Source organism: Bacteroidota bacterium, from assembly GCA_023957335.1.
GTDB lineage: Bacteria > Bacteroidota > Bacteroidia > NS11-12g > UBA955 > JALOAG01.
Window position 1 is genome coordinate 230,687 of record JAMLHC010000005.1, and the last position, 88,434, is coordinate 319,120.

General features: G+C 37.4%; 73 protein-coding genes, 3 tRNA genes and 1 other RNA gene (1 of these 77 running past the window's edge). 44 read left to right on the forward strand and 33 right to left on the reverse strand.

Annotated elements, in window-relative coordinates; translation table 11 throughout:
• The 4 genes from M9892_10780 to M9892_10795 all read left to right on the forward strand — a co-directional run.
• Positions 1–558, forward strand: the 3' portion of a protein-coding gene (locus M9892_10780) for a class I SAM-dependent methyltransferase (protein ID MCO5254836.1). The gene continues 213 nt to the left of window position 1, outside the view; 558 of the gene's 771 nt are visible here — the last part of the coding sequence; the start codon falls outside the window, past its left edge; the stop codon is at positions 556–558.
• A gap of 24 nt (positions 559–582) precedes the next feature.
• Positions 583–1,302: an iron-sulfur cluster repair di-iron protein gene (ric, locus tag M9892_10785; protein ID MCO5254837.1), complete on the forward strand. Its 720-nt coding sequence runs from the start codon at positions 583–585 to the stop codon at positions 1,300–1,302.
• Positions 1,303–1,341: 39 nt separating this feature from the next.
• The gene (azu, locus tag M9892_10790) at positions 1,342–1,878 is read left to right on the forward strand and encodes an azurin (GenBank protein MCO5254838.1); all 537 of its coding nucleotides are present in this window, start codon (positions 1,342–1,344) and stop codon (positions 1,876–1,878) included.
• 144 nt (positions 1,879–2,022) lie between these two features.
• On the forward strand, positions 2,023–3,276 hold the full coding sequence (locus M9892_10795; GenBank protein MCO5254839.1) for an ABC transporter permease: 1,254 nt from the start codon (positions 2,023–2,025) through the stop codon (positions 3,274–3,276).
• A gap of 3 nt (positions 3,277–3,279) precedes the next feature.
• Here the strand turns inward: M9892_10795 and M9892_10800 are convergent, their stop codons facing one another.
• From M9892_10800 to mfd, 4 genes are all read right to left on the reverse strand, one after another.
• Positions 3,280–4,440 (reverse strand): hypothetical protein, encoded by a 1,161-nt coding sequence (locus M9892_10800; GenBank protein ID MCO5254840.1) that lies wholly within the window; start codon positions 4,438–4,440, stop codon positions 3,280–3,282.
• Between the two features lie 17 nt (positions 4,441–4,457).
• Positions 4,458–5,927, reverse strand: a complete 1,470-nt coding sequence (locus M9892_10805) for a DUF5723 family protein (GenBank protein ID MCO5254841.1) — start codon at positions 5,925–5,927, stop codon at positions 4,458–4,460.
• 5 nt (positions 5,928–5,932) lie between these two features.
• A complete protein-coding gene (locus M9892_10810; GenBank protein ID MCO5254842.1) occupies positions 5,933–7,555 on the reverse strand; it encodes a hypothetical protein in 1,623 nt (540 codons plus the stop codon).
• A gap of 70 nt (positions 7,556–7,625) precedes the next feature.
• Entirely contained in the window at positions 7,626–10,898 is a 3,273-nt protein-coding gene (gene mfd, locus M9892_10815) for a transcription-repair coupling factor (GenBank protein ID MCO5254843.1), read from the reverse strand.
• A 159-nt stretch (positions 10,899–11,057) separates the two neighbouring features.
• Here mfd and M9892_10820 point away from each other — a divergent pair, with 159 nt between their 5' ends.
• From M9892_10820 to M9892_10835, 4 genes are all read left to right on the forward strand, one after another.
• On the forward strand, positions 11,058–12,245 hold the full coding sequence (locus M9892_10820; protein MCO5254844.1) for a glycosyltransferase family 4 protein: 1,188 nt from the start codon (positions 11,058–11,060) through the stop codon (positions 12,243–12,245).
• Positions 12,238–13,635 carry a hypothetical protein gene (locus M9892_10825; GenBank protein ID MCO5254845.1) on the forward strand — a complete coding sequence of 466 codons (1,398 nt, stop codon included), beginning with the start codon at positions 12,238–12,240 and terminating at the stop codon, positions 13,633–13,635. The genes M9892_10820 and M9892_10825 overlap by 8 nt, the downstream gene beginning before the upstream one ends.
• A 133-nt stretch (positions 13,636–13,768) precedes the next feature.
• Positions 13,769–16,360, forward strand: a complete 2,592-nt coding sequence (gene clpB / locus M9892_10830) for an ATP-dependent chaperone ClpB (protein MCO5254846.1) — start codon at positions 13,769–13,771, stop codon at positions 16,358–16,360.
• 111 nt (positions 16,361–16,471) lie between these two features.
• Positions 16,472–17,359, forward strand: coding sequence for a DUF3108 domain-containing protein (locus M9892_10835; protein ID MCO5254847.1), 888 nt, complete (start codon positions 16,472–16,474; stop codon positions 17,357–17,359).
• A 36-nt stretch (positions 17,360–17,395) separates the two neighbouring features.
• Here the strand turns inward: M9892_10835 and M9892_10840 are convergent, their stop codons facing one another.
• Complete coding sequence (locus tag M9892_10840; GenBank protein ID MCO5254848.1) at positions 17,396–17,881, reverse strand: YkgJ family cysteine cluster protein; 486 nt, start codon at positions 17,879–17,881, stop codon at positions 17,396–17,398.
• Positions 17,882–17,973: 92 nt separating this feature from the next.
• Between M9892_10840 and M9892_10845 the strand changes: the two genes are divergently transcribed.
• Genes M9892_10845 through M9892_10865 form a run of 5 tightly spaced genes read left to right on the forward strand, consistent with a single transcriptional unit; the run spans position 17,974 to position 24,162 of the window.
• Entirely contained in the window at positions 17,974–18,504 is a 531-nt protein-coding gene (locus tag M9892_10845) for a hemerythrin domain-containing protein (GenBank protein MCO5254849.1), read from the forward strand.
• Between the two features lie 54 nt (positions 18,505–18,558).
• The gene (locus M9892_10850) at positions 18,559–21,264 is read left to right on the forward strand and encodes a D-alanine--D-alanine ligase (protein ID MCO5254850.1); all 2,706 of its coding nucleotides are present in this window, start codon (positions 18,559–18,561) and stop codon (positions 21,262–21,264) included.
• On the forward strand, positions 21,248–21,889 hold the full coding sequence (locus tag M9892_10855; GenBank protein MCO5254851.1) for a PASTA domain-containing protein: 642 nt from the start codon (positions 21,248–21,250) through the stop codon (positions 21,887–21,889). The genes M9892_10850 and M9892_10855 overlap by 17 nt, the downstream gene beginning before the upstream one ends.
• A gap of 7 nt (positions 21,890–21,896) precedes the next feature.
• The gene (locus M9892_10860) at positions 21,897–23,861 is read left to right on the forward strand and encodes a T9SS type A sorting domain-containing protein (protein MCO5254852.1); all 1,965 of its coding nucleotides are present in this window, start codon (positions 21,897–21,899) and stop codon (positions 23,859–23,861) included.
• 1 nt (position 23,862) lies between these two features.
• A complete protein-coding gene (locus M9892_10865) occupies positions 23,863–24,162 on the forward strand; it encodes a rhodanese-like domain-containing protein (GenBank protein MCO5254853.1) in 300 nt (99 codons plus the stop codon).
• 5 nt (positions 24,163–24,167) lie between these two features.
• Here M9892_10865 and M9892_10870 read toward each other — a convergent pair whose 3' ends face one another.
• Entirely contained in the window at positions 24,168–25,016 is an 849-nt protein-coding gene (locus M9892_10870) for a S1-like domain-containing RNA-binding protein (protein ID MCO5254854.1), read from the reverse strand.
• Between the two features lie 146 nt (positions 25,017–25,162).
• Positions 25,163–25,393 (reverse strand): hypothetical protein, encoded by a 231-nt coding sequence (locus M9892_10875; GenBank protein ID MCO5254855.1) that lies wholly within the window; start codon positions 25,391–25,393, stop codon positions 25,163–25,165.
• A 184-nt stretch (positions 25,394–25,577) separates the two neighbouring features.
• Between M9892_10875 and M9892_10880 the strand changes: the two genes are divergently transcribed.
• Entirely contained in the window at positions 25,578–28,769 is a 3,192-nt protein-coding gene (locus tag M9892_10880; GenBank protein MCO5254856.1) for a T9SS type A sorting domain-containing protein, read from the forward strand.
• Positions 28,770–28,772: 3 nt separating this feature from the next.
• On the opposite strand, the gene ssrA is transcribed toward M9892_10880, so the two are convergent.
• From ssrA to htpG, 5 genes are all read right to left on the reverse strand, one after another.
• Positions 28,773–29,142, reverse strand: a transfer-messenger RNA (tmRNA) gene (gene ssrA, locus M9892_10885).
• A 60-nt stretch (positions 29,143–29,202) separates the two neighbouring features.
• Positions 29,203–30,228, reverse strand: a complete 1,026-nt coding sequence (locus tag M9892_10890; GenBank protein ID MCO5254857.1) for a tetratricopeptide repeat protein — start codon at positions 30,226–30,228, stop codon at positions 29,203–29,205.
• On the reverse strand, positions 30,225–30,599 hold the full coding sequence (locus M9892_10895) for a PaaI family thioesterase (GenBank protein MCO5254858.1): 375 nt from the start codon (positions 30,597–30,599) through the stop codon (positions 30,225–30,227). Before M9892_10895 ends, M9892_10890 begins: the two co-directional genes overlap by 4 nt.
• A 192-nt stretch (positions 30,600–30,791) precedes the next feature.
• Positions 30,792–32,447, reverse strand: coding sequence for an SBBP repeat-containing protein (locus M9892_10900; protein MCO5254859.1), 1,656 nt, complete (start codon positions 32,445–32,447; stop codon positions 30,792–30,794).
• 145 nt (positions 32,448–32,592) lie between these two features.
• Positions 32,593–34,410 (reverse strand): molecular chaperone HtpG, encoded by a 1,818-nt coding sequence (gene htpG / locus M9892_10905; GenBank protein ID MCO5254860.1) that lies wholly within the window; start codon positions 34,408–34,410, stop codon positions 32,593–32,595.
• Positions 34,411–34,728: 318 nt separating this feature from the next.
• Between htpG and M9892_10910 the strand changes: the two genes are divergently transcribed.
• From M9892_10910 to M9892_10930, 5 genes are all read left to right on the forward strand, one after another.
• Positions 34,729–35,415: a zinc metallopeptidase gene (locus M9892_10910; protein ID MCO5254861.1), complete on the forward strand. Its 687-nt coding sequence runs from the start codon at positions 34,729–34,731 to the stop codon at positions 35,413–35,415.
• A 49-nt stretch (positions 35,416–35,464) separates the two neighbouring features.
• Entirely contained in the window at positions 35,465–36,727 is a 1,263-nt protein-coding gene (locus M9892_10915; GenBank protein ID MCO5254862.1) for a hypothetical protein, read from the forward strand.
• A gap of 10 nt (positions 36,728–36,737) precedes the next feature.
• A complete protein-coding gene (locus M9892_10920) occupies positions 36,738–37,652 on the forward strand; it encodes a hypothetical protein (GenBank protein MCO5254863.1) in 915 nt (304 codons plus the stop codon).
• 53 nt (positions 37,653–37,705) lie between these two features.
• Positions 37,706–38,536, forward strand: a complete 831-nt coding sequence (locus M9892_10925) for a hypothetical protein (GenBank protein MCO5254864.1) — start codon at positions 37,706–37,708, stop codon at positions 38,534–38,536.
• A 175-nt stretch (positions 38,537–38,711) separates the two neighbouring features.
• Positions 38,712–39,050: a metalloregulator ArsR/SmtB family transcription factor gene (locus M9892_10930; GenBank protein ID MCO5254865.1), complete on the forward strand. Its 339-nt coding sequence runs from the start codon at positions 38,712–38,714 to the stop codon at positions 39,048–39,050.
• Here the strand turns inward: M9892_10930 and M9892_10935 are convergent.
• Complete coding sequence (locus M9892_10935; GenBank protein MCO5254866.1) at positions 39,047–39,400, reverse strand: helix-turn-helix domain-containing protein; 354 nt, start codon at positions 39,398–39,400, stop codon at positions 39,047–39,049. The genes M9892_10930 and M9892_10935 overlap by 4 nt on opposite strands.
• A gap of 132 nt (positions 39,401–39,532) precedes the next feature.
• On the opposite strand from M9892_10935, the gene M9892_10940 reads away from it, so the two are divergent.
• Positions 39,533–40,672 (forward strand): hypothetical protein, encoded by a 1,140-nt coding sequence (locus M9892_10940; GenBank protein MCO5254867.1) that lies wholly within the window; start codon positions 39,533–39,535, stop codon positions 40,670–40,672.
• Entirely contained in the window at positions 40,662–41,855 is a 1,194-nt protein-coding gene (locus tag M9892_10945) for a hypothetical protein (GenBank protein ID MCO5254868.1), read from the forward strand. Before M9892_10940 ends, M9892_10945 begins: the two co-directional genes overlap by 11 nt.
• 38 nt (positions 41,856–41,893) lie before the next feature.
• On the opposite strand, the gene M9892_10950 is transcribed toward M9892_10945, so the two are convergent.
• Positions 41,894–42,784 (reverse strand): 3-hydroxybutyryl-CoA dehydrogenase, encoded by an 891-nt coding sequence (locus tag M9892_10950; GenBank protein MCO5254869.1) that lies wholly within the window; start codon positions 42,782–42,784, stop codon positions 41,894–41,896.
• Between the two features lie 73 nt (positions 42,785–42,857).
• Here M9892_10950 and M9892_10955 point away from each other — a divergent pair, with 73 nt between their 5' ends.
• The gene (locus M9892_10955; protein MCO5254870.1) at positions 42,858–44,513 is read left to right on the forward strand and encodes an amino acid permease; all 1,656 of its coding nucleotides are present in this window, start codon (positions 42,858–42,860) and stop codon (positions 44,511–44,513) included.
• 76 nt (positions 44,514–44,589) lie between these two features.
• Here M9892_10955 and M9892_10960 read toward each other — a convergent pair.
• Positions 44,590–44,660, reverse strand: a tRNA-Cys gene (locus M9892_10960).
• A gap of 168 nt (positions 44,661–44,828) precedes the next feature.
• On the opposite strand from M9892_10960, the gene M9892_10965 reads away from it, so the two are divergent.
• Positions 44,829–46,679, forward strand: coding sequence for a M23 family metallopeptidase (locus tag M9892_10965; GenBank protein ID MCO5254871.1), 1,851 nt, complete (start codon positions 44,829–44,831; stop codon positions 46,677–46,679).
• Complete coding sequence (gene bcp, locus M9892_10970) at positions 46,676–47,131, forward strand: thioredoxin-dependent thiol peroxidase (GenBank protein MCO5254872.1); 456 nt, start codon at positions 46,676–46,678, stop codon at positions 47,129–47,131. Before M9892_10965 ends, bcp begins: the two co-directional genes overlap by 4 nt.
• A gap of 8 nt (positions 47,132–47,139) precedes the next feature.
• Here bcp and M9892_10975 read toward each other — a convergent pair whose 3' ends face one another.
• Positions 47,140–47,733, reverse strand: a complete 594-nt coding sequence (locus M9892_10975) for a DNA-3-methyladenine glycosylase I (GenBank protein MCO5254873.1) — start codon at positions 47,731–47,733, stop codon at positions 47,140–47,142.
• Positions 47,734–47,843: 110 nt separating this feature from the next.
• On the opposite strand from M9892_10975, the gene M9892_10980 reads away from it, so the two are divergent.
• The 3 genes from M9892_10980 to M9892_10990 are packed head-to-tail and all read left to right on the forward strand — an operon-like array spanning position 47,844 to position 51,569.
• Positions 47,844–49,043 carry an acetyl-CoA C-acyltransferase gene (locus tag M9892_10980; protein MCO5254874.1) on the forward strand — a complete coding sequence of 400 codons (1,200 nt, stop codon included), beginning with the start codon at positions 47,844–47,846 and terminating at the stop codon, positions 49,041–49,043.
• Positions 49,043–49,789: a tRNA pseudouridine(38-40) synthase TruA gene (gene truA, locus M9892_10985; protein ID MCO5254875.1), complete on the forward strand. Its 747-nt coding sequence runs from the start codon at positions 49,043–49,045 to the stop codon at positions 49,787–49,789. Before M9892_10980 ends, truA begins: the two co-directional genes overlap by 1 nt.
• A gap of 1 nt (position 49,790) precedes the next feature.
• Positions 49,791–51,569, forward strand: coding sequence for an ABC transporter ATP-binding protein/permease (locus M9892_10990; GenBank protein ID MCO5254876.1), 1,779 nt, complete (start codon positions 49,791–49,793; stop codon positions 51,567–51,569).
• 6 nt (positions 51,570–51,575) lie between these two features.
• Here the strand turns inward: M9892_10990 and M9892_10995 are convergent, their stop codons facing one another.
• A complete protein-coding gene (locus M9892_10995; protein ID MCO5254877.1) occupies positions 51,576–52,565 on the reverse strand; it encodes a lysylphosphatidylglycerol synthase domain-containing protein in 990 nt (329 codons plus the stop codon).
• A gap of 10 nt (positions 52,566–52,575) precedes the next feature.
• On the opposite strand from M9892_10995, the gene ruvC reads away from it, so the two are divergent.
• Entirely contained in the window at positions 52,576–53,154 is a 579-nt protein-coding gene (gene ruvC / locus M9892_11000; protein MCO5254878.1) for a crossover junction endodeoxyribonuclease RuvC, read from the forward strand.
• A 12-nt stretch (positions 53,155–53,166) separates the two neighbouring features.
• Here the strand turns inward: ruvC and M9892_11005 are convergent, their stop codons facing one another.
• From M9892_11005 to M9892_11035, 7 genes are all read right to left on the reverse strand, one after another.
• On the reverse strand, positions 53,167–54,483 hold the full coding sequence (locus tag M9892_11005; protein ID MCO5254879.1) for a hydroxymethylglutaryl-CoA reductase, degradative: 1,317 nt from the start codon (positions 54,481–54,483) through the stop codon (positions 53,167–53,169).
• 8 nt (positions 54,484–54,491) lie between these two features.
• The gene (locus M9892_11010) at positions 54,492–55,487 is read right to left on the reverse strand and encodes an isopentenyl-diphosphate delta-isomerase (GenBank protein ID MCO5254880.1); all 996 of its coding nucleotides are present in this window, start codon (positions 55,485–55,487) and stop codon (positions 54,492–54,494) included.
• Positions 55,488–55,555: 68 nt separating this feature from the next.
• Positions 55,556–56,737 (reverse strand): proline dehydrogenase family protein, encoded by a 1,182-nt coding sequence (locus M9892_11015; protein ID MCO5254881.1) that lies wholly within the window; start codon positions 56,735–56,737, stop codon positions 55,556–55,558.
• A gap of 102 nt (positions 56,738–56,839) precedes the next feature.
• On the reverse strand, positions 56,840–57,817 hold the full coding sequence (locus tag M9892_11020) for a hypothetical protein (protein ID MCO5254882.1): 978 nt from the start codon (positions 57,815–57,817) through the stop codon (positions 56,840–56,842).
• 83 nt (positions 57,818–57,900) lie between these two features.
• Entirely contained in the window at positions 57,901–58,746 is an 846-nt protein-coding gene (locus M9892_11025) for an alpha/beta hydrolase (protein ID MCO5254883.1), read from the reverse strand.
• A gap of 123 nt (positions 58,747–58,869) precedes the next feature.
• Positions 58,870–60,366 carry an acetyl-CoA carboxylase biotin carboxylase subunit gene (gene accC / locus M9892_11030; protein MCO5254884.1) on the reverse strand — a complete coding sequence of 499 codons (1,497 nt, stop codon included), beginning with the start codon at positions 60,364–60,366 and terminating at the stop codon, positions 58,870–58,872.
• Complete coding sequence (locus M9892_11035) at positions 60,366–60,827, reverse strand: hypothetical protein (protein MCO5254885.1); 462 nt, start codon at positions 60,825–60,827, stop codon at positions 60,366–60,368. Before M9892_11035 ends, accC begins: the two co-directional genes overlap by 1 nt.
• Before the next feature lie 50 nt (positions 60,828–60,877).
• On the opposite strand from M9892_11035, the gene M9892_11040 reads away from it, so the two are divergent.
• A complete protein-coding gene (locus M9892_11040; GenBank protein ID MCO5254886.1) occupies positions 60,878–61,540 on the forward strand; it encodes a hypothetical protein in 663 nt (220 codons plus the stop codon).
• A gap of 9 nt (positions 61,541–61,549) precedes the next feature.
• Here M9892_11040 and M9892_11045 read toward each other — a convergent pair whose 3' ends face one another.
• Positions 61,550–64,423, reverse strand: coding sequence for a gliding motility-associated C-terminal domain-containing protein (locus M9892_11045; GenBank protein ID MCO5254887.1), 2,874 nt, complete (start codon positions 64,421–64,423; stop codon positions 61,550–61,552).
• 7 nt (positions 64,424–64,430) lie between these two features.
• The gene (locus M9892_11050; protein ID MCO5254888.1) at positions 64,431–65,135 is read right to left on the reverse strand and encodes an FkbM family methyltransferase; all 705 of its coding nucleotides are present in this window, start codon (positions 65,133–65,135) and stop codon (positions 64,431–64,433) included.
• A gap of 92 nt (positions 65,136–65,227) precedes the next feature.
• Between M9892_11050 and M9892_11055 the strand changes: the two genes are divergently transcribed.
• Positions 65,228–66,121: a hypothetical protein gene (locus tag M9892_11055; GenBank protein MCO5254889.1), complete on the forward strand. Its 894-nt coding sequence runs from the start codon at positions 65,228–65,230 to the stop codon at positions 66,119–66,121.
• 132 nt (positions 66,122–66,253) lie between these two features.
• Positions 66,254–68,164: a molecular chaperone DnaK gene (gene dnaK, locus M9892_11060; GenBank protein MCO5254890.1), complete on the forward strand. Its 1,911-nt coding sequence runs from the start codon at positions 66,254–66,256 to the stop codon at positions 68,162–68,164.
• A gap of 82 nt (positions 68,165–68,246) precedes the next feature.
• Here the strand turns inward: dnaK and M9892_11065 are convergent, their stop codons facing one another.
• Positions 68,247–70,667 (reverse strand): hypothetical protein, encoded by a 2,421-nt coding sequence (locus tag M9892_11065; GenBank protein MCO5254891.1) that lies wholly within the window; start codon positions 70,665–70,667, stop codon positions 68,247–68,249.
• 28 nt (positions 70,668–70,695) lie between these two features.
• Between M9892_11065 and M9892_11070 the strand changes: the two genes are divergently transcribed.
• The 8 genes from M9892_11070 (at position 70,696) to M9892_11105 (ending at position 76,800) form a co-directional block, all read left to right on the forward strand.
• Positions 70,696–70,833, forward strand: a complete 138-nt coding sequence (locus M9892_11070) for a hypothetical protein (protein ID MCO5254892.1) — start codon at positions 70,696–70,698, stop codon at positions 70,831–70,833.
• A gap of 117 nt (positions 70,834–70,950) precedes the next feature.
• A complete protein-coding gene (locus M9892_11075) occupies positions 70,951–71,748 on the forward strand; it encodes an N-acetylmuramoyl-L-alanine amidase (GenBank protein MCO5254893.1) in 798 nt (265 codons plus the stop codon).
• Between the two features lie 53 nt (positions 71,749–71,801).
• Positions 71,802–72,770 (forward strand): MlaD family protein, encoded by a 969-nt coding sequence (locus tag M9892_11080; GenBank protein MCO5254894.1) that lies wholly within the window; start codon positions 71,802–71,804, stop codon positions 72,768–72,770.
• A 78-nt stretch (positions 72,771–72,848) separates the two neighbouring features.
• A complete protein-coding gene (locus M9892_11085) occupies positions 72,849–73,697 on the forward strand; it encodes a flavin reductase family protein (GenBank protein MCO5254895.1) in 849 nt (282 codons plus the stop codon).
• 33 nt (positions 73,698–73,730) lie between these two features.
• Positions 73,731–74,828 (forward strand): anhydro-N-acetylmuramic acid kinase, encoded by a 1,098-nt coding sequence (locus tag M9892_11090; GenBank protein MCO5254896.1) that lies wholly within the window; start codon positions 73,731–73,733, stop codon positions 74,826–74,828.
• Positions 74,829–74,869: 41 nt separating this feature from the next.
• Positions 74,870–75,412, forward strand: a complete 543-nt coding sequence (locus tag M9892_11095; GenBank protein MCO5254897.1) for a hypothetical protein — start codon at positions 74,870–74,872, stop codon at positions 75,410–75,412.
• Positions 75,409–76,695 (forward strand): amino acid dehydrogenase, encoded by a 1,287-nt coding sequence (locus tag M9892_11100; GenBank protein ID MCO5254898.1) that lies wholly within the window; start codon positions 75,409–75,411, stop codon positions 76,693–76,695. Before M9892_11095 ends, M9892_11100 begins: the two co-directional genes overlap by 4 nt.
• Positions 76,696–76,726: 31 nt before the next feature.
• Positions 76,727–76,800, forward strand: a tRNA-Pro gene (locus M9892_11105).
• Between the two features lie 38 nt (positions 76,801–76,838).
• On the opposite strand, the gene M9892_11110 is transcribed toward M9892_11105, so the two are convergent.
• A complete protein-coding gene (locus M9892_11110) occupies positions 76,839–78,221 on the reverse strand; it encodes a hypothetical protein (protein ID MCO5254899.1) in 1,383 nt (460 codons plus the stop codon).
• A 166-nt stretch (positions 78,222–78,387) separates the two neighbouring features.
• Between M9892_11110 and M9892_11115 the strand changes: the two genes are divergently transcribed.
• Both M9892_11115 and M9892_11120 read left to right on the forward strand, forming a co-directional pair.
• Positions 78,388–79,938: an aldehyde dehydrogenase family protein gene (locus M9892_11115; GenBank protein MCO5254900.1), complete on the forward strand. Its 1,551-nt coding sequence runs from the start codon at positions 78,388–78,390 to the stop codon at positions 79,936–79,938.
• Positions 79,939–79,953: 15 nt separating this feature from the next.
• Positions 79,954–81,231, forward strand: a complete 1,278-nt coding sequence (locus M9892_11120) for a DUF2851 family protein (protein ID MCO5254901.1) — start codon at positions 79,954–79,956, stop codon at positions 81,229–81,231.
• A gap of 2 nt (positions 81,232–81,233) precedes the next feature.
• On the opposite strand, the gene M9892_11125 is transcribed toward M9892_11120, so the two are convergent.
• Genes M9892_11125 through M9892_11140 form a run of 4 tightly spaced genes read right to left on the reverse strand, consistent with a single transcriptional unit; the run spans position 81,234 to position 84,125 of the window.
• Positions 81,234–81,488: a hypothetical protein gene (locus M9892_11125; GenBank protein MCO5254902.1), complete on the reverse strand. Its 255-nt coding sequence runs from the start codon at positions 81,486–81,488 to the stop codon at positions 81,234–81,236.
• On the reverse strand, positions 81,478–82,611 hold the full coding sequence (locus M9892_11130; protein ID MCO5254903.1) for a glycosyltransferase: 1,134 nt from the start codon (positions 82,609–82,611) through the stop codon (positions 81,478–81,480). The genes M9892_11125 and M9892_11130 overlap by 11 nt, the downstream gene beginning before the upstream one ends.
• A 28-nt stretch (positions 82,612–82,639) precedes the next feature.
• The gene (locus M9892_11135; GenBank protein ID MCO5254904.1) at positions 82,640–83,272 is read right to left on the reverse strand and encodes a 7-carboxy-7-deazaguanine synthase QueE; all 633 of its coding nucleotides are present in this window, start codon (positions 83,270–83,272) and stop codon (positions 82,640–82,642) included.
• A complete protein-coding gene (locus M9892_11140) occupies positions 83,241–84,125 on the reverse strand; it encodes a bifunctional 5,10-methylenetetrahydrofolate dehydrogenase/5,10-methenyltetrahydrofolate cyclohydrolase (GenBank protein MCO5254905.1) in 885 nt (294 codons plus the stop codon). The genes M9892_11135 and M9892_11140 overlap by 32 nt, the downstream gene beginning before the upstream one ends.
• Positions 84,126–84,322: 197 nt before the next feature.
• Here M9892_11140 and M9892_11145 point away from each other — a divergent pair, with 197 nt between their 5' ends.
• Entirely contained in the window at positions 84,323–86,266 is a 1,944-nt protein-coding gene (locus tag M9892_11145; GenBank protein MCO5254906.1) for a S9 family peptidase, read from the forward strand.
• 37 nt (positions 86,267–86,303) lie between these two features.
• On the opposite strand, the gene M9892_11150 is transcribed toward M9892_11145, so the two are convergent.
• Positions 86,304–86,379: transfer RNA gene (locus M9892_11150), tRNA-His, on the reverse strand.
• 273 nt (positions 86,380–86,652) lie between these two features.
• Here M9892_11150 and M9892_11155 point away from each other — a divergent pair.
• Both M9892_11155 and M9892_11160 read left to right on the forward strand, forming a co-directional pair.
• A complete protein-coding gene (locus M9892_11155; protein MCO5254907.1) occupies positions 86,653–86,967 on the forward strand; it encodes a hypothetical protein in 315 nt (104 codons plus the stop codon).
• Positions 86,968–87,027: 60 nt separating this feature from the next.
• Positions 87,028–87,888: an SDR family oxidoreductase gene (locus M9892_11160; GenBank protein MCO5254908.1), complete on the forward strand. Its 861-nt coding sequence runs from the start codon at positions 87,028–87,030 to the stop codon at positions 87,886–87,888.
• Positions 87,889–88,434 lie beyond the last annotated feature (546 nt).

Here is an 88,434-nt window from a genome sequence, read left to right on the forward strand (position 1 = left end):
GATGCAGACGAAGAAGCAATTAAAATATTGAACCAAAAACTCAAAGGAGATAATGTTCAGTTTATTCTGGGGCAGGCCTCAGAAACACACCTTAAAGATGAATCCAAAGATAAAGTCTATGGAGAAGCCATGTTAACAATGCATGCAGACCATCGAAAATCAGAAATCATCAGAGAATCACATAGAATCCTTAAAAAAGGTGGATTATATGCCATTCATGAATTAGGTCTTGTAGGTGTAACAGAAGAGCTGAAAAACACTATTCAGCATGATCTTGCCCTTTGTATCAAAGTAAATGCTCGCCCTCTGACCGAAGATGAATGGAAAGCATTGTTGGAGAAAGAAGGGTTTAAAATTAAAAAGGTGTACACTAATGCCATGCATCTTTTGGAAAGCAAACGAATCTTTGACGATGAAGGTTTCTGGCGAGCTATCAAAATCACATTTAATATATTGAGAAATAAACCGGCTCGCATGAGAATTAATGAGATGAAAAGTGTATTCAAAAAACACGACAAACACATGAACTCTATTGCTATCATTGCCGAAAAAATTTAGAAATAAACAAATTATATAATCATCATGGAAATATCAAAAAATTCAATCGTAGGAGATTTGGTAGCACAAGACTACCGTGTAGCCTCAGTATTCAAGCAACAAGGAATTGACTTTTGTTGCAATGGCAATCGCTCAATCGCAGATGTCTGTCAACAAGATAATATTGCTGTAGAACCACTCATTGATGCATTGAAAGAAGCAGCACAAAACAAAGGTGGTTCAAGTATTGACTACACTTCATGGCCTCTTGACCTCTTAGCAGATTATATTGAAAAAACACATCACAGATATGTTGAAACTAAATCAAGAGAGATTATGCCATTCTTGGAGAAAATTGTACGTGTACATGGAGAAAGACATCCGGAATTGGAAACAGTAGAACAGCTGTTTAATGCGTCAGTAGGGGAGCTTGCTATGCACATGAAAAAAGAAGAATTGGTGCTTTTTCCTGCAATCAGAAAAATGGTTCAAGCAAAATTACAAGGAGTTAAATCTGATGCACCCGTTGGCAGTATTGCCGCCCCCATAAATGCAATGATGCAAGAGCATGATACTGAGGGAGAAAGATTTAGGCAGATATCCAAACTCACTCAAAATTATACAGTTCCTGCCGATGGTTGTAATACATATAAAGTTACATTATTTATGTTGCAGGAATTCGAAGAAGATTTACATTTGCACATCCATTTGGAGAACAACATTCTATTCCCAAAATCAATAGAAATGGAAGCTCAGATGGCTTAAGAACGAAACCTTTATAAAACAAAAATAAATAAATCAAAAATGAAAAAATCAATTTTAACCCTTGCAAGTGTAGCATTCTTATTTGCTGCTTGTAACAACACACCTGCTACCGAAACAACTGAAACAACTCAGGACACAACTGCAACAACTGCACCTGAAACACCTGCTGCTCCTGCACAAGAAGAAGCTGCTGCACCTGCAGTTGCTGAAGTTACTATTGAAGGTAACGATCAAATGAAGTTTAACCTTACTGAAATCAAAGTAAAAGAAGGTCAAACTGTAAAACTTACGCTAAACCACGTGGGTAAAGCTCCTAAAGCTGTTATGGGACACAATCTTGTAATACTAGCTTCTGGCGTTGACATGATGGCTTTTTCTAAAGATGCAATCAGTGCTAAAGCTACTGATTATATTCCTGAAAAAGATTTGAAAAACATCATTGCTCACACCAAGTTAATTGGTGGTGGAGAAAGTGATGTAATTGAATTTCAAGCACCAGCGAAAGGAACTTATGATTTCTTATGTTCTTTCCCCGGTCATTCTGCTCTAATGAAAGGTAAATTTATCGTAGAATAATAAATAACAAAAAATAAAGGTTTGAAAAAGGGGCTGTGTAAGCCCCTTTTTTATTGCTTTAAGAATATCTTTGAACCTTAGAAAAGTGTACAATTGTTAGCAAAGCTCAATTTATATTTAAAATTGATTTTTGAAAACGCAAAAATGGCGTTTCAGACCTTGTTGAACAACAAAGTGCGTTCAATTTTATCGGTCAGTGGAATCAGCATAGGTATATTCTCCATTGTTACTGTATTTACAATTATTGATTCATTTGAATTACAAGTTAAAAACAGCCTCGCATCCTTGGGTAAAAGTGTTATTTATATTGAAGTATTTCCTTGGGAAACCGAAGAAAAGCAAGAATACCCATGGTGGAAATTTATCCAACGCCCCGACCCGACCATTCAAGAATTGCAATTATTAGAACAATCGCATGTTTCAAATATCATTGATGCCATCAGCTACAAGTTGACATACCCGTCTGCTACACTCATCAATATTGATAACGGAGTTAATGCCAATGGTATTGATATGCTTGGTGTTTCGTATGCTTTCAATCAGATTCAGGATTTAAAGATAGCGTATGGACGTTATTTTTCTGAACAAGAATGTAATTTTGGTAGTCCGGTTATTGTTTTGGGCAATAAAGTTGCAACACAACTTTTTGACAATGCTGAAAATGCACTTGGTAAAAATGTCAGAATTGCAGGCAAATTACTACAGGTCATTGGTGTCATGGAGTATGACGGGGAAAATATGATTGACAATTCCTCCGATGAGAACGTATATGTACCCGTGTCATTGATGGATGATATAATTGGGCAAAACATACGTTCATTTAATCCTCAAATAATGGTAAAAGCCAAAGACGGTGTGTCTATTGATGCGCTGGCAAATGAGATTAAAGGCGCTATGAGGTCAATCAGAAGATTGCAGCCTAATGAAGATGATAATTTTGCTATCAACAAGGTTACTTTTCTAATCCAGTTTTTAGATGAATTCTTTGTTAAAATGAATCTTTTTGGGTTGATTATTGGTGGATTTGCTTTACTGGTAGGCGGTTTTGGTGTTGCCAATATTATGTTCGTATCTGTCAAAGAAAGGACAGGCATTATTGGTATTCAAAAGGCATTGGGTGCAAAAAGGTTGTATATATTAACTCAGTTCTTGACAGAAGCCATAGTACTATGCGTGCTGGGGGGTATTATCGGGATTGCTTTTGTTTTCTTACTCACGTTTGCCGCTAACATTTTTCTCGCACATGCAGGAGATGTAAGTTTTAGAATTTATCTGACTATGAGTAATTTTACAAGCGGAATTATGTTCTCCATTATCACCGGAATTGTTGCAGGTATTATCCCTGCGTGGGTTGCTGCTAAACTTATGCCGGTAAAAGCTATAAGGTTTAATGGTTAAAAATTATGCTCCAATTCGATAAAGAAAATATATACCCAAAGCATGCTGGAATTTATTTTCTGTGATCTCGAATATAGGTTCAAACCTTAAGTTAAGGCTCAGATTATTATTAATTAAAGGTTTTGAGTATATGAATCTGAAGAATATTAATTCTCGCTCCCTTTGAAGGGTGTAATAATTCTCATAGTTAAAACTATTAAACAAAGGAGTACCCAATGATGAGAAATACTCCCAACCTTTCCAATAACTTGCAATAAAAGAAAAGTGCTGATGGGTAATACCGCCATTTAGGTATATGCCCATACCGTTTTTATAAGGTTGAGTAAGCACTAAAGAATGGTCTAAGGCATGCAGAAAATAGGGTTGGAACGTCCATTGCAACTTTTCTTTTTTTCCATAAGTAATATCTAAACCAAATGCATTATTGGTGTGATTGACAAGGGGAAGCCCCACAGAGGAACCTCCTCGGTGTTGATTTGTCATTTGAGCAATTATTTTTGCTAGAAATGAGGCTTCTTCATTTCCCGTTAAAAAATAATACAAAGAAATACCCGACTCCAAAATTTCTTGTTGTTTAGTTTTGGCATTGACAGTTTGACGCCAATTTAACCAGATGTCAGCAAAAAAGCGTTTGTCGTGATGGATGATTTGAAAACCGTTTTCTATTCTATCATACAGCCCTCTTTCAAATTGATAGAGAGGCTCAATCAATCTGTGCTCCAGACCTCCGTAGAGTGTACCAAAAACAATATGGGTATGTTTGATTTGATAATCTAAGGTAAAGGTTGTCTGCATATTTGCAAATCGGTTTTCGCCAAAATTCTTTTCTAAATACAAGCCGCCTTTCAGCCTGAAATCTTTATTTATAAAGGGTTTCCAAACAAGGGTGGGGTAGAATTGATAGCCGAAATAAGTAGCACCAGGTTCAATATTGCTGAAGTACTCGTTGTTTTTAACAAAAAATAATGATTGAAAATCTAAATAAAGCTGTTGGGATAGTTTGTGAAAAGGATTAAAAGCAGATTTGCCACTTTCTTTGTTAATCCTATCCGGTATAATGTTCTTTTCATTTTGTAATACAAAAAAAGACTCATTAGGCAACTGTGCAAAAACGTTCCCTAAGCTAAGCAGAAAAAATCCAAGACATAATAAATAATTTCTCACTTGATAAGTAGGTAATACTATTTGTCAACATCTGCCGGAACCTCAGTGGGAGGTGTGTCAACAGGAGCAACCGGTGTATTTTTTTTACCTTTTTTAGAATTCTCTTTCTTGTTTCGCTCGCCCGGAGGTATATAGTCCGGTGAACAAGGATTCTTTTTGTCTTTTCCATAGGCAAAAACAAAGTTTATACCTGTTCTCAAATGCACAGATCTTCTTTCAAGCGGATTGAAAAAAAGAACCTCCGCATTATTACTAAGAATCCACCATTGTATAGGTCCCAAATTGGCTGCAAACCCAAGCCCTATATTGGATATTTGTCGATTGATTAAGCTGATATTTCCTTGCATATTGAGTATTCTGCCTAATCTTACCTGACCATTTACAGACCAAGCAGTACTGAACCTCTTGTTTGCAATTTCACCATACATCATTGCACCTACGCGGTTTCCCCTAAACAGCTCATAAGAACCGGAAAGATATATCTTAGGAATTAGGTTAGTTCTGTATTTTGGAGAGTTTTCTTCTGCCAAATCAAAGGTGGTTTTAATGGTATCAACAAGTTTTTTAAACATGTCGGAATTTCCGGAAAGAGTATTGCCGTCAAAGCCGTTGAATGTAAATGTCTTATTTTGTGATTTGTTATAATATCTTTTGCCACCGTCAACCCAGTTTAAATAGCCGATATCAATTACCGATGCTGTCAATAAAAGTTTTTTGTCAAGCATTAAATAGGTTGCCCCCAAATCCATACCTACTCCATTATTTTTGGATGTAAATAAACTTGAAGGACTAAAATTACTGTCATTAAATGGCAGAGTAGTTCTAAAATCCAAATCATTATCAAATGTAACTTGATAGTATTCCGGATTGGTAGTAATGTTCAATTTAGCTTGTTTAGTATAAACATTTGCAATTCCTTTTAAATATTTCACGCGTGCACCAACCGATAAATTACAATTAAGTTGATAGGCAGCACCGGCAGAGAAGTCCAAGTATGCCGTGCTATTCACTCGAAAACCGCCAATATTCATTGATTTGCCAACATTGTTCTCATGTAGATTTCCCTGTATTAAGAAAGCAAACAAATCATAAGGGTAGTTCATTCTAAATTGAAATTTTTCTGCTACAGCTGCATGGACAAACAGTTTTGGTGTAACGCGCACACCGAATGAGAAGTTCAATAATTGGTCAAGCTTAGTTGCATTGTTCCTTCTCATGCTCTCCAAAAATTTATTGGTTGACCAAACAAAACTGTCGGAATTTTGGTCAAACCTTCTTAAATCGTTTACCGCAAAACTGTTAGAGAAGCCAAAGCCTACGTCATACATCGTAAAGTAAAACCTCGTAATTGGGTTGAGTGCAGGGTTAAGGGAATGTCTTTGTCCCAAAAATTCCATGTTATGCAAAGTAAGTTCTTGTGCACTCATTGTAGAACTAATAGCCATAAACACGGCTAACAAAATAGAATTTAATGTTAACTTTTTCATGACTCTTACTTAGATTTAATGGTACCTTTTGCTTTTACCTTGACACCCGCTTTAATGACAATTTTATCTTCAGGATAAACTTTCACAGGAGTGTTGCCATTATTGAATGACAATGCTTCAGCTTTGATGATGATTTTATTGACATTCTTAGCATTGAGTTTCTTAAGTAATGTCTGATCGACTCTGAAAAATGTAGTTTTTCGGGCTGCATTGACAACTTTGCCGTTTACATCAACGGTGGCCGCAGGAATCACATGAGTTTTGTCTAAATCAGAAAAGAGTGAATCTACTCTGAAACCATTGGTTGAGTCAATAAAATAAATTTGAAATTTGAGCCCCACAGCCAGCGTATTTTCAATGATGAGTTTAATCTCGGCATATTCTAAGATATCAGCATCTTTGGGCGGGGTGAAGACAGCAGTATCTTCAAATCCGAAGTTTTTGAATGAACCATAGAAAGGGAGTTCAATTTCTGAAATCATTGTAACCCGGCTGGTGTCTAATGCAAAATTCTTGGTTATTCCTCCCGGATTAATTACTGCTCCGGCTCCAAAGTGCACTTCTGAGATTTTAGATTCAATGAGTTGTTTTACATTTACTTCAGGTGATTTGAGCGTTAGTTTACTCCTTTTGGTTTCAAATATTTGAGCAGGCCTGTCAATGATAAAAGGGAGAGAAACTCCGGAAATAGGAGTTATCGTTCCGTCTTGCTCTTTTGCTTCAAAGGGTATGAGGGAATTTATTTGAACTGCCATTCCGTAGGTGTTGTCAAAATATAAATTCAGGCGCGGATCTTCTACTGTAATATTTCCTTCGCCTGATGCCAATTCGAATAATTTGATATCAAGTGTTTTGGCTGGAATGAGCATGGGTGAGTTTCCAAAGTACCCATGTATTTTTTTGAATTTTTGATTTTGAAACTTCAGGTCATAACTTACTTTTTGACCGGCACTGAGTACATCAAGCGGTGAGTTTTTATCAAGTCTGACAACCATCTTTACACGTAATCTGTTGGTGTTCGACCCGTTCAATGTCAAATCAGCCTTGTATCCGTTGAGAGCCGTGTTGTTGGAAGAAGTGCTTGAAGCAGGAATATTGAAATTATCTGTATATGCACTTCCGCTTGGGTTAAACAAACTTTCTAATTTAAAAGAAATATTGACCGGTATAGTTAAAGAAGATGTTAATGCAATATTAAATGTACCTTCCTTGTATAAAATGGAATCTATTTCATAGGGATTTAATCCTAATACCCAATCAAAAGTGCTGCTGTCATATACCGATGTTCCAACAGAAGCTGAGTTAAAGGCGACTACTGCTGACGGAGATATGGGCATATTATTGCTAAATGTTTGATCTGTCAATACAATGTAATCATTACCAATTAATGAGGATGAATTCTGTCCTGCAATATAGCTTATGTAGCCATCATCATTAATAAACACTTGGTTTAAAGAGTCGAATCGCCTCAATATACGCATCGAAGTGAATTCGTCATTAAAGAGTGCTATACCATAGGTGCCGTCAATTTCCACACCTTGTGATTTTGAGAAATCAAAATCTGACTCTTTAATACATCCCCACAGAGAGACAGATAAAATAAATGATAAGAGTAATTTATTTTTCATAGACTTTATGTTTGAAAATAATTCAACAAATTTATAAATAAACACTTTACCTCTACTTGGTATGGGTAAATTATTTGAGATTCTTTAAAACTTCAATAGCATAAAACAAGTTGGACACATTGTGTACGTGCAATATCAAAGATTTTATACTTTGTTTTAGATTGAATTTAGTTGGATGTTGAGTAATATACGCCAAGAGATTTTGGAAAGCATTGCTGTTGAAATAGGTGTTTTGTGGATTTGCAGGAAGATAGATTTTCATCTCATTGTTTGCCAATGTAATTTTTTCAAATCCGAGTTCTTTGCCTTTCCATTTCAATCGTATGGTTTCTATTAAATCAAGTGTGCTTTGAGGGATTTTGCCAAATCTGTCTTCTAAGTTTTGAGTAAATAATGCCAAATCTGAATCATTATCAATGGCAGAAAGCTCTTGATAGAGTGCAAGTCTTTCTGATATTTGACTGATATAGTGATCGGGGATGAGCATTTCATAATCTGTTTCAACCACACAATCTCTAGATTTAATATTTTCAGGCTGATTCTCAAACAAGTCCTTAAATTCTTCTTCTTTGAGTTCCCCCACAGCTTCATCCAAAATTTTGTGATACATATCAAACCCGATTTCAGAAATAAAACCACTCTGTTCACCTCCCAATAAATTGCCCGCTCCTCGTATATCCATGTCGCGCATAGCAATCTGAAAACCACTGCCCAAATCCGAAAACTCTTCTATGGTTTTGAGTCTTTTTCTTGCTTCTTCTGTCAGCGAAGAAAGTGGGGGAGCTAATAGGATACAATAGGCTTTGGTATTTGACCTGCCAACTCTGCCGCGCATTTGGTGCAAATCACTCAAGCCGAACATGTGCGCATTGTTAATAATAATAGTGTTCCCGTTGGGTATATCCAGCCCGGTTTCAATGATGGTTGTGGAAATCAATACATCATAATCACCTTCAATAAATCGTATCATGGTTTTTTCCAACTCGTTACCGTCCATTTGACCATGAGCAATGGCAATGCGAATGTCAGGCATTTCGTTTTCAATCATTTCACGTAGTGTTTCAATGTCTTTGACTCTGTTGTGCACAAAAAAGACCTGTCCGCCACGACTGACTTCTTTGTCAATGGCATTGATGATTATATCTTTGTTAAAAACATGAAGTTCAGTTTGGATAGGTTGGCGATTAAGTGGTGGAGTATTGATGACTGATAAATCTCTTGCGCCCATTAATGAGAAGTGTAATGTGCGTGGAATTGGTGTTGCTGTTAGGGTCAAGGTGTCCACATTGACACGTAGTTCTCGTAATTTTTCTTTGGCACTTACTCCGAATTTCTGTTCTTCGTCTATTATTAATAAGCCTAAGTCCTTGAATCTGACATCTTTCCCCAATAATCTATGCGTACCTATAATAATATCTATCTTTCCTTCGGTCAGTTTTTTAAGCGTTTCTTTCTGGTCTTTGGTTGATTTGAAGCGGTTGATGAATTCTACAGAAACGGGCAAACTCTCCATTCTTTCACTAAATGTTCTGTAATGTTGATAGGCGAGGATGGTTGTGGGTACCAGAATTGCTACCTGTTTGCCATCAACCACCGCTTTGAAAGCAGCCCTAATGGCAACTTCTGTTTTGCCAAAACCGACATCGCCACATAGCAGCCTGTCCATTGGCTGAGTTTGCTCCATGTCTTTTTTGACTTGCTCGGTTGCTGTGGCTTGATCCGGTGTGTCTTCATACATAAAGGAAGCTTCTAATTCGTTCTGCAAATAATTGTCGGGGCTGAATGCAAATCCGGGTTGCGATTTGCGAGCCGCATACAGTTTGATTAACTCTCTGGCAATGTCCTTGACATTACGCTTGGTGTTTGATTTTTGTTTTTCCCAGACCCCGCTACCCAGCTTGTGTACTTTGGGTGCAGTACCTTCTTGTCCGGAAAAACGAGATATTTTGTGCAAAGAACTGATGCTCACATAAAGCATGTCATTATCTCTATAAATGATTTTGACAACTTCTTGCATTTTACCTTTTACATCCATTTTTTGCAACCCTGCAAACTTGCCGACTCCATGGTCTATATGGGTAACAAAATCACCTATTTTCAAATCTTTTAGCTCTTTGAGCGTAAGGGCTGCATTTTTGTTGATTCTACCATGTTTATTTTTGAACCGGTAAAAGCGGTTGAAAATCTGATGTTCTGTATAAACCGCGATTTTTAAATCTTTATCCAAAAAACCCGATGATAAAGCGTGATACATTGGCTCAAAAGGAATAATGCGCTGTTTATCTTTGATAATGGCTTCGAGCCTTTCTAATTGCCTTGGCTGGTCAGAAAAAATCAGGTTCTTAATGCTTAAAACTTCATTTTCTTTGAGATGATTCAAAGCGAGGTCTAAGCCTTTTCCAAAAACAGGTTGAGGACTTTGATTGAAATTAATTTCATGATTGGGTTTTAGTTTGAAATAAGAACCAAATTCTAATACGGGATAGTTACATAACTCTCTGAGTGTTTGTTCATGATTTATAAAAACAGATTCATCCGTTACTTCTTTCTCAATGTTCTCAAGTATCCAAGACAGGTCTTTGGTAACAACGATGGTGTTTAATTTGAGATAACTGAAAAATGTTTGTGTGTTTTGCTCAGTTTGTATTTGACTGATATTGGGCACAAGTTTAAACCATCGAACATTCTGAATAGACAGTTGTGTTTCAGGTGAGAAAGAGCGAATAGATGCTATAGAATCCCCATCAAACTCAATACGATAGGGAAGGTTGGAGTTGAGTGAAAAGATGTCAATAATGGAGCCGCGTATAGCAAAATGTCCCGGTTGGAAAACAAAATCTTCACGTTCATACCCTTGTTCAAAGAGGATTTCCATCATAAAGTCCAAGTCAGGACTGTCACCTACATTAATAGTATAAGTTTTGTCTTCTAACGCCTCTCCTGAAATGGTTTTTTCGGCAAGTGCTGCTGGATAAGTAACAATGAGCAAAGGTTTGTTGCTAAGGTTAATTCTTTCTAATGAAGAAGTTCGCAGTTGCAGTTTGTCAGAATCTTTTTCAGAGGCGTCAAAATGCTTTTTGCAAGAGTCAAACAACATGACTGTTTGTCTCTCCATCTCCAGATTTTCTAAATCATTTCTAAAATATTCAGCTTCTTCTTCATTAGGAAGCACTATCAGAAAATGACTTTTTAAATGATTGAACAATGCACTCAATAGTATTGGGACTGCGGAACCGGAGATTTTATTTAGATGAATACTTTTCCCGTTGGGACGTAGAAATTCGTCCATCCCTTTGACAGCAGGATGAAATTCAAACAGGTGCTTTAACTCACTAATCTTCACTTACACAATGTTTCAATCCACAGGGGTAGAAGAAACGGGCAGCAAAGATATTATGATATGGCATTCAAATTCAAGTCAAGCACAAGGGATTGAGTTTAAAAAGAAAAAATAAAGCTAAATAGGTGGTTATATTTGCAAACTCTTTTGAATTAAACTGTTTTGAAAATTCTGATTGTAGCCAACAGATTCCCGTTTCCGCCTCATAGAGGCGATAAACTTAAGATTTATAATCTTGCCCAAAAACTATCAAAAAAGCATGAGTTGATATTGGTTACATTTACGCAAGACAAACAGGATTTGGCAAATCTCCATCAATTGAATAATATCTTTTCCAGAATAGAGACTATTCATCTGCCCCAATGGAAGTCAGTTTTGTCGTCTGCGCGTTTCATCATAGACAAAAGCCCATTGCAGGTTTTATATTTTCGATCTTTAGCATTCAGAAAACTACTTAAAAAAGTTGTTGAAGAAGAACAGCCCGATGTGGTACACGTTCAGCACTTGCGCATGTCGCAGTATTTGCCCGAATTGGCTCAAATTCCGGCATTGCTCGATTTGCCCGATGCGTTTAGTATGTATTGGGAACGCAGAATGAAACAAGCCGGTAATCCTTTTAGAAAGTGGTTTAATTCTATGGAGTTTCATAGGGTTGAGAAATATGAGCAAATACTCAAAAAGTACAATCTTTGCACAGCGTGTTCTTCTGAGGATGTCAATTATTTAAAGCGTAAGCATGGATTAGATAATATCAAAGTTTTCCCCAATGGAGTAGATACAACTACGTTCGGCCCCGGAGCCGGACATGATTACTCCCAAAATCAGATTTTGCTTTTTACGGGCAATATGAATTATGCACCCAATGTGGACGGGGTTTCTTATTTTGTAAAAGAGATATTTCCCTTGATATTGGAAAAACATCCACAAGCAAGATTTGTTATAGCCGGTCAAAAACCTGTTAAATCAGTGCTGTCACTTGCCTCGGACAATGTCGAAGTTACCGGATTTGTTCATGATATTTCTGATTGTTACCGCAAAGCAGCCATCGTTGTTGCGCCACTTAGAATAGGTGCCGGAACACAAAATAAAGTATTGGAGGCATTATCAATGGCAGTGCCGGTGGTCTGTACTAACGTTGGCTTTGAAGGATTAGGCATTCAATCCGGTGAAGGTGCTTTTATGGAGACTGACAAAATTGCCTTTGCTGAAAGGGTGAATGAGCTGCTATCTAATGAAGAACTGCGTAAAAAAACCGGTTTGGCTGGAAAAGAGATAATAGCTCAAAAATTTGATTGGGATGTAGTAGCTCAACTTTTAGAAAAATATTTTAAAGAGATAGTTCATGGGTAAGATTCGTTTCTTTGGAGCTGTTATACTCCTTTCTCTCATTATTCAGGCAGCAAACTTTGGTGATGCAAAATCCATGTTTGGAGACTCTGCATTTACGGTTTTTAAGATGTTGAATAATGAAAATATTCCGGTTGAACATAACCGTTATTTTGGTGCAATCGTAAATGTTCCTGCTTATTTAGGTGTCAAAATGGATGCCCCTGTTTCCTTGATTTTTCAACTCTATGCAGTTGGTCCATGGCTGTTGATGATAGGGATTTTCAGTTTGTTGATATATTTGAAAAGACCTATTGAAGCGTTGACTTTGGTTATCACACATGTATGGTTTATGAGAGAGAGTTTCTTTATTACTACCGAAGTCCCTGCTGCCGGTGCATTTGCTTTGCTATATAGTGTTTTTCTTTGGTGGGATAAGTCAATGGAAGTTAAGTTTAGTTGGTTGCCTATGGTTCTGGGCTTTTTGGGAGTGGCAGGAGCATTGTTCTCGCACCCTATCGGATTAATTTTTATTGTTTTTTTACTGGGATGGAAAATCGTGCAAAGCATTGATAAAGTTAGAAGATGGTGGATATATGCTTTGCCTGTCGTGCTTATTTTTAGTTTGAAATATTTTCTGTTTCAATCCTCTTCGTATGAAGATTCTTTCTTTACCAAGGTATTTTCAGATTTGACCTGGGTGGGAAATTTTAATGAATTATATTCTGTAGATTTTTTCTTTAGGGCTCAGAATGGGATATATATTCTGCTAATCATGTTTTGGATTATGGGTCTGTTCCGACTTAATACTCCTGATTCAAGGGTCGCATTTTTTGCAAGTTTGATTGGGATGCCTCTTTTGTGGGTATTAGTGATGGTTACATTTAAGGATGGAGATGTTAATCCTATGATGGAAAAAAGTTATCTGGCGATTGTGTTGCCGGTAGTTTATATTTTCATTTTCAGGACTTATCAGTTGTTTAAAGGTATGGGCGGATTATTGTTTATTGCTATCTGGATTATCAGTCTCGGTAGTATTAGCAAAATAATACAAACCGGTAACGATGTTTTTGAAAACCGCCTCGAACATTTGGAAAGACTTGTCAAGATTCAACAGCGTATAGGACCTGATAAGTTTTATGTGAAAAGAGAACAGATTAAAGATGAAATTTGGCTGACACATTGGGCTCTGCCATTTGAGACCCTATTAATGTCGCTCGATAAAAATGGAATTGGCAGTCTTACAGTGTTGGACTTATCTACACGAAATTCCTCCGAATTATTACCTAATCAATACTATGGACCTGATTGGTATGGCGGATGGGATGTAAAATCTCTTAACAAAAAATATTTCAAACTGACCCCATCTGATTGGGTAGAAATTGAGAACCTAAATTACATTAAGGATAAGTAAGAAGTAAATTTCAGGTCTTTTTGTCTTTTTTTTCTTTCATTTGCTTTCTGTATTCTATATTTCAGGTCATTTAGTCATAAAATTTCATTTGGTCTGATATTTTCCCAGACAATTTCAAAATAATCAAACTAAAATGAATTTTGAAAAATTCACCATTAAAGCGCAACAAAGTATTCAAGCAGCACAGCAGAATGCTTTTAACAGACATCACACAGCCATAGAGCCGGTGCATTTACTTTCAGGGCTTTTTCAAGAAGCAAAAGAAGTATTAGAATTTGTATTCCAAAAAGCAGGTGTTCATGCAGGCAGGATTGAACAAACAACAGAATCATTATTAAAATCGCTACCTACCGGAAATGCAGATAATAACATGTATCTTTCTCCGGATGCAAACAAAGTATTGATGGAGGCAGGAAGAATTTCCGGCAAAATGGGCGATGAGTTTACTTCAACTGAACATATTCTTCTGGCATTGATTGAGGTGAAAAGTAATGTTTCAGAAATGTTGAAGGATGAGGGGTTGAGCAAAAACATAGTTGAAAAATCCATTACTGAACTACGCAAAGGAGCCAAAGTAACATCGCAATCAGCCGAAGAGCAATATAATGCACTTGGCAAGTACGCCATTAATCTTAATTCGCAAGCATCTAAAGGAAAATTAGATCCCGTTATCGGAAGGGATGATGAAATCCGTAGAGTGTTGCAAATACTATCTCGTAGAACCAAAAATAACCCAATATTGATAGGAGAACCCGGTGTAGGAAAAACTGCTATTGCGGAAGGTTTGGCTCATAGAATCATCAAAGGAGATGTTCCGGAGAATCTTAAATCCAAAGTGATTTACTCCTTGGATATGGGAGCCTTGATTGCCGGAGCAAAATACAAAGGCGAGTTTGAGGAAAGATTGAAAGCAGTAGTAAACGAAGTGATTTCAGCTTCGGGTGAAATCGTTTTGTTTATAGATGAAATTCACACATTGGTTGGAGCCGGGAAAGGCGAAGGGGCAATGGATGCTGCAAATATTTTGAAACCCGCTTTGGCAAGGGGAGAGTTGAGAGCCATAGGAGCAACAACCTTAAACGAATATCAAAAGTTTATCGAACAAGATAAAGCGCTTGAAAGACGTTTCCAAAAAGTCTATGTGGATGAGCCCTCACCCGAAGACGCTGTTTCTATTTTGAGAGGATTAAAAGAAAGATATGAAGTACATCATAAAGTCAGGATTAAAGATGAAGCTATTGTGAGCGCGGTTGAGCTTTCATACCGATACATATCGGACAGGTTTTTGCCGGACAAAGCCATTGATTTGCTTGATGAAGCTGCTTCCAAACTCAGAATGGAGATTGATTCAGTGCCGGTTGAGTTAGATGAACTCAATAGAAAAATCATGCAATTAGAAATTGAGCGTGAAGCGTTGAAGCGTGAAAATGACACTCTTAAATTGGAAGAACTCAACAAGGAACTTGCTAATATCACGGAGAAACAGACTGCATTAAAAGCAGAATGGCAAAAAGAAAAAGCCATCGTTGATGCAATACAGGCATTAAAGAAAAGAATAGAAGAGTTGAAATTAGAGGCTGAACAAGCAGAACGTAACGGAGACTATGGGAAAGTGGCAGAAATACGCTATGGACGTATGCTTGAAACGCAAAAAGAACTTGAGTCCAAACAGTCAGAACTTGCTGAAATCCAGAAAGACTCTTCAATGGTAAAAGAAGAAGTAACTGCTGAAGAAATAGCAGAAGTAGTATCGAAATGGACGGGCATACCCGTGCAAAAAATGATGCAAACCGAAAGAGAAAAACTCTTGCATTTGGAAGACGAATTGCACAAAAGAGTTGTAGGACAGGATGAAGCTATAGAATCTGTTGCCGATGCTGTGCGCAGAAGCAGGGCAGGCTTGCAAGACCCAAAACGACCCATAGGCTCTTTCATTTTCTTGGGTACGACCGGAGTGGGAAAAACCGAGTTGGCAAAGGCATTGGCAAACTATCTGTTTGACACAGAAGATGCTATGGTTCGCATTGACATGAGTGAATATCAAGAGAAACATACGGTGAGCAGATTGATTGGCGCGCCTCCCGGTTATGTTGGGTATGATGAGGGCGGACAGCTGACTGAGGCGGTACGCAGAAAACCTTATTCTGTTATTTTGCTCGATGAAATCGAAAAAGCACATCCAGATGTTTTTAATATACTCCTACAGGTATTGGATGATGGTCGATTAACTGATAACAAAGGACGGAGAGCAGATTTTAGAAATACCATTATCATCATGACTTCAAATATTGGCTCCCATATCATTCAAGAAAATTTTGAAGAAATGAGCAAAAACAACCATGACGAAATCATGGCAAAAACTAAGTCTGAAGTCTTTGAATTACTGAAAAAAACACTCAGACCAGAGTTTTACAATAGAATTGATGAAATTGTCATGTTCGAACCTTTGAGTAGAAACAATATCAGTTCCATCGTAAAAATCCAGTTGGATATATTGAAACAAAGACTTGCAGAAAGTGGTATTGAGTTTGAAGCCACAGAAGAAGCTATTGACTGGTTAAGTCAATTAGGTTATGACCCTCAATACGGTGCCAGACCTCTCAAACGAGTAATTCAAAAAAGAGTGTTGAATGAACTTTCAAAAAAGATTTTAGGAGGAACTGTAAGCAAAGATAAGAAAGTGATTTTGGATACATTTGACAATCAGTTTGTGTTCAAAAATTAAGAAAGTAAAAGTGTTCAAAAGTGTATGATTTGCTGATTGGGGGATAAAATTTCTTTCTTGTATTATTTCTTGGCACAAAACTTGAAAAAACATAGATAAAAGGAGAAAATTATGAAAACCACAGATCAAAAACACTTTGTTAGAACTTATTTCTTTCCCCTAATTTTAACCTTAGCTGTTCTTTGGGAAGGAAGTGTGGCTATGAAAACTTCTGTTTTTCAAACACCCAATTCTACACAGGTTCAGGCTAATAATGGTGATTATATATATCGTACAATTGAAAATACTGCATTTCAAGAAGGGGAAAAACTTAATTTCAGAGTCCACTACGGAATCATTAATGCAGCCAATATACAAATGGAAGTGGCTGCCGGAAATCAAGGTTTTGACAGACCGGAAGAGTTAAAAGGCAGAAAAGCTTACCATGTTATTGTGCAAGGAAGTACCATTAAGGCTTTTGACTGGGCTTTTAAAGTGCGCGACAGATTTGATTCATGGATTGACGAAGATGCACTCGCACCTTTGAAATACAGTAAATCTGTATTGGAGAATAATTATACCGATCAAGACTTGGTATATTACAGACATGTATCAGGGAAACTTAATGGCAAAAAAGGTAATTTAGATATTCCAAGCTACACACAAGATATTGCTTCTGCATTGTATTATGCCAGAAACATTGATTTTAAGAATGCTCATAAAGGTCAGGTATTTCCTATTGACGTTTATTTGGATAATCAAATTTATAATCTGAACTTCAAATATGAAGGAATTGAAACTATAAAATCAGACATTGGCAAAGTAAAATGTTATAAACTCAAACCACGCCTTGTGGTGGATAGGGTTTTCAAAGACGAAGACGATATGACTGTATGGATTTCTGCTGATGAAAACAAAATTCCTGTGCGTGTTCAGTCTGAAATTCAAGTAGGAAGTCTTAAAATTGATTTGACAAGTTATTCAGGTTTAAGAAACAATTTTGCTTCTAAGCTGAAATAAAAGAAATCTACTTGTAAGAGATTCAATGCAAGGTCATCAATGAATTTCTTTTTTGATATTTTCAGTTATTTCGGCTACTACCGGACAGATGAGTGAGTTTCTGAAAGTAATATCAAGAATCTGGTGTATGTTTTTGCGGTCAGTATGCGGGTATTCTCTGCATGCTTTAGGACGCACCTCATAGATTGAACAATAATTGTCTTTGCCCAGAAAAGGACATGGAGCAGTGTTTAACACCCAATCGTCATCTTCATCAATATGCAAGTATTTCTCTGAAAACTCAGATGGACGCATACCTAAATACTTGGCAATACGATTGATATCAACATCTCTAAATATTGGGGATGTCGTTTTGCAGCAGTTAGCACATTGCAGACAGTTAATATGTTCAAATGCTTGTTCGTGTTGGCGATGAAACAAAGTGTCGAGTTCTTTTCTTCTCGCCAGATTTCGATAAAATTTTTGATTCTCTTTCTTTTTCTGACGTGCAGCCTCTAATAATTTTTTATATGAATCAGGCATTTCGGACATGGTACAAGATTAAGGGCATTTTGGGAATATTAAACCTCTTTTATAGCCAAAAATAAAAGGCATTAGTCTTAACTTTGCCCACAATGAACAAAGCTATATACCATTTCTTTACAGACGATCACAGAGAAATCGAAGAGTTGCTGAATGATGCAGATTCATTGCCTGTGGAAATCAAACCGGAACCTTATAATCAATTTAGAACTCGATTGTTAACACATATCAAAATGGAAGAGAAGGTGCTTTTTCCTGCTGCACAAGAAGCAAATGGTGGCATTCCTTTGGAATTGCAAGCAAAATTGAGATTAGACCATGGTGCTATTACCGCATTGATGGTGCCGCCACCAAACAAAGACTTGATTAAGGTTATCCGCTTTGTATTAGAAGTGCACGACCGTTTGGAAGAAGATCCGGGAGGTATGTATGATATTTGCGAAAGCCTGACGCTGAAAAGAACAGAAGAACTTTTGCAAACGCTACGAAATATACCCGTTGTCCCCGTTGTCAAACACAATCCCGAACCTTTTGCTTTGGAATCGGCAAAGAGGTCGCTTATAAGAGCAGGGTTTGACTTTGATAGTATTATAAGTCAAATAAATTCTGAACAAGGATTTTGATGGTGGAAAAACAAAATAAACTGAGCATATTGTAGCTTTATATTTGTTGCCTTAATGGATAAAATTAGAGTAGGAATATTTTTTGGAGGAAGGTCGCGCGAGAGAGAAGTGTCATTTGCGGGAGGGCGCACTGTATATGACAATTTGGATAAAACCTTGTTTGATGCAATTCCGGTTTTTGTTGATAGTTTTAATCAGTTTATTGTTTTAGAATGGAATTATATCTATAAAGGTACAATTAGAGATTTTTATCCCCCAACTGAGTTTTTGCCCGCACTTCCTGAAAAAATACAGATTTATGCTGAAAGTCTGGACATGACGGATTCAGACAAAGCCCGCATGGCTGCTAAAATAGGACGGATTATTCAGCCCCAAGATTTTAAAAAGGAATTTGATTTTGCTTTTCTTGCCTTGCACGGCAGTTACGGAGAAGACGGCTCAATACAAGGTTTGTTGGAATGGTATGATATTCCATACTCTGGCAGTGGAGTATTCGGAACTGCCCTCGGCATGAATAAACGCCTGCAAAAGCAACTCGCCCCTCATGACAAAGGCTTCAATATGTTACAATGTCAAAGTATTGACAAAAACAATTGGTTCGGACGCGATTTTAACAGACAATTATTTTATCAAAAAATCAAAAATGAAATAGCCTTCCCAATTGTTGTTAAATCAGCCAACCAAGGCTCCAGCATTGGAGTTTCTTTTGTTAAAGAAGATAATTTTAAGGACTTTGAACAAAAAGTGAATCGTTCATTTTTTTGTGAATATATTGAGTCTAAGCAATGGCGTACTTATTCCGAAGAACAAAAGCTAAACTTTGTCCGCGAACTAATTGACCTGCGCTCAGGTATTGGATTGCCGGTTGTTGTTGAAGGAAATATTATACGCCATCCACAAATTCTATTAGATACAATTGCCAAACTTGCAGATATCCAAGAATGGGTTGAGCTTTATGCTTATGAACATGATACAGAAGTGCTTTTTGAGCCTTTTATCAAGGGTAGAGAATTTAGTTGCATAGTGTTGAGACAAGAAGATGGAACTGTAAGGGCGTTGCCTCCCACTGAGATTGTAAAAAGACAGGATTTTTTTGATTATCGTTCCAAATACCTACCTGGTTTGTCGCGCAAGATAACGCCCATGAATGTGGAATCAGCAGTCCTGTCTGCCATTCGCAACAGTTGCCAACACCTTATGAATTTCTTTGAGTTTAAGGTATATGCAAGGATTGATGGTTTTTTGACCGAAGATAATACAATCTATTTAAACGATCCTAATACAACTTCGGGGATGATGCCTTCTTCTTTCTTTTTTCACCAAGCAGCTGAAATTGGCCTTAGTCCATCGGAATTCTTAACCTATATCATTCGAACTTCCTTGACAGAACGAGCCCGAAGCAGAGGTGTGAGTTATGAAATAGATAATTTATTAGCTGTTTTGGAACAGAAGATAGGAGCAGTGCGATATAAGCAAGGAGAGCAAGAAAGGCTTGCTGTAATTTTAGGAGGTAATTCGTTTGAAAGACATATTTCAGTTGAAAGTGGTCGTAATGTTTTTGAAAAAATCAGTTCATCCGGAAAATACAATGTAGTACCGGTCTTTCTAGATTATACCCATCATGTAATGAGATTTTTTAAGTTGCCTATCAGCATGTTGCTCAAGGATAATGCAGATGATATTCGCGACAAAGTCATGAATTTTAAAGATAACCATGTACTTAATTCCATCAGAAGTGAATTTGATTCTATTACTCAAAAATATGTCAAAGGGCAGATAATATTTAAACCCGAAGAAATCAAATTAGAACAGCTACCATCCTTGTTTGAAGGGGTATTTCTTGCTTTACACGGGCGACCGGGAGAAGATGGCACTATTCAAAAGGAACTTGACCGTTTAGGTATTTATTACAATGGTTCCGGTTGGCAAAGTTCTTCTACAACCATTGATAAATATGCTACTATACAAGTATTGAAAGAAGCAGGTTTTCCTGTAACTGCTCAAAAAATGGTTTATAAATCCGATTGGATAGTCAACCCTGACAGTGTTCTTGATAGTATTGAAAGTAATTTGGTGTATCCCCTTATTCTCAAACCACATGATGATGGATGTAGTTCGGCTGTTATTAAAATCAAGAACAGAGAATCTGTCCGAAGTTTTGCCAATCTGATTTTCAGAAAAGATGACACAGAGGGCAAGTCAGACCGCACAATGTTAGGAGTAGGCGAGTGTGATGAATTTCCCATCAAGGAATCATTTTTGGTAGAATCTTTCATTGACAGTGCAGGAGCAGAGCACTTTTTGGAAATAACGGGTGGTATGTTGACAAAGTTCTCAGATACGGGCGCTGTTGAGTATCTGGTATTTGAGCCTAGTGAGGCATTGGCAGAGGGAGAAATATTGTCTCTGGAAGAGAAGTTTTTGGCAGGGCAGGGGCAGAATATCACACCTGCGAGGTATTCGCCTGACAAAGCCAAACAAATCGAAATTTCGAAGCAAGTAAAAGAACAACTGCTACGTGTGGCAAAGGTTTTAAACATTGAAGGTTATTGTCGTATTGATGCTTTTGTACGAATTTTTGCAGGCCCAAAGGTTGAGGTGATAGTAATTGAGGTAAATTCGCTGCCCGGTATGACACCTGCTACTTGTATCTATCATCAAGCTGCATTGGAAAATTTAAAACCTTTTGAGTTTATAGATAGTATTCTTAAGTTTGGCAAGCAAAGAACCGCACTAAAAACAAATGAAGAAAGAGTTTAACAACCAGCCTCCGAAACGGAGAAAGTGGCTGATATTTGGGGTGAACTCCCTTGCTGCTATTATAGTGATTCTGTGTGCAATCTGGATTTTGCAAAGGTGGATGTATAGCTATACTCGCCATGGCGAAGCCATTGAAGTCCCTAATATTGTTGGTGTGAGAATGGATAAAGCCTTGGCAATTTTGGAAGAAAATAAATTCAGGTATGAAATCATCGACTCTGTCTATAGAGACTCCATGAAAAAAATGGACATTGTAGAACAAGATCCTGCTGCCGGTAGCTTTGTAAAAAAAGGTCGCACTGTGTATCTTATAGTCAATTCACTCGAAAAACCCAAAGTACAAGTTCCTAAACTTGTGAATAAATCCCTTAATTTAGCAATGGCATTGCTCAAAAATTCAGGATTACGTGTTGGAAATGTGGAATTCAAAAAGACACTATTAGGCGATAATTTGGTGTTAGCTCAAATGTATCATGGAGATACAATACGACCTCACGTCATGGTTTATAAAGGAGCTGCCATTGATTTAATCGTAAGCGTGAAACCCGTGGATGGCGACCAATTTGACGAAAACGGCAACTATATCAACCCCCTTGATTCAATTGAAGAAGAAAACAACAATTAATAAAGACATGCGTTCTATCCTCATGCGATACCTGTTACTACCTTGCTTGTTGATTACTTTTCATATTAATGTCTTTTCACAAAATGGTATCAAACTGTTTCCCGTGCAAGTCAATCAAACTTTAATAGCTGCATCACAAGGATTGTCTTATACAGATATGCAAGTTGCCAGCCATGGCAATGCATCCAGACGTAATGCAGGTGATACACTTGTCTTGCCTTTCTTTGATGATTTTACTTCCGGTCTTGTCTATCCTGATATGCGCTTGTGGATTGACAGCTTTGTTTATGTCAACAGTAATTTCCCCATTTCTCCACCTAGCTTTGGTGTTGCAACTTTTGACAATCTTGACAAAACGGGCAAACCCTATGCTGAGCCAATGAGTATCAATACTTTTCAAGCTTGGGATACTTTAACTTCCAGACCTGTCAATCTAAAAAACTATAAGGTTGGACTTAATGAGATAGATTATCAAATTTCAGATTCCATATACCTTAGTTTCTTTTTCCAAGGCGGTGGAATAGGAGATAGACCTGAAATCCAGGATTCTTTGGTAGTACAATTTAGAATGAGAAATGGTAAGTGGTATAGCGTTTGGAACACAACACAAATTGGTGCCAACCCTTTTACACAAACATTGATTGGAGTTTTGGATTCGAACTATTTATGGGATGCATTTCAGTTTAGATTCCTTCATTACACATCAGCATTGGGAAATCTGAACCAGGTTCATGTGGATTATGTTAGAATGAACAGAAATAGAACTGCGAATGACACCTTAATCAATGATGTGGCGATAAACAAAAAACCTTGGTCTCTGCTAAAGAATTACTATGCCATGCCTTACACACATTTTGTCAGTGATTCTGTTAACCAAAAAGCAAGCAGACACACAGTCGGAGTCAGAAATAATACTGTTAATGTAATCAATACTCAATATCAATTTGAGGCTTATCACAAAAGCAATCAACTTGCTTTATTCCCATTTTCAGCCAACAGTCGCAATATTTTTGCTAATTCAGATACTACAGAGAGTTTTAACACCTTTGGTTTTGGAGCATTTCCACAAAATGAATATGCGTATATTAAAAATGTATATAAAATAAATCCACAAGCCGGTAACACTACGCCTACAAGTTATAACTCACTTGGGAATAATGACGAGTTCATTCAATATCAAGCATTCAAAAACTACTATGCTTACGATGACGGTTCTGCTGAAGGAGGTATTGGGTTGAGTTATGAAGGTTTGCCACCCGGAAGAGGTGCTTTTGCAGTTAAATATACGCTTACAAAGCCGGATACTTTTGCAGGTCTTGCTGTTTTTTTTAACCGTTCCTTAGAGGACGTAAGCGCAAGGCAGTTCAAACTTTGTATTTGGAACAATATTGCGGAAGGTGGTATGACAGATGAACCCATTTATGAATACTCCGTTTTAGCACCTGCTTATACAGACTCTATCAACGGTTTTCATTATTTTGTGTTTGATACAACGATTGTGTTGCCTAAAGGCGATTTTTATGTGGGTTGGTCTCAGATTGCAATATATAATCTTAATGTAGGCTATGACAATAATTATAGATTAGAAGGGAAAGAGCAACGTAATACTAATATCCTTTATAATCTATTGGGTGTTTGGCAATATGCTGATGTACAAATTAAAGGTGCGCCTATGATAAGACCCTTGATTGGTAAATATTCTGATTGGGCTATGGGAGTGAATAAGACACCGGAGCATCGTTCTAATGTGTTTACAGTTTATCCTAATCCTTCACAAGGGATTTTCTATATTCAAAGTCAATCAAACAATACTGCACAATACACTGTAAATAGTATAGAAGGTAGGGAAGTGTTGAATGGAAATTTTCAGGGTAGCCAAACCATTGATTTGTTAACTCTTCCTTCAGGAGTTTATATACTCTATATCCGCAATGGAGAAACCTTTCAAGTCGAAAAATTGATTAAAGAGTAAGATGCAAGATATCACAGTAACAGAACTCAAGGAATATATTGACAGTCAAAAGGATTTTATTCTTATTGATGTTAGGGAGCCTTATGAATTTCAAGCCTATAATATTGGGGGCTATTTAATTCCTTTGGCTACTTTGCAACATGCTATTGAAGAATGGACTGAACTTAAAGATAAAGAATTTGTAGTTATTTGCCGTTCGGGTGCAAGAAGTGCAGCAGCAAAGAATTTCCTTGAATACATTGGTTTTGCTAATGTGAGAAATCTTTTGGGAGGATTGCTTGAATGGCAAAGCAAGTTCTGATTGTTCTATTTCTTTTTGATAACCGAAATAGAATTCTCCTCTAAATTTATCTTCTTATTCTTATATAAACTGCCAACAGCTCTTTTAAATGCCTTTTTGCTCATGCCAAATCGCTCTATAATGGTTTCCGGATCAGACTTGTCAGAGAATGGGAGAGTGCCGTTGTTGTTCAATAACTCTCCATATATGTAAAATGCATCATCTTTAATCTGATCAGAACCTATCTTTTGTAATGAGATGTCAATCTTGTTGTCAGGGCGAATCTGTTTGACATAGGCTTTGAACTTTTGACCCACACGGATTTCTTTAAAAATATCGGAAAAGAAAACCAAGCCTTCATGTAAGTCATTTATAATGAGCTTATAACCCAAGTCTGTTCTTTTCCAAACCATAATGTCAACTTCTTGACCGGTAGTCAATACAACATTTTCGTTTGAAAGAACAGCATCGACTTTTGTTGTTCCAACCAATCGGTTTGATTCAGTATCGAAATACATGAAAACAATTACAAAATCGTCTTTATCAATTGATTCTCTAAGTTCTCTATAAGGAATAAATAAATCCTTTGGAAGTCCGCAATCTGCAAAAGCACCTAATTTATTGATATCCTTAATTTGCAAAAAGCCAAAAGTAAAAAGTGTGAGTTTGGGTTCTTTAAGTGTAGCAATCGGACGGTTCTCAGAATCTAAATAAACAAAGAGATTTAATTTGTCGCCAATTCTAATTTCTTTTTGAGAAAGTTCTACACCGGGTAATAAGATTCTTTTCTCCGGATTTGATTCATTAATTAAGAACAGACCATGGGGGGTAAACTCATCTGCAATTAATTCGTTATAATTTCCTACATCAAACATCTGAGTGCAAAGGTAGGGTGCACAGATGACAAATAAACATCTTATTTTATTTGCTTGGTTTATTTTAACTTAACATAATATTAATTATATGTAATTAATGAACCCAAATAATAATCACGTTGATTAGTAAAGCACCTTAATCTCAATTAAAAAAAGTATCCGACACCGAGTGTAATTGCTCTCACACTCTTATAGTAGCTAACTATATAACCTAACTTAGGATGAGTTCCATTTTGGTAATGTAAGTTAATATAAACTCCTTCATCTTCTTGGTCAGTCCAAAATTTGTAGCGAAGTTCGATATCTGTAAACTTAGCACCTTTTATAGGAGATAAATTAAGACCTATACTAGCATAATAGTTTTTGTATTGAGCCATTGGGTAAAGAGTTTGGGCATAGTTAATTTGGTAGTCATTAACTATTATTAATCTGATTATTCCAATACGCAGAAAACACAATTTTCTGAAGTACTGCTGATAGTCTTTATGACGTAAAGAAGCATATTTGAAAGTTAATTGTCTATCAAATTGCTACATTTGCAGTTATAAAAACGTTCAAAATATGAAAAGATTTCTATTGTTATGTGTATTCTCGCTATTTGGAGTGGCACAAAGCAAAGCCGGTTGTCCTTTAATCAATGTTAGTTTACAAGACAGGATTTCACAATCTGAACTTGTTGTAGAAGCTAAAGTGATAAATAAAAGCTCATATTGGGATGAATCTATCAAAATGATTTACACTTCCCACACGCTTCAAGTTTATCGCCTGTTCAAAGGTAAACTGAATAATCAAACCATTACTTTAATAACCGAAGGAGGGTTTGTGGGTTTACAAGGATTGGTAGTTTCTCCTAATCTTAGTACCGAAATCGGACAAACGGGAGTGTTCTTTCTCTCAGCTAACAATCAATGGGAAAATCCTCAAGGAATTTCTCTGTCATATTTCTCACCCATTGGACCTTTGGGCTTTATATATTACGATTATAAAAATGTTATGGCGTATGATAATTTAAACCATTGGGGTGAAATATCATCAGCACTCATTCCTGAAATAATCAAAATCACCGGCATTCCTGAAGTCATTTCAGAATCTCCAACGCCTTCAAAACAAGGAATTAGGCGTGCAACACCATCCATAACAAGTTTTTCGCCAGGTACTGTCCATGCCGGTACACAAGAAGTTATCACAGTTAACGGAACTGATTTTGGGGCTACTCAGGGCAATGGAAATGTGTATTTTCCAAATGCAAACGATGGTGGAGGCACTTATATTCCTGCAAGATCAGGAGATATTGTTTCATGGTCTGACACCAAAATTGAATTAAAAGTACCATCGTCAGCAGGAACGGGTAAAATATATGTGGAAGACAATAGTAGCAATTCTTCTGCATATTCTTCTTCTACGCTCTCCATTCCTTGGGCACATTTGAATGTTCAATATCCTAATTACCCACCTTCCTTAGTCTCCGCACCTTTTGAAATTAGACACCAAAGTCTAAATGGAAGTGGCGGAATTACCTGGACATGGGAAACGGATTTTAACAGTAATAGCGATGCCAAGGCTTCCTTTCTTAGAGCATTAGAAACATGGAGATGCAAAACATTAATAAATTGGAGTGTTTCCGGAGTAAAAACAAACGCATCCAATAGTTATGATGGAGACAATATGGTCTTTTATAATGACGCATTACCCGGTAGTGTTATTGGAGTATGTTATTCATGGTATTCAGGATGTTTCAAGAGTGGAGGCAGTGGAGACATGAATTGGTTTGTTTCGGAATTAGATATTGCATTCAAAAAAACATTTTCATGGGAGTATGGTCCAACAGCACCCTCCATGAGTGAATATGACTTTGAATCCGTTGCTTTACACGAACTTGGACATGGACATCAGTTAGGGCACGTTATCAATAGTGCCAATGTAATGCACTATGCAATTTCAAATGGAGACAATCACAGAGCACTTCAAGAGAATGACACCGCATGTGGAAACTATGTAATGAAAAAAAGCACTTCAGCTGTTTGTGCCGGAACGGGAATGACATTGGTAAAACAAGTAGAATGTATGGTTAGAGACCCGCTCATTTTCAGAAGTAAAAAAAGTGGCAGATGGAATGATTTAGCAACTTGGGAATATGGTCCTTGGGACGGTTCATATTGGCATGATACCATTATTTTGCCTTCCTTTTACATTGATTCTGTAATTATTCGTAATAGTCATACTGTTGAAATCACGGATGATAGGGTTATAACCCGTACCATAATTCAAAGTGGAGGTATTTTGAAATGGTCGAGTGGTAATTTATTCATGGATAACGGTATCAATAGAAATCTAATTATAGAAAATGGTGGAACCTTTTATCAAGCTAATGACAGTATCGCAGAACGTCAGGGTTTGAGCAATATTAAAATGGATTCAGAAGGGATTTTGATAAGCAAAAATAAAGATGGATTATTGGGCATAGGTTCTGTTTATTTTGTTTCTCCATTTCAACAAACTTTTATTTTTAATAAAACCGGAGTTCAAAATGCCGGTTCTTCCCTCCCCTCTTCATGTCAACGGTTTTTTGTAGATAGCGGTTCTATTTTGACCTTGCAGAAAGACATCACTATTTCAGACACACTGAAACTGTTGGATGGAATTATTAAGACAAGTTCCTATGTACTTTCTTTGGGTACATCCACAACAGACAAAGGGACATTGGACTATACCACCGGCTATATTGATGGTTCATTGACACGTTGGTTTGACGGTACTAACTCCGGCAGTGCTTCGGGTTTGTTTCCCTTAGGTAATAACGGCAATCAAAAATTTGTTACAGTCGAATTCACTTCTGCTCCCACAACCGGAGGAACGCTAAGCGCAAGTTATATATCTACACCTATGGGCAGCTCCGGTTTGCCGATAGTGGTGTCTGCAGTTGGTTCTTGTTCCGGATATAATATTTCCAATACAGCAGATGCTTATTGGAAAATAGATGATGGCAATAGTTTAAGTGGTGGCACCTACTGTATAAGCACAGAAGCAGAAGGTTTTGTTGGGATTACTGATTTGTGTGAATTAGGGCTACTTAAAAGAAGCGGCATGGGCAGTTGGGGACTTGCAGGCACTGTTGTCCAAACCGGTGGCACCTTGCTCAAACCTATAGTAAAAGTTACCGGAGCCAGCGGATGGAGTAATTTCGGATGGGGAGGCGGAGCACCCAACCCCTTGCCTATCCAACTTTCCGAGTTTACTGCTGTCAAAGACCTTGTTCATAATCGAGTAAACCTTTATTGGACAACGGTTTCAGAAACCAATAATGCTTATTTTGAAGTGCAAAGGAGCACAGACGGGCTAAATTGGGAAGTAATTGAAACAGTTTCCGGACAAGGTAATACTGACCGTGAAGTGAATTATATTTCGATAGACAACAAACCCAATCAAGGTATAAATTATTATCGGTTGCGCCAGGTGGATTATGATGGAAAAAGTAGTTTTAGTCATATTCAAATGGTATTGTTTGATTCTAAATCAAGTATAGGACAAATTAAATTATATCCTAATAGCACAAGCGGTTTAATCAATATTACTAACCCTTCCTACACTAAAATCACATTAATTTTGATGTCTCTTGAAGGCAAAACTATGTTTACAAAAGAAATCAGCGAATCGCATGGTTCAATTGATATCAGTAATATTACCGCAGGAATCTATATCGTAAAAATAATATCAGGTGATTTTGTTGAATATAGAAAAGTAGTAAAAGAGTAGTACGAGTGGAGCTGGAGGGAGTCGAACCCTCGTCCGGAGAAGAAACTGAATGATGCTTTCTACATGTTTATCGGCACATTATTGTCGGGAAGAACAAGGTTTGCCGAAGACCTTAATTAATCCGTATCCTGCATAATGATTCGCTGCTTAGCAGACATTGGCAGCAAATACCTGAGCGGGTTTGATTGTCTGAGAGAGGACGGCTCAGGCAGGGTGCCTCTCCCGACAACTAGTGCTAATTAATCTAAATTAGGCAGCTAGGGCGTAGTTAGTTTCGCCATTTAATTTTTAGGTCTCCAGATTAAAGAGCTGCATACCCAAGGCTCTACATGCTTACACCTCAATTGTAATCCCGTCAATACCAGTCAGCCCCATAGTCCTAAATTGAGTGGTGCAAATTTACTGAACAATTGGTGATTATCAATGAAGGCACTTACTTTTCCTGACAGTATTTGGAGTAGAGCAGGATGCCTTCTTCTTCTCCCAATAAACGTGCTTGTTGCCAGTCAAAACATGCCTCTTCTTTCTTGTTTTGATTGAACCTTGCTACACCACGCATTACGAGAATCCATCCGGTATTTTTAGAAGAATTTAGTGCGGTCGTATATGCTTGCTCTGCCTCCATGTCGCGCTGTAATTTTAAAAGACAGTTCCCTTTTTCAAAATACCAATCCCCATTGTCGGGTTCAATTTTGATAAGTATATCATAATCTTTGATGGCTTCATCATATTTTTTCAGGTTGAAATTGCAAACTGAACGAATGGTCAGACCATCATATTCTTCAGGATGATTTTGCATGTAGGTATAAATATCATTAAATGCATCTTGATATAATTCCATGCTTAATCTGACGCGAGCGCGTTCTTTATAGGCTTCATCATAAGAAGGCGATTCAATGATGGCTTGCGAAAGTATGTATTCCGCCATCGAATTTGTACCTAATTTAAAATAGCACACTCCTTGGTTCTTCAAAGCGATGGCTTTGCGTGTCAAACCGGCATTGATAGCTCTTTGATTAGTGGCAATGGCTCGGGAATATTCTCCTTGTTGAAATAACAAATCCGAAAGAGCCAAATATCCTAAGGTGTCGTCCGGTTGCAATTTTGTATAGGTTTCCATGTCAGCCAATGCCAGAACAGGATTATTTATTATATTGTGGGTCAATCCTCGGTTGTAGTATGCATCTGCAAGAGTACTGTCTAAATTGAGTGCTTTGTTGTAGTCCACTAATGCAGCACCGGTGTTTTTGAGCGCAAATTGACATACGCCTCGATTGTAATAGGCTATTGCATTGATGTCATTGAGCATAATAGCACTGTCGTAATACACAATCGCAAGTGCATAATTACCGGACTCTTCATAGTCCAATCCTTTGTCAATATAGTAGTTTTCAGTTTGAGAAGCCGCAGTAAATGGGCTAAGAAAACATAGAAATAATAAAAATCTAAATTTTTTCATACAGTTAGGTTTATGGTGCACATTATTCCAAATCCTTTGGCAACAAGGACTTCGGAGTTGTCATTTCTGTAATTAATTATATCTGCCTCACAATAATACAATCTGTTTCCTGCTCTTATTACTTTTCCTTTTGCAATAAGTTTGCCATTGGTGGATGGGTTCAGGTAAGCAATATCTAATTTGGAAGTAACCATCCCCTTCCCTTTTTCTACTAGCGAAAATGCTGCAAATCCCATAGCAACATCAGCCAAGGTGGCTGTTACTCCACCGTGAGTAATCCCGTCTTGTTGATTGTGAATTTGACTGAGAACTACTTCTGCATTGACATATCCGGGTTCAATATCGGTAAGGATCATATCGTTATGTTGCATAAAAAATTGTCTTTTGAATTTTTCATGTATTAAATTTTTGAAGTCAGGGTTCTTTGGTTCAAATACTTGCATAGAAATAAATTTCGTGGCTGCAAAGTTAAGTTGTAGCAATGTGAAAAAACAACACAGCCTAAATGTTGCTTCTTCAATTTGAGCAGACATTTAGGCTGTATTAGCGAAATAATAATCTTCTTAGTCTTTGTTTATTATCAATTTGATAGCACGGTTGTGACCTGCCCGGATAAAATAAACTCCATTCTCAATATCTTCGGTACTGAATGAAAGTTCGGTCGATGCAGTTTTACTTCTCATAATTTCTCTGCCTTGCAAATCTGTAATATATATATCGGTTCCGATTGGCATATTAATTATTTTAATATACTGCTTAGCAGGGTTTGGATAAACTTGGATTAAGTCGGAGAATAAAATATTTGACAATCCGGTATTATAATTGCCATCATCGTTTGTTTTGAATGATAGTTTACTCACATAAATACTTTGGAGTGAACTTGTGGTCAAGAGTTGGCTGTCTAAGTCCATATCAGCATTGAAAACCCCTGTAATATAAACAGAACTATCTGTTGATACCTTGATACCGCTAAGCGTTTCGTCAAGAATAGAACCACCGGAATATATCCACTCTTCTTTTCCGCTTTGATTCATTTTTACTATAAAAAAGTCAAATCCTCCATTGGTAGTAATTGTATCTGTACCAAAAATAACAGAGTTATTAAATGTACCGCCTAAATAAAGATTTTCGTCTTTATCTATTGCAACTACATGACCTTGCACTTCACCTTGATAACCATATAATTTATACCAATCTACATTTCCGCTTGTGTTATATTTAATGAGATACAGGTCAAAATTACCCTGAGCAGTTTCTTCCAGATTAGACAAGACAGCTTTACCACTATATTTTCCTAATAAATATGAGTTCCCGTTGTTATCGGTTGTAACCGCATAACCATAATTAATATTATCACATACTATGCCCTTAGCCCATTGACAAGTACCATTATTGTGAAACTTTGCTATGAAAGAACTATAATATCCTGACTGATTGCTGACAAAAACAGACCCATCTTCTGCAAACCATGCATCATCAAGAATATATCCGGCAACAAAGACCTCTCCGGCTGTGTTTACATCAATGTCATACCCAAAATCTTTTCCATCACCCCCGCCTTGAGTAACCCATATAAAAGTGCCGGAGGCATTAAGTTTTGTTACAAATAGATTTTCTTGTTGATTCACTCCACCCATAGTGTTGTCTTGAACATTAAGTGAAAGATTGCCAAAATCAGCTACTAATTGAAAAAAGCCGGTTACATACACACTTCCGTTAGCATCAACTGTAATTCCGTACCCTGCATCATCCATAGAACCTCCGGCTTGGTTGGTCCACACGAAGTCTCCATTTGTATTCAATTTGGATATGAAAATATTGGATTTATTTGAAGCAGTCAAAGTATCAGTTCCAAAATAGGACATTAATGTGAAAGAGCCGGTTACATATACATTCCCCACCGCGTCTGTAGCAATGGAATTAGCTCTGTCTTGACCTACGCCTCCTGCTCGAACAGCCCACAGATATTCGCCTGTAGGATTTATTTTGGCTATAAAAATGTCGTTGCCACCTTTACTGGTCAGAGTTGTTGAACCAAAAGTGATAGCACCGTTGAAGTTGCCTGTAATGTAAGTGTTGCCGGCAGTGTCTGTGGCAACTCCACTACTGACATTGGTGTTTCCACCTGTGCTTTGAACTGCCCATGCTGATTTTGGTTGTTGTGAAAATGTTGGCGATGTGAACCCCAACATTATCAATATTGTAATTATTTTTTTCATAAAAACAAAAGTGCGGACTTAATAGAATCAAATTGAAATACTTATCCGCACAACTGATTTTGTGTGTATGTTCATTTATGCGAACTTAAATCTCTCAAAAGAAATCTGAATCTTAGAATCTGCCTATCCTATTAGACAATCAATATTACGAGTTCATCAAGCCAATGCTTCTATTAACAAAATTGGCTATCTTCTCGCCTTTAAGTAGATTTTTGCTGAGCAATGCCAAATCCAGTAACTGTCCTGCCAGCACTTTTCGTTCTTTATCGCTTGTTTGTAGCAAATTCTTCATAACCGGATGGTTTACATTCACTTTAATTTTATATTGAGCTCCCATGGCTTGTGTTCCAAACATTGCCGATTGGTTAGCATACATTTCTCGAAACCTTCTATCGAACTCTCCTTCTGTGATAACAACCGGGTACTCGCTTGCGCTCATGGGGACAGTCTCAACTTCAAACCCTGTTTCTGCTTCTCCTGCAAACAATTCTTTGAGCTTTTCTTCGTCTTCTTTACTGCAAACAGACTCTATGTCAATGTGTTTGTCAACTAATTTGTCCAAAGTGTCCGAATCAACTCTTCTGCAAACCATTGCTTCGTTCTTTTCCTCTAATTTATTGATAAAATAAGAGTCGATGGGTCCGTCAAATTCAATAACAATATAACCGTTTTCTTTGGCTTGTTTGATATATAATGCTTGTTCTTGGCTGTCGCTCGAATAAAGCAACACAGTCTTTTTATCTTTGTTTGTTTGAATTTCTTTGGCTTTGCTTTCAAATTCTTCTATTGTCATGAAGTTACCATCCATATCTTTCAACAAACAGAAGTTCTTGGCATTCTCATAAAACTTTTCATCGCTGATCATACCATATTTGACAAACAATCCGAGATTTTCCCATTTTGATTCAAAGTCTTTTCTATCGTTTTTGAACAATTCAGCAAGTTTATCCGCTACCTTCTTGGCAATATGACCTGTAATTTTCTTAACATTACCATCGCTTTGCAAAGCACTTCTGGAAACATTTAAAGGAATATCCGGTGAGTCAATAATACCTTGCAACAAAACCAGGTAGTCCGGCAAAATATCTTTAACATTGTCCGTCACAAAAACTTGATTACTGTACAGTTGGACTTTGTGTCTATCCGGCTCAAAACGATTGTTAATCTTTGGAAAATACAATACTCCGGTCAGGTTAAAAGGGTAATCTACATTCAAATGGATATGAAAAAGAGATTCGGGTTCGAATGGGTAGAGTATCTTATATAGTCCTTGATAATCTTCCTCCTTCAAGTCTTGTGGCTTCTTTGTCCAAATTGGCTCTTGTTCATTGATGATTTTATCTTCAAACTTGATTTTAATTGGCAAGAAACGACAGTATTTTTCAAGTATATTTTTGATTCTGAATGAGTCATTAAATTCTTGATTTTCTTCATTCAAATGCAAAATGATTTCGGTTCCTCTTTCTGCCTTCGACCCTTCTCCCATTTTAATATCTGTGTTTCCTTCGCAAACCCAATAAGCAGGTTTTGCTTCTTCAGTTCGTGACAAAGAATTAATTTCAACTTTGTTTGCCACCATAAATGTTGAGTAGAACCCAAGTCCAAAGTGACCTATGACAGCAGTTTCTGTTTTGTCTTTGTATTTTTGTACAAATTCCTCAGCTCCTGAAAATGCAAGTTGGTTGATATACTTTTCAATCTCTTCTTGTGTCAAACCAATCCCTTTGTCTATAATAGAAAGGGTTTTGGCTTCTTTGTCGAGTTTCACTTCTATGGTTAAATCACCTAATTCGCCTTTATATTCACCGATGGATGATAGGGCTTTTAATTTTTGTGTAGCATCTACTGCATTGGATACCAACTCTCGAAGAAATACTTCATGGTCGGTATAAAGAAACTTCTTGATAATTGGAAAAATATTCTCGGTATGAACGGAAATCTTACGGCTTTTCATTTTACTCATAGCATTCTATTTTAGATTTTGTCATATCAAATAAAATGCCCGACAAGTTTTATGAAAAAGTGTCAGTTAAATAATGAAGAAATGTCAGGCAATTGTATCTTTGCGCCACGTTTAACAAAAAGAAACGCGAAAAAAATGATTTTTCAAAAATTCATGTCTTATCTCCTCTTCTTTAGGAAAAACAAGACAAACGGTCAAAAACCAAACTTTAATTTGCGTGCCATGCACTTCATTAACAAGATTAGCATCCTTATGTTTATTCTTGGCATACTTTTTCTTATTGCAAAACTAATTCGTAACTAATTATATTTATACACTATGACCTTTACATTCGGCTCATTCATCTTGATGATTGCAATTACAGTAATCAGTTTAATTGTTAGTCAGACACTTAAATCAAAATTCAAAAAGTATTCTCAAATGCAACTCCGCACCAATCTTACTGGCAAAGAAGTAGCCGAAATGATGCTGCATGACAATGGTATAACAGATGTGCAAGTTATTCAGGTTAGCGGACAATTGACAGACCACTATAATCCAGCAAACAAAACAGTAAATCTGAGCGAGTCTGTCTATTATGAGCGTAATGCAGCAGCCGCAGCAGTAGCTGCACATGAGTGTGGTCATGCCGTACAACACGCACAAGCCTACAAATGGTTGACCATGCGTTCAAAACTCGTACCTATCGTTCAAGTATCGAGCCAACTCATGACTTTTGTTTTGATAGGTGGAATACTGTTAATCAACACATTTCCTTCACTCTTATTGTTCGGAATTATATTATTTGCAGCAACAACTGTGTTCAGCTTTATTACACTCCCGGTGGAATTTGATGCTTCTTCCAGAGCATTAAAGTGGATGGAAGGTAAAAATATCGTAAACTCTCAAGAGCAATATTATGCAAAGGATGCACTGAAATGGGCAGCTATGACATACGTAGTTGCAGCGATAGGTTCGTTGGCTACATTGTTATATTACGTTGCAATTTTTTTAAATAGAAGATAGTCAGCATTTGAGAGCGCTCCTCAAGATAACACTTGTCTTATTGTTATGCATGCATTCATTTTCTAATGCACAACAACTTATTCATTTAGAACTCGATCAAAGAGCCACAGACGATCAATTTAGAAAGTCGCAGGCAATAATTCCGGTATTTAAATATAAAGGTCAACCATTTGAAGGTGTTTCAGAATTTGGAATTAAAACATCCAAAAATCACAAACCTGAAATGTTTACTGCCAAATTCCCCGATATGACAGGAATGCGAGATACAGCTTATACATTCTTGTTCTTTGGAGCCAATGAGGCTAAGCATCCTTTAGGATATGTCTTTTGTTTGCTTGGCAATAATAGCCGAATGCAAAACAATACTTATCTCTGGATTGACCGAAATATGAATTTGGATCTTTCTGATGATGGCGCACCTGACACATTCAGTAATCAGTTTGATGTTTACCACAAAATCAGATTGTATAACACTACTGTTCCAGGTGCATATCATGAAATTCAAATTTCAAGATATGAGTTTGACAAAAATATCCAATACAAAAAACTATTGGATGATCATTACAAAAAGAATAGTGGAAATAAGGTTTTTGCAGGAGCAGATTATTCATTTCGAGAACAACGTTTCATTATCCATTCTGCCAATTATAAAAATGGTAACGATTCTTTTAAGATAGCATTGAAGGATTTTAATTGTAACGGACTATATCATGACAAAGGTTTTGACCAGATTCTTTTGGGCGAGTATAATGCGACTGAATTAGGAGGGATAATCTATGAAATGGAGGGGAAAGTGCTCAGTTTTGAGTGGAACCAAAAAAAATACATTATAATTCAAATTGACCCCTCCGGTAAATTTATTGATTTTTATTATGATTCTAAAGCACAGCCGGACAGACAATTAAAATTCGGGAAGAAAATTCCTAAATTTAAAGTTGCCTTTGCGGATGATCAAATTAAACCCAGAAAAATCAGAAAATTCAGACGCAAACCCGTATATGTCATGTTTTGGAATTTTGAAAGCCCTACTTTTGCTCAGGACACGGCTAACTTAGGAATTATACAACGTGAATTCGGAGACAAAATCCACATCATTACATTAAATTATGGAGAAACTCCAAAGAAAGTATTGGGTTGGGCTCATCGTAATAATATAAAATACACTGTCGGCATAGCGAATAAAAAACTGCTTGACAAATACTATGTGGAAGCATTGCCCACAAGTTTTTTGACCAATAAAAGGCAACGCTTATGCGAAATTAATTTAACTTCGCAGGAACTTTTAGAAAGACTCCGAAAACAATATCAATAAATATACTCACATGACAGAAGAAACAAAGAACTCAAACAATTCAAAAAGTAAAATTGTAATTATCCTACTTGCAGTGCTGCTATTAGGCTCCGGTGGTTTAAGCTATTGGCAATACTCGGAATACAAAGCTTTGCAGCAGCAATTGACAGAAACTAAAGACGATTTACAAGCTACAATGACCGCTAAGGATAGCTTGGCGCTTAGTCTAAATGAATTGGAAAAAAAATTAGCCTCTATAGAATCAGAAAGAGCTGAACTTGCTGATTATGCAGGAACACTCGAAACTGATGTTGCTAACCTTAAAAAGACCATTGCAGATTTACGCTCCAGATTAGCAAAAGCTTCACCGGAAGAAATTGCTAGATTAAAAAAGGAAGTAGAAGCAGCGACTTCAAAAGCTAATGACTATGAAGCAGAAATCAACAAACTCAAAGCTGAAAATGAAGAACTAAAAAAGCAAGGTGCAGAACTAACTGAACAAAATATTACACTCACGAATATCAATCAGACCCTTGATACCAAAGTTCAAAAAGCTTCTGTTGCTCAATATGCTCCCATTAAACTTACGCTTGGCAGAATGAAAAAGAAAGGGTTTAAAGAGGAAACCAAAGTAAGACGAGTGGAAGAGATACATGTTGACATAGATGTGATTGAAAACCCAATTGTTAGCACCCCAAGCGACCAAGTCGTGATTATCAGAATCATCGATCCTGATAAAACTGTTTTGTCTAAAGTAGAAAATAATAAAGATTTAGTAGATAAGTCCCAAGTTTATACCATTAAACAAAGCTATAGTTTTGATGGAAAGTCAAAAAAAATCAATCTTGTTTACACTCCAGAATCTAAACTAAAAAAAGGTGCGTACAAAGTAGAGTTTTGGGCAAATGGTGTACTCAAACAAACCGGTTCTTTTGAGTTAGAATAAGTTTAATTTTGAATATACTTCAAAAGTTATTTTTTTATTACCCACTAAAAACATTGAGCCTGCTACCCTTGCAGGCTCTTTATTTTTTCGTCTATCCAATTTACATTCTTCTTTTCTATATCCTAAAATACAGACGCGCTGTCACCAAACAAAATCTCACCAATGCATTTCCACATAAGTCACAATTTGAAATTCAACAATTAGAAAAGAAATACTATCGGTATTTGAGCAGATTGTTGGCTGAGTTAATTAAAGGATTAACAATCAGCGAATCTGAACTACGAAAAAGGGTTATATTGCATGATAGAGAAGTATTACAAGGTATTTATGATAAATACGGAGCTTCTATGGTTTTACTTGGTCATTATGGAAATTGGGAATTAATTGCGCTTGCTGCAGAGTTAGTAGCTCCACATCATTTTTGTATCGTATATAAACCCATTCACAATTCTTTTGTGAATCAATTAATGAATAAAACAAGGAAACGGTTTGGTGCAGACACACTTCCTATGGAATTTACATACAGCACAATTAAGAATTCACAATCGGATAAAACGCTTTTTACACTTGTAGCAGACCAAAGTCCTTCAAATCTAAAAAGTGCACAATGGGTTAAATTTCTTAATCAAGACACTGCCTTTATGTCGGGTGCAGATTTGCTTAATAAAAGACTCAATATTCCTGTTTGTTATTTACATGTTAAATCATCAAAATCAGGGTTTTATGAATTATACCCTAAAGTGATAATTGAAAGCAATAATTCAGATCAGGGATCGAATCTTATTAAGCAATATGCCGAACTACTTGAAGCCGACATCACTCAAAAGCCCGAAATGTGGCTATGGTCGCACAAAAGATGGAAACATAAGCCTGCAAATAATTAATTGCGAAGGATTTTTACCGGCACTTTGAATTAATATTAATAATGCTGATAATCAGTGTATTAATAGCAGTACCTTAAATTACAGATAGAAGGTCTTTGTTGCTATATTTAGCAAGTCATAAATGCACTTTAACAATAAGGCTTGCTATTTCAAATCGTTATTGTATGTTTGCGATATGGCAAAATCAAAAAATAATTTGTTTGAAAGTAAAGAAACATCCATATCTGAGATTGCAAAATCGCTTGCGCATCCTGCACGGGTACAAATACTCAAACTTTTATTAATTAAAAGCCCGCAAAATTGTTCGTCAATAGTAGAACAAATTCCTCTTGCACAGGCGACTGTGTCACAACACTTGGCTGCACTTAAATTTTCCGGACTCCTAACCGATAAAAAGGAAGGCAATATGGTTTTGTATTCTGCCGATAGGGATTTGTGTATAAAAGCCCACAGACTTTTCTCTGATTTATTCGTTGGACATCTCAAGGATGGAAAACAACAAAAGTTGTTTTAGCCATGAATATGTTTAAGGTCATCTAATAAACCAATCTCTGTTCTATAATGCTCTGTCATGAGCATTTTCAACAGTTTAATTTTATTATTAAAATCTACGCTGTCTGAGCTATCAATTTTATCGCCAACCCCCACCCTTTTCATTTCACCGTTACCCAGTAGTAACCAATCAGGAGAAACGTCTTTAAATGCCCTTAGAATGCTTAAGATTAAGTCTAAACTGGGGTTGTTTCTGCCAGAGCTAATATGAGACAATGTAGCTGCAGAAATATTTAATTTCTCAGACATAGCCCTTTTGTCTAATCCAAGGTCGGACATCAATTCGTTTATGCGTTCAACAATCTCTTTCATATCAAGTGTAAATTTACATTGTACAAATGTAAATCCTGCTGAATTACATTTGTAAAATCGAGTTTTTAGTTATTGTCAATTTGTTCACATCTTATTATGAGTCCGATAAATAAAATCTAACTTTGCCTTCCTATGTTATTCAAAGAACTTGCTATTTCAGCCCATATCAATGAACGGATTGTTAGCTTGAATAAAACCGGCAAAATTCCTCATGCAATTTTATTTCCTGCAAGTGAAGGGACTGGTAATTTAGCGGTTGCTATTGCTTTTGCACAATACATACTTTGTGACAATCCTTCAGAATTAGATTCTTGTGGTGCGTGTCCGCATTGTATAAAATCTCGCGCCTATATGCACCCTGATATTTTTTACTCTTTTCCTTTTGTCGGTTCAAAAGACAAAGAACTTTCTACTTTTTTTCTTGAAGAATGGCGCAAATTATTAAATCAAACACCTTACCCAACTATACGTGATTGGCAAGAGTATTTGGACAGCAAAAACAAACAGCTTAACATCTACATATCCGAAATTAGAAATATTGCTAAACGTTTGAGCTTAAAATCTTATTCAGGGAAAAAGAAAATACTCATTTTGTGGCTGCCGGAATACTTAGGCAAAGAAGGAAATATCTTACTAAAACTAATTGAAGAACCTCCCGATAACACATTATTCTTCCTTGTAACTGAAGATGAAAATTCGATTCTACGGACGATTATTTCACGTACTCAACGGATTTATATACCCAAACCCGATTCTGAGGATATCGCAAACTATTTGATATCAATCAACAATGAATTATCATTTGAAAAAGCGAGCTCAATCGCTTTGGCATCAAAGGGAAATGTTAATGCTGCCATTGCCATGCTGAATGAAATACAAGAGCCTTTCTTTGATAATTTCAGAAATTGGCTACTGGCTTGTTATAAAGGACGATATTCTGATATCATCGCCAGTATAGAACAGATAAATTCAGGAAGCAGAGACTTTGTCATTAATTTTCTCAATTACGGTTTAGAAATAATGCGTGAGGTATTTTTATATCAACATCAAGGTCTCATTGATAAGATGTCAGAAAAAGAAAATGAATTTTTGTCTAATTTTGCCAAGACAATGGAAGGGCGTTCCTTTGACGCTATATATAATCAAATGAATAGTGCTATTAATGGTATTGAAAGGAACGGAAATATTAAACTACTTCTTACAAACCTTTCCATTGAATTAAACAAAATATTTAAAGGTAAAGAAATTAATAAATCAGTGTATGGGATGTAGTAATTGTGGAGGTGGCACGCATAACGGGTTAAAACCGGCAGGTTGTAAAAACAACGGAAATTGTGGAACTTCGGGATGTAATAAATTAAATACGTATGATTGGCTAAGTCATATTGAAAGACCGATTGGTTACAAACCTTTCAACATAGTAGAAATACGATTTAAAGGTGGACGTAAAGAGTATTATCAAAATACGAATAGTTTAAAGCTGACAATTGGAGACCTTGTTGTTGTGGATGCCGAAACGGGTTACGATGTGGGAGAAGTTCTCTTAAAAGATGAGTTAGTAAAGTTGCAACTCAAAAAGAGAGGTTTAACAGCGGAGCAAGTAGATAAAAAAATTCAACGTATTTGCAACGAACAAGATCGTGAAAAATATTTTAAAGCAAAAGAAAGAGAAGCCGCTACCCTAACTCGAGCCAGGACAGTTGCACTTGAAATGAAATTAGCTATGAAACTGAGTGACATTGACTTTCAAGGTGACAACAGAAAAGTTACTTTTTACTATACAGCCGAAAGCAGAGTTGATTTCAGGGAACTGATTCGGGTGTATGCAGATGAGTTTAAAGTCAAAATTGAGATGCGGCAGATTGGTTTCAGAAATGAGGCTGCACGTTTAGGAGGGATTGGTTCTTGTGGGAGAGAACTTTGTTGCAGTACATGGTTAACTGATTTCAAACAAGTTAGTATAAATGCTGCAAGAACTCAAAACCTCTCAATTAACATGCTTAAGCTCAGCGGTGTTTGCGGAAAATTGAAATGTTGTTTAAACTTTGAGTTAGATATCTATATGGATGCCCTTAAACAGTTTCCAAGAACTAAAAATGTTGTACTTGAAACCGAAACCGGCTCCGCTTATCTACAGAAAATTGATATTCTAAAAAACCTGATGTGGTTTCAGACAGGTGATGATACAAATTGGGTGCCTTTGAATACAGAGGTAGTTAAGCAATATATGAAGCTGAACGAATCAGGAAAAAAGATACCTGCCATTACAGTAACTAAATCTGAAACTTCTACTACTCCCACTGCTGTCAGAGAAAAAACAGATTTCATGAAGTCAGAAGACTTATTGAGTTCAGACCTTGAAGGTCTTGACAAAAAGACACAAAAGCATTCTAACAACAATAAAAGACATCACCACAAACACCACAAGGGTAATAACAACAAAAGGGGCAATTAGTCTTGTCCCTTTTGTTTATAAACAGTTGCTGCCTATTTCTACTTTGTAAATTTCGCAGCGACTACCAATTCTTTCATTCCATTGCTGTAGTCATAAAATCCTCTACCGGATTTTACACCCAAATCTCCTGCTGTAACCATATTTATTAACAAAGGGCAAGGTGCATATTTAGGATTACCAAAACCTTCATATAACACATTTAAGATAGCAAGGCAAACATCTAATCCTATAAAATCTGCTAATTGCAATGGACCCATGGGATGCGCCATTCCTAGCTTCATAACAGTATCAATTTCAGCCACACCGGAAACTCCTTCGTGAAGGCTTATGATAGCTTCATTTATCATGGGCATCAATATTCTGTTAGCAACAAATCCCGGATAATCATTGACCAAGGTTGGAACTTTATTCAACTGAGATGATAAGTGCATTATAGTCTCTGTTACAGATTTAGACGTCTTGAAGCCATTAATAACCTCAACGAGTTTCATTACAGGAACCGGGTTCATAAAGTGCATTCCAATTACCTTATCTGGTCTGGAAGTTACAGAAGCTATTTTTGTTATTGAAATAGAAGATGTATTGCTTGCAAGTATAGCATGAGCCGGTGCAATTTTGTCCATATCTCTGAATATCTGAAACTTAATTTCCTGATTTTCAGTAGCAGCTTCTACAACCAAATCTGCATCCTGAATACCATCTTGCATGGAAGTTGTCAAATGCAAGTTAGCAAGCGTCATTGACTTTTGCTCTTCTGTTATACCTCCTTTTTGCACCTGACGGTCTATGTTTTTGGTGATGGTTGCAAGTGCTTTATCTAATGCTTCTTGTTTAATATCAATTAAATTTACACGAAAATTATGAAGCGCAAAAACATGAGCAATACCATTCCCCATTGTTCCGCTTCCTATGACAGCTATATTTTTCATGCTGCAAATTAAATAAATAGAAAGTTGTTTTCTATATGGAATTTCTATTTTTGCCGATACAAGTTATATTACTATGAGTATATTTTCAAAGAAATCCATTGGTGCGTTATTAGACGAATCATTGGAGTCCGGTCAAGGATTAAAACGCACACTAAGTTCAACAGCTTTAATTGGCTTGGGAATAGGCGCTATCATTGGTGCCGGCTTGTTTTCAATTACCGGTATTGCGGCAGCCAATTATGCAGGTCCGGGTATTATGATTTCATTTATCATCGCTGCGATTGGATGTGGTTTGGCTGCTTTATGTTATGCAGAATTCGCCTCTATGATTCCGGTTGCCGGAAGTGCTTACACATACTCTTATGCAACAATGGGGGAATTTATCGCATGGATTATCGGATGGGACTTGGTATTAGAGTATGCTATTGGCGCTGCTACCGTTGCTTCGAGTTGGAGTGGTTATTTGAATAAATTATTTGAACACTTTGGAGTAGCGCTACCGGAGATGTTGCTCAAAACACCTTTTGATGGTGGAATAATCAACCTGCCCGCTGTATTTATTGTCTTTATTATGTCTTTTGTATTGATCAAAGGAACAAGCGAATCGGCATGGATAAACGCTTTGATAGTGATATTGAAAGTCAGTATTGTTATCATCTTTGTTGTACTTGGATTTAATTATGTTAGACCTGAGAATCTTAAACCTCTTATTCCTGAAAATCAAGGCACATTTGGCGCATTCGGTTGGTCGGGTGTTATCCGGGCGGCTGCTATTGTTTTTTTCGCCTATATTGGTTTTGATGCTGTTTCTACAGCAGCCCAAGAAACAAAGGACCCAAAACGCTCTATGCCTATTGGAATTTTAGGTTCCTTGATTATTTGTACAATACTCTATATTTTATTTGCTTATGTGATGACAGGTGTTGCACATTATTCCGAATTTGCCGGTGGAGGACTCGCTCCTATTGCAACAGCAATTAACTGGATGGGACCTGTCATCAATGGGGTTCCGCATCCTGACTTTCCTTGGCTTAATACTGCCATTATTATAGCTATTCTTTTGGGATACGCATCAGTAATTCTTGTGATGCTTCTCGGACAAAGTCGTGTGTTTTACTCTATGAGCAAAGACGGTTTGCTGCCGGGAATCTTTTCGACTGTTCATAAAAAATATCGTACACCCTATAAGTCTAACCTATTGTTTATGCTCTTTGTGAGTGTTTTTGGAGCTTTTGTGCCCGGACGTGTGGTAGGCGAAATGACCAGTATTGGTACTTTGTTTGCTTTTATCCTCGTATGTGCAGGGGTCTTGGTTTTGAGATATAAAATGAAAGATGCTCCCAGAGCATTCAGAGTTCCTTTTGTTCCCTACATCCCCATTTTAGGTATTATTGTTTGCCTTGGCATGATGGTATTCTTGCCGTTTGACACCTGGATCAGATTGTTAGTTTGGATGCTGATTGGTTTGAATATTTATGCTGCTTATGGTGTTAAAAAAAGCCTGCTAAATGACGGAAAAAAGAATCCTAAAGAAAAGGCAATTATTTGTGCATCAGGATTAATATTAGCGGTTTTGCTTATCATCTTAGCTTATGCGCACCATTATACTACCACAGAAACTGAGCGCGACCATGCTTTCTTTTATTTTTCAACTGTTTTCGGAGCAATTGAATTTTTCTATTTTGCCAGCAAATACTTTAAGGATCAGAACTTAGGAACAGCTTCATAAAAGAGCCCCAATATAAGCGTTATAAGTTGAGTTGGGACACAAAAAAAGCTGGCAGAGATGCCAGCTTTTTTATTTGAGGTCGGAACCGGATTCGAACCGGTGTAAAGGGTTTTGCAGACCCGTGCCTAGCCACTCGGCCATCCGACCTTTTCTTTTAAAAGGACTGCAAAAATAGTGTTTTACTTCTTTTTATTCCAAATTGTTTTAAATTAATATTTTGCGCAGATGTGTATGATAAACATTAATGATTTCAATCTATGTGAACATTTTTCAAAATGTCCTACTTTGATTTAGTATTGTTTTGTGGGTGTGAAAGTGAAAAAGGAGCTCAAATGGTCGGTACTGCTGTTATTGATGCTGTTTCCGCTATTAGCATGGGTATTATTGAACGATTCTGCAAATCAATTTTCTGACAATATTGTAGTCGAACAGCCAAAGGATACCAGCATAGTTGTACAAGATTCCCTTGTTATGATTGATGAAGACCCTGAGCCTGCTCCCGAGATGATGCCTGATGGACGGTTTCCACAGAATTATTTTAAATCGCCTGTCAACTATGATGCTTTTATTGTTGGTAATTTCGGAGAATTGCGTTCCAATCATTTCCATACAGGGTTAGATATTAGAACAGGCGGAATTGAAGGAAAGGAAATATTCTCTTCTGCAGCCGGTTATGTGAGCAGAATCAATGTGTCTGAATACGGATATGGAAATGCGCTCTATGTTACTCATCCTAATGGATATACTACTGTTTATGCTCACTTACAGCGATTTAGTAAAGACATCCAATTTTATGTTCGCAAACACCAATATGCTAAACATTCTTTTGAGGTTGAACTCTATCCTGAAAAAGGATTAATTCAGGTTCAACAAGGCGACCTCATCGCATACTCCGGCAATTCTGGCGGTTCGGGAGGTCCACATCTGCATTTTGAAATTAGAAAAACGAATACTTCAGAACCTGTCAACCCGCTCCTATTCGGGATTCCTATTGCAGACAATCTTGCACCTGAAATTCTAAAATTGTATATATACCAACTTGACAAGGCATACAGAGAACACGAAGGAATATATCCATTTACCGGTATAAATTCAACAAGAAATACTTTGCCCGGCAGAAAAATAACAATAAGATTACCACAAGGCAAATACGCTATGGGAGCCTATATGAAGGATTATTTCCGTGCACATACTGATAATCTTGGAGTAAATTATTTTGGCATATTGGCTGACGATAAATTGATTTTTGATTGCCAAATAGACAAAATAGACTTTTCCACTACCAGATACATCAACGCACACATGGATTTTTGTGTGAGCAAAACTGAGAATTTAAAAGCTGCTAAATTATTTAAAGATGATGGCAACAGACTGGATTTTTATCAATTTGAATCCGATAAAGGCGCATTTATCCTCAAAGATTCTATAGCTTTAAAAATTTATGCGATGGATTGTACCGGTAGAAGAGATAGTCTAATGGTCAAAGTATATGCTGATTCCACAGCTAAATTTACGCCCACTCAGTTAGAACGCAAAACCAAGACTTCCGATATCTGCAAAGTGTTTACACCGGGAAACTCCTTTGCATTATCCGCTCACAATACAAGACTGACTATGCCTTCCAATGCTCTTTATTTTAATTACAAGGTATGTGTTCAGGAAATGGGTAATATCAAAGATGGATTCTCTGCTTTGTGGAGTTTTGGAGAGTCTTTTGTTCCAATTCAATCTACCTCGGACATAGCCATCAAAATAGACAGAGAAATACCTGCTTCACTTAGATCAAAATTATTAATCGTAGAGTTGGAAAGCGGTAACAAATACCCGGTTGGAGGTAGATATAGAGCCGGATTTGTAGAGACTTCCATAAGAAACTTCGGCTCATTCTATATTGATATTGACACCATCCCGCCCACTATTCAGACTATCAATATTATCCAAAATCAAGAATTTATATTTAATCTAAGCGACAACCTTTCGGGCATAGAATCATACAATGCTTATGTGGACAAACGCTGGCTTTTGATGGAATTTGACCGTAAAACCGGTTTGCTAAAAGGCAAGCTGCAAGTCCCATTAGACAAAGGAAATCACACTTTTACCTTAAAAGTCAGAGATGAAAGAGGAAATGAAGCTACTTTTGAACGTAGAATTTCAATTCCATGAGTAATAATAAATTAAATGTTGGTGATAAAGCACCGGATTTCAAATCAGTAAATCAAAACGGGGAAAAAATCACACTAAGTGAATTCAAAGGAAGCAAAGTTGTTTTGTATTTTTACCCCAAAGACAACACTCCGGGGTGTACAGCGGAAGCCTGCAACCTCAGAGACAATCACCAATTATTAATTAATAAAGGCTATGTAGTTCTCGGTGTCAGCCCCGACAGTGAGTTAAGTCATCAAAAATTTATTCAGAAATACAATTTACCATTTGACTTGATTGCAGATACAGACAAGTCTATTGCAAATGCTTATGGTGTTTGGGTTGAAAAGAAAATGTTTGTTACAAAATATATGGGCATTGCTAGAACTACTTTTCTGATTGATGAAAATGGTATTATTAGCGAAATCATTAGTAAAGTAAACACCAAAGATCACACTAGTCAGATTATTTAAAGTAAGGATTATATTATCTTTCGGTCTTTAAACTGCGCATGAATTTCTTTATATCGATGACATGAAACGAGATGGTCATTGATTAGCCCCATTGCTTGCAAATAGGAATAGATGATGGTACTTCCTACGAACTTAAATCCTCGTTTTTTAAGGTCTTTAGATAAATTATCCGATAACACAGTATTTGCAGGCACTTCAGACATTTTGTACCAATGATTTTGAATCTGTCTGCCATCAACATAACCCCATAAAAACTTTGCAAACGAACCGTATTCATTTTGGATTTTAATAAACTCTTTGGCATTATGGATCGCGGATTCAATTTTGAGATGGTTGCGAATAATATTTTTATTGTTCAATAATGAGCTAATCATTTGTTCATTAAATAAAGCCACCACATTGGGGTCAAAATCTGCAAAGGATTTTCTGTATTCCTCTCTCCTCTTTAAAATGGTAGCCCAACTTAGTCCGGCTTGTGCACTTTCCAAAACCAAAAACTCGAAAAGCTTCTGATCGTCAGTACAAGGTACTCCCCATTCAGTATCATGATATTGTGTGTATGCTTCAAACCCTAAACACCAAGGGCATTTCTCTTGTTTCATCAGTGTACAAATTTAGAATGTAAACCAAACAATGGTTGTTTGGCAATATTAATTTCTGCCAACACATTCCAATTTGAAACATACCTTTGCGCCACTCTAATAAAAGGCAAATGAATTCAGTTTATATTGTAGATGCAGTGCGTACAGCTGTGGGTAAATATGCAGGCATGCTTGCAAATGCACGCCCCGATGACATGGCTGCTCATGTAATTAAGGCATTGATGAAGCGCAATCCCCATATTGATTTTAATCAAACGGAGGAAGTGATTTTGGGGGCGGCAAATCAATCGGGTGAGGATAACAGAAATGTTGCACGTATGGCGAGTTTGTTAGCAGGACTGCCTCCTGAAGTTTCTGGCGTTACAGTAAACAGATTATGCGCCAGCAGCCTTCACGCCATTGCAGACGCCTTTTTGGCTTTAAGTCAAGGTTATGGTGATTTATATATTGCAGGCGGAGTGGAAAGTATGAGCCGTGCTCCTTTTGTAATGGCTAAAGCAGAGAAAGCTTTTGACAGAGTTCCTGAAATTTATGATACGACCATTGGGTGGCGATTTACCAACCCTGCGCTGGCAGCCATGCACTACCCTTTTACAATGGGTGAAACTGCCGAAAATGTGGCAGATAAATGGAAATTGACACGTGAAGAACAAGACCTATTTGCGTACAATAGTCAGCTCAAATGGGATTCAGCAAACAAAGCCGGAAAATTCAAAGATGAAATTACTCCTTATGAAATCAAAGGAAAAAAAGATACTATCACAGTCTTTGATACAGACGAACATCCACGTATTAGCTCAGTTGATGTTTTAGCAACCTTAAAACCTGCTTTCAAGAAAGGCGGCTCCGTTACTGCCGGCAATTCATCAGGTATTAACGATGGAGCTTCTGTATTGGCATTGGCTTCTGAAAAATTTGTAAATACACACCAACTCAAACCTATGGCGCGCATTGTTTCATTTGCTGCTGCCGGTGTGGCACCGGAGATTATGGGAGTTGGTCCGATTCCGGCTACACAAAAAGCATTGAAGAGAGGCGGTTTACAAGTAAAAGATATTGATTTGATTGAATTGAATGAAGCTTTCGCAAGTCAAAGTATTGTGTGCATCAACGAACTTGAACTTAACCCCGAAATAGTCAATGTTAATGGAGGTTCTATTGCTATTGGTCATCCGTTAGGAGCCAGTGGTGCAAGGATTACAACTACACTATTGCACGAGATGACAAAACGCCAAAACATGCGCTATGGACTTGCTACCATGTGTGTGGGTGTAGGACAAGGTATGGCTTTGATTGTTGAAAAAGTTTAATGCGTTATTTTCTCGAAATTGCTTTTGACGGACAACCATTTTGCGGATGGCAGTTACAAGCTAATGGCAATACTGTGCAAGCAGAGGTTGATAAGGCGCTGAGCATTATTTTCAGAAAAGAAACGTTTTGTTTAGGTTGTGGCAGAACAGACTCCGGTGTTCATGCACGTCAGTTTTTTTTGCATTTTGACACTGATGAATCTATTGCAGATAAAGCAATGTTTTTGCGCAAGTTTAATGGGATTACTCCACATCAAATTGCTGCTATTGCGGTACGTCAAGTAAAGGATGGTATCAACGCTCGATTTGCAGCCATTTCTCGTACTTATGAATATCGCATAAGCCTGAAGAAAAATCCTTTTGAAGTAGGAAAAGCATATTTTATTTGGCATCAACCGGATATCAAAAGAATGAAAGAAGCTGCTAAATTGTTGATTGGCAAAAAAGATTTCAAAGCATTCAGCAGGGTCAATGACTTAAAAAACCATATCTGCGACCTGACAGAGGCTCATTTGGAAGAAGATGGAGACATGATTGTGTTTACTATCACCGCAAACCGCTTTCTTCGCAATATGGTGAGGGCAATTATGGGAACATTACTGGATATTGGTTATGGAAAAATGGAACCTGAGAACTTGCTCTCAATTCTTGCAAGTAAAGACCGCAAAAAAGCAGGGCAAAGTGTTCCACCAGATGGATTGTATCTTTACAAAATTCAATATCCGGATGAAATTTTTATAGATTGAAATGGCAAAAGCAAGACCGAAAATAAAACCCTTAGATATCTCGCTTTTGTGGAGAATAATTAAGCTGGCATCACCCTACAAGAAACAATTCTGGGTGGCTGTTATCAGTACTGTTTTGGTAGCTGTTACTGCTCCTATCCGCCCCTATTTGATTCAATTAGCACTGGAAGATGACATTGCCGTAGGCAACAAAACCGGTTTACTTTGGATTACTCTAATAATAATTGCTCTGCTTGTAGTTCAAACACTGCTTCAGTTTTGGAACAGCTATATCACAGGATGGATTGGACAAAGTGTTATCAAAGACATGAGAAATAAGATTTTTGTTAAAATTAACCTGATGAAACAAAAATTCTTTGACAAAACACCGGTTGGAGAACTTGTAACCCGATGTATCAATGACATAGAAACCATTTCTGATTTATTTGCTGCCGGAATTATTACAATTACAGGAGATATTTTGCAATTAATAGCCGTTACAGCATTCATGTTTTTTATTGATTGGAAACTTACACTCATTACATTATCTGTACTTCCTCTATTGCTTTACGCCTCGCACATTTTCAGAATCAAAGTAAAGCAATCATTTCAAGATGTGAGGGTTGCCGTTGCCAAAATCAATTCATTTGTGCAAGAACGCATTACAGGAATGCAGGTTGTTCAACTCTATAACAGAGAAGATATTGAATTTGAAAAATTCAAACAAATCAACAAAGGACATTATGATGCCAATGAGCGCTCAGTACTCTATTACTCTGTTTTTTTTCCTATCATTGAGGTGATTACCGCCATTTCGCTTGCCCTCCTTGTTTGGTGGGGCACAATTGAAATGTTGGGAGAAGGTGTGGCATCATTTGGAAAACTCACTGCTTTTATTCTTTATATAAACATGTTTTTCCGCCCTGTGCGAATGTTGGCAGACAGATTCAACAACATTCAAATGGGAATGGTCGCAGCAGCAAGGGTGTTTAGGTTAATGGATAACAATGATAATTTGGAAGATACACATGGCAAATATACGGCTGAGCTTAAAGGTAATATTGTGTTTGAAAAAGTTTGGTTTGCTTATAACAAGGAACATTATGTTATTAAAGATTTGAGTTTTGTGTTGAACGAAGGAAAAACCATAGCCATTGTAGGAAAAACCGGCTCAGGTAAAACATCAATTATCAACCTTTTAATGCGGTTTTATCCCTACAATAAAGGCGCTATCAAAATTGACGGTGTGGAACTGAATGAATGGGAGCCTTTATTTTTAAGAAAAAAGATTGCCATTGTGATGCAAGATGTCTTTCTATTCTCGGGTACTGTGATGGAAAATATTACCCTTAATATGCCTGATATTACAAGAGAAAAAGCTATTGAAACCGCAAAAATGTTAGGAGTACATAGCTTTATTGAAAGACTACCCGGAGGATATGATTATAAAGTTATGGAACGTGGCAGCACCTTGTCAATGGGGCAAAGGCAACTGATTTCTTTTGTCAGGGCAATGGTTGTAAATCCTGCTGTTTTGGTCTTAGATGAAGCTACTTCTTCAGTTGATTCAGAGACAGAGGAAGTTATTCAACAAGCTATTGAGAAAATGATGTCAAACCGCACATCCATCGTTATCGCGCACAGACTATCAACTATCGAAAAAGCTGATAATATCATGGTAATGAGCCAAGGCGAAGTAGTGGAAGAAGGAACGCACAAATCGCTTATGAAGCAAAAAGGATATTATTTTAAACTTCAGCAATCAGGAACACAACAGACTTTTGAGAGCGATATTGTTTAATCCTTTTTATTTCATTTTTTTCAATAACAGAATAACCGCACCCAGCAAAGCCGGTACAATCTGATTCGCTATAAATACAATCACAACTGCATTTCCCACCACCCATGTGTCGGCAATGATAGAAGCAAATATAGTGATGTGAATGTATCCTTTGACTGGTAAATCTGAAAGAAGAAAACCCGGTATGATGGACTGTAATAAAAATACCACGGCAATTCCTTTTGCAATTAGCAAGGGAGAAAGTGCCGGTTCCTTGATACCAATCAAAATAATATATGGAATTAGGAACGCGAGGTATCGTAGAAATGATAAGCCGATAAGTTGAAGTAGCAAGTGCATTGGTATGCTTATTAATTCCTTAAAATATTTTGCCAAAGCAGAACCTGCAACTATCAAACCTATCCATTGAATCACCTTGTTTCTAAAAACAAGTAAAAACAAAATAAGAATGACCATCACAAGAATAGAAGTAATCTGTACCGTGAAAGAAAAAAAAGTACTATTGCTATTATTGGCAAATAACAATAAACCTATAAATCCCAACGCAATCGTTACAAATAATTGAGTCATAGAACTATAAATAGAAAAATAAGCTCCTTTGACTCTATTTTCTTCCTTTAACCAAGCAATTCGCGCAATAAACTCTCCACTTCGCCAAGGGAAAACACTACTAACGGCAACTCCTGCCAAAACGGCTTTAATAGCAGTTTTAATTGAAAATTTTTCTACCAAATTGCCAATCAATCGCCATTTCAATGCTTCAAGCCCAAAATTAAATACTGACAACAAAACGATAAGCGGTATGCATTCAAAAGGAATTTCACTATATTTAACTAAGTCCTTACTTGCAAAAGGGTTGAGGGTGTTATTTGGTAAAAAAGGAATTAAACAAAAAAGCAATACTCCGACTGCTATCAATATTTTGAGCAGTTTGAACAAAGTGGTGCGTAACTTGTTTGATTGCAAATGCAAGGGTGTGCTTATTTTTGCTTGCAAATTAAGTTAATTGCAAACAACTGAATTTGATAAAATTATACTAGGCATTGACCCGGGCACTAATATCTTGGGATATGGCGTCATAGGTGTTTATGACAAGCAAATGACTATGCTTAGCATGGGGATTGTGGAAATGCGCCATTTTGAAGATCACGCCCAAAAACTCAATCATATTTTTGAAAGGGTTACTGCTATAATCGAGCAATATAAACCGAATGAAATTGCCATTGAAGCTCCTTTCTTTGGAAAGAACGTTCAGAGTATGCTCAAACTTGGTCGGGCACAAGGAGTTGCCATTGCTGCAGGTTTACAAAAGAAACTGCCTATTTTTGAATATTCACCTAAAAAAATCAAACTAACTGTTACCGGAAACGGCAATGCCAGTAAGGAACAGATTGCAGATATGTTGTCACATTTATTGAAATTTGAAAATGATTCGCATTTCTTGGATGCAACAGATGCCTTGGGTGCTGCTGTTTGCCATTTATTTCAATTTGTTCCGCGCAAGTTTGGTGCAAAATCATCCGGCAAGAAAAGTTCTTGGGATAGTTTTATAAAAGATAATCCGGATAAAATCAAACAGATTTAAAAGAGTAGCTCCTCACCCATTTCTGAAGCGATGGAACGCATCAACCGCAGACTGATAGCTGACTATTTTGTCTTTGAAATATTCAACAATTTGTGCTTTTTCGTTTTCTGTTGCACCAAATTGGTTGAGAATATTCAGCAAGTGCATTTTCATGTGCCCCTTTTGAATACCGGTTGTGGTTAGCGAGCGCAAGGCAGAAAAATTCTGTGCCAGTCCTGTTACAGCCGTGATTTGCATCAATTCTTCCGCATTGGGATTGCCAAGCAATTCGTGGGCTAATTTTACCATTGGATGAAGAGAAGTGATTCCTCCGACAGTACCCAATGCAAGGGGTATTTCTATGTAAAAAGTGAAAATGTCGTCTTTTACCTCGCAATGTGTCAGGCTTGCATATTGGCCATTGCGCGAAGCATAAGCATGAGCGCAAGCTTCCACTGCTCTGAAATCATTTCCGGTTGCAATTACTACAGAGTCTATCCCATTCATTATACCCTTGTTGTGAGTAACTGCCCTATGTGGTTCTACCTCAGCAATACGAACGGCTCTTTGAAATTTAGTCGAAAATTCATCAGGTGACAAAAGGTCTTCGTTGAGTTCACTCACCGGACATGAAACCTCTGCTCGAACAAGACATTCGGGGGTGTAATTACTCAAAATACTCATCACAATCTGTACTTGCTTTTCCTGTTCTGTCCAATCTTGCTTTGCAATTTGACTGAGTAAGGTTTTGGCAAATTCTTCCAAAACAGAATTAATAAAGTTTGCTCCCATTGAATCCTTGGTTTCAAAACGAGCATGGATTTGGTAGTAGTGAGGAATAAGGTCGTTCTTATCTCTGAGTTCTATGCTCAAAATACCGCCTCCTCTTTTGCGCATATTCCGGGTGATCGGCTCACAAGACTTATGAAACTCTGGAATAAGTGTATCAAAAAAAGATTGCAACTTGGATTTGTCTGCTCCCTCCCAAATAAAATGCACCTGACCAATTTTTGTCGTAGAGATAATTTTGGTTTTGAAACCTCCCCTTGTGTTCCAATAATTGGCTGCCTTTGATGCTGCGGCAACCACAGAGCTTTCTTCAATAGCCAAAGGAATGCAATACATTTTATTGTTAATTCGAAAATTGGGTGCTACGGCAAATGGAAGATAATAGTTAGTCAGTGCATTTTCTATAAAATCATCATGCAGTTGTTGAGTTTCCAACTCTTGATGCCAATAACTTTTGAGCAATTTAGTTGCAAGTTCGGGTTGTTTAGCAAAGTTGTGCGTAACCCATGCTATCTTTTGTTCCTTGCTAAGTTTAGAAAAACCTTTGATTGATTTTTGAATATCCGCGTTCATGATCTAAGTGTTAAATAGGAATAAGCAGCCATAAGTCCTCTTTTTTCAGATGCTATAAACTGTTCTACTGCTTGTGTGCTTTCCAATGCGCACTTGAGCAAAGGTGATGCTTGTGCATAGATTGCAGATGCTTTGAGTTTGTGTATATAATAATATCCGTCCAAGAAGTTTTTGACACCTCCTGAAACCACAAATATTTTATTCTTAAATAGTTCAGGATTTTTGTCATAGTATAAATTCAGCACTTCCACCATTTCATTGGCGTTATGTCCAACTTGTGCCAATGGATTCAGTGCCGCTCCCGAAGTTCTCATAGATTCCATTTTGGCAAAATTGGTTCCACCATAAGCACCGAACTCTATCCCCGCAATAGGTAAATCTATCAAGGCTTTCAGACTTTTTCTGCCAAAGCCCTGCCCCACTTCTTTTACCCATACAGGGTAGTTAAAGTGTTTGATAAAAGTTGTAATGGTGTCAATAGGAGCCCGTGTAATCAAATCTCCTTCCGGCTGCAACCATTCTTGCAAAGGGTTTACATGAATAATTAACCCATCTGCGCGGAGTGCATGAACCATATTTTCAATGGTTTTGTAATTATTTTGTTTGACAACTTGCTCAATTTGTGCTATGCCCAAATTAGCCATGAAAGGAACTTCATTGCCGAGTTTATCTCTAAGGTCAAAATCTGGAAAGTGCTTGTCATTTTCCAAAATAATTCGACAAGAACCCAAACCCATTCCCATGCCGAATTTACCGCACGCTTCTGCTATCCTATGGTTAATTAATCCTGCTTTTTCAGCCCCTCCGGTCATGCTGGAAACCCAGAATGGCAGTCGTGATATTTTGTTGCCAATTTTTGTTTGAGGAATAACGGAATCATCCGGATGTGCTGATAATAAAGGTTCATAACAAAATCTGGAATCCTGTCCGTCTGCGATTGAATCAAACGCTAATTTAATATGATCGGATTTTCTCTGCGAAGTAGGTGTCACGACTGTATTGATTTGTGAAGAGGTGTTCAAAGCGGGTTACGAAGATAGGGATAAAAAGCATAGATGTCTTATGCCTTACTTCTTCTGTTTTTCTCGCCTACCAACAACTGCAATTGTCTGGAAGATTGACCTGCAATCGAACTATTCTCTTGTGCTCTTCTTGAAAGATATGGTAATACTGTTGCAACCGGTCCATAAGGCACATATTTAGCCACATTATATCCTGCTTTTGCCATGATAAAGCTGATGTTATCGCTCATTCCCAATAATTGAGAGAAATAAACTCTGTTGTCATTGGGGGCAATATTTAGTTCCGCCATCAACTGTGCTGCTTTTAGACAACTTTCTTCATTATGGGTGCCAATCAAAACCTCGCATCTGTCAATATTGTGCAAACAAATAGAAACAGCTTCATCAAAATCTCTGTCAGTAGCTTCTTTACTTGGATTAATAGGATCTCTATAATTCATTTGAGTGGCTCTTTCTCTTTCAATTTCCATGTATGCACCTCTCACAAACTTGAATGCTAATGGAAATTTGTATTTTTCAAAACAATCTTTCAAAAACTGAACCCTGTCGTGTCTGTATAATTGGAGGGTGTTAAAAATCAAGGCTCTGTCTTTGTTGTATTTTTCAGACATTTCCAACACAAGATTATCAATGGCAAGCTGTATCCATGAATGTTCTGCATCAATGAGTACTTGCACATTGAGTTCACTTCCTTTTTTGCAAATTGCATCAAATCTGCCACGTGTGCGTTCAAACTCGGCTTCTTCGTGTGGGGTTAGGGTTTCTCCTGCACTCACTTTTTGTAACAGTTCAAATCTCGCCACTCCGGTAGGTTTGAACACCGCAAAAGGAATAGCATCATTTACGGCAGATTCTTCAACCGTCCTGATTACTTCTTGACAAGTGGCATCAAAAATAGCTTCACTTGCTTCGCCTTCAACCGCATAGTCTAAGATGGTTTTTACATTGTGTTCGAACAGAAAGTTGATTTTAGCCTTACTGTCTGCAATTGATTCTCCGCCACAGAAATGAGCAAAAATGGTTTTTTTGATTAGCCCTTTCACAGGAAGTCCAACTTTCATAGAAAAACCTGCAAATGCAGGTCCGTACTTCACAAGTGCCGGATAATTAAACATCTTAAACAATTTGATGGCAGCGCTCAGTTGTTTGTTGCTGAGATATCCATAGGCTGTTTGGGTATTATTAAAATCAAGTTTGATTTGAGCAGAATTTTGTGCCATATAATGGTGCAAATATACAGTTGTTAGTTTCTATTCATAAGGTCTTTTTTTTATGCATTTAGATTTTTATTGCGAATGTCTAAGACATATAAAAACAACGGCTTAACCGTTTATTCCTATCATAATACCAGCGGTGAGATACATGTTCTTATACTTATTTTTTCCTACTGTGTACACAATACCCGGTTTTTGCCCAAACTCAAAACGAAAACCAAGACCAACGATACCGGTTTGATATGTGTCAACGCGAATTCTGTAGCCAAAATATTTCAATTGGGGAGTTTCTGTCATTGTATATTCTCCACTGCCGTTTTTCACCTTTGCTCTCATCTCCTTATTAACATTAATCAGCGGCATGAATAGACCTTCAATATAAACATCAGTGCGCCCTTTGTTCTTGCGCGAACCGTAATTGTAGTTATGACTGGCATCGGTGGCATCTATTTCAAAATTTCTCATTGAAGAAAACTGAAACCCGCCAGTAAATCGCATTCCGCTAAAATCAGCTACTCCATTTCTAATGTCAATCGGAGTGCCAGTAGCCTTATCTTCATATCGAAACAAAGTATCTTTCGAATTGTCTAATACGTTGTTTTGATAAAAACCCGCACTTCCCGTAAACCCTATAAGGGATGTTTTCTTGGCGGGAGCATATATGTATTTTTCAGATGTGACTGTATAGCCATAACCTTGATATGTGTTGCTGCTGAGCGTTATTTTAATATTCTCTTTAAATGTTTTAGCGCTGAAGAAAAATGACATACGACCACTCAAGTCTATGAATGGTTGAAAATCATTATACGCTATCTCATTCATTGTCTTCATCCCTTTTTTACTTCCCCACATAAAATCACCGCCAATGGTTAACCGTTTGTGGAGTTTGATGATAGCGGTTACATAGGAGCCATAACGATTATTGCTAGGGTGTAAGTCTGTCTCTATAATCCCTCCATAAAAAAGATGGACATGGTGTTTGGTAGGATTGTCCTCAATGATTTTGTAAGTAATACGCTGTGCATACGATACCGACAAACTTAAGAAAGTAAATACGGAAAAGGTAAGTAAATGTTTGCTATTCATTGTATTGTTTTTTTAACGCTTCAAACATAACACCTCATACCTCATAATTTCAATACGAAACAATACGTATTACAATTTATAATTTAATCGCTGTATTTTTCCCAAAAATCCATCATAATGGATTTGGTCAATTCCGGCATTTCTTCTTGCGGAACATGCCCACACTTTTCAATAATTTCCAATTGAGAATTTGGAATTTGTTTATTGAGTAAATGACCATACTCCAAAGGAATTAACTTGTCTTCAGCGCCCCATAGAATTAAGGTTGGGCATTGAATTAGCCCAAATGAGCCTTCAATTTCATCAATATTGTCGGGAATAATTTGTCTGGCGACTAATCTCATTGAATTTTCGATTCCTTGCATTTTAAAGAAAAACTCGTATCTATCAAGGTATTTTTCATTGGCTTTCTTATAATCGAAAAAAGTGGCAGATAATACGCGTTTGGCAATTAAGTTACGGGATGTAAATTTTTGAATCAAGTTGAATGCGAAATCATTATTCAACACTTTGATGAATTTTGGCTTGATATCTCTATGGGCAGGCACATCCAATAGAACTATATTTTTCACATCAATTCCATTTGTGCGCTTTCTGACAATTTCATTCATGATAGCAAGGCATACCATGCCACCATAAGAATGACCGACTAAGGAAACCCTTTTAATATTTTTGATGTGTAAAAACTCAATAATAAGTTTGGCTTGTTCATTGATGGAGTAGTCAGAATTTTCGGGTTTGTCTGAAAATCCAAAGCCTTTTAAGTCAATAAAATAGAATTTTGAGTTTGCTAAAGAATCACCAAAGAAAATTTCCCATGAATAAGTACTTAAGCCAAAGCCATGCAGAAAAATAACTGCATCTTCTCCTTGGTTCTTTTCCATATAGTTAAGTACAACACCATTTTGGCTTATAAAGGAATCTTTCATTTCGTACTGTACATTTTGAGCATGTGCATTAAGATGAAAAAATAATATCAACGTAAAAAGTACGAATATTTTCACGCTTTGCCTATTTGGCATAATGAGTATTCGCACCGGATTCAATCTGACTTACTCTTTTCTATTTTTATACCACTTACTTCCATTAGAAACAGAAGATTGCGTTTGTCCGTGGTTTTGAGTCTTTCTCTGGTTAAAAACTTCAACAGCGGCAATAGCAGCCGCTTGCAACAATTCATCCGAAATATTGTCCGATATTAATTTGTCAGGGCTGAAATTTTTAGCAATGAATGCAGTGTCGAAATCTGCATTGATAAAATCAGGGTGATTCATTACAAATTCGCCAAACGGGAGCGTAGTAGCCACCCCATTAATCTCAAATTCAGAGATGGCGCGTTTCATCCTTTCTATTGCCAATTCACGTGATTGCGCCCATACCACGAGTTTAGCAAACATATTGTCATAGAAAATAGGAATAGTCATTCCTTCTTCCATGCAATCGTCCACACGCACACCGGGTCCTTTTGGAATTCTGTACACAGACAACTGACCGGTATCAGGCAGAAAATTTTCATAAGGGTCTTCTGCACAAATCCTGAGTTCAATGGCGTGTCCGTTAATTTTTAGTTCATCGGGATTGAAGGAAAAGTCCAAACCGGCTGCAACACGGATTTGTTCTCGCACCAAATCAAGTCCGGTAATCATTTCTGTAACAGGATGTTCCACCTGCAAACGGGTATTCATCTCCAAGAAATAGAAATTCATATTTGCGTCTAAAAGAAACTCAACCGTACCTGCTCCTTGATAATTACAAGCTTTGGCAACGTTTACTGCAGCCTCCCCCATTTTATTTCTTAGTTCAGGTGTAAGGATTCCTGACGGTGCTTCTTCTACAAGTTTTTGGTGTCTGCGCTGAATTGAACATTCGCGCTCAAAAAGGTGTATGCCATTTCCTTTGGAATCAGCTATAACTTGAATTTCAATATGCCGAGGTTTTAGAACATATTTTTCAATAAACACATCATCATTTCCAAAAGAATTGCGAGCTTCACTTTGAGCCATATTCAAAGCAGTCATAAATTCATCTCTGTTATTCACAACTCTCATACCTTTACCTCCACCACCAGCAGAGGCTTTTATAAGGACAGGAAAGCCAATTTCAACAGCAGTTTGCTCGGCAGCCTTAGGGTCTGTGATAGCTGCATTAATTCCGGGAACCAAAGGTACACCAAAATTTGCGACCGCTTGTTTGCTGGCAATTTTGCTCCCCATCAGTTCTATACTTTCAGCAGAGGGACCTATAAACACAATACCTGCTTCTTTTAATGCACGTGCAAAGACAGCATTTTCACTTAAAAATCCATAACCGGGATGCACTGCTTCTGCACCCGATTTTTTGCAAACGTCAATAATCTTATCCATTCTCAGATAAGAATCTGCAGAAGCAGCAGTTCCTATGCAATAACTTTCGTCTGCCATTCTAACATGCATCGCATCTGCATCTGCTTCGGAATAAACCGCAACAGTTTTAATACCCATTTCACGACAGGTTCGGATTACTCTTACTGCAATCTCGCCTCTGTTTGCAATTAAGATTTTTGAAAACATTATTTAAAATCAGGTTTTACAAATTCTAATAAATAAGCCACCTTTTCGGAACGGCTCACATTGTCATATCCAAAAATACCTCCGGAGGCAAGAGCAACATAAACGCCTACATTTTTCAGACTACGGAACAATGCTTGTGCAAATGATTTATCAATATTTTCAAGTGTGCTTTTTAATATTAAAAGATGTTCTTTTACAAGTGCTTTATCGGATTCAATATCACCGGACAATGTCATCATTAATTCGGCTAATCTATTGCCTGGATTTTGAACTTTTTGGTAAAGTACACTTACGTCCGGAGATTCTGAAAAAGCTTTAATTTCAATAGTCTGAATTGCAGCTATTTGCTCTTTTTTGTTAAAATGTCCGTCTGCGAGTCCAACCCACATGGTTACCCAAAAAGGTGCATCTTTGAGAATAGCTTGGTGCGTGTCTGATAAATTTTCGAAGGGAGTAATCATAAAAGTATTTCTATTATTTTGCAAGGCGCAAATTAAGGCAAAAAATCACATTGAAAACCCTTGAAAATTATACTAAATGGCTTTCCCTTGAAATTTCTCTCGAACTTAATTCGCGCAGACTTATACTTACGTCTGTTATGCAGGCTTTTGCGTTTGTTCTTGTATTTTATTACGGCATGGAGCATCCGCAAGGGCAAGATTGGTCGGTCTTTTACTGGCTCATCACGTTGATGGCGTCTGTGAGCGGGCTGAGTCGTAGTTTCTTGCAGACTCAAAAAGGGTTAAATTTGTATATTTATCAAATCATTGCACCAAAAGATTTCTTTGTGTTGCGCACTTTCAGCAATTTTATTTATATCCTAATGGTTAGTTTATTTGGAGCGATATTTTTGATTTTGTTATATGGTTTTACGCCTATTCCATTACTTCCGCTATTTACTTTGTCCATAGTGTGTTCTCTTGGTTTTGCAGCTATTTTCACTTTTACAGGCGCCATTGCATCGGCAAGTAATAATGCTGCCGTCTTATTGCCATTACTTTCTATACCATTGTTAATTCCGTTATTGATGGTTGTATTTACAGCTTCCAATGAGTTATTGACTGCTAATGCCGATTTAACTAATATTTTACAAGAATTGGCATTGATTACGGTTTTAGATATTCTTTACCTTTTGTCAGGACTCTTTCTCTTTCCGCATTTGTGGGGTGAATAGTGTGCGATTTTATCTCAACAAAGTAACCGTGCCGGAGGTAACAATAGCTTTATCTTCAAGGCTTATGTATCGCACAACATACATGTACACCCCTTCCTGACACGGAATGTCACTGTTGGTTCCGTCCCAACCAATATTTCGAGCATCTTCCGTTTTAAATATCAGACCTCCCCAGCGATTATAAACTTCTAATGTAATTTCAAATTTTACCCCTGTTGCTACTACTTTAAAGATATCATTATTCCCGTCATTGTTTGGAGAAAAAGCACTTGGAACATACACTCCTTCTTCGGAGTTATACACATCCAGTCTTTTGACAGAAGAATCTATGCAAGTAGAATCGATATTGTATGCAATCAGTGTTATATACAATCTTTCCTCACGTTCATAAATATGGTCAGGGTTAATGGCTGGCGAATGGTCAGAGAAATCTCCAAAATTCCATTCATAAGCAGCAGCAAAAGAACTCTTATTAATAAAGTGAATATTGCGTCCTGTACGCGCTATGGCAGGGAAAAAATCAAAATCCGCACGGGGTGTTTGTCTAACTAAAACAGCTGTTTGCAAGGTGTCTGAAAATTCACAAATATCACGGCTCACACTTAGTTTGTATATCCCTGACATGGCAGTGGTGGTATTTGGAATTAGTATGTCTTTCAATGTTGAACTAAAACCTGACGGACCTTTCCATTTGACTGCCAAACTACTATCTATATTAAGTACTTTGAGATTCAGTGGCTCTCCAGAACAAATAGGGCTATTTGACCTAATGGATACATTGCTCAAATCAGGATAAGGGATAACGTCAATATAAATCAAATCACTCTCGTTCTTGCATCCATTGCTGTCAATCAAGGTGAGTTTATACCAACCCGATTGTCCGGTTCTAATGCTGTCTAAATCAATCATATTTCGAAGGTTTGACGAGAACCCATGTTCGCCTTTCCATGAAAACTGTGTGCTTAGTGGCACAGTCGTTTTATTGCTGATGACAACATGGTCAAATTCGCAATACTTGGTAGCAGTAGAAGTAATAGAGGGCTTGTCGGGTAAGGGCAACAGAGACACTTTGATTTGTGCGGTATCGCTCAAACAACCGTTGCTGACTGAACGGTATTGTACGGAATACACAGCTTCGTCTGACTGAAATGTGGGATAAAAAACCAATGAATCGTCAATGCCAATAGCTCTTTTTGCACCTTTATCCCACGATACAGTATGAGCAAATCCGGGTTTATTTGTGATTTTTAAGATTAGTTTTTCTCCCAAACAAACGGGGAGATTGGAACTCACTGTGGGTTTGATGGGTTTGGAGGCGATAGTTATATAAACAGAATCTTTGCCGGAACCGCAAGCAGGGGCGGAAGTTGTGAATACATAGTAGCCTGCATGAACAGGCGATACATTGGGAATAACAATATTGAGTTGATTGGAAGTAAAGCCATTGGGACCTGTCCAACTAACGGTATTGGGGTCAAGAGTTTGACCATATAAACGGATTGTGTCGCCCTCGCAAAGTGCGGCTTTTTCGGCTGAAATATCTACTTCATTATTTTCGCCCTCAAAATTTGAGAAATAAGCATAGCGAGAACCACCTGCGGAATTTCTACCATTTAGTAATGCAAACTGAAAAGGGTGTGTTGTATTTCTGATTAAACTTCCTGCATTAGAAGGTACTGTGGAAGTATTGAAAGATTTTTTAGCGTATTTGTAAAGTCCTCCTGTATTGGGGACATTTGAAAAATCAGCAGGTATAAACAGAGTGCTGTTACCGTTTAACACAAAACTCCCCTCGCCACCGTTTTTTACTATCACAAACAAAAACAAATCATCAGCGGAAGGGCGTGTAAAACCATATTGCTTGATACATGAAAAGAACAAAGCTGGAATAACCGCTAACGAACCCTCACACCCCGTTCCCGTCAAATGAATTACATACGTTTTTTTTGTTGTTTGGATATAAATACAGTTGATAGTGAGATTGTATGTAAAGGTTTGTCCCTCATTCAAAGTTGCTACCGAAGTTCCGTTAATGACGACATTTGTATTGTCTTCCGTTGCCAAAATTGAAACTATGTCAAAGGGATTTAGATTTCCTTTTACCACAATATATTCTGTACCAGTATAATCAACAGGAACAAGTTGGTCGCCCGCCAAGTCCTGACAAGATGATATTAAAACCAAATCGTCTTTAATAGTTATCGCAATCGGTTTGTTTGATATTACCTTAGAACCACTCGGTTTTAAATTGCCTTGTTGAGAAGATGATCTTGCAGAAAATGTTTGCCCCTTGTTTAATACAACTGTAAGTGGGTTTCCTGCTGTTGCTCCCACAATATTTTGACTTGGTGTTATGGTAACAAATGTATTGTCTTCTGTTGCTACTATGTCAAAAGCAGCATAAGAACCGCTTGTACCGTTAGGATATACAGTTTGAAAAGGGATATAAAACTTAGTACCTAATGCCTTTTGTCCTTTTAGTGTGAAAATATCTGGGCTACAATATGTGCAAAAAGATTGGATAGAACTTACTACTTCATAGTAGACGCTCACAGGTTGTGTTGCTCTAATCCTTATTCCTTTGTTTAATACCTGATTGGGCTGGATATTTTCTAAATCGTTTATATAAGTCGTAACATCTTGTGTTAGAGTGTTATTTGCACCGATGTTGATCACATAAGGGGTTAATAGAGGATTAGCGGGAAAATCAATAGTAACGGTACTTGCAAAATTCTCAGTCGATATTCTGAAAACAATAGGTCTGTCAAAATCATATCCATAATTCAGAACCTCGGGTGCAACAAACCAAAAAAGGGTGTCAAATTGAGAGTATACCTTATTGATGTTAAGTATCAAAACAGCCAATAAAAGTATCTTCTTCATGTTGGTTTTATTTTTCGATTTTATTACTCACAAACACTAATGTCCTGTGGGTTTTTGCATAAATCTTGTAATCCTGCTTTTTAAGGAAATTCCAAACCTCTGATGATTGCAGATTTTCAAAGTCAAAATCCAAATCTTCCACCAACAACATATTGGGTTTATACTTCTCCCAATTATTGCTTTTCATTACCTCTAAATCCAATCCCTCAACATCTATGGACATTAAATCAATTTTCTGATTCTTGGGCAAATATTTGTCAAGTGCCGTTTCCAATCTCATTATGGGTATTTTTATAACTTTTATAAGTTTGTAAGGACTTTCTTTATCCCGGTCTTCTGAAACAGCTTTGTCAAAACTATTAATCGCTGGTTCATCAAACACATAAAAGTCTTTTTCACACTCTTCATTTCCAATTCCTATGTGGACTGTTTTATCTCTTCTTCGGAAGAGTTTAAACGCCCTACCGCTTGATACATTAGGTTCAAAGTTTAACCCTTTCCAACCGCTTTTATACAACAAATGAGTATTTGAAAACCTGATGGGATGATGTGCACCAATATCTACATAAAATCCTTTTCTTTTCATTCCTATATCTTCAAAATATGTTTGAATTATGGCATCCTCTCCCTCTTGAGAATACCATCTTTTAATCTTATAGTAGTGAATCGGCAAGATTCGTAACAACTTCTTTTTTAAATTCTTAAACATCATAATTTGCTTTTACAAAGTTAAAGTAAATTTCTTATACTATAAACACTATCGTAAAAAATCAGTTGTATCTTGCCGCCCCTAAAACGCCCGCTATGGCTGACTACATTGCTCCTGTCCTACTCATTGCATTTAACCGTCCTGCACAGACGACACGGGTTTTTGACCAAATCAAAAAAGCCAAACCGGCTCAACTCTTTGTCGCTGTTGACGGTCCCAGAAATACACAAGAAGCCAAAACGGTTGAACAAGTCAAAGCTATATTCAATATAGACTGGGAATGTGAACTGCACACCCTTTATCGCACTCAGAATTTAGGATGCAAACTCGCTGTGTCTTCTGCCATTACTTGGTTTTTTGAGCACACGGAACAAGGTATAATTTTAGAAGATGATTGCCTGCCCAATGATGATTTCTTTGTATTTTGCTCCAATATGCTAAAACTCTATGAAAAGGATGTGACGGTAGGACATGTGTCAGGTTTCACATTGGTTGAGTTTGACAAGCAAATTCAACAAAATCATATTCTAATCAGTTATTCTCATATTTGGGGCTGGGCAACTTGGAAAAGAGTATGGGACAATTACACCACCACTCCTTTGAAAGATTACAAATTTCGTTTCGATTTAGTACCGGGCAATCTCAACAACAAACTACTCTGGTACAGAAACCTGCTGCTTACACATAAAAACAAAATTGACACTTGGGATTTCCAAAACCAATATTTGAATTGGGTACAAGGACTTAAATCGGTCTCTCCATCAGACAATTTGGTTGTCAACATTGGCTTTGGAGACAACTCTACACATACCAAAGCTTCTGACCAAAAGTTTCTGCTTGAATCACATCCGCTCAGAAATCACCACAATATTTTATTACACTCTCCTGCCCTTACCCAATCAATAGAAGACACGATTACCAAAAAAGTCTTTACCAGAAATCCTATTACCAACCTGATTCGGTTTTTATATGCGGTTCTGACACACTAATGTACTTAGTTAAGACATAATTTTCTGCCAAATGTGCCATTCTGACAAGTAAGCATCATTTCTGACAGCCAAAAAGTCTATTCTGACTTGATGGCATAATGGTTGAGAAACAGATGAAAAATCAAATAGCAAATGAGCAAAATAATTGGAATTGACTTAGGAACTACAAACTCTTGTGTTTCTGTTATGGAAGGAAACGAGCCCGTTGTAATCCCCAATTCAGAAGGTAAAAGAACCACACCTTCTGTGATTGGATTTTTGAAAGACGGAGAGAGAAAAGTGGGTGACCCTGCCAAACGTCAGGCTATCACAAACCCACAAAACACCATTTTTTCCATTAAAAGATTTATGGGTAACACTTTTGACCAAGTTACCAAAGAAGCATCCCGTGTCCCCTATAAAGTGGTAAAAGGCGACAATAACACCCCCCGCATTGAGATAGGAGACCGCAAATACACTCCACAAGAAATATCTGCCATCATTTTGCAAAAAATGAAAAAAACAGCAGAAGATTATTTGGGCACAACCGTGTCAGAAGCTGTTATCACAGTACCTGCATATTTCAATGATGCACAAAGGCAAGCAACCAAAGAAGCCGGAGAAATTGCAGGTTTAAAAGTACGTAGAATCATCAACGAACCTACCGCAGCAGCATTAGCTTATGGACTTGACAAGCGTCATAAAGACATGAAAATTGCCGTTTTTGACTGTGGTGGTGGTACACATGACGTATCTGTTCTTGAATTAGGCGATGGTGTGTTTGAAGTAAAATCTACGGACGGTGACACACACCTTGGCGGTGATGACTTTGACCACAGAATCATTGATTGGTTAGTGGAAGAATTCAAAAAAGAAAACCCCGGCATTGAGATTTCCAAAGACCCTACTGCCATGCAACGTTTGAAAGAAGCAGCAGAGAAGGCGAAAATTGAACTTTCATCTTCCGCATCTTCTGAAATTAACCTGCCTTATATTACAGCAGTTGACGGAGTGGCAAAACACCTTGTTACAAACTTGACCAGAGCAAAATTTGAGCAATTGGTGGATGACTTGATTCAAAGAACAATAGAACCTTGCAAATCAGCTTTAAAAAATGCAGGTTATTCTACTTCTGACATTGATGAAGTTATCCTCGTAGGAGGCTCAACACGTATTCCCGCAATACAGCAAGCAGTAGAAAAATTCTTTGGCAAAACTCCTTCCAAAGGCGTAAACCCTGACGAAGTTGTTGCAGTCGGTGCAGCTATTCAAGGCGGTGTACTCACAGGTGATGTAAAAGACGTATTACTTCTTGACGTTACCCCACTGTCTCTTGGAATAGAAACTATGGGAGGTGTATTTACCAAATTAATTGATGCAAACACCACCATTCCAACCAAGAAAAGTGAAGTATTTTCAACCGCTGCCGACAATCAGCCTCAGGTAGAAATACACGTTTTGCAAGGTGAACGTTCAATGGCTAGAGATAACAAGAGTATAGGAAGATTTGCACTTGATGGAATCCCCCCTTCGCCCAGAGGCGTACCTCAAATTGAAGTTACTTTTGATATTGATGCCAACGGTATTCTTAAAGTAAGTGCCAAAGACAAAGGTACAGGCAAAGAACAACATATTCGCATTGAAGGTTCTTCCGGATTGAGCAAAGAGGAAATTGAAAAGATGAAAAAAGAAGCTGAAGCTAATGCTGAAGCCGACAAGAGAGCAAAAGAAGAGATTGACAAACTCAACACAGCCGATACTTTGATTTTTTCTTCTGAAAAGAACTTAAAAGAATATGGCGACAAAATTCCTGCGGAGAAGAAAAGTGCCATAGAATCCGCCTTGACAGAGTTGAAGAAAGCTCATTCAGAGAAAAATCTTGCGGCTCTTGACCCCGCTTCCGAAGCCTTGAATAAAGCTTGGGAGGCTGCATCTCAGGACATGTACAATGCACAGCAAAACAATGCCAACACTGCACATACGGAGAATACTCAACCCGGCAATGAAAACAACAACGATGGAGCTAATAATGTCCAAGATGTTGATTACGAAGAAGTAAAGTAAAGTAGTTTTTTCATAATTTAAATTAGCCTCTTACATTCATTTGTGAGGGGCTTTTTTATGCACTAACAATTTTCATAACACACTATCTGTCAAACCAGAAACCACGTTTATTAAGTTTCAAATCCTGTAACAGACTTGACTTAGCGCGTAGCGTAAAGAAGAAACTTTTTCTTTCACCCAAAGGAATCCAATTGAAAGTAAACTGCCAACAGTGAAGGTCTCTCACAAAATCAACAGATGTATATGAAATTTCTTTTTTAGTAACATCATACCCTGAAGTAACAGAAATCTTCCAATTTTCTGTCAGACTAAGGTCGCCTGAGAAATTAAAAATGTTTGATACACTTTTTTTATAGCCATAATTTTCGGAATAGCGCAGTGAGTAGTTTATATTGATATTCCAAGGTACATTAAAATCAATATAGTTGTATGGATACATGGCAATATTGCGCCATTCTTGATCGGTAAGGATAGTACCGGGTGGCGGTGTATAAACAGGTCTGCCATTTTTGAATGCTTCAGGATTGAGCGCAAATGAAGTGATAAAATTAGCGCTGTTCCAATGACCCGGGTTCCCATTCTTGGCAATTTGAAGTTTATTTATCTTGCGATTGTTTTCGCGTGCATATAAGTCCAAATCCGCATTTAATTGAATGGATAATTTTTTAAACAGAGTAGTACGCGCATTAAAACGCAAATTACTAAAGTTGAAGCTGTCTGCCAAAAAATTATAGTTGCCGTTAATATCAAAAGATTCAATGATTTTCACATATTTAAAGTCAGAAGAAGTATCGGTTTTGACCACCTTTTTCATTTCAAGATTATTGATGATTGACAAACCTATCATACCTTGCTTACCCATCCCCGGTCCACCTTTAATGCCCTGTTCAAAAATAGAATAACGTCCCATTTTGCCCAAAGAATCAAGTTGGACATCTCTGTAATAATTAAAGAAATTTCCCGAAAAGTCTGGGCTGTAACTGAAATTCAAAGTGGGTGTTATTACATGGCGAATGGCTTCAATTTTGGGGTTCTTTCTGAATTTAAATGTTCCAAATATTCGGGTATTAATTCCGGCATTTGCCGAAAAGCTTGACGCACGTGCAAATCCATTTACATCTTGTATATCAACCTTGTTCTCCAGCGAGTTAAATTCCTTCCGAATCGTTTTAAAATACCAATATTCATTGTAATTAAAAGAAGGGTTGAATGTGAAATAGTTTTTGAAAAACTTAATAGACGTACTGATAGGAATTGAATGACTGATTCCATTTCGGAAATCCTGTATTACATCCGGACTGGTTAATAAAGAGTCATAGGTGTTAAGTCTATTGGCAAAATTTGTATTATAACTCAACCCTATAGTTTCATACCAACGAGGCTTTCCAACAGCGTTTTTTCTTTTAAATGGTGTAAACCTGGCAACATCAAAATTGATATTAGGCAAATCCATATTAAATTCACGGGTTTGCGTGTTTTGACTGTGGTTCATTCCTATTCTCAGGTTGTATTTACCACCCGACATCATTTTAGAATAAGATACGGAAGAACGATATTGACTTGCCACAATCTGATTAGCATCAAAAGAGTTGTTGAGGTTGTATTGATTGCTGACAATATCAACATCTGCACTAAAGCCCGTGCCCGGCTTGGCTTTGGCATCCTGACTATGCACCCAGCGAATTTTGTAGTCCGGAGAAATACGGAAGTCTTGCAATCCCCTTTCACCAAAGATATTATAAGCATAGCCCAGGTTCAAAGAACCGTTGTATTTGTATCGTTTGGCATAACGTGTATTTGAATGAACTCCCCAACTACCTCTGAAATAAAAATCACCCGTCAATGCTTGATCTACATAGTCGCTCAAATGAAAATAATAGCCTCCGTTAGTTAAGTTATAGCCACGAGACGCGCTTAATCCGTATTGTGGTATAATGATTCCCGAGGTTTGTCCTTTTTTGGTAGGAAACAATCCAAAGGGTAAATAAGCCGGCAACGGAACATCTTCTACTACAAGATTAGCCGGTCCAAATACAATCTTGTTATTAGGAATAATTTTCAGCTTGCGGGCATTCAGATAGAAATGAGGGTGGTCTAATTCACAAGTTGTATATTTTCCAATATCCGTAAAAATCACACCTGTACTATCTCTAAAAACCCTATTACACAAAATATAGCCTTCTCCTTCTTGCATTTTTACCCCTTGCATTCTACCGCGTTTAGTTGCAAAATTATAATGCATGGTATCTGCTCCTACTTCTCTTTCATCGTCTTTGAAAACCGGCAAATCCACATAATGCCCGGCACTGTCAACCTTCCCTTTTGCGCGTAGCTCTTTGTTTTCAAAATTAATTTCAATATAAGCTGCTGCTAGTGCCATTTCACCGTAATCTACTTTTGCAGAGCCATACAAATAAACTCTTTTGTGTCTGAGGTCTAAAATTACGGAGTCTTTTGCCTGATAGATAACTGCAACCTCAAGCGCATCTTTTGAAATCCTCATTACTTTGCTGTTCTTTGTGCTGTCTATTATGATAGACGTATCAGTGAGTGCACCCGGCACAATAGAATCCTTTGATATAAAACTTGGAGCACTGATATTTTGCGCAAAAGAAGAAATCCCCAACAACATTATCAATGCTGTTATCCACAATGACTTAGGTATATAAAATGGCTTAAATTTTAGGTGGTTCAAAACTGAGGCACTAAAATTGCGTTTCAAAATTAGGGTGGCAAAGCTAAGACAAAAAAACAGGCATTAACCACCATTTATTAGTAAGTAAAAAATGAAAAATACACTAGTTTGGATTCTGTTGTTGAGTGCTATTGTTCATGCGGCATTTTTGGAAGTTGACACTAACAAGCAGGACAAAAAATTTACAGTTATAATCGACCCCGGTCATGGAGGAAAGGATCCCGGAGGGCAAAGTGGCGGCTTTAACGAAAAAGATGTTGTACTTGCCGTTGCCAAAAAATTAGGAAAATATATAAATGACAGTTTGAGCGAAATCAATGTTGTTTTTACTCGCAACAAAGACGTGTTTATTGAATTGTCGGAACGATCAAAAATTGCAAACAAAGCCAATGGTGATTTATTTATTTCCATTCACAGCAATGCCAATGATAACAAAGATGCCGATGGCACTGAAACCTTTGTGATGGGAACACACAAGAATGAAGGTTGGCTTGCGGTGGCTAAACGCGAAAATGCCTCTATCTTATTGGAAGCAGACTATCAGCACAATGAAAGCTATGGTGGTTTTGACCCTAATTCACCCGTGGGACATATTATCTTTTCTTTGTACCAGAACGCTTACATATCTAAAAGCCTTGAAATAGCAGAGGATGTTGAATTAGAATTTCACAAACATACAACGATGAAAAGCAGAGGTGTAAAACAAGCCGGCTTCCTTGTGCTGTGGAAGACCTCTATGCCGAGTGTCTTGATTGAAATTGGGTTTCTTACCAATCCAAAAGACCGCGCTAATATGACTTCTGACAACGGTCAAGACAAAATAGCTCTTGCTATTTACAAAGCCTTTAAGAAATATCACACCCAAACAACTTCCCAAAATAGCAAATAGAAATATTAAATTATTACTTTTGCAGACCTTTTTCAAACTCAATATTCTACAAATTGAAAGTATCAAACGAAAGTAAAATCGGAGCTCTTACCGCGATAGCAATCACTTTCCTTATTCTCGGATATAATTACATGGCAAATGAAGGCGATATGTTTAAACCCAAAACATATTACATTGCTGTATATGACCAAACTCCGGGACTTAGAAAAGGTCAAAGTGTTTTATTAAATGGATACAAAGTGGGATATATTAACTCTCTTTCTCGCGATACCAAAAAAAACAAGATTGTTACTGTCCTTAAAATTGTTGAACCGCTTGATGTACCTATCCATTCTACTGCCGAAATTATTTCGGAGGGCTTAATGGGTGGCAAAGCAATCAAACTGATTTTGAATGACAACTATGATAGTTATATGAAATCAGGTGATACGCTTCTTTCACATACAGAAGTATCTATTCTAGACGAAATTACACAGTCATTTGAACCTATTGCAAAAAAGATTGAAAGAATAGTGGATTATCTTGATTCAGTAGTAATTAAAACCGGTAAAGTACAAGGAGCTATTACTAAAACTACGGATGTAATGACTTCTATTGAAAATTTGGCAAATAAAAGCGCTCACTTGGTTGAAGCCAACAATGACAATATTACCAAAACTCTCGAAAGCATTAAATTATTATCTACTGAACTTGCATCAAAACGAAATGAACTTTCCAAAACCCTTGACAACCTTGGAGAGTTTTCTAATTCGTTAGCCAAATCTGACATCATTGCCAAACTTGATGCAACACTTGCCAATATTAGTTCTATCACTCAAAAACTTGATAATGGCACCGGAACTGCTGGGAAATTTGTGAATGATACTGAGTTATATGAAAAACTAAATGCTACCCTTGCTGACCTAAATAAACTGTTAATTGACATTAACAAATACCCTGAAAAGTATGTACCAATGCCTTGGGGAAAAAAGCAAAGAAAAGATGCCAAGAAAAAGAGCAGTCAAGAAAGTTATAATAAATAACTTTTATAACCGACTTCTTTTCCGCATTTAACCATTTCTTTAAGAAATCATTATTCTATCAGTATCTTTGAACGCTCTATGCTAACAATCAACGCAAAAGAACAATCAATTCCGGTCGTACACAGATATTTACTTGGAGCAGTGGGTCCGCGTCCAATCTGTTTTGCAAGCACAATAGACAAAGCTGGGAATAGAAATTTAGCACCATTTAGTTTTTTTAACGTTTTTAGCGCCAACCCTCCTATTGCTATTTTCTCACCTGCTCGAAGCGGTCGTACACAAACAACTAAACATACGCATGAGAATGTAAAGGAAGTTCCCGAAGTGGTTATTAATGTAGTGGATTATGCAATGCTTCATCAGGTTACACTTGCCGGATGTCCCTATCCCAAAGGCACCGATGAGTTTGTAAAAGCCGGTTTTACACCCCTTAAATCCGAACTTGTCCGCCCCGACAGGGTAAAAGAAAGTCCGGTACAAATGGAGTGTGAAGTGTTGGAAGTAAAGGAATTGGGCACAGGTGGTGCAGCGGGCAACCTGATTATCTGCGAAGTTAAACTCATTCATATTCGAGAAGATGTATTGGATGAAAACCAAATGATAGACCAAAGCAAAATTGATTTATTGGCTCGTATGGGAGGAAACTGGTATTGTCGTGCACATGGAGATGCTATTTTCGAACTGAAACGACATGAAGTTAACTGTGGAGTGGGTATAGACGCATTGCCCATACACATAAGAAACAGTAGCAAACTCACAGGAAATCATTTAGGTCAAATGGGAAACCTTATCCAATTGCCGAATGAAGAAGAAGTTAAAGCTGCTGCTTTGAAATATAACAATATCAACAACAAAGAAGATGTTGCCATAACCTTGCTTGCCAAAGGAGAAACCTCTGAGGCGTTGGCATTGTTGATGACTCAATAGAAATACAGATTTAGAATTAAAATATAGATAGAGATGAAAACATATAAAGTAATCGGATTAATGAGTGGAAGTTCTATGGACGGAGTGGACATTGCCTATTGCCATTTTACCGAAAGTAATGGACAATGGTCTTTTAAAATCACTCATACTGAAACAGTCCCTTATAATGAAAAATGGCGTATAAGACTTTCACAGTTGCGCAGACAAAATGCTCTTACGTACGTCAAAACTGATGTATTCTATGGACATTATTTGGGTGGTTTAGTTAAAGATTTTATTTCCAAAAATAATCTTAGTGACGTGGACTTTATAGCTTCTCACGGTCATACGGTATTTCACAACCCTGAAATAAAAATTACAGCTCAAGTGGGTGACGGAGCCAGCCTTTCTGCTATTGCAGGGCTGCCTGTTGTGAATGATTTCAGACGGGCTGATGTTGCCAAAGGTGGAGAAGGTGCACCCCTTGTTACCATTGGCGACAAAGTGCTTTTTGGCGAATATGATTATTGTATTAATTTGGGAGGATTTGCCAATATTTCCGGCAACGACTCTTCAGGTAACAGAGTATCTTTTGATATCAGCCCATGCAATATTCCGTTAAACAGAATTGCACGCGACCTCGGCAAAGATTATGACGAAAATGGTCAAATTGCCGAAAATGGCAGAGTGGACTATGAATTATTAGGTTCTCTAAATGCTGTCGAATACTACAAACAACCCTACCCCAAGAGCCTTAACAGAGATTGGATAAATCAAGAGTTTTGGGGGATTGTACGAGACTTTGCAGACCTGAATGCAGAAACTAAGATGAGAACAATGGTGGACCATATTGCTGTCCAAATTGCAAATGCAATCAACCTATTGTCCGAAAATAATAGCAACGGAAAAAAAGTCTTGTTAACCGGTGGAGGGGCTTTCAACAATGTTTTAGTAGAACACATCCGCACTCATTCTGAGGCTGAAATAATTATTCCTGAAAATGATATTGTGAACTTCAAAGAAGCTCTTGTATTTGCTTTTCTGGGTATTCTCAGAGTGCAAAATCAGGTTAATACGCTGAAAGCAGGAACCGGTGCATCATCCGACAGTATAGGCGGTGGTTTGCACGGAAACTTTTCAGGATTAATATAATCAATAAAATGTTTACCTTTGTTGAGTAAACTATCTCATATATGAGAAAACTATTGTTAATGCTGTTGCTGGTTCCCTTTGTTTTTGTAACGAATGGTTGCAAAAAGAACGGCAAAAAACTGATTACTATTCCGGTTGATATGAGTTTTAACACTCCCTATCCCACACCTGAAATAATGGATATTGACACCCTCTTATCGTTTGAGACCTATCGTTTTCCAACAGGAATTGATGCCTACTTAGTGCCCAAAAATTCATCGAAAGAATTATTACAAGATGTTTTTCTTGACAAAATGGATATGCAAATTGTGCTCAACGACAGTACTACCTTTGATGTTCTTAAACAGATTGATGTTTATTTGTCTGCCGATGGTATGACTGAAACTTTGGGAGCCTATTTGCATGAAGTACCCCAAACAGGGCTTTTGTCTATCTCACTCACTCCAACAGGTAATAACATGAAAAATTATCTCAAAAAAGACGAATTTTTCCTTGTCATTAAAATGGTGTTGCGCAAGCCATTACCCAAAAATACTTATATGACAATTAAGACTAAATTTAAGGGAACGGCAGGTGTTTTATGAGTGTTCTTGAAAGGCGTTTAAGTAAATTTACAGCAAAGAAACCCGAAATAGTTTTTGAATGGAAAGACAGACTATCCAAAGCAGAAGGCTGGCTGGTAATTAATTCCGTAAAAAATGGTGCTGCTCTTGCTCAAACTATTATTAGAAAAGGGATTACTAAAGAAGAACTTGAGCAATATGCTAAAAAATCAGAAATTAAATTAACCATCAGCGGACCACCCGTTGGTGGCGCAGCCATTGGTTTGAATTTTGACCGAGAGGATACACGTTATCAATCCATTATAGAACGATTTTTTAAAACCCTCACACCTATTCTCAAAAGCTATTGTGGAGTGGAAGCCGTTGAAAATATTACCGCCAATGAAATTGAAATGCTTTGCAATCAAATGGGCTTATTACATCCCTGGGAAGGCATTGTAGAGGGGTATCTTTCCTACACTCCCGATAATAAATTTAAGAGCACAATCCGCGCTTTACAAGGATTTGAGCCCTATAACACAGAAGAAAAGTTGGCAAGTATCAGCCGTTTGCAACAAAGGCACGATATCGAATTAACTGATGAGCGTTTTATTCCCAATCCCTTAGAAAAATTTACAGTTGATGAAATCATTGACGGTTGGGGAATTGCAGAATCCGTAAGGCATTATTACATGATTTATGGTGGTTTTATTAATAACAAGTTTGTGTTGATACAAGGCTGGAATCCTGTGGCATTTGCGGCAGCTTACTTCCTTTGTAAATATGGTGCGTTGGTAGTAGGAATATTGGATGAGTCTGGTTCTGTAATAAATGAAAAAGGAATGAATCATGAGGATATTAGCCGAATGTACACCCGCCACAACAAAAACAGATTGGAAAGTACAGCTAAGATCAGCTTTGATAAATCCTCTCAAAGGTTTTTTGATATTCCGGCAGAGATATTTATTGCAGCCTCTCCCACGCTTGCAATTTCAAAATCACAAGCGGCACAAATAATCAAATCAGGGATTGAAGTTATTTCGTGCGGCACAGACAGACCATTTGATGAGAATAGTTATATGGAAGAGATTGCTTCTGAACTTGATTCAAAATGTTCCGTCATACATCCAATCATATCCAAAAGTGGCAGCGCAAGAGTACCGGCATTTCTATTAAAAAAGGAAGCCCAAACGAATGATATGGCTATTATCAAAGATGTATCAGAGATTGTCAGACAAAGTATTATGCGTTTGCACCAATTCAATCCGAGGCGTACAGGAATATTTTCCAAAGCCCTTGAATTGTCCTTGACAGATTTGGTTTAATAATTATATTTGCAGCCCTCAAAAACGAGTTCGGGATGTGGCTCAGCCCGGTAGAGCACTCGCATGGGGTGCGAGGGGTCGCTGGTTCGAATCCAGTCATCCCGACAGAACTCAAAAAGTCCCGCTTCCAAGCGGGACTTTTTTTACCATTTATCTCCGTGTCTTATTTGCAAACAATAATTCGTCAATTCGTCAGGGGATACCTCATACAGCTTCATTCCATTGTATGTTGGCGAATTGAATTTTTTAAATAAATTATCCATTGCATTACAAGTCTTTTTGGGTTTGTATTCTGCAAATGCATGTAATGACAGTTTTTCTGCTGAAAGCAAAATAATCTTGTTATAAGAACTAAAATCAAATTTGTGGGGATAATTGGGGGCGCAAAACTCAACTTTTCGTTCAACTGCGTCAATATTATGAATCCAATATAAGCCAACAGATTCGCCACACAAAAGCGTTTTTCCGCTAATGTTAACTTGTTGTGAAAGCCATTCTTGAAACTTATACGGGTTGCGCTCATTGTATTGCATCATACCCATCAAATTGATGGACACAAAAGGAATGGACTGAACAAATAATACAAATACGATGATAGCCTTTTGCCATTGTGCTTTCCATTCATACTTTGCAAAAAACCTTGCCATGATTAAATATGACAATAAAAGCATTGTTGGGTTATAACGATAATTAGGTGCCAGCACAAACATCCAAAACAGCGAATGAGCAAGGAAAAGCAATGAAATAAAGTCCTTGTTGCGTATCAAATTTTTGATTGCTAAAATATGAGCAAACAGAATTCCTAACCAAACCCAAGGTTGTGTCGTAAGATAGAGACTAAACCTATTGTAGAAATGGTGAAGTAGCAATGTAATTCCACTCCCATTTTCAGTATGATCTTCTCCTGCGGCAATCAATTGGTCAACTATGCCCATAAAATTAAAATCAATCAACCATAACCACACAACAAAAGGTGCCAGATAAAGTACACCTATTAATATCTTATTTCGTACACGCTTTACAGTTAGCAAGTTTTTTACGGCAATCACAATCGAAAGCATCCATGAAGCCGGGTGTACCAATGCCAGTAAACTGCAAGACACAATGGCAATAATCCCGTTTCTTCTAACCAAAGTAAAATATAAAGCTGCCGACAGATAGAACAACTGTTGCATTTCACAGCGCACCGATCTCAAACTTTCATAAATTCCTTTGTCAAACATAAAAAACAAGAGAATAATCCATGCCAAGCCTTCATTTGCATAATGTTTTGTCAGTTTGTAAAACAAAATACATGTTCCCATAAAAAATAAAATGTGCGGGAAACGCATCCAAAAAATATCAGCCCCAAATAAATACCCCATAGCTGCAAAAGGCAGATTACGCAAAGGAAGATTTGCCAGAAATATATGCTCTGAACCATTGTATTGCCACAAAAAGCTGTTGTACCCCTGCCCTTCTACCCAGCGCATAGCAGGATCCAAATCCATGATTTCATCTATCCAAGCAATAGGCACAAATGCCAAATTGCAAAGTACCACGATAAAATACCCTATGCATATAAAGAGTATTATTCGCTGAAGATTAGTGTTCATACAATGAAGCACAAAACTAACTTTAAAAAAGTTTATGCGCCCTAAGATGACAAAGCATTTTGTTTAAATATTACCTTTGTAATTCAAATTAAAAGCAATGACAAAAGCAACGGTTGATATCAGCAATATTTTAAAAAAACTTAGAATCAAAAAAATCAATGAGAGTGTGTGTACGGGTGTAAGTTGGATTACGGCTGTGGGCACTAAACGCAGAGAAATTGTTTCGCCCGTTGATGGTAAAACTATCGGAGAGATTGTATATGCCGGAGATACTGAATATGAAGCTGTCATGAAAAGAGCGCAAGACGCTTTTAGAATATGGAGTTCATATACTGCACCTCAAAGAGGTGAAATTGTCAGACAAATGGGAAACAAACTGAGAGAATACAAGCATGAGCTTGGTATATTGGTTTCATACGAAATGGGAAAAAGTCTTCAAGAAGGATTGGGCGAGGTACAAGAAATGATTGACATCTGTGATTTTTCTGTGGGTTTGAGCCGCCAACTTTATGGTTTGTCCATGCATTCGGAGAGACCTCATCACAGAATGTTAGAACAATGGCATCCTTTGGGTGTGGTAGGCATTATTTCTGCTTTTAATTTTCCTGTTTCTGTATGGAGTTGGAATGCTTTTATTGCGCTGGTTTGCGGCAATACTTGCGTGTGGAAACCAAGTGAGAAAGCGGCTTTATCGGCAATTGGCGTTATGAATATTTTACAGGAAGTATTAATTGCAAATAAAATTCCCGATGGTGTTATCACCCTCATAAATGGCGGTGCTGAAATAGGAAAAAAGTTAGCCACAGACAGCAGAGTGGCATTGTTGTCTGCTACGGGGTCAACCAAAATGGGTAAATCTGTTTCTAAAACTGTAGCCGAGAGATTAGGAAAATCCATACTTGAATTGGGTGGCAACAATGCCATTATTATTTCAGACAAAGCAGATTTAGATTTAGCCCTTCGTGCGGTTGTGTTTGGAGCCGTTGGTACTGCCGGACAGCGTTGCACAACCACACGCAGAATCATTGTACAGAAAAACATCTACAAAGATTTTATTAAGAAACTAACCGCTGTTTACAAACAAATCACGATTGGAAATCCGTTACTTGAGACAAATCTGGTAGGACCTTTGATTGACAAACAAGCAGTAGAATCGTTTGTACGTGCATTGATTGAAGTCAAAAAAGAAGGAGCTAAAATCATTTTTGGAGGTGATGTATTGACAGGCAAGGGTTATGAATCAGGTTGTTATGTAGTCCCCGCTATTGTTGAAGCTCAAAATCATTATAAAACTGTACAATTAGAAACCTTTGCTCCCATTCTCTATGTGATGCAATACAATACTCTCGATGAGGCTATTGCCATGCAGAATGATGTCAAACAAGGACTAAGCTCAGCAATATTTACCACAGACCTAAGAGAATCTGAGAAATTTTTGACTGCTGCAGGTTCAGATTGTGGCATTGCCAATGTTAACATAGGGACTTCCGGTGCAGAGATTGGAGGTGCTTTTGGCGGTGAAAAAGAAACCGGTGGAGGCAGAGAAAGTGGTTCTGATGCTTGGAAAGCCTATATGAGAAGACAAACTGTAACCATTAACTATGGCAGCACTTTGCCCTTAGCGCAAGGAATTAAGTTTGACATTTAAATAAAAAGACAAGCCGTGATAAAAGAGGATTTCTTACAAGCAGGCTGGAAGACCGGGCTATTTCTTAAACCTGAATTCCGGTTGACTGATGGAAGAAAACTCGAAATCTTGAACCGTGGGATTCACAACAAAAATAACGGACCTGACTTTATTCAAGCTAAAATAAGAATTGAAGATACGCTATGGGCGGGCAGTATTGAATTTCACGTAAAAAGCTCTGACTGGAATAAACATGGACATACGACCGATAACGCATACAAAAATGTTATTCTGCACATAGTCTGGGAACACGACACCGAAATCCAATTGCAAGATGGCTCTACCCTACCTTGTCTTGAACTAAAACCTATTGTTTCACAGAAGCAACTCCATAATTACCTTGCTTTGATTCAGTCACTCAAAGAAATTCCATGCGAAGACACAATCAAAGATGTGAATTCTCTCACGGTATATCAAATGTTGCAAAGGACTGTTGTTGAAAGGATTGAACGAAAAACTGAAAGGATTGCTTCTATTCTGGCAGAAAGTAATAATGATTGGCATAAAGCATTTTACAAAACTCTGTTCAGGAATTTTGGTTTCAAAACCAATCAACATGCTTTTGAAGAACTTGCAGACAGAATTCCTGTTAAGGTATTTGATTTGCTTAAGGACAAACCAATCACAAGTGAGGCACTGTTGATGGGGTGTTCAGGACTATTGTCCACAGACGAATACGCGGACTCATACACTGTTTTTCTTAAAGAAGAATTCAAATTCCTAAAGCATAAATATAATCTCAACGAACTCTCGCCCACACTTTGGAAATTTTCAAAAATGCACCCTCATAATTTTCCGTTTATTCGATTGGTGCAACTTGCTTCATTGCTAAATCACAATTATCAATTGCCTGCCCGTGTTTTAGAAGCCCAAAGCACCAAAGATTTAATAGGATTGTTTAGCACAAAAATTTCTGAGTATTGGAAAGATCACTACAAACCGGGAGTGGAGGGGAAATTTAAAAACAACGATTTGTCAAAAGACTCTATTGACCTGCTTATCATCAACACTTGTGTCCCATTTGTTTTTATATATGGCAAAGAGTCCGGTACAGCGGAATATTGTGAAAAAGCACTTTCTTGGCTGGAGGACATCAAACCCGAAAATAATTCTATTATCCGTTCTTGGAAAAGCATTGGTATCAAGGCTGCCAACTGTTTTGAAACACAAGGTTTAATTGAGCTTAAAGAAAGTTATTGCACTCAAAAAAGGTGTATGGAATGTCTGATTGGATATGATATTCTAAAGAAATAACTTTACAAATATTTCATCCCTTTGGCAGTTATTCTAAAATATTGACCGGCATAAGTGTCCGGTTCAATATAGGCAACCGAAATAAACTTATCCTCTCTTTTCTCATATACCCTAACCAAATCTTTTACAACCAAAATTCTCAGGACATCTGAAACGATATTGCGGTCAATGTTTCCGGCATCTTCCAAAATGTGTTCAAATGTTTCCTCAAAAATCAGTGATGATAAAATCTTGATTGCAAGCGGTTCAAGCTTCATAAGTCCTCCCTTTCCATGTAAATTCACCAAAAAATTTTTGATATAAAACCGGAATCATATAGATAACCTGGTAAAAAGGCATGACCGCTATAAGTCCAAGCAATCTGATATTTTTCTTGAAAGAATATTTAAAGAATGAAGCAAAAGAGCTAAATAATATGACATCACCTATCCATTTATCAAGCAACAGACCGGATTTAATCCAATTAAATGGAAAAAACAAAGCTAATGGTATGGAAACAATCAAAAACAACATAAACAATGAAGGAATGATAACAGGCAACTGATTCCATGAGAATTTAGCTGTCTTTACTTTAGAAATCCAACGAGTTCGTTGAGAGATAAGCTGAGTTAAGGATTGACAAGCATCGGTTTTGATTAAAACATCATGCGTCATAAACACTTCTACCAAATCCGGATTCAAGTTATGTACTCTTTTCAGCAAAAACTCATCATCACCGCTGGCAAGCTGCATTTCAGGGGTATAAGCACCGACTCGCATAAAAATATTTTTGGTAAAAGCTAAGTTAGCTCCATTTGCTGAAAACACAACGCCATTTGCCAATGAACCCATACTCATTGAGACCAAAGCTGAACTTTCAAGCTTCTGAATATCTTCAAAAAAAGAGTTTTGACTCTTTAATTCAATTGGCATTACCAACATTTCCGATTGTGTTGAGCCAATTTTTTGAGCAATAGCAGTTAGCCAAGTTTTAGGACATTCCACATCAGCATCAGTCGTTACAATCCACTTAGTTTGAACATGATTAATCCCTGTTTGCAGTGCTCTTTTTTTCCCTTCTCCGTCATTTTGTAATACTTCATATTCAAATGGAAATCCATTTAATTCAAGGTCTAATTTTGACTTTGAATTGTCCTCTGAATGGTCATCAATAAAAATAAACATAACTTTGGAATGGCTTGGTTTATCAAGCATCTTGAGAGAATGCACAAGCGTTGGCAAGGTGGATTCTTCATTCCTAAATGGGATCACAACAGTAAAATCAAGTGGGAGTTGAGTAACTTTATTGAATTGATTATTTTTCAATGCTTTCCTCATTCCTATTGCGAAGTAAATCATTACTGAAATATATGCTACACCTATGAGTTGGAACAAAAACATGGAATTTAATTATTAATAATGACCCGGATTAAGGAATCTGCATATACTTATGGGTTTGCAAAGAAATTTGCCATTCAGGATTTTTCTTTATATAGTCAATAACCTTGGGCAGCATTTCGTTTGCTTTGCTCCATTCGGGTTGGAGCAGTAGCCTGCATTGATTGTTTACTTTGTTTTTATATTCAACCGCCCATTTGAAATCAGAGAGATTAAAAACAATGATTTTAAGTTCATTGGCTTTATGTATTTGAGTATCCAATGGTTTTTTGAATTTTTTGGGTGAGATACAAATCCAATCAAAATCGCCTTTTATTTCAGAAGAAGCAGAAGTTTCCAAATGTACTCTTAATCCCTTATTGTGTAATTCCTTACACAGCTCAGTAAGGTCGTAAAGACAAGGTTCTCCACCGGTAATAACCACAATTTTAGTTCCACTTTGTGCAGCGTCATCAGCAAGTTCTTTGGCACTTAAGCGTGGAAAGCCTTCAGCATTCCAGCTTTCTTTAACATCACACCACACACAGCCCACGTCACATCCGGCAAGGCGAATAAACCAAGAAGCATATCCGCTATACGTCCCTTCACCTTGAATGGTGTAAAAACGCTCCATGACAGGAAATAACTGTGTTTTAGGCAAGGTTGAATTTCTTTTTGTAAGCATCTAAAGTATTTATCATCAAACCTATTCTGGTCATAGGTCCAACTCCTCCGGGAACGGGCGTTGCTGCATGACAAACTCCTTCCAATGAAGCATAGTCAGCATCGCCTTTGAGCACATATCCTTTGGGTTTGCTGCTGTCGGCAACACGTGTAATGCCTACATCAATAACTGTAGCACCGGGTTTGAGCATATCTCCTTTCAAAAATTCTGCTATTCCGATAGCAACTACCACAATGTCAGCATGCTTAGTATAAAATTCAAGGTTTTGTGTGCGGCTATGACAAAGCGTAACTGTTGCATTGCCGGTGGGTGTTGCCTGAGAGAGCAGAATACTCATCGGTCTGCCCACAATATTGCTTCTTCCGAGCACTACTACGTGTTTGCCTTTAGTTTCTATTTTATAAAACTCTAATAACTTCAAAATACCAAAAGGTGTTGCAGGAATATAGCCTCCTTCTCCTCTTGTAACCAAGCCAAAATTAAAGGGTGTAAAACCATCTACATCCTTGAATGACGAAATTGAGTCTGTTACTTTCTTTTCTGATATATGCTTAGGTAAAGGTAATTGAACAATAAGTCCATCGGTAGTTTCGGATTGATTAATTTTCTCTATTAATGCCAAAAGTTCAGCCTCTGAAGTTGTTTCCGGCAAGCGGATTACTTCTGAACCAAAACCAACTTCTTGACAGTCTTTTTCTTTGGAAGCCACATAAGTTTGGCTGGCACCATCTAATCCTACTAAAATCGCTGTCAGATGTGGGGCACGCCTACCGGAATTTACAATCTGATTGGTTTCTTCACGTAATTTTTCTTTTACTTCCTTGGCAACTTTAACACCGTCAATTCTTATCATATTTTCATTGGAGTATGAATGGGCAAAGTTACAATAAGTAAGACAGATAATTGAATGACATTAACGTAATATATCTACAACATCAACAAACTTTATTTTTACAAAAAACCCAATCTACATTATCATTTATCAAGACTTAGAGATTATCCTGCTTCCATTATATTTGCCCAAAATAATTAATAAACAAGATGAACAAACTGAAATTATTAGCAATCATTGGAATGTCCTGTATGAGCATTGCTGCTTTTGCACAAGATATTAGTCTGACCAATCCCGTTACTGCCTCAACCAGGGATGTAATGACCCCTGACTTGTTGTGGAAACTTGGGCGGGTATCTGCAATGGGTATCAGCAAAGACAAAAAGTATTTAGTTTATAAAGTAAGCACTCCTTCTGTACAGAATAATAATTTCACTTCAAAATACTTCATCATTCCGGTGGAAGGCGGCAATGCAAGCGAAATTAGCGACCCTCTATCCTATTTAAATAATAAAAACATTTCTCCGGACGGCAAATATCAGCTATACACAATGGATGTCATGCTGCAACCGGTGCTGGGCAAGGATTTGTACACAAATTACCCTAATTCTGATGTCAAGGTATATAACAGTCTTGATTACAGGCATTGGAGTTCTTGGTTTGACGGGAAATATAGCCATGTATTTTTTAAAGAGTCCGGCAAACCTGACACAGAGGGTACAGATTTGTTGGAAGGTCAAAGATACTACTGTCCTCAACAACCTTTTGGCGGAGATAATGACTACATCTGGTCTCCCGACAGCAAAAAAATAATTTATGTGAGTAAAAAAAGTGAAGGCACTGCTTATGCCATCAGCACAAATACCGACATATATCAATATGATATTGCCACAAAAAACACCCTCAATCTGACAGACGGCATGAAAGGCTACGATACAGAGCCTGCATTTAACAAAAAAGGTGCCTTGGCTTGGTTGAGTATGGAGCGAGACGGATACGAAGCAGATAAAAACGATATACTTGTTTTAGAAAACGGAATCAAACTCAACCTTACTGCACAATGGGACGGAACAGTAGAACAGTTTGTATGGGCAGAGGATGACAAAACCTTGTTCTTTACAGCCGCTACCGGAGGAACCGTCCAACTTTTTGCAGTTGATTACCCCGGCAAAACTAAAAAGATGCCGGTTGTGGTTCAATTGTCAAATGGACAGTTTGACGTAAGCGGAATCATTGGACAGATAGGCAATAAACTCTTTGTAACACGTACAGACATGAATACAGCTGCGGAGATTTATAGTTTTGATTTAAAAACCAAGCAATTTCAAAAAATCACGTCTGTAAATGATCAAGCATATAGCCAAATAGAAAAATGTGAAGTCAAAAAACGGATAGTGAAAACTACTGACAACAAAGACATGACAGTATGGGTAATTTATCCTCCGGATTTTGATCCTAATAAAAAATACCCCACCCTACTTTACTGTCAAGGTGGACCGCAGTCTGCACTGAGTCAATTTTATTCGTTCAGATGGAATTTTCAATTAATGGCTTCACAAGGTTATATAGTGGTTGCACCCAATCGCAGAGGCATGCCCGGACATGGAGTCGAATGGAACGAAGCCATCAGCAAAGATTGGGGTGGTCAGGTAATGAAAGATTATCTTTCTGCTATTGACGATGTATCCAAAGAACCTTATGTGGACAAAGACAGACGCGGTGCAATTGGCGCAAGCTATGGCGGCTATTCGGTCTTTTATTTGGCGGGTATTCACCAAGGCAGGTTCAAATCCTTTATTTCACATGCAGGTGTGTTTGACACTAAAAGCATGTATGGAACCACAGAAGAAGTTTGGTTCCCAAACTTTGATGCCGGAGGTGCTTACTGGGAATATGACAATAAGGTAGCTCAAAAAACATACAACGAATTCAATCCGAGTAATTTTGTTCAAAACTGGAACACTCCTATTCTGATTATTCAAGGTGGAATAGATTTTAGAGTACCGATAGGACAAGGGCAAGAAGCATTTCAGGCAGCGCAGTTGCGTGGAATTAAAAGTAGATTTCTATATTTTCCTGAAGAAAACCATTGGATATTGTCACCCCAAAATGGAATGATATGGCAGAATGAATTCTTTAAATGGTTGAAAGAAACACTATAAAAAAAGCCTCTCGAATTTTCGGGAGGCTTTTTTTTAAGGGTGAATGATGGGACTTGAACCCACGACCCCCTGAACCACAATCAGGTGCTCTAACCAACTGAGCTACAATCACCGTGTTTTTGGGGTTGCAAATATAATCTTATACGCTCAATTTCAATAACCGATAAATTTATTTTTATTGCTTCTCTAACAATGTCGTTCACACCAATATCCGTGCGATATTAGGAATAGTGCCAATAAACGATTTGGCTGGTGCTGTCTGCGCCAAGAATGCACTAAACAAAGACTATGGCTGATGTCATAAGCATCAGCATATTTTCGGTTCAAATAACATTTAGAATACATAGGCTGTTGACACTTCCCAAATCAACTTAAAAAATAAAATCGTGAAGAGAATTGGAAAGCGTAATTCTTACCCTATTTTTGCAGCGGCAAGCGGGAACGACCAGCTCCTGTCTCACTCCCCCAGGCAGGGAACTGAGCAAGGGCAGACGGTTGTAGCGGTGCGATTCTTTGCTTGCCTTTTTTTTATGGTAGAGGAGAAAGATAGTTTTAAAAATCCAAAACACAACGAAGAACATTTCTATCACCCTCATGAAAAAACCATGGGTGGCTGTTGTAGTATTCTATTTTTTGTACCTACCATTCTGCTTATTCTGCTTTTGATTTATTACTTTGTAGGACAATACGTACAACATTAACCCCTTATTGCGGGCTTTTCTACTTGAAGATTTTTCTACTTATTACTTACTTTTGCTCTCATGCTAAAGGAAAATTCTCTTAAAGATAAAGTTATCATAGTTACGGGTGGCGGAACCGGATTGGGCAAAGAAATGACCAAGTCTTTTTTAAGACTTGGTGCTAAAGTTTGTATTGCCAGCCGAAAAACAGATGTATTACAAAAAAGCGCAATAGAATTGCGCAAAGAGACCGGAGGAGATATTATTTACACCCAATGCGATATACGCAATTATGCGGAAGTAGAAGCCATGATAAGCAAAGTAGTCGAACACTTTGGACATTTCAATGTATTGGTCAATAATGCTGCGGGAAACTTTATCAGCCCGACAGAAAGACTTTCACACCGCGCGTTTGACACCGTAGTGGACATCGTACTCAAAGGCTCATATAACTGCACATTGGCTGCCGGCAAGTATTGGATTACAGAAAACATCAAAGGCACAATATTAAGCATTTTAACAACCTATGCTTTTACCGGCTCTGCGTATGTTGTTCCATCTGCGTGCGGCAAAGCGGGGGTCTTTGCCATGACGCAATCTTTGGCGGTAGAATGGGGCAAATTTGGAATCAGACTTAATGCGATAGCTCCGGGTGCATTTGCATCTGAAGGGGCATGGTCAAGGCTGCTACCGGGAGAACTCATGCACAAATATAATCCTGCAAAATATAATGCACTCAACAGGTTTGGAGAACATCAAGAGTTGACCAACCTTGCCTCTTATTTGGTTTCAGATTTCTCTTCTTTTATAACAGGCGAAATGATGGTCATAGACGGAGGACAATGGCTCAAGGGTGCAGGACAATTCAGTATGCTTCATGATATTGCTGAAGACCAATGGGACACTATCGGAGAATTGTCACGAAAAGGCAAATCTAAGTAAGCGAGCAATGCACATTAGCATAAAACACCCTCCACTTAAAACACACTACAACCCCTACTCCTTTTTATGCTTATCCGGTTTTTTTCTAAAATAGACATAATCCAGATTTAATTTAAATGAGATACGCTGCATGAAGCTGATTTTATTAAGGTCATAGAAATCTTTAAAGTTTATTTTTCAGCCGTGGTTGGTGTTGTCACCAACCACTCAAATTTAAAATTTATCGACAAATAAATTAGTTTAATCCATTTTACCCTTATATTTGAACCACAGAGTTTTGAAAAAAAGAGCTATCCTATTTCCATGTCCTTTTGAATGAGTTCAAAATATTCAAAAGTATTTCCCAAACCAAGTATCCTTATAGCTCTTTTGAGGGAAGAAAGAACAATAAAACATATACACTAAAAATAAATATATTATGAAAAAATCAATCCTACTTATCAGTATATTGTTGTTGATTATAATGCAATCCTGCGTTAAAGAAAAAAAATGCAGAGAACTGACCCCGATATTATTAGAACAGGAAATGCTGGATTGGGTTTATTT

Excerpts from the sequence above, each read along its gene's own strand:
- ric (MCO5254837.1), top strand. The coding sequence starts at position 583 with ATGGAAATATCAAAAAATTCAATCGTAGGAGATTTGGTAGCACAAGAC.
- azu (MCO5254838.1), top strand. The coding sequence starts at position 1,342 with ATGAAAAAATCAATTTTAACCCTTGCAAGTGTAGCATTCTTATTTGCT.
- M9892_10795 (MCO5254839.1), top strand. The coding sequence starts at position 2,023 with ATGGCGTTTCAGACCTTGTTGAACAACAAAGTGCGTTCAATTTTATCG.
- M9892_10805 (MCO5254841.1), bottom strand. The coding sequence starts at position 5,927 with ATGAAAAAGTTAACATTAAATTCTATTTTGTTAGCCGTGTTTATGGCT.
- M9892_10810 (MCO5254842.1), bottom strand. The coding sequence starts at position 7,555 with ATGAAAAATAAATTACTCTTATCATTTATTTTATCTGTCTCTCTGTGG.
- M9892_10825 (MCO5254845.1), top strand. The coding sequence starts at position 12,238 with ATGGGTAAGATTCGTTTCTTTGGAGCTGTTATACTCCTTTCTCTCATT.
- clpB (MCO5254846.1), top strand. The coding sequence starts at position 13,769 with ATGAATTTTGAAAAATTCACCATTAAAGCGCAACAAAGTATTCAAGCA.
- M9892_10835 (MCO5254847.1), top strand. The coding sequence starts at position 16,472 with ATGAAAACCACAGATCAAAAACACTTTGTTAGAACTTATTTCTTTCCC.
- M9892_10840 (MCO5254848.1), bottom strand. The coding sequence starts at position 17,881 with ATGCCTGATTCATATAAAAAATTATTAGAGGCTGCACGTCAGAAAAAG.
- M9892_10845 (MCO5254849.1), top strand. The coding sequence starts at position 17,974 with ATGAACAAAGCTATATACCATTTCTTTACAGACGATCACAGAGAAATC.
- M9892_10850 (MCO5254850.1), top strand. The coding sequence starts at position 18,559 with ATGGATAAAATTAGAGTAGGAATATTTTTTGGAGGAAGGTCGCGCGAG.
- M9892_10855 (MCO5254851.1), top strand. The coding sequence starts at position 21,248 with ATGAAGAAAGAGTTTAACAACCAGCCTCCGAAACGGAGAAAGTGGCTG.
- M9892_10860 (MCO5254852.1), top strand. The coding sequence starts at position 21,897 with ATGCGTTCTATCCTCATGCGATACCTGTTACTACCTTGCTTGTTGATT.
- M9892_10865 (MCO5254853.1), top strand. The coding sequence starts at position 23,863 with ATGCAAGATATCACAGTAACAGAACTCAAGGAATATATTGACAGTCAA.
- M9892_10870 (MCO5254854.1), bottom strand. The coding sequence starts at position 25,016 with ATGTTTGATGTAGGAAATTATAACGAATTAATTGCAGATGAGTTTACC.
- M9892_10875 (MCO5254855.1), bottom strand. The coding sequence starts at position 25,393 with ATGGCTCAATACAAAAACTATTATGCTAGTATAGGTCTTAATTTATCT.
- M9892_10880 (MCO5254856.1), top strand. The coding sequence starts at position 25,578 with ATGAAAAGATTTCTATTGTTATGTGTATTCTCGCTATTTGGAGTGGCA.
- M9892_10890 (MCO5254857.1), bottom strand. The coding sequence starts at position 30,228 with ATGAAAAAATTTAGATTTTTATTATTTCTATGTTTTCTTAGCCCATTT.
- M9892_10895 (MCO5254858.1), bottom strand. The coding sequence starts at position 30,599 with ATGCAACATAACGATATGATCCTTACCGATATTGAACCCGGATATGTC.
- M9892_10900 (MCO5254859.1), bottom strand. The coding sequence starts at position 32,447 with ATGAAAAAAATAATTACAATATTGATAATGTTGGGGTTCACATCGCCA.
- htpG (MCO5254860.1), bottom strand. The coding sequence starts at position 34,410 with ATGAGTAAAATGAAAAGCCGTAAGATTTCCGTTCATACCGAGAATATT.
- M9892_10910 (MCO5254861.1), top strand. The coding sequence starts at position 34,729 with ATGACCTTTACATTCGGCTCATTCATCTTGATGATTGCAATTACAGTA.
- M9892_10915 (MCO5254862.1), top strand. The coding sequence starts at position 35,465 with ATGCATTCATTTTCTAATGCACAACAACTTATTCATTTAGAACTCGAT.
- M9892_10920 (MCO5254863.1), top strand. The coding sequence starts at position 36,738 with ATGACAGAAGAAACAAAGAACTCAAACAATTCAAAAAGTAAAATTGTA.
- M9892_10930 (MCO5254865.1), top strand. The coding sequence starts at position 38,712 with ATGGCAAAATCAAAAAATAATTTGTTTGAAAGTAAAGAAACATCCATA.
- M9892_10935 (MCO5254866.1), bottom strand. The coding sequence starts at position 39,400 with ATGAAAGAGATTGTTGAACGCATAAACGAATTGATGTCCGACCTTGGA.
- M9892_10940 (MCO5254867.1), top strand. The coding sequence starts at position 39,533 with ATGTTATTCAAAGAACTTGCTATTTCAGCCCATATCAATGAACGGATT.
- M9892_10945 (MCO5254868.1), top strand. The coding sequence starts at position 40,662 with ATGGGATGTAGTAATTGTGGAGGTGGCACGCATAACGGGTTAAAACCG.
- M9892_10950 (MCO5254869.1), bottom strand. The coding sequence starts at position 42,784 with ATGAAAAATATAGCTGTCATAGGAAGCGGAACAATGGGGAATGGTATT.
- M9892_10955 (MCO5254870.1), top strand. The coding sequence starts at position 42,858 with ATGAGTATATTTTCAAAGAAATCCATTGGTGCGTTATTAGACGAATCA.
- bcp (MCO5254872.1), top strand. The coding sequence starts at position 46,676 with ATGAGTAATAATAAATTAAATGTTGGTGATAAAGCACCGGATTTCAAA.
- M9892_10975 (MCO5254873.1), bottom strand. The coding sequence starts at position 47,733 with ATGAAACAAGAGAAATGCCCTTGGTGTTTAGGGTTTGAAGCATACACA.
- M9892_10980 (MCO5254874.1), top strand. The coding sequence starts at position 47,844 with ATGAATTCAGTTTATATTGTAGATGCAGTGCGTACAGCTGTGGGTAAA.
- truA (MCO5254875.1), top strand. The coding sequence starts at position 49,043 with ATGCGTTATTTTCTCGAAATTGCTTTTGACGGACAACCATTTTGCGGA.
- M9892_10990 (MCO5254876.1), top strand. The coding sequence starts at position 49,791 with ATGGCAAAAGCAAGACCGAAAATAAAACCCTTAGATATCTCGCTTTTG.
- M9892_11015 (MCO5254881.1), bottom strand. The coding sequence starts at position 56,737 with ATGGCACAAAATTCTGCTCAAATCAAACTTGATTTTAATAATACCCAA.
- M9892_11020 (MCO5254882.1), bottom strand. The coding sequence starts at position 57,817 with ATGAATAGCAAACATTTACTTACCTTTTCCGTATTTACTTTCTTAAGT.
- M9892_11025 (MCO5254883.1), bottom strand. The coding sequence starts at position 58,746 with ATGAAAGATTCCTTTATAAGCCAAAATGGTGTTGTACTTAACTATATG.
- accC (MCO5254884.1), bottom strand. The coding sequence starts at position 60,366 with ATGTTTTCAAAAATCTTAATTGCAAACAGAGGCGAGATTGCAGTAAGA.
- M9892_11035 (MCO5254885.1), bottom strand. The coding sequence starts at position 60,827 with ATGATTACTCCCTTCGAAAATTTATCAGACACGCACCAAGCTATTCTC.
- M9892_11045 (MCO5254887.1), bottom strand. The coding sequence starts at position 64,423 with ATGAAGAAGATACTTTTATTGGCTGTTTTGATACTTAACATCAATAAG.
- M9892_11050 (MCO5254888.1), bottom strand. The coding sequence starts at position 65,135 with ATGATGTTTAAGAATTTAAAAAAGAAGTTGTTACGAATCTTGCCGATT.
- M9892_11055 (MCO5254889.1), top strand. The coding sequence starts at position 65,228 with ATGGCTGACTACATTGCTCCTGTCCTACTCATTGCATTTAACCGTCCT.
- dnaK (MCO5254890.1), top strand. The coding sequence starts at position 66,254 with ATGAGCAAAATAATTGGAATTGACTTAGGAACTACAAACTCTTGTGTT.
- M9892_11065 (MCO5254891.1), bottom strand. The coding sequence starts at position 70,667 with ATGAGGATTTCAAAAGATGCGCTTGAGGTTGCAGTTATCTATCAGGCA.
- M9892_11070 (MCO5254892.1), top strand. The coding sequence starts at position 70,696 with ATGATAGACGTATCAGTGAGTGCACCCGGCACAATAGAATCCTTTGAT.
- M9892_11075 (MCO5254893.1), top strand. The coding sequence starts at position 70,951 with ATGAAAAATACACTAGTTTGGATTCTGTTGTTGAGTGCTATTGTTCAT.
- M9892_11085 (MCO5254895.1), top strand. The coding sequence starts at position 72,849 with ATGCTAACAATCAACGCAAAAGAACAATCAATTCCGGTCGTACACAGA.
- M9892_11090 (MCO5254896.1), top strand. The coding sequence starts at position 73,731 with ATGAAAACATATAAAGTAATCGGATTAATGAGTGGAAGTTCTATGGAC.
- M9892_11095 (MCO5254897.1), top strand. The coding sequence starts at position 74,870 with ATGAGAAAACTATTGTTAATGCTGTTGCTGGTTCCCTTTGTTTTTGTA.
- M9892_11100 (MCO5254898.1), top strand. The coding sequence starts at position 75,409 with ATGAGTGTTCTTGAAAGGCGTTTAAGTAAATTTACAGCAAAGAAACCC.
- M9892_11115 (MCO5254900.1), top strand. The coding sequence starts at position 78,388 with ATGACAAAAGCAACGGTTGATATCAGCAATATTTTAAAAAAACTTAGA.
- M9892_11125 (MCO5254902.1), bottom strand. The coding sequence starts at position 81,488 with ATGAAGCTTGAACCGCTTGCAATCAAGATTTTATCATCACTGATTTTT.
- M9892_11130 (MCO5254903.1), bottom strand. The coding sequence starts at position 82,611 with ATGTTTTTGTTCCAACTCATAGGTGTAGCATATATTTCAGTAATGATT.
- M9892_11135 (MCO5254904.1), bottom strand. The coding sequence starts at position 83,272 with ATGCTTACAAAAAGAAATTCAACCTTGCCTAAAACACAGTTATTTCCT.
- M9892_11140 (MCO5254905.1), bottom strand. The coding sequence starts at position 84,125 with ATGATAAGAATTGACGGTGTTAAAGTTGCCAAGGAAGTAAAAGAAAAA.
- M9892_11160 (MCO5254908.1), top strand. The coding sequence starts at position 87,028 with ATGCTAAAGGAAAATTCTCTTAAAGATAAAGTTATCATAGTTACGGGT.